This window comes from Alkalicoccus saliphilus, from assembly GCF_003044065.1.
GTDB lineage: Bacteria > Bacillota > Bacilli > Bacillales > Salisediminibacteriaceae > Alkalicoccus > Alkalicoccus saliphilus.
The window spans coordinates 1-81,787 of sequence record NZ_PZJJ01000013.1 but is presented as its reverse complement, the minus strand read 5'-3'; the positions used below and the strand labels follow the sequence as shown (position 1 = coordinate 81,787).

General features: G+C 49.2%; 74 protein-coding genes and 5 tRNA genes. 49 read left to right on the top strand and 30 right to left on the bottom strand.

Going from position 1 to position 81,787, the window contains the following annotated elements:
• Window positions 1-219, bottom strand: a 219-nt coding sequence (locus C6Y45_RS17855; RefSeq protein WP_218017807.1) for a hypothetical protein, incomplete at its 3' end; no start/stop codon positions are given.
• A gap of 252 nt (window positions 220-471) precedes the next feature.
• On the opposite strand from C6Y45_RS17855, the gene C6Y45_RS09510 reads away from it, so the two are divergent.
• The 13 genes from C6Y45_RS09510 (at window position 472) to C6Y45_RS09450 (ending at window position 10,228) form a co-directional block, all read left to right on the top strand.
• On the top strand, window positions 472-1,758 hold the full coding sequence (locus C6Y45_RS09510; protein WP_107584987.1) for an adenylosuccinate synthase: 1,287 nt from the start codon (window positions 472-474) through the stop codon (window positions 1,756-1,758).
• A 411-nt stretch (window positions 1,759-2,169) separates the two neighbouring features.
• Window positions 2,170-2,244: transfer RNA gene (locus tag C6Y45_RS09505), tRNA-Glu, on the top strand.
• 83 nt (window positions 2,245-2,327) lie between these two features.
• Window positions 2,328-2,404: transfer RNA gene (locus C6Y45_RS09500), tRNA-Met, on the top strand.
• A 32-nt stretch (window positions 2,405-2,436) separates the two neighbouring features.
• Window positions 2,437-2,512 (top strand) — tRNA-Asp (locus tag C6Y45_RS09495).
• A gap of 22 nt (window positions 2,513-2,534) precedes the next feature.
• Window positions 2,535-2,610, top strand: a tRNA-Phe gene (locus C6Y45_RS09490).
• A gap of 9 nt (window positions 2,611-2,619) precedes the next feature.
• A tRNA-Thr gene (locus C6Y45_RS09485) sits at window positions 2,620-2,695 on the top strand.
• A gap of 297 nt (window positions 2,696-2,992) precedes the next feature.
• Window positions 2,993-3,700, top strand: coding sequence for a response regulator YycF (gene yycF / locus C6Y45_RS09480; protein WP_107584986.1), 708 nt, complete (start codon window positions 2,993-2,995; stop codon window positions 3,698-3,700).
• A gap of 3 nt (window positions 3,701-3,703) precedes the next feature.
• Window positions 3,704-5,539: a cell wall metabolism sensor histidine kinase WalK gene (gene walK / locus C6Y45_RS09475; RefSeq protein WP_107584985.1), complete on the top strand. Its 1,836-nt coding sequence runs from the start codon at window positions 3,704-3,706 to the stop codon at window positions 5,537-5,539.
• A 2-nt stretch (window positions 5,540-5,541) separates the two neighbouring features.
• Window positions 5,542-6,900 (top strand): YycH family regulatory protein, encoded by a 1,359-nt coding sequence (locus C6Y45_RS09470; protein WP_245922628.1) that lies wholly within the window; start codon window positions 5,542-5,544, stop codon window positions 6,898-6,900.
• Window positions 6,887-7,672 carry a two-component system regulatory protein YycI gene (locus tag C6Y45_RS09465; RefSeq protein WP_107584983.1) on the top strand — a complete coding sequence of 262 codons (786 nt, stop codon included), beginning with the start codon at window positions 6,887-6,889 and terminating at the stop codon, window positions 7,670-7,672. Before C6Y45_RS09470 ends, C6Y45_RS09465 begins: the two co-directional genes overlap by 14 nt.
• 12 nt (window positions 7,673-7,684) lie before the next feature.
• The gene (locus C6Y45_RS09460; RefSeq protein ID WP_107584982.1) at window positions 7,685-8,479 is read left to right on the top strand and encodes an MBL fold metallo-hydrolase; all 795 of its coding nucleotides are present in this window, start codon (window positions 7,685-7,687) and stop codon (window positions 8,477-8,479) included.
• A 150-nt stretch (window positions 8,480-8,629) separates the two neighbouring features.
• Window positions 8,630-9,853: a S1C family serine protease gene (locus C6Y45_RS09455; protein ID WP_107584981.1), complete on the top strand. Its 1,224-nt coding sequence runs from the start codon at window positions 8,630-8,632 to the stop codon at window positions 9,851-9,853.
• Between the two features lie 225 nt (window positions 9,854-10,078).
• Entirely contained in the window at window positions 10,079-10,228 is a 150-nt protein-coding gene (locus tag C6Y45_RS09450; protein ID WP_107584980.1) for a CxxH/CxxC protein, read from the top strand.
• 608 nt (window positions 10,229-10,836) lie between these two features.
• Here the strand turns inward: C6Y45_RS09450 and C6Y45_RS09445 are convergent.
• Entirely contained in the window at window positions 10,837-12,858 is a 2,022-nt protein-coding gene (locus C6Y45_RS09445; RefSeq protein ID WP_107584979.1) for a penicillin-binding transpeptidase domain-containing protein, read from the bottom strand.
• 129 nt (window positions 12,859-12,987) lie between these two features.
• Here C6Y45_RS09445 and C6Y45_RS09440 point away from each other — a divergent pair, with 129 nt between their 5' ends.
• Window positions 12,988-13,458: a DUF3221 domain-containing protein gene (locus C6Y45_RS09440; RefSeq protein WP_160058272.1), complete on the top strand. Its 471-nt coding sequence runs from the start codon at window positions 12,988-12,990 to the stop codon at window positions 13,456-13,458.
• A gap of 268 nt (window positions 13,459-13,726) precedes the next feature.
• Here C6Y45_RS09440 and C6Y45_RS09435 read toward each other — a convergent pair whose 3' ends face one another.
• Window positions 13,727-15,490, bottom strand: a complete 1,764-nt coding sequence (locus C6Y45_RS09435; protein ID WP_107584977.1) for a M4 family metallopeptidase — start codon at window positions 15,488-15,490, stop codon at window positions 13,727-13,729.
• Between the two features lie 337 nt (window positions 15,491-15,827).
• Here C6Y45_RS09435 and rlmH point away from each other — a divergent pair, with 337 nt between their 5' ends.
• Both rlmH and C6Y45_RS09425 read left to right on the top strand, forming a co-directional pair.
• Window positions 15,828-16,307, top strand: coding sequence for a 23S rRNA (pseudouridine(1915)-N(3))-methyltransferase RlmH (gene rlmH / locus C6Y45_RS09430; protein WP_107584976.1), 480 nt, complete (start codon window positions 15,828-15,830; stop codon window positions 16,305-16,307).
• Window positions 16,308-16,403: 96 nt separating this feature from the next.
• Window positions 16,404-19,280 (top strand): DEAD/DEAH box helicase, encoded by a 2,877-nt coding sequence (locus C6Y45_RS09425; RefSeq protein WP_107584975.1) that lies wholly within the window; start codon window positions 16,404-16,406, stop codon window positions 19,278-19,280.
• 336 nt (window positions 19,281-19,616) lie between these two features.
• Here C6Y45_RS09425 and C6Y45_RS09420 read toward each other — a convergent pair whose 3' ends face one another.
• Window positions 19,617-20,504: a fructose bisphosphate aldolase gene (locus C6Y45_RS09420; protein ID WP_107584974.1), complete on the bottom strand. Its 888-nt coding sequence runs from the start codon at window positions 20,502-20,504 to the stop codon at window positions 19,617-19,619.
• Window positions 20,505-20,937: 433 nt separating this feature from the next.
• Between C6Y45_RS09420 and C6Y45_RS09415 the strand changes: the two genes are divergently transcribed.
• Entirely contained in the window at window positions 20,938-22,440 is a 1,503-nt protein-coding gene (locus tag C6Y45_RS09415; RefSeq protein ID WP_107584973.1) for a malate:quinone oxidoreductase, read from the top strand.
• A 51-nt stretch (window positions 22,441-22,491) separates the two neighbouring features.
• Here C6Y45_RS09415 and C6Y45_RS09410 read toward each other — a convergent pair whose 3' ends face one another.
• Complete coding sequence (locus C6Y45_RS09410) at window positions 22,492-23,094, bottom strand: TetR/AcrR family transcriptional regulator (RefSeq protein WP_160058270.1); 603 nt, start codon at window positions 23,092-23,094, stop codon at window positions 22,492-22,494.
• Between the two features lie 228 nt (window positions 23,095-23,322).
• Between C6Y45_RS09410 and C6Y45_RS09405 the strand changes: the two genes are divergently transcribed.
• Window positions 23,323-26,673, top strand: a complete 3,351-nt coding sequence (locus tag C6Y45_RS09405) for an efflux RND transporter permease subunit (protein WP_107584971.1) — start codon at window positions 23,323-23,325, stop codon at window positions 26,671-26,673.
• A gap of 366 nt (window positions 26,674-27,039) precedes the next feature.
• On the opposite strand, the gene C6Y45_RS09395 is transcribed toward C6Y45_RS09405, so the two are convergent.
• From C6Y45_RS09395 to C6Y45_RS09370, 6 genes are all read right to left on the bottom strand, one after another.
• Entirely contained in the window at window positions 27,040-27,996 is a 957-nt protein-coding gene (locus C6Y45_RS09395; RefSeq protein WP_107584969.1) for a calcium/sodium antiporter, read from the bottom strand.
• Window positions 27,997-28,217: 221 nt separating this feature from the next.
• Window positions 28,218-29,741: a tripartite tricarboxylate transporter permease gene (locus tag C6Y45_RS09390; protein WP_342752438.1), complete on the bottom strand. Its 1,524-nt coding sequence runs from the start codon at window positions 29,739-29,741 to the stop codon at window positions 28,218-28,220.
• Window positions 29,742-29,766: 25 nt separating this feature from the next.
• A complete protein-coding gene (locus tag C6Y45_RS09385; protein WP_107584968.1) occupies window positions 29,767-30,249 on the bottom strand; it encodes a tripartite tricarboxylate transporter TctB family protein in 483 nt (160 codons plus the stop codon).
• 112 nt (window positions 30,250-30,361) lie between these two features.
• Window positions 30,362-31,336 carry a Bug family tripartite tricarboxylate transporter substrate binding protein gene (locus C6Y45_RS09380; protein WP_107584967.1) on the bottom strand — a complete coding sequence of 325 codons (975 nt, stop codon included), beginning with the start codon at window positions 31,334-31,336 and terminating at the stop codon, window positions 30,362-30,364.
• A gap of 244 nt (window positions 31,337-31,580) precedes the next feature.
• Window positions 31,581-32,114, bottom strand: coding sequence for a chromate transporter (locus C6Y45_RS09375; protein ID WP_107584966.1), 534 nt, complete (start codon window positions 32,112-32,114; stop codon window positions 31,581-31,583).
• On the bottom strand, window positions 32,107-32,673 hold the full coding sequence (locus tag C6Y45_RS09370) for a chromate transporter (RefSeq protein WP_107584965.1): 567 nt from the start codon (window positions 32,671-32,673) through the stop codon (window positions 32,107-32,109). Before C6Y45_RS09370 ends, C6Y45_RS09375 begins: the two co-directional genes overlap by 8 nt.
• 91 nt (window positions 32,674-32,764) lie before the next feature.
• Between C6Y45_RS09370 and C6Y45_RS09365 the strand changes: the two genes are divergently transcribed.
• Window positions 32,765-33,214: an Lrp/AsnC family transcriptional regulator gene (locus tag C6Y45_RS09365; RefSeq protein WP_107584964.1), complete on the top strand. Its 450-nt coding sequence runs from the start codon at window positions 32,765-32,767 to the stop codon at window positions 33,212-33,214.
• Here C6Y45_RS09365 and C6Y45_RS09360 read toward each other — a convergent pair whose 3' ends face one another.
• Window positions 33,215-34,828 (bottom strand): gamma-glutamyltransferase family protein, encoded by a 1,614-nt coding sequence (locus tag C6Y45_RS09360; protein ID WP_107584963.1) that lies wholly within the window; start codon window positions 34,826-34,828, stop codon window positions 33,215-33,217. It abuts the gene before it with no gap.
• A 494-nt stretch (window positions 34,829-35,322) separates the two neighbouring features.
• Here C6Y45_RS09360 and C6Y45_RS09355 point away from each other — a divergent pair, with 494 nt between their 5' ends.
• The 13 genes from C6Y45_RS09355 (at window position 35,323) to C6Y45_RS09295 (ending at window position 46,838) form a co-directional block, all read left to right on the top strand.
• Window positions 35,323-36,225, top strand: coding sequence for an ABC transporter ATP-binding protein (locus tag C6Y45_RS09355; RefSeq protein WP_107584962.1), 903 nt, complete (start codon window positions 35,323-35,325; stop codon window positions 36,223-36,225).
• Window positions 36,222-37,073 carry an ABC transporter permease subunit gene (locus C6Y45_RS09350; RefSeq protein WP_107584961.1) on the top strand — a complete coding sequence of 284 codons (852 nt, stop codon included), beginning with the start codon at window positions 36,222-36,224 and terminating at the stop codon, window positions 37,071-37,073. The genes C6Y45_RS09355 and C6Y45_RS09350 overlap by 4 nt, the downstream gene beginning before the upstream one ends.
• A 26-nt stretch (window positions 37,074-37,099) precedes the next feature.
• On the top strand, window positions 37,100-37,480 hold the full coding sequence (locus tag C6Y45_RS09345) for a GntR family transcriptional regulator (protein ID WP_425427864.1): 381 nt from the start codon (window positions 37,100-37,102) through the stop codon (window positions 37,478-37,480).
• Window positions 37,477-38,172 (top strand): ABC transporter ATP-binding protein, encoded by a 696-nt coding sequence (locus C6Y45_RS09340; RefSeq protein ID WP_107584960.1) that lies wholly within the window; start codon window positions 37,477-37,479, stop codon window positions 38,170-38,172. Before C6Y45_RS09345 ends, C6Y45_RS09340 begins: the two co-directional genes overlap by 4 nt.
• Window positions 38,172-38,960 carry a hypothetical protein gene (locus tag C6Y45_RS09335; RefSeq protein WP_107584959.1) on the top strand — a complete coding sequence of 263 codons (789 nt, stop codon included), beginning with the start codon at window positions 38,172-38,174 and terminating at the stop codon, window positions 38,958-38,960. The genes C6Y45_RS09340 and C6Y45_RS09335 overlap by 1 nt, the downstream gene beginning before the upstream one ends.
• A 290-nt stretch (window positions 38,961-39,250) precedes the next feature.
• Entirely contained in the window at window positions 39,251-40,261 is a 1,011-nt protein-coding gene (locus tag C6Y45_RS09330; RefSeq protein ID WP_107584958.1) for a thiamine pyrophosphate-dependent dehydrogenase E1 component subunit alpha, read from the top strand.
• A 25-nt stretch (window positions 40,262-40,286) separates the two neighbouring features.
• Complete coding sequence (locus C6Y45_RS09325; protein WP_107584989.1) at window positions 40,287-41,309, top strand: alpha-ketoacid dehydrogenase subunit beta; 1,023 nt, start codon at window positions 40,287-40,289, stop codon at window positions 41,307-41,309.
• A 12-nt stretch (window positions 41,310-41,321) separates the two neighbouring features.
• A complete protein-coding gene (locus C6Y45_RS09320; protein ID WP_107584957.1) occupies window positions 41,322-42,425 on the top strand; it encodes a dihydrolipoamide acetyltransferase family protein in 1,104 nt (367 codons plus the stop codon).
• Window positions 42,426-42,473: 48 nt separating this feature from the next.
• Complete coding sequence (locus C6Y45_RS09315; protein ID WP_107584956.1) at window positions 42,474-42,710, top strand: glutaredoxin family protein; 237 nt, start codon at window positions 42,474-42,476, stop codon at window positions 42,708-42,710.
• 590 nt (window positions 42,711-43,300) lie between these two features.
• Window positions 43,301-44,137, top strand: a complete 837-nt coding sequence (gene cas6 / locus C6Y45_RS09310; protein WP_160058268.1) for a CRISPR system precrRNA processing endoribonuclease RAMP protein Cas6 — start codon at window positions 43,301-43,303, stop codon at window positions 44,135-44,137.
• 285 nt (window positions 44,138-44,422) lie between these two features.
• The gene (locus C6Y45_RS09305; protein WP_107584954.1) at window positions 44,423-45,679 is read left to right on the top strand and encodes a TIGR02710 family CRISPR-associated CARF protein; all 1,257 of its coding nucleotides are present in this window, start codon (window positions 44,423-44,425) and stop codon (window positions 45,677-45,679) included.
• 240 nt (window positions 45,680-45,919) lie between these two features.
• A complete protein-coding gene (locus C6Y45_RS09300) occupies window positions 45,920-46,153 on the top strand; it encodes a hypothetical protein (RefSeq protein WP_107584953.1) in 234 nt (77 codons plus the stop codon).
• A 94-nt stretch (window positions 46,154-46,247) separates the two neighbouring features.
• On the top strand, window positions 46,248-46,838 hold the full coding sequence (locus C6Y45_RS09295) for a DedA family protein (RefSeq protein ID WP_107584952.1): 591 nt from the start codon (window positions 46,248-46,250) through the stop codon (window positions 46,836-46,838).
• A 264-nt stretch (window positions 46,839-47,102) separates the two neighbouring features.
• On the opposite strand, the gene C6Y45_RS09290 is transcribed toward C6Y45_RS09295, so the two are convergent.
• Window positions 47,103-48,128: an ABC transporter permease gene (locus C6Y45_RS09290; protein ID WP_107584951.1), complete on the bottom strand. Its 1,026-nt coding sequence runs from the start codon at window positions 48,126-48,128 to the stop codon at window positions 47,103-47,105.
• Window positions 48,125-48,847 (bottom strand): ABC transporter ATP-binding protein, encoded by a 723-nt coding sequence (locus tag C6Y45_RS09285; protein ID WP_107584950.1) that lies wholly within the window; start codon window positions 48,845-48,847, stop codon window positions 48,125-48,127. The genes C6Y45_RS09290 and C6Y45_RS09285 overlap by 4 nt, the downstream gene beginning before the upstream one ends.
• Before the next feature lie 289 nt (window positions 48,848-49,136).
• Between C6Y45_RS09285 and C6Y45_RS09280 the strand changes: the two genes are divergently transcribed.
• Window positions 49,137-51,167, top strand: coding sequence for a catalase (locus tag C6Y45_RS09280; RefSeq protein ID WP_245922627.1), 2,031 nt, complete (start codon window positions 49,137-49,139; stop codon window positions 51,165-51,167).
• A 9-nt stretch (window positions 51,168-51,176) separates the two neighbouring features.
• Here the strand turns inward: C6Y45_RS09280 and C6Y45_RS17500 are convergent, their stop codons facing one another.
• The 5 genes from C6Y45_RS17500 to C6Y45_RS09255 all read right to left on the bottom strand — a co-directional run bounded on the left by C6Y45_RS17500 (window position 51,177) and on the right by C6Y45_RS09255 (window position 54,438).
• Complete coding sequence (locus tag C6Y45_RS17500) at window positions 51,177-51,482, bottom strand: hypothetical protein (RefSeq protein ID WP_160058266.1); 306 nt, start codon at window positions 51,480-51,482, stop codon at window positions 51,177-51,179.
• A gap of 46 nt (window positions 51,483-51,528) precedes the next feature.
• Window positions 51,529-52,236: a haloacid dehalogenase type II gene (locus C6Y45_RS09270; RefSeq protein WP_107584948.1), complete on the bottom strand. Its 708-nt coding sequence runs from the start codon at window positions 52,234-52,236 to the stop codon at window positions 51,529-51,531.
• A gap of 15 nt (window positions 52,237-52,251) precedes the next feature.
• Window positions 52,252-52,836 carry a protein-L-isoaspartate(D-aspartate) O-methyltransferase gene (locus C6Y45_RS09265; protein WP_107584947.1) on the bottom strand — a complete coding sequence of 195 codons (585 nt, stop codon included), beginning with the start codon at window positions 52,834-52,836 and terminating at the stop codon, window positions 52,252-52,254.
• A 162-nt stretch (window positions 52,837-52,998) separates the two neighbouring features.
• Window positions 52,999-53,616, bottom strand: a complete 618-nt coding sequence (locus C6Y45_RS09260; RefSeq protein ID WP_107584946.1) for a hypothetical protein — start codon at window positions 53,614-53,616, stop codon at window positions 52,999-53,001.
• 414 nt (window positions 53,617-54,030) lie between these two features.
• A complete protein-coding gene (locus C6Y45_RS09255; RefSeq protein ID WP_107584945.1) occupies window positions 54,031-54,438 on the bottom strand; it encodes a (deoxy)nucleoside triphosphate pyrophosphohydrolase in 408 nt (135 codons plus the stop codon).
• A gap of 351 nt (window positions 54,439-54,789) precedes the next feature.
• Here C6Y45_RS09255 and sat point away from each other — a divergent pair, with 351 nt between their 5' ends.
• The 9 genes from sat to cysI all read left to right on the top strand — a co-directional run bounded on the left by sat (window position 54,790) and on the right by cysI (window position 65,169).
• Window positions 54,790-55,953, top strand: coding sequence for a sulfate adenylyltransferase (gene sat, locus C6Y45_RS09250; RefSeq protein WP_107584944.1), 1,164 nt, complete (start codon window positions 54,790-54,792; stop codon window positions 55,951-55,953).
• Between the two features lie 52 nt (window positions 55,954-56,005).
• The gene (locus tag C6Y45_RS09245; RefSeq protein ID WP_107584943.1) at window positions 56,006-57,781 is read left to right on the top strand and encodes an SLC13 family permease; all 1,776 of its coding nucleotides are present in this window, start codon (window positions 56,006-56,008) and stop codon (window positions 57,779-57,781) included.
• Window positions 57,782-57,853: 72 nt separating this feature from the next.
• The gene (gene cysC, locus C6Y45_RS09240; RefSeq protein WP_107584942.1) at window positions 57,854-58,456 is read left to right on the top strand and encodes an adenylyl-sulfate kinase; all 603 of its coding nucleotides are present in this window, start codon (window positions 57,854-57,856) and stop codon (window positions 58,454-58,456) included.
• 24 nt (window positions 58,457-58,480) lie between these two features.
• The gene (locus tag C6Y45_RS09235) at window positions 58,481-59,206 is read left to right on the top strand and encodes a phosphoadenylyl-sulfate reductase (protein ID WP_107584941.1); all 726 of its coding nucleotides are present in this window, start codon (window positions 58,481-58,483) and stop codon (window positions 59,204-59,206) included.
• Window positions 59,207-59,237: 31 nt separating this feature from the next.
• Window positions 59,238-60,002: a uroporphyrinogen-III C-methyltransferase gene (gene cobA / locus C6Y45_RS09230; RefSeq protein WP_107584940.1), complete on the top strand. Its 765-nt coding sequence runs from the start codon at window positions 59,238-59,240 to the stop codon at window positions 60,000-60,002.
• 13 nt (window positions 60,003-60,015) lie between these two features.
• Complete coding sequence (locus tag C6Y45_RS09225) at window positions 60,016-60,780, top strand: sirohydrochlorin chelatase (RefSeq protein ID WP_107584939.1); 765 nt, start codon at window positions 60,016-60,018, stop codon at window positions 60,778-60,780.
• A gap of 21 nt (window positions 60,781-60,801) precedes the next feature.
• Window positions 60,802-61,590: a uroporphyrinogen-III synthase gene (locus C6Y45_RS09220; protein ID WP_107584938.1), complete on the top strand. Its 789-nt coding sequence runs from the start codon at window positions 60,802-60,804 to the stop codon at window positions 61,588-61,590.
• 15 nt (window positions 61,591-61,605) lie between these two features.
• Entirely contained in the window at window positions 61,606-63,435 is a 1,830-nt protein-coding gene (locus C6Y45_RS09215; RefSeq protein WP_107584937.1) for an assimilatory sulfite reductase (NADPH) flavoprotein subunit, read from the top strand.
• A 27-nt stretch (window positions 63,436-63,462) separates the two neighbouring features.
• Complete coding sequence (cysI, locus tag C6Y45_RS09210; protein WP_107584936.1) at window positions 63,463-65,169, top strand: assimilatory sulfite reductase (NADPH) hemoprotein subunit; 1,707 nt, start codon at window positions 63,463-63,465, stop codon at window positions 65,167-65,169.
• A 43-nt stretch (window positions 65,170-65,212) separates the two neighbouring features.
• Here the strand turns inward: cysI and C6Y45_RS09205 are convergent, their stop codons facing one another.
• Window positions 65,213-65,824 (bottom strand): NAD(P)-binding protein, encoded by a 612-nt coding sequence (locus tag C6Y45_RS09205; RefSeq protein WP_107584935.1) that lies wholly within the window; start codon window positions 65,822-65,824, stop codon window positions 65,213-65,215.
• 164 nt (window positions 65,825-65,988) lie between these two features.
• Window positions 65,989-67,338 (bottom strand): magnesium transporter, encoded by a 1,350-nt coding sequence (gene mgtE / locus C6Y45_RS09200; protein WP_107584934.1) that lies wholly within the window; start codon window positions 67,336-67,338, stop codon window positions 65,989-65,991.
• 263 nt (window positions 67,339-67,601) lie between these two features.
• On the opposite strand from mgtE, the gene C6Y45_RS09195 reads away from it, so the two are divergent.
• Window positions 67,602-68,306, top strand: a complete 705-nt coding sequence (locus C6Y45_RS09195) for a Na-translocating system protein MpsC family protein (protein ID WP_107584933.1) — start codon at window positions 67,602-67,604, stop codon at window positions 68,304-68,306.
• A gap of 26 nt (window positions 68,307-68,332) precedes the next feature.
• On the opposite strand, the gene C6Y45_RS09190 is transcribed toward C6Y45_RS09195, so the two are convergent.
• The 3 genes from C6Y45_RS09190 to C6Y45_RS09180 all read right to left on the bottom strand — a co-directional run bounded on the left by C6Y45_RS09190 (window position 68,333) and on the right by C6Y45_RS09180 (window position 70,379).
• A complete protein-coding gene (locus tag C6Y45_RS09190) occupies window positions 68,333-68,527 on the bottom strand; it encodes a hypothetical protein (protein ID WP_107584932.1) in 195 nt (64 codons plus the stop codon).
• A 265-nt stretch (window positions 68,528-68,792) separates the two neighbouring features.
• Window positions 68,793-69,581 (bottom strand): VanZ family protein, encoded by a 789-nt coding sequence (locus tag C6Y45_RS09185; RefSeq protein WP_107584931.1) that lies wholly within the window; start codon window positions 69,579-69,581, stop codon window positions 68,793-68,795.
• A 48-nt stretch (window positions 69,582-69,629) separates the two neighbouring features.
• Window positions 69,630-70,379 (bottom strand): GTP pyrophosphokinase, encoded by a 750-nt coding sequence (locus C6Y45_RS09180; protein ID WP_107584930.1) that lies wholly within the window; start codon window positions 70,377-70,379, stop codon window positions 69,630-69,632.
• 155 nt (window positions 70,380-70,534) lie between these two features.
• Between C6Y45_RS09180 and C6Y45_RS09175 the strand changes: the two genes are divergently transcribed.
• Window positions 70,535-71,944 (top strand): esterase/lipase family protein, encoded by a 1,410-nt coding sequence (locus tag C6Y45_RS09175; RefSeq protein ID WP_107584929.1) that lies wholly within the window; start codon window positions 70,535-70,537, stop codon window positions 71,942-71,944.
• A 20-nt stretch (window positions 71,945-71,964) separates the two neighbouring features.
• Here the strand turns inward: C6Y45_RS09175 and C6Y45_RS09170 are convergent, their stop codons facing one another.
• Window positions 71,965-73,197, bottom strand: coding sequence for an iron-containing alcohol dehydrogenase (locus C6Y45_RS09170; RefSeq protein WP_107584928.1), 1,233 nt, complete (start codon window positions 73,195-73,197; stop codon window positions 71,965-71,967).
• A gap of 173 nt (window positions 73,198-73,370) precedes the next feature.
• Between C6Y45_RS09170 and C6Y45_RS09165 the strand changes: the two genes are divergently transcribed.
• A complete protein-coding gene (locus tag C6Y45_RS09165; protein WP_107584927.1) occupies window positions 73,371-74,087 on the top strand; it encodes a YqcI/YcgG family protein in 717 nt (238 codons plus the stop codon).
• A gap of 480 nt (window positions 74,088-74,567) precedes the next feature.
• Here the strand turns inward: C6Y45_RS09165 and C6Y45_RS09160 are convergent, their stop codons facing one another.
• Complete coding sequence (locus tag C6Y45_RS09160) at window positions 74,568-76,025, bottom strand: phospholipase D family protein (RefSeq protein ID WP_107584926.1); 1,458 nt, start codon at window positions 76,023-76,025, stop codon at window positions 74,568-74,570.
• 470 nt (window positions 76,026-76,495) lie between these two features.
• On the opposite strand from C6Y45_RS09160, the gene ectA reads away from it, so the two are divergent.
• The 3 genes from ectA (at window position 76,496) to C6Y45_RS09145 (ending at window position 78,805) form a co-directional block, all read left to right on the top strand.
• Entirely contained in the window at window positions 76,496-77,008 is a 513-nt protein-coding gene (gene ectA, locus C6Y45_RS09155) for a diaminobutyrate acetyltransferase (protein WP_107584925.1), read from the top strand.
• 82 nt (window positions 77,009-77,090) lie between these two features.
• Window positions 77,091-78,383 carry a diaminobutyrate--2-oxoglutarate transaminase gene (gene ectB, locus C6Y45_RS09150; protein WP_107584924.1) on the top strand — a complete coding sequence of 431 codons (1,293 nt, stop codon included), beginning with the start codon at window positions 77,091-77,093 and terminating at the stop codon, window positions 78,381-78,383.
• A 35-nt stretch (window positions 78,384-78,418) separates the two neighbouring features.
• Window positions 78,419-78,805 (top strand): ectoine synthase, encoded by a 387-nt coding sequence (locus C6Y45_RS09145; RefSeq protein ID WP_107584923.1) that lies wholly within the window; start codon window positions 78,419-78,421, stop codon window positions 78,803-78,805.
• A 366-nt stretch (window positions 78,806-79,171) separates the two neighbouring features.
• Here the strand turns inward: C6Y45_RS09145 and C6Y45_RS09140 are convergent, their stop codons facing one another.
• Together C6Y45_RS09140 and C6Y45_RS09135 are read right to left on the bottom strand one after the other, a co-directional pair.
• The gene (locus tag C6Y45_RS09140; RefSeq protein ID WP_107584922.1) at window positions 79,172-79,432 is read right to left on the bottom strand and encodes a helix-turn-helix domain-containing protein; all 261 of its coding nucleotides are present in this window, start codon (window positions 79,430-79,432) and stop codon (window positions 79,172-79,174) included.
• Complete coding sequence (locus tag C6Y45_RS09135) at window positions 79,429-80,040, bottom strand: sigma-70 family RNA polymerase sigma factor (RefSeq protein WP_107584921.1); 612 nt, start codon at window positions 80,038-80,040, stop codon at window positions 79,429-79,431. Before C6Y45_RS09135 ends, C6Y45_RS09140 begins: the two co-directional genes overlap by 4 nt.
• A 194-nt stretch (window positions 80,041-80,234) precedes the next feature.
• Here C6Y45_RS09135 and C6Y45_RS09130 point away from each other — a divergent pair, with 194 nt between their 5' ends.
• Window positions 80,235-80,393 carry a YvrJ family protein gene (locus C6Y45_RS09130; protein ID WP_107584920.1) on the top strand — a complete coding sequence of 53 codons (159 nt, stop codon included), beginning with the start codon at window positions 80,235-80,237 and terminating at the stop codon, window positions 80,391-80,393.
• Between the two features lie 324 nt (window positions 80,394-80,717).
• Here the strand turns inward: C6Y45_RS09130 and C6Y45_RS09125 are convergent, their stop codons facing one another.
• Together C6Y45_RS09125 and C6Y45_RS09120 are read right to left on the bottom strand one after the other, a co-directional pair.
• A complete protein-coding gene (locus C6Y45_RS09125; RefSeq protein ID WP_107584919.1) occupies window positions 80,718-80,957 on the bottom strand; it encodes a hypothetical protein in 240 nt (79 codons plus the stop codon).
• Window positions 80,958-81,011: 54 nt separating this feature from the next.
• On the bottom strand, window positions 81,012-81,551 hold the full coding sequence (locus C6Y45_RS09120) for a GNAT family N-acetyltransferase (RefSeq protein WP_107584918.1): 540 nt from the start codon (window positions 81,549-81,551) through the stop codon (window positions 81,012-81,014).
• Between the last annotated feature and the right edge of the window lie 236 nt (window positions 81,552-81,787).

Genomic DNA, 81,787 nt, shown 5'->3' with positions numbered 1-81,787 from the left:
AGAGATCCCCCCTTCTATCAGGGCAGAGGCCGGATGAGGGGAACCGGGCCCGGCAGAAAAGGAAAAACGGGATCGTAGAGCGAAAAAAGTTGATAGACTTTTGTCTACTTTATTGACAGAGGCACAATAGCTCCAAACGGCGTATGGAATACTTTCAACTTCTACTTTTTTTCTACCAACTGCCCCGAATACTACCATCATCCCCCGTATTTCTACCAACTTTCCGCAGAATACTTCCCATTTTTCAGGGGATAGGTCGTTTTCGGTAATCTTTCATCAAATTCTGCGTTCTGACTTGATCGCGGTCTGCCGGAGGATACTCCTTTTCAGAGCGGGAAATAAACGAACGATAATATATGAAACGATGATAATGTTCGGTTATTGTATTGACGCTGCAGGCTCTAACTGGTAAAATGACGTTGGTTCAAATAAAGAACGAATATAGCACGTATTAGTGGAGGTGCTCTAACGATGCCATCGGTTGTAGTAGTAGGTACGCAATGGGGAGACGAAGGAAAAGGAAAGATTACGGATTACTTATCAGAGCAGGCGGAAATGATTGCCCGCTATCAGGGCGGCAACAACGCCGGGCATACGATTGTTTTCGACGACACGAAGTATAAACTGCACTTAATACCTTCAGGGATCTTTTATAAAGACAAAACGTGTGTGATCGGAAACGGCATGGTGATCGATCCGAAAGCACTTGTGGAGGAAATCAAGTATCTGCACGACAGAAACGTCAGCACGGACAACCTGCGTATCAGCAGCCGGGCCCACGTTATTCTTCCCTACCATCTGAAGCTGGATGCGATGGAAGAAGACAGCAAAGGAGCAAACAAAATCGGTACGACGAGAAAAGGAATCGGCCCGGCCTACATGGATAAGGCAGCCAGAACAGGGATCCGTATCGTCGACCTTCTCGACCGGGAAACATTCGAGGAAAAACTCGAAATCAACCTCGCAGAGAAAAACCGTGTGTTTGAAAAAATTTATGAAACAGAAGGCTTCACCAAAGAAGAAATTCTCGATGAATACTATGAATACGGCCAGCAGATCGCTGAATACGTAGCGGATACTTCTGTCATTCTGAATGACGGCCTTGATCAGGGACGCCGCGTTCTGTTTGAAGGGGCTCAGGGAGTCATGCTGGATATTGATCAGGGAACCTATCCGTTCGTTACGTCGTCCAACCCGATTGCCGGCGGAGTGACGATCGGTTCCGGTGTCGGTCCGTCCAAGATCAATCATGTGGTGGGTGTGTCCAAAGCATATACGACACGCGTCGGCGACGGCCCGTTCCCGACCGAGCTTCATGATGAGACGGGGGATCAGATCCGCGAAATCGGAAACGAGTATGGTACGACAACAGGACGTCCGCGCCGTGTCGGCTGGTTCGACAGTGTCGTTGTCCGCCACGCCCGACGCGTGAGCGGAATTACCGACCTTTCGCTGAACTCCATCGACGTACTGACAGGCATCAATACGCTGAAAATCTGTGTAGCCTACAAGTACCGCGGAGAAATTATGGAAGAATTCCCGGCAAGTCTCAAAGTACTCGCTGAATGTGAGCCGGTGTATGAAGAAATGCCGGGTTGGGACGAAGACATTACCGGTGTCCGTTCCCTGCATGAACTTCCTAAAAATGCTATCTACTACGTAGAGCGTATTTCCCAGCTCACAGGCATCCCACTTTCCATTTTCTCTGTCGGTCCGGACCGTAACCAGACAAACCTTGTCCGCGGAGTTTTCGGCTGATAAAAAACGTACAGCTAAAAGCTGTCCTGCTGTGCAGGGCAGCTTTTTTCTTCTTAATGGGTGAAGAAAGATGATGATTAATGACGGTTTTATAATGATTAATTCCTTTCTGATGAGTGCTTATAATGATTAATAAAAGTATATGAAGATTAAAACGGCTTATAATGACAGAAAAACTGTCTGGGCTGATTAATAAATAGTTATAATGATTAATCCATCTTCTATCGTGATTAAAGCCTTCGGCAAAAGATTCCTCTCCCCGCGGATGAAGACGGGCACTGTGGTTCGTGAAGGCGAAAACGCTCAATCAAATCCTTCCCGGACAAATCGAAATATTTTTCTTAAAAAGTTATTGCGCAATCATGGGATTGGTGATATTATAATAAATGTCGCAATAACGACATGCGTAATGGCCCGTTGGTCAAGTGGTTAAGACACCGCCCTTTCACGGCGGTAACACGGGTTCGAATCCCGTACGGGTCACCATTTAAATTCAATCGTTGACTTTTACGAAAGATCAGCGTATAATTAATTTTGTTGCAGTTATTCTGCAAAAACAATTTTATTGCCGCGGGGTGGAGCAGTCTGGTAGCTCGTTGGGCTCATAACCCAAAGGTCGATGGTTCAAATCCATCCCCCGCAACCAATTTACATAATTAATGCAAGGGCGTTTATAAAGGTCCCGTGGTGTAGCGGTTAACATGCCTGCCTGTCACGCAGGAGATCGCGGGTTCGATTCCCGTCGGGACCGCCATTTTTTTTTGTTTAATAACGATGGCTCGGTAGCTCAGTCGGTAGAGCAACGGACTGAAAATCCGTGTGTCGGCGGTTCGATTCCGTCCCGAGCCACCATGTTAGTTTGCTGGCCTAGCTCAATTGGTAGAGCAACTGACTTGTAATCAGTAGGTTGGGGGTTCAAGTCCTCTGGCCAGCACCAGCTTCTCTGATACCTATCCGCTTGTAAAGCAGGATAGTTTTTTTGTATATAAAAAAGGTTAAAAATCCCCGGCTGCTGCGGGGATTTTTTTATGGAAGTGTCCGGCGCTTCTGACAGGCTGCCCGGCGGGATTTTACTTTCACAGCAAGGTTTACGAAGGTGTGTTAAAGCGGCCCGGCTCAGCGGCGGACGGAATAAAAAATTCTCCCTGGTGGAAAAAACAGGGGAATTCCGAATTTCTTTCATTGTATGATAGAATGTAGAAGGAATATGGAGATCACTTAAGGGGGTTTATCCATGGATAAACAGAAAATTTTAGTAGTGGACGATGAAAAACCAATTGCTGATATATTAAAGTTCGGTCTGGAAAAGGACGGGTTCGACGTAGTGCTGGCCCACGATGGACGGGAAGCGGTCGAGCTCGTGAAAGAACACGTGCCGAGCCTGATTCTTCTCGATATTATGCTTCCCTACATGGACGGAATGGAAGTATGCCGGGAAGTACGGAAAACATACGATATGCCGATCATTATGCTGACGGCAAAAGATTCCGAAATCGACAAGGTACTCGGTCTTGAGCTCGGTGCCGACGACTATGTGACAAAACCTTTCAGCACGCGTGAACTCGTGGCGCGTGTTAAAGCGAACCTGCGCCGTAAACAGAAAGTGGAGGACAACGACACCGATACGAAAAATATCGACATAGGGCCGCTCACCATCCAGCCGGATGCGTATCTCGTTACAAAGCGGGGGGAGCCGGTGGATCTCACGCACCGCGAGTTCGAACTCGTCCATTACCTTGCCCGTCACATCGGCCAGGTGATGACGAGAGAGCATCTCCTGCAGGCAGTGTGGGGCTATGATTACTTTGGGGACGTTCGTACAGTGGACGTTACTGTGCGCCGCCTCCGTGAAAAAGTGGAAGACAACCCGAGCAGTCCGCAGTGGATTGTGACACGCCGCGGGGTGGGCTACTACCTGCGCCAGGCAGATCAGGAGAGCTGATGAATGAAAAAGATCCGCTTTTATAAATCGATCCATGTAAAAATTGTGGCGATTTATGTACTGCTTATTTTAATTGCCATGCAGGTGATCGGTGTATATTTCACCCAGCAGCTGGAAGGGGAGCTGGAAAGCAATTTCCGGGAAACTCTCTATGAGCGGGCCGGCCTGCTGGCTTATAACGTGGAACAGGAATTAACCGCCGATCCGGAAGAAGAGGATCAGAGCCTGGAAGCCCGCATCGCTTCGATCCTACGGAGCGATGTCTTCAGCATGGAGAACGCAGACGTGCAGATTATCGATGAGAACAGCACCGTCGTGTCTGCAACGAATCCAACCCACTCCCGCTACGTCGGGCAGCGGACGACAGATCTCCGGGTAAAACAGGCACTTCTCGGTATGGAGGACAGGGAAGGAGACATTCTCCGTAACCCGGTCAACAACCACCGGACACTTGTCATGGCGATGCCGGTGGAAACCGACGCGCAGGATGTCGCCGGAGCTATTTATATTGAGGCCTCAATGGAGGATATTTATACGCAGATGCAGGACATCAACCAGATTCTCTATGCGGGAACCGTTATTGCCCTCTTTTTGACAGCGGCGCTCGGTATCTTTCTGTCCCGGACGATCACCCGCCCGATAGTCGACATGAAAAAGCAGGCGGTTGTTATGGGGGAAGGGGACTTTTCCCGCTACGTGCACGTCTACGGTGACGATGAAATCGGTCAGCTTGCCGAGACGTTCAACGATCTGACAGACAAGCTGCAGGAGGCAAACGCGACGACAGAAGGCGAGCGGAGAAAGCTTGCCTCCGTGCTCATGCATATGACCGACGGCGTAATTGCCACCGACAAAGCCGGAAGGGTCATCCTCGTCAACCACCGTGCCGAAGAAATTCTTGGCAGAGGCCAGGAGGATATGCGCGGCCAGGACATTACAAAAGTGCTCAGCCTGGACGAATTTATGAAACTGAAAGACCTGTACCGCTTTCAGGATCCACTCCTGCTGGACTTTGATACAAAAGACGAAGAGATGACGATTGAAGCACATTTCTCTACGATTTCTAAAGAAAGCGGCGAGGAAAACGGTATTATCGCCGTGCTCCACGACGTAACCGAAAAAGAACGAATTGAGCAGGAGCGCCGGGAGTTTGTAGCCAACGTCTCCCACGAGCTCCGGACCCCGCTTACTTCAATGAAAAGCTATCTGGAAGCTCTCTCCGACGGAGCGCTCCATGATCCGGACATCGCGCCGCAGTTTCTTAACGTTACTTCCGACGAAACGGACCGGATGATCCGGCTCGTTAACGATCTGCTGCAGCTTTCCCGCATGGACAGCCGGGAAGCACAGCTGGAGATGGGAGAAATCCAGGCACCGCAGCTCGTGGATCACGTGGTCGACCGCTTTGAAATGTCCACGAAAAATCAGGACATTCAGTTTAAGCGGAGAATTCCGGAAGATGATATTACAGTGGCAGGCGACCGGGATAAACTGACGCAGCTTCTTGATAATATTATTTCCAACGCGGTGAAGTATTCTCCGGAAGGCGGCACGATCAACGTCTCGCTCAAGCCGGAAAAAGAACGCGTGGTCATTAGTGTAAAAGACGAAGGAGTCGGTATTCCGAAAGAAAATATTCCGCATGTCTTCGACCGTTTTTACCGGGTGGATAAAGCCCGTTCCCGAAACCTCGGAGGCACAGGGCTCGGTCTGGCGATTGCCAGAGAAATTGCCGCAGCCCATGGCGGAAATATATGGGTGAGCAGCGATTGGGGGAAAGGTACTACCTTCTCCTTCAGCCTGCCGTATGCCCAGCAGGAGGCGGTGGTGAACCAGTGAGTATGATCGAACACGTAAAAACAGCGGTACTCTGGCTGATGATACTGGCAAGCATCGTACTCACATGGTTCGTCTGGACGTATCAGCCTGCTTATGAAGAATTAACAGAAGCGAACAATTCCTTTATCGAAGTGGAAGATATCGGCGAAACAAAATCCTTCACTGAAGTGCTCTATCCTTCCACAGTCATTGAACACGACGCGGAAGAACGGGCCTGGGTCCACCCGGCCGGTGACAACTACAGTGAAATGATGAACGGCCTGCAGGAGATTGAGCTGGATGCCATGTATTCTGTCGGTTCCTCCTACGCACCGGGAGACGACTTGACGTTTACAGGCGTGGAATTTCTATTTGACGAAGCGCTTCAGGCAGAATGGCTCCCGTTTCTTTTTGATATTGAAGAGGAGGACGTTCTCATAAACAATATCGACCGGATTGCTCTCGCCCTGACGGAACAGGAAGGGGCTTCGGATGTCGTTGTCCGATTTATTGATATGGAGGAAGAGGAAGTTTTTCAGTCAGAAACTTCCCTGTCCCAGACCCAGCTGGAAACGTTCAGTGAAGGGGTGATAACGGAACGCACCGCCGTCACTCCACGGACGTTCCAGGAAAACGGGGACAGCAGCTTTCAACCGGTGACGTATGTACCGGATGAACCGATGAACAAACAGGTGTACACGTACGAAACGACCGACATCTCCCCGGAAGGATTTATCCAGACGCTGTTTACTGATCCGGAATACGTCAGGCAGTACTTTCAGGAAGGGGAGGACAGCTCCTACACGGACGGCACGCGCATGATGGATATGACGAACGGCGGCTCGGTCCTGAATTACGTGCAGCCGGATGTCAGCGGCTCACCGGGAGTTGCGAGTGATACCGTTGTACGGAGCGCCCAGGAATTTATCAACAGCCATTACGGCTGGACCGATGATTTTTATGCGACCGGATGGAGAGAAGGAGAAGCAACCGACAGCGCGGAGTTTACCCTGCATGTGGAAGGCATGCCGGTATTTGAAGCAAACACCGGCGAAAGCGGCCACTACCAGCTGGAAACGGTGCGATCCGGAACGGAAATTATCGAATATTCGCGTCCGATGTTCCAGCTGGACGAAACGCCGTTTGAGATTAATACGAGCGTGGAACTTCCGGGATACTCAGAGCTCGAGAGTCATATCGAAGAGGAAGAAGCTTTTTCTCCGGAGATTGTGGAAGATGCACGGGTCGCTTTTTATATGAGCCGTGAAAATTCTCTTGTCGTGTTTGAACCTTCCTGGTTCGTCTATGCACGCGGCCAGTGGCACCGGGTATCGACGTCGGAGATTACAGAGCAGGAGGTGCTTTTGAATGGACTGGAGTAGAACGAAAACCATTTTTATCATAACCTTCATGCTCCTGAACATTTTTCTCGCCTACCAGCTTTATGAAAAGCAGAACATGAGCCGGATGAGCGAAATGGCCCTTCCAGAGCTGGAGTCACGCATTGAAGAGCAGCAGATCGAAGTGGAGATTGACGACGCGGAGGAAGAAGTGACCGGCGGTCCGATTACCGGGATGCAGCGGACATTTCAGGAAGCTTCCCTGGAGCAGTCTCTTTCCGATCAGGATGTTTCCCTTGTAAACGATGCGACGATCTTTTCCGAACTGGAGGATCCCTACTCGATCGTCACAGCCAATGTGGAAGCAAGTCTGGAAGGCTTTCTCGAGCAGTACGTGTTCCGGGGGGAAGAATACGCTGTGGCCCATTATGATCCTGACGAAGGTGTCATCGGGCTGTACCAGACGTTTGAAGGCAGCATGATCGACCAGTACGAACGGGAGGATTACCATCTCGTGCTGCAGCTGAATGAAGACGATGAAATTGCCTCCTATTCCCAGCGTTATTTGACGATTACTGAACGGGCAGAAGAAGAGGAGCTTCTGACACCGCTTCAGGCGGTTGAACTTCTTCTTGACGATCCAAGTGTCGGAATCGGCACAGAAGCCGTCGTGGAAAATGCCCGGCTCGGTTATTATAATCTAATGGAAGTGGACGCTAACTTTCAGATTTTTGCCCCGGTGTGGCGCGTCATGATCAACGGAGAAACATATTACGTCAACGCCATGACCGGAGAAATTCAGAACATCAGTTAAGGAGGAGGCGGCATGAGTTTAGCATTTAGTGTGCTTGCAAGCGGCAGCACCGGAAACGCCATTTACATCGAGACGCCGAAGCAGCGGCTGCTGGTTGATGCCGGCCTTTCCGGAAAGAAAATAGAAAAATTGTTTGAAGAAGCGTCCCTGGATCCGAATAAGCTCGACGGCATTCTCGTAAGCCACGAGCACAGCGATCATATTAAAGGAGTCGGTATTCTCGCGAGACGCTACGGTCTGCCGGTGTATGCCAATGAAAAAACGTGGCAGGCAATGGCTGCCGGCGTCGGAGTGATTCCGACCGGCCAGAAATTCACACTCGAAAAAGGCAGGCTGCTTCCGTTCGGGGATTTGGACGTCGACAGCTTCAGCGTTTCCCACGACGCAGCGGATCCGATGTTTTTTTCTTTCATGCACGGAGGCAAAAAGCTGACGATCCTGACGGACACCGGCTATGTGAGTGACCGGATGCTCGGAGCAGCGGAGGAAGCGGACGTGCTTATTTTTGAAGCGAACCACGACGTCGGCATGCTCCGGATGGGAAGATATCCGTGGAATGTGAAACGCCGTATTCTCGGGGACGAAGGGCATGTATCCAACGAAGACGCTGCCATGGCCCTCGCAGATATCGTCCGCCGTAAAAAAGCGGATGTGTACCTGGCGCATTTAAGCAAAGACAATAACATGAAGGATCTCGCCCGGATGACTGTCCAGCAGACGATGGAGCTGGAAGGCGTGGGTCCCGGGCAGGATTTCCAGCTGTTTGACACCGATCCGGAAAAGCCGACCGCCCTGAGAAAGCTGTAGATTACGGAAAACCCTCCGTTCATTTTGGAAAATTATCGAAGTCGGAACGTTTAAATAGACGCTTATGCCTTTATTTTTTAAAATAGGTTTAGGGTCTGCATTAAATGGGGCTTCTTCTGATAATTTTCAGGAAATGGGGAGGGTTTTTTGATGGGCTATTATGATGAGGGGTATCCGGGGAGAAAGAAAGAAAAAAGCTCTTTTCGTTCCGGCATGTACGCATTAATCGGCGCGCTGATCGGTGCACTGATCGTTGTTTTTTCCATTCCCGTCCTTTCTTCGATGGGGGCGCTGCCGTACGCTGCGGCTCCTGCGGAAGAAGAGCAGCAGGAGGAAAATGAAAACGAAGTGGAACAGACCGGTTCTGTCAGTGTGGAAACGACTTCCGACGTAACGGAAGCTGTGGACCAGGTATACGATGCCGTCGTCGGAATCGTGAATATGAACGTCGGCGGTGCCGGCATGTTCGGGAGTCCGGAAGGCGGCGGCGAAGGCACCGGTTCCGGCATTATTTATAAAATAGAAGATGACCGGGGCTATGTCGTCACGAACCAGCATGTGATTGAAGGAGCGGCGGAAGGCAGCACCGATGTGGACGTGACGCTCACAGACGGCTCCCGCATTCCGGCAGAGTTTGTCGGAGAGGACGTGCTGACTGATCTTGCCGTGCTGACAATTGATGCGTCGGACATTGAGACGATCGCCGAATTCGGCGACTCCGACGGGCTCCGGGCCGGCGAGCCGGCGATTGCCATCGGTAACCCGCTGGCGTTTGAAGGATCGGTGACGCTAGGTATTATCAGCGCCGTGGAACGGAGTATTCCGGTTGATCTCAGCGGCAGCGGCGAGCCGGACTGGGAAGCCGAAGTGCTGCAGACGGATGCAGCGATCAACCCCGGTAACAGCGGCGGAGCGCTTCTGAACATTCAAGGGGAAGTCATCGGCATCAATTCGATGAAAATTGCCCAGCAGGCAGTCGAGGGCATCGGTTTTGCGATTCCGACGCAGATCGCCCTGCCGGTCATCGAGGATCTCGAAGAATATGGCGAAGTCCGCCGGCCGCAGATGGGCATTATGCTCCGTTCCCTGCAGGAAATTCCATCGGCCCACTGGGAAAGTACACTCGGACTCCCGGAAGATATTAAAGGCGGCGTCTACCTTGAAGGCGTAGAGCCGGATACACCGGCTGCTGACGGAGGGCTCGAGGAAGGCGACGTGATTGTCGAGCTCGACGGCGAGGAAATTAAGGACGCCCATGATCTCCGGCGTTATCTGTACTCGGATGTAAGCATCGGCGACACGATGGAAATCACCTTCTACCGTGACGGAGAGGAACAGACAACAGAAATTACGCTTGCAGAGCAGGTGTTTTAAAGAAAAAGCCGTTCCGGCTTGCAGCCGGAGCGGTTTTTTGTGCGTTCAGCTGAAACCCGGGGGTGATTTGTGAAAGAAAAGCCGCTTCAATTTGATCTGCTGTTCAGAAGCTGAAAAACAGTTCTCCACAGCGGGTTTGCGTGAAAATGGTTTGTGGTATACTATCCACAGTCTCCCAGCAAAAAAAAGACAGATATCCACAGTGGATAAAAAAGGAGGACGCAGATGGTCTACAGCTGTATCGAGCATATAGAGGAAGCATTAGAGGAAGTATTGGAAGATGACGGCCCGCCCCCGGTGATGGAAGAGGCTCAGGCCGGAAAAGCGTGTTTTATCTGCGGCGGAGAAGCCGTATATCAAGTAGAAGCGGGATAACGAAAAGATTTATACACATAGTTTTCCACAGTTCTCCACAGACAGAGTGGAAGTAAATAAGCAGGCGCTTATGGTACGAACAGCCTTATGCCGGAAAAAAGCAGAAGAAGCGCTTCCAAAAACGACAGGGGAACGCAAATTAAAAGAATTTCGCCTGTGTATATGTGTATAACTTTTGTGGATAACTTTATTGGCGGTGGATAACTTGTGGATGAACGCGTGAAAAAAGGTTATCCACAGAAAAGAGCCGCATCCGGTTTATATTATGGATGCGGCTTTTTTATAGGTATAGGATAATTGGGAGAAAGAAATACGGAAAAAGAGCCGTTCGGGAAGAGGGAGCGGCGATTCTACCAAATGAAGGTGGAATACTGCCAACTTTTCCTGGAATAGTTCCAACCCCCCTCTGCAATTCTACCAACTTACCCGTTTTTTCTGCCAACTGCGAATAATACTACCAGCTTTTCCCGCTTTTCTCCCAACTTTCCGAAGAATTCTACCACCTTCAGGGACGGTCACCCCCTTTTTGATGACCTTCGGAAAAGAAGCCCGCTTCTGCGTTCTGCTTCGATAGGGAAAAGGGGAGGCGCGGAGTGGTTTTTCATTTTCTATTCCACCCGCTCCCAGAATTCGTTGGCGAGATCGACAGCGTAGCCGCTGCCGCCGCGGTCTTCGGCGTTTTGGATCATGATCGTCACCACATAGTTTTCGTTTTCATTGTCGAAGCTCGTGTACCAGCCGATCTGGTCGCCGTCTTCAACCGTCTGATCACTTTTCAGCTCGGCGGTACCGGTCTTTCCGGCAAGCTCTCCCGGCGTATCGTCCCGGTTGGCCGTGCCGTCGTCTTCCGCTACGACTTCCCGGAGTGTTTCTCTTACGGTTTCGGCCGTTTCCGGCTGGAACAGCTCCTGCGTTTCCACTTCCCTTTCTTCTTCCTGGATGAGTACCGGCATCGTCACATCCCCGTCATTTAAAAAAGCGGAATAGAGGGCGTTGATGTGAACCGGGGAAATTTCCACTTCCCCCTGTCCGTAGCCCGTATCAGCAAGAAGCTCTTCCTGCTCCAGGCCGTCGTTGGCAATCTGGGACGTATGAAGAGGAAAATCAAACGGGAAATCCTCCCCGAAGCCGAGCGTTTCTGCCCAGCTTTCCATCGTTTCCGATCCAATATCCAGTGCCTGACGGGCAAAGTAAATATTATCAGACTGCTTCATCGCAGTGGAAAGGTCCACATTTTCCGCATCGTTCACACGGGTAATCCGGTAGCCGCCCCAGCTTTCGTCCGCCTGCCACTGCTCTCCTTCGATCGTCAGCTCTTCGTCCGGGTCAAGCGTCTCTTCCTCCAGCCCTATGGCCGCGGTAAACGGCTTGAAAATAGATCCCGGGGAATACGTCCCCTGGAAGCGCCGCTCAAACAGCACGTCTGTCGTGTCGAGCTCTTCCGCCCGCGGGTCTGGGAGGCCGAGGTAGCGGAGGTTGGAATCAAACGCCGGTTCACTTGCGAGGACGAGTACTTCTCCAGTCTCCGGATCCTGGACAACACCGGCGCCGGAATCATCCTCGAGAATGCCTGCCACGTCCTCCTGCATGGAAGCATCGAGCGTGAGCGCCACGTCCTCTCCGTCCACAGCTTCCTCTTCCAGAAGCACTTCCCGCGTTTCTCCTTCGTCATCTACAACAGCCACCGTCATACCCGGCGAGCCGCGGAGTTCCTCCTCCAGAACGAGCTCCATTCCGTTTTTACCGATTTCCGAGGAAGACGTATAGCCATCGTGCTCCTCCAGTTCCTCCGCGTTGACCGCACCGATATGACCGATGACGTGTCCTGTCGTGTCGCCGTACGGATATTCCCGTCCTTCCACTTCACTGAGCTGGACGCCGGAAATGTCGAGCAGGTCCTCCGCCCGTTCATCCGTCAGCGCGAGCTGCTGTACCGGGGCAAACCATTCCGGATTATCTTCATACTGCAGGGCCCGCTCCACCGCAGCGTCTTCATCAATCTCGAGAATCTCCGCCATTTCCCGGGCGGCTTCCTCCGGATCGTCCGCTGCGTCCGGCACGATACCGGCTTCATAAATTTCTCCGTTGACCGCGAGCGGCTCCCCGTTCCGGTCAAAAATTTCCCCGCGCACCGGTTCCACCGTTTCCATACTGATTTCATCGTGCGGATCTTCCATTCCCGGCATGAAGTGATCTGTTTCCCAGTGGACCACCCATTCTTCCGTTTCTTCCTCTTCATCCGTTATTTTTTCCAGATCCACCGACGCCTCATAGGAAATGTCACCTGCAGCTGTTGCCATTGTCACGTCGACCGGATACGAGATTTCTTCCAGCTCCTCGAGGTCCTCTTCCTTCTCTTCAAAATTCCGCTCCTCAAAATTGATTTCCAGGTCGAGCGAAAGCGCGTCGTAAATCGTTTCGTAGCGCTCTTCAAATTCCCAGTCAAACCCGTCGATTTCTGAGAGGGCTTCATCACTTATGTAGTCCGGCATCTCAGAAAAATTTCCTGTGCTCCACGCCTCCAAATAAGGCTCGAGCGTTTCTTCCGGGTGCACCGGATCCTCCGCCGAACAGGCAGCAAGCGCAGTAAGGCCTGCCGTGCCGGCAAGAAAGTATGTAATTTTTTTCATGATTCATTTCCCCCTGTATAAAAAATGCCGTTGTTCTCTCCTGTCAATATACACGAGGGACTTCCGTAACGAAAGGAAAGCACGTAAGATAAGTATAAGGACGTACGACGTGAAAGAGAGGAAATGTTTATGAAATATGTGTGGATGATTGTCCTGCTGCTGCTGGCTGCCTGTTCCGGGGGAGAGAACGAACCGCCGGAGATTACCGGGTATGTGACAGCAGTGGACGGAGAAGAATTTTTCGTAACCGCGGAGGAAGCACAGGATTTCAGCTCGACAGGCGGTCTGGAAGAGTATTATACCGCCATCATGTTCAGTGGCATCAGCGAGGAAGTCACCCCCGGGGTGAAAGTGGAAGTATGGGCGGATGCTGTGGCGGAATCGTACCCGGCACAGGCCGGAGCCGATGCGGTGCACGTACTGGAGCCGGAACAGCCGGAAGGCGCCATGGACGAATTTGAAGCGGTCCGCCGCGCCCTGGAAGAAACGGAGCTCGAGGGAAACCTCGCTGTCGCAGACGCCTCTTTTGAAGAAGACGTATGGACAGTGGAGCTCGTGGAAATTATGGAAGGTGACAGGGAAACGGTGCAGGTGGAATGATGCTTTCAAAACAGGCTATGTTCTTCTTTCCGAAGAAAAGAAAACATTTCAACAGGCAAAAAGCCGAATCAGGTTTCATCGGTGCAATGAGTGAAAACCAACAGAGGTTATTACTCAACATCTTCAGACATTCTGTTCACATTGTACAGTCAAGGTAATGTTAAAAGATTCTTTTTTTTGTCGAGTAACAATGCAAAACTCGGCTTCCGGGAACATATCCCGAAAGCCGAGTTCTTTTTACTGCTTTTTAAAAATTTTACAGTAGAGGTTATTCGTAAATGCCTACTCCGTCAAAGCCTGCTTCCACAGCAGAAACTTCTTCACTGTCTTCCCCGTAGATGTCGACGGCCGACTGGATAAAGGCATAGCGCGTGTCAGAGAAGTCGGACTGGGACGTCAGGTAGACGGTGAGCGCCCGGTAAGTAACCTGCCCGAGCACGTCGCGGCTTGTTTCCGTACCGATCAGGTAAGCCGCGTGGTTGATAATGGAAGAGTTCGTATGCACTCCACCGTTATCAAGGTTTCTCGGCAGGTCATAATATTCATCCATGTGAGACGGGTACCTGCCGTCACCGTTTCCATATTCCCAGTAGTCTTCATTTACCTGGAATTTCCCAGGCTCTTCAAGGCTTCGGAGGGCGGTTCTGCCTTCCTCCTTCATCGCTGGAGCCATAACGTTGTCCCCGATATCCCATGATTCCGTGTCCACGAGTACACCGAAGATATCCGACATTGCTTCATTGACGGCCCCCGGCTGGAAACGGTAAACGAGGTTCGCGGTATTCGTGGTTACACCGTGAGTAATTTCGTGGGCTGCAACGTCCAGACCAGCAGAAAGAGGAATAAAGAACTCGCCATCCCCGTCTCCGTACGTCATCTGGGATCCGTTCCAGAAGGCGTTATTAAAGTTTTCTCCATAATGAACAGAAGAAACGATTTCAAAACCGTTGTCGTCAATCGAATTTCTTCCGTGCTCTTCAAGGAAATAGTCATAGACGATCGTGGAGTTGTAGTGGGCGTCCACTCCCGCGCCGGACCGCTCGTCCTTAAAGGAGGCATTTTCATTGGCATACGGTACGCCCGGCAGACTTCCCTGATGCTGGGCATCATACGTGAAAATACCAGTCAGATCCGGTCTCGTGAAGTCGAGCAGTTCAAACGTGCGGCCTCGGTCATCTCCGGCCCGGTGGGAAATTTCCATGTTCCGGTTTTCCCCAAGAACACCAACTCCTGCACCGCTGGAACGTTTATAATTGCTGCTGTCGAGCTCTTCGGGGCTGACCTGGATGGACACAGAGTTATCCGCTGCGGAAGCATCCGTTTTCTCTTCTCCGGAGGAAGCTTCCTTTACGGCTTCTGCTTCCTTCGTTCCTTCCACGTATTCCTCCAGGCTGTGAAGCGTGTTGTATTTGTCAAGGATCTCTCCGGACTGTGCATCCACAAAGGCATAATAGTCTTTAGGATCTTCTCCCATATAGTTGACGTTCACTTTATAGGCGAGGTGGATGTCGTTATCGAGTGGATAATAAATCAGTTCCACGGAGCTGTCTTCCAGTTCAGCCGGCGCCTCCACCGCAGCGAGTACTGTCTGGAAAGCCTGCTCTTCGGTTACGTCCGCAGAAGTCTCTAACTTCTGCCCGTCAAGTTCCTGCAGATAGCGGCCGTTGGCACTAGTAATTTCCTTTTCTTCACTAAAGTGAACAATTAGATCCTGACCGTGGACAGAAATACCATTAACGACCTGCTGGAAACGGAGGTGGCTCATACCGAGATCATCGGTTTCCTCTGAAACAAGCTCCAGGTTTTCCGGAATGTCCACCGCATCGTGAGCTTCCAGAAAAGCGGCTGCTTTCTCCTCATCGCTCTGTACTTGAAACAGCTCTACTTCATCACTTTCTTCATTCACGAGCTGAATTCTTGAATCGTCCCCCATCTGTTCAACTGTTTCTCCTTCGGCAGCTGACGCTGTCGCGAATGAAGACGCAAACATCATGGAAGCGGACGCCAGTACGAGACTCTTTTTAAATTTCATCTACTCATCCTCTCTTAATATGTAGTTACCCTTATATTTTGTCACACGAAATATTAAGTTACATCCTGCTTTCTTCCTGGAAATTACTAGGACATTTCTATTTTCTGATAATTTCATAAATTTCATCAAGAAAGATATTCAAAAACGAGGAGGATGATCTGCATTACAGGCGGACGCTTTCCTCAGGGCTTGCCTTCAACTAGTTTTTTCGAAGCTTTGCTTCAGAAAAATGGATTCAGCTAAAATCGATGAAGGGAAGAACTATCAAAGCCGTCCTTACGGGCAGAGATTGGAGGAAAATATGATAAACTGAAAAAAAACAGTGGAGGAATCACGCATGCAGATCACTATTATCAGCGTCGGCAAGCTGAAGGAGAAATATTTAAAGCAGGGGATAGCAGAGTTTGAAAAAAGGCTGCAGAGCTACTGCCGGCTGAACTTTATTGAAGTAAACGACGAGCAGGCACCGGAATCAATGAGCGAGAAGGAAATCGAGAAGGTAAAAGAGAAGGAAGGCGAGCGGATTCTTGCAAAAATCAAGGACACCCAGCACGTCTTTGCCCTCGACCTTGATGGCAAACAGCGCACGTCCGAAAAATTCGCCGATGAACTGGAGAAGCTTTCCATCCACGGCAAAAGCCAGATAGCCTTCATCATCGGCGGCTCCAACGGCCTGAGCTCCGCCGTCCTGAAGCGTGCTGACGACACGATCAGCTTTTCCAAAATGACCTTCCCCCACCAGCTCATGAAACTGATACTAACGGAGCAGGTATACCGGGCTTTTCGGATTATGAAAGGGGAGCCTTATCATAAATAACAACTTTTAGCAGTTATCTGCAGGAAAACTTTTCTTTTTTATAGTAGAATGAGCTGCAACTAAAATTGTTCAATTGAAAGAACAGGAGGTGCCCCGATGGAAGATCTGCTCGGCCAGTTAAAACATTCACTTCAAAAAGGTTTTATCGATAAAAAGCATTCGGAGTTCAGCCGCTTTAAGCCGGAACTGTTAGTGAATCAAAAAGATAAGCGTCAGGACGTACTGACATCGTTAACAGACGAGCTGAAGACGTGCCGGACCTTTATGTTTTCGGTCGCTTTCGTTACGGAAAGCGGACTTGCTACACTGAAATCCCACCTCCTGGATCTGTATGAAAAAGGCGTCGAGGGAAAGATTTTAACTTCGACGTATCAATATTTTAACCAGCCGAAAATCTTTCGGGAGCTGCTGAAGCTGAAAAACGTGGAAGTACGTATTGCCAATATCGACGGCTTTCATTCGAAAGGCTACATTTTTCAGCACGACCAGTATTATTCCTTAATTGTCGGGAGTTCGAACCTGACTTCGAGCGCGCTGAAAGTGAACTACGAATGGAACGTGAAACTGAATTCGCATGAAAACGGCGAGCTCATTGATCACTTTGAAGAACAGTTTCGTGATATGTGGAATACGGCTGTGCTGCTCACACCTCGCTGGGTGGATGAGTACGAGCGCTTTTTTGAGGAAGAGCTGCGCCCGAACGTAGCGGAATTTCCCGGACATTACGTGACGAATCGTCTGGAAACGGCGCTTACGATCGATCCGAACAAGATGCAGCAAGCGGCATTGGCTGGAATCGAAAGCATACGTGAGCAGGAAGAACACCGGGCACTTGTCGTCTCAGCGACAGGGACAGGAAAAACGTATTTGGCCGCTTTTGACGTAAGAAAGTACCGGCCGAAGAAAATGCTGTTTGTCGTACATAGAGAACAGATTCTACAGAAAGCGAAGGAAGATTTTCAGCGGGTATTAGGTGGAAACGACGAGGATTTTGGTATTCTTTCCGGACCGAGCCGGGCAGTCGATGCGAAGTATGTTTTTGCGACGATCCAGACGATTTCCAAGCCGGAAACGCTGCAAAACTTCGACCGGAATGCTTTTGATTACCTATTGATCGACGAAAGCCACCGGGCGGGGGCTTCCACGTACCAGCGGCTGATCGACTACTTTACGCCGGATTTTCTGCTCGGCATGACGGCGACGCCGGAAAGAACAGACGGGTACGATTTGTTTCAGCTGTTTCATTACAATATCGCCTACGAAATAAGGCTCCAGGAAGCACTCGAAGAAAACATGCTCAGTCCGTTCCATTATTTCGGCGTGACCGACGTGGAAATCGACGGCCAAAAGCGTGATGCGGAAGCTTTTGCTTATTTAACGTCCGAAGAAAGAGTGACACGCATTCTGGAAAAGGTTGATTACTACGGTTTTTCCGGAAAAAGCGTGCGGGGACTGATGTTTTGCAGCTCAAAAAAAGAAGCGCACGCTTTGTCAGTGGAATTAAACGAACGTGGTTTTCGAACGTGTGCCTTAACCGGAGACGACTCCCAGGAGAAGCGGAAGCTGGAAGTGAACCGGCTCGAGCATGGCTCGCTCGATTACATTTTAACCGTTGATATCTTCAATGAAGGGATCGATATTCCGAGCATTAACCAGGTCGTTATGCTCCGTCAGACAGAGTCGAGCATCATTTTCATCCAGCAGCTCGGGCGCGGGCTCAGAAAGCATGAATCAAAAGAGTTCGTGACGGTCGTCGATTTTATCGCCAATTACCAGAACAACTATTTGATCCCGGTCGCTCTTTCCGGCGACCGGAGCCAGAACAAAGACGAAATCCGCCGGAAAATGATCGATCAAAGCTACATTCAAGGTACGTCCACGATTAATTTTGAAGCGGTAGCAAAAGAACGGGTCTATGCGTCGATTAACGCGTCGCGCCTTACCGATTTAAAGAAGCTGAAAGATGCCTACATCGATCTGAAAAACAGAATCGGCCGCATGCCGCTGCTTCAGGATTTTTATGACCATTATTCCATCGATCCGATTGTTATCGGCAGTAAAAAAGAAAACTATGACGCCTTTTTATCGGCTGTGAAAGAAGAAAAGCCGGTTCTCCGGCCTGTTCATTCCCAGGTGCTCACGATGGTGACGCAGGAGCTGCTTTCCGGTAAAAGAGCCCACGAAGTCCTTCTGCTGCAAAAGCTGCTCGAAGAAAAAACACTTTCCAGACAGCGGTGGAAAGAAACGTTAACAGAAAAAGAAATGCGGGAGGACGAGTCGACGCTACAGTCTGTAGAACGTCTCCTGACGCTCGACTTTTTCAAACAGGCGGACCGGGAAAAATACGGCAGTGAACCGCTCATTCATGAAGAGCAGGGCATGTACAGCCTGTCGTCATTCTTACAGGAACTTTTAGAAGACGACTGGTTTTCCGAGCTGTTTCAAGACGTTATCGCTACCGCCCTGCTCCGCAGCAGCCGTTACGATCAGCAAAAACCGTTAACCCGCCTGCAGAAGTATTCCCGAAAAGACACGTGCCGGCTTTTGAACTGGGACAAAGACGAACAGTCTACGATGTACGGGTACAAAACGAAGCACGGCACGTGTCCAATTTTTGTGACGTACCATAAAGAAGGAGACGTGGAGGCGAGCGTCGATTATGAAGATACGTTTTTAAACCCGGAAGTGCTTCACTGGTACACGAGAAGCCGTCGCAGAACGTCCTCGAAGGAAGTTTTGGAAATTACCGAAGCCGAACAGCGGGGCATTGATCTTCATTTATTCGTTAAAAAAGACGATGACGAAGGACGGGATTTCTACTATTTGGGAGAAGTCACTCCGGACCCCGATTCCGTAGAAGACACATTCATGCCAAACGACCAAGGAGAAAAACTCCCCGTCGTTACGATGAACCTCATTTTAAAAGAAAGCATCGACCAGCAGATTTACGACTATCTGCATGAAAAAACCTGACGACACAAATGTAGCAGGTTAAATTAATGAGTCTTCAGAATGGAGAAGAACTCATTAAAAACGTAAAGAAGCAGCTTGTGTTTCCTCCTTTTAGAAAAAAGAAAGAAATCTCTATTTCCGTTATTCTGTAATTCGGCAGCGGAACGAAGGAAGCGACTCTGGGACGATCAGCGAAGTTCGAAGATCCACCGTTGATCGACGAAAGGAGACAACGGTTAGCTGAGAACGAGCCGTCCAGAAAGCGTCTTCCGAAAGTGCAGTCTGCCGAACATAATTCCAATAAAAACCCCCGGAGCGTTTTTTCCTACTCCGGGGGTTTTCGTCTTCCAACGTCATTTATTTCTTATTCACCGAAGCGTCGTAAATATCATCGACAGCTTCCTGAAGCTTTTTGTTGAACTCTTCGTCCGACTGATCCGCACGCAGGTCACCGACGAGCGCACGCGAGAAGCTTGCGATCAGGCCGTGATTTTCCTTCAGCTTTTCGTTAGCCTCCTTGATGGAATAGCCGCCGGAAAGCGCCACAACGCGGAGCACGTTATCATGATCGATAAGCTCCTTGTAAAGATTCGCTTTCGTTGGGATCGTCAGCTTCAGCATGACCTTCCGATCGCCGAGGTTATTTAAGTGATTGAGAATCTCTTCTTTCAGAATATCCTCGCACTCTTCCTTGTTTTTGCTGTTAATGCTTACTTCCGGCTCAATGATCGGCATCAGATCTGCGTCGAGAATCTGCTTGGCGACATCGAACTGCTGCTGGACAACTTCCTTAATGCCGTCTTTGTTCGGCTCGTTTACAACAGAGCGCATCTTCGTACCGAAAATGTGACGGTCGTTTGCGCGCTGGAGCGTTTCATCGAGATCGTGGATCGGCTTCATGAGCTGCACGCCGTTTTCCTCGCCGGCAAGCCCTTTATCCACTTTCAGAAATGGCACGATGCCTTTGTCCGCCAGATAGTCACCGGTATACTTGCCTTCAATGTGACGGTCCATCGTCTGCTCAAACAGAATCGCGCCGAGAATCTGCTCGGAATTGAAAGCAGGGGACGTAATAATGCGCGTTCTCATCTCATGCACCATATCAAACATCTCTTTTTCACCGGAGTACGCGTCTTCAGACACACCATACGCTGCAAGTGCTTTCGGTGTACTGCCCCCGCTCTGGTCCAGTGCTGCCACAAATCCGTCTTTGTTTTTCATAATATCCAAATGCTTGTCGTTCATACTTCCACTCCTTTGTAGATGTATTTTGACCGCTTACTACAGACAATTTTACCACTTTCAGCCAGTTAATAAAGCGTTTTCCTGCCTTTCCGGCTGAAAAAGGCTCCACTTTTTATCATTCCCGCTTAAACAGGAAATAAACGGCGGAAATTACTCTTAAATGAACAGCTGAATTCCCGGCGGAACAAAGGTATAAATACCCTCATAAAAGGAGAAAATTTATCTTTTATAATACATAAGTCCTGTATCAGTCTGTTAATTAATTCTCATCTATTATATAATAGGAAGTAAATATTTTATTCTGTGTTGTACAGTGATACACTAGTAACAGGTTACAACTGCTCAGAAAAGATGCAGTTCCCGGCCTGCAGGGCGGGCTGATTCAGTGCGTCTGCATCCTTTCTGAAAATCTCAGAAGATAAGGACGGTAAATATGACTAGCACACAGACAAAACATAACGTTATCTTAATTGGTGCCGGAGTAATGAGTGCAACATTAGGGTCCATGCTGAAGGAATTGGCCCCGGACTGGGACATTACCGTATTCGAAAAACTTAAAAGCTCCGGTGAGGAAAGTTCCAACGAGTGGAACAATGCCGGAACAGGGCATGCGGCCCTCTGCGAGCTGAACTATACGAACGAAAAGCCTGATGGGACGGTGGATACTGCCAAAGCCGTGAAGGTGAATGAACAGTTCCAGGTATCGCTTCAGTTCTGGTCGTATCTTGTAAATAAAGGCCTGATGAAAACCCCGCGTGACTTCATCGTGCCGCTTCCGCACATGAGTTTCGTGCAGGGCGCAGCCAACGTTGATTTTCTTAAAAAGCGTTTGGAAGCGCTCTCGCAGACGGCGCTGTTTGAAGGAATGGAGTTCACCGACGATCCGGAACAGCTGGAAAAATGGATTCCTCTCATGATGAAAGGGCGCACGGTCAGCGAGCCGATTGCGGCAACCCGCATGGAAGTCGGAACCGACGTTAACTTCGGGGCGCTTACACGCAAGCTGTTTGACCACCTTGAAAGCACCGATGTGACAGTGAACTACCGCCATTCCGTGGAAGATCTGAAGCAGCGGGAAGACGGCAGCTGGGAACTGAAAATACAGAACGATCAGGAAGACAGGCTTGAAACCCACACGGCCGACTTTGTATTTGTCGGCGGGGGCGGAGGCAGTCTCCACCTTCTGCAGAAATCCGGTATTCCGGAAGGAAAAGGTGTCGGAGGCTTCCCGGTCAGCGGCATGTTCCTCGTCTGTGACAAGCCGGACGTTGTGGAACAGCACTACGGCAAAGTGTACGGCAAGGCGCCGGTCGGTGCGCCGCCGATGTCCGTGCCGCATCTCGATACGCGCTTTATGGAAGGAAAGGAAACGCTCTTTTTCGGACCGTTCGCCGGCTTTTCTCCGAAGTTTTTAAAAACAGGTTCAAACCTTGATTTATTAACGTCCGTGCGGGCGAATAATCTGCTCACGATGTCCGCTGCCGGCCTGAAAAATATCCCGCTTACAAAGTATTTGATCGGTCAGGTCATGCTTTCTAAAGAACAGCGCATGGAAGCGCTGCGGGAGTTTGTTCCGACGGCGGAAAGTGACGACTGGAGAGTGGTTGTTTCCGGACAGCGGGTGCAGGTGATAAAGGATACGGATAAAGGAAAAGGCACGCTGCAGTTCGGTACAGAAGTTATCAGTGCGGCCGACGGCTCGATCGCAGCGCTTCTCGGAGCTTCCCCGGGAGCCTCGACGGCGGTATCGGTCATGCTTGATGTGATGGAGCGCTGCTTCCCGGATCGTATCGAAGAGTGGACGCCGAAGCTGAAGGAAATGATTCCTTCCTACGGCCTGCAACTTTCAGAACATCCGGACATGATCCGCGAAATTCACGAAAGCACCGAAAAAACCCTTCAGCTTCGTCTGAAAAAAGAAGCGAAAATGTCTTAAACAACGTCAAAAAAAGCTTCCCGGTGGTATCCCGGGAAGCTTTTTTATGCGTTACCTGAAATCGTTCCGGTGTAGCATTTCCTGTCCGACCTGGTGGGAGCCTTTCTGCTCCATATCGTACACGAGTTGATGCAGGTCTTCGAGCGGAAGGTCCTTTCCCCGGCTGAACCAGAGAGTAAAAATACCGAGCCTTGAAGAAATTTCTGCTTCCACCATGTATTCAAACTTCATGCGGTCTTTTTCATTCAGTTTGTGCAGCTCGCTGCTGTGGGGGATAAGGAGCCTCCGGACCCGCTCCTTGATCCGGGAAACAAACGTCGGGTCCCCGTTCGGTCCGAGCAGTACCTGGAGCTTCTCGCCGTGCTGCTCGTAAAAGTCCATGAATTCCTCCAGGCTTTGATGCCGGTCAAGTCCTTTATGGTGGTCTTTGATCATTTCCTCGAACTGTTCCTCCCCGGGGAGAATCGAATCTTCAATGGCCTGCAGCGCATTATACACGTCCGTGAAATAGACGTAAAACGTTCCCCGGTTGAAGCCGGCGGCGTCGGTAATTTCCCGGACCGTTATTTTTTCAATTGGTTTTTCGCAGTAAATTTTCCAGAAATGATCCAGAAGTGTCTGCTTTGTTTCCTCGGGCACAGGGCGTCGTCCCATAGGTCTTCCTCCTCGTAAGTCATATATATTGACCGCCGGACGGCGGGAAGGTATCGTAACCAGTATACAACACGTTGTTGGATAAAGTAAACGTAGTAAAACAGAAATTTTATACCGAACAAACAGGGTATCATTGTTGATTGAAGCGAAGAAGTGATTCATGGTAACTTGTATCAAGTACAACACGTTGTTGGGTATACATAGACGAGAAGGAGCGGTTACGAATAGATGAGGATATGGGATTTTTCGATTAAACGACCGAAGTTTACAATTGTAATTATGGCAGTACTGCTGCTTTTAGGTACCGTGTCGCTCACAAGGCTTCCGGTACAGCTTCTGCCGGACGTGGAGGCGCCGGCGGCAGCGGTTGTCACAAACTATCCGGGTGCCGGGCCGAATGAAGTGCTTAACGACGTCACGGAGCCCCTGGAGGATGATCTGTCCAACATTTCCGGGCTGAACCAGCTCACCTCCCAGACGCAGGAAGGATCGTCGATCGTCATTATGGAGTTTTCGTTCGATACGTCGATTGAAGACGTGGAAAACGATATTATTACGACGATCAACCAGACGGAGCTTCCGGATGATGCCGGCCAGCCGAATTTTTTGAAGTTTGACCCGTCAATGTTCCCGAGCATGCAGCTCGCCGTTTCGTCCCAGGAGGACGACATCACCGATTTTCAGGATGATGTGTCGGACCTGCAGCGGGAAATGGAACGTGTGGAAGGCGTAGCTTCCGTGGATGAATCCGGAACGATCGATGAAGAGTACGAAGTCGTACTCGACCTCGACACGCTCGAAGACAACGGCCTCACCCAGCAGGATATTGTCGATGCGATCCAGGGAAGCGACATGTCGATGCCGGGCGGTACGATTGTGGACGAAGAAGAGGAAGAAACGATCACGACGCGTCTTCTGAGTGAAATTTCTTCCATCGAAGAACTTGAAGACATCGAAGTGGTGGAAAATCCGGAGACAGAAGAAACGATTACGGTCGGTGACGCGGCTGATGCGGCGCTCACGGAAGAAGACCGGGACGTTATTACAAGACTGAACCAGGACGACTCGATTCAGCTCGACGTCATGTTTGAGACAGAAGCCGATACGTCCGCGACCGCCGACAAAGTCCGGGACGAACTGGACGCCCAGCTGGAAGAGGACGAATTTGAAGATCTGACAACGGCTTTGCTTTATGACGAAGGAGAGTTTATCGATGAAGCGATCAGCAGCGTCATGCTCTCTCTGATCGGCGGGGGGATTCTCGCGATGGTGCTTCTTTTCGCCTTCCTGAGAAACTTGAAAACGCCGCTCATTATCGGAATTGCGATACCGTTTTCTGTTATTACGACGTTTGCCCTGTTTTTCTTTACGAATATCAGTTTAAACATTATGACAATTGGTGGACTCGCTCTCGGTATCGGGATGCTCGTCGATAACGCCGTCGTTGTTATTGAAAATATTTACCGCCACCTGTCCATGGGCAAAAAGCCGCGGCAGGCGGCAGCGGACGGCACGAGGGAAGTCGCCGGGGCGATCACTGCGTCGACACTGACGACCGCTTCGGTGTTCCTGCCGATCGTTTTCGTTACCGGAATCGTCGGGGATCTGTTTGCCCCGCTCGCGATTACCGTCGCCTTCAGTTTATTGGCCTCGCTGTTCTCGGCTGTAACGATCGTACCGATGATCGCAAGCCGTATTTTAACAGCGCCGGAAGAAGACGTGGAAGCGAAGCGGAAAGAAAAGCCGTACATGAAGCGGCTTGCCGCCGCTTCATGGTGGACGCTCAAGCACCGCGTCGCTGTGCTTCTCATTACCCTTGCGACGCTTGCTGCCGGGGTGCTCGGCCTGATGACGACCGGGGTCGATTTTCTCCCGGATTCCGACGAAGGTACGTTCCTCGTGGAAGTGGAGCATGAAGAAGGAACGCTTCTTGCAAGAACACAGGAAACGATGGAAGCGATCGAAGAGGAACTTGATGACTACGCCGAAGTGGATACGTACTTGAGTACGGCCGGAAGTTCGGCCGTGGAAGGCGGCATGACCACATCCAGCCACATCGGAGAAATCATCGTCACCATGGTCGATGCCCCGGACCGGGACGTCACCTCGTTTGAATTTATTGAAGACATTGAAGGAGACATCGAAGCAGCGGACAATGACGCGGAAATTAACGTTGCCGCGTTTGCCCAGGCCGGGTTCGGCGGGGATCCAAACACCTACTCCTTCAGCCTGCAGGATGATGACGATGAGCGTCTTGTGGAAGGAGCGGAGGAAGTGATCGATCTTCTGGAGGACGAAACCGACGTGCGTCAGGTGGATTCTTCGGAAGATGACACGGCACCTGAACTGCAGGTCATTGTGGACCGGGATGCCGCAGCGGACGAAGGTATGGCACCTTCCCAGATTGGCGCCGCCGTGTCGGATGCGACCGGAGGAGTGAACGCCGGCACGCTGGAGCTGGAAGAGGACAATGCACTGCCTGTCATCGTCCGCTACCCGGGCGAAGTGCTCGGAAGTATTGAAGAATTCAACAATATTCTGATTCCGGACCAGGAAGGCGGCTTTATCGAGCTGTCGGAAGTAACGGAATCGGAAGAAGGCGAAACACCGGGCATGATTAACCGGGCCGATCAGGAGCGGACGATCGACATTGACGTCGTTTACGCTTCAGACCTTTCACTCCAGGAAGCTGGAGTCATCGTCGAGGACGCTGTGGACGAAGCCGATCTTGCTTCCGACACGGAATTTATTGTCGGAGGAGATCAGGAGCTTCTCGATGACGTGATCGCCGACATGGTGCTTGCCTTCATGCTCGGGCTCGCCTTTATTTACCTTGTGATGGTAGCCCAGTTTGAATCGTTTAAATACCCGTTAATCGTCATGTTTACTGTACCGCTGTTTATTATCGGGGTCATGCTGTCCTTAACGGTGACGCAGAATCCGCTCAGCGTGATGGTATTTATCGGGATCATCGTACTTGCCGGTATTGTCGTCAACAACGCGATCGTGCTTGTCGACTACATTAACCAGCAGAAGGAAAAAGGTATTCCGACAGCTGATTCCATCGTCCGCGGGGTGCAGGACCGGTCCCGTCCGATTCTGATTACCGCGCTTACGACAATCTTTGGTGTCGTACCGCTCGCCTTAGGATTCGGCGAAGGCACGGAGCTGATCCAGCCGATGGGTATCGTAATTATCGGCGGACTCATCAGCAGCACGCTGCTCACACTGTTTGTCATACCGGTGCTGTACAGCTTCTTTGATAAAACAACGAGAAACATGAACAAAAAATACGTGACGCCGGACGGCGAGGTCGTTTACCAGCGCGATCTTGATCAGCGCCGGGCAGAAGAACCATCGGCCGATTCCGATGAGCCGTTCGAAGTGGAAGCCTATATGCTTCCGGCATTCGAAGAAGACGAACCGGAAGAAGGAGCGCTTCTCGAAGCGGAACGTACGGAAGTACAGGAAAAACCTCAAACGAAAGACACAGAGGATTCCGGATCCAGCGACGAACTCGTCAAGGAAATGGAAAAACTCGTCGAAAAACTGAAAAAGGACCGCAGAGACGGAAAGTAAGTTTTCCGCTCTCTGCTCCGTCTGAAAAAAGCTGTCCGATACATGCGGGCAGCTTTTTTGCTCTTTTAAAGCAGAACGCAGAAGCGGTTTTCTTCTGCGGAGGTCACCGGCGGGCTGGAAGTTGGTAGAATTACGCGGGAAGTTGGTAGAAAAACGGAGGAGGGTGGTAGTATTCGGAGAAGTTGGAAGAAAAAACGCCGAGGCTGGAAGAAATGAGCCGCTGCTTTGGAACTATTCCAGGGGGGAATTGGTAGAAATACCGAAAAAGTTGGTAGAATCGCCCCCGCCCGAGCGCCTCCACTCTTCGCTTTTCTCTCCATCAAAAAAAGCTCCGGACCGCCGCCGGTCCGAAGCTTTTCTATTCCTTTAATTCCTGATAATAATATACACTATGTACCCGACGTAGGCCGCAGTGAGTACGAGGCCCTCCCTCTTCCCGACGCGGTAGTTCGTGCGCGAAAAAACGAGCAGCAGCACCGTAATCAAAAGCATAAAGAAAATATCAAAAAAGATTTTGCTGCCGACAACGAGCGGGGAGATGACGGAAGCGGAGCCAAGAACAAACAAAATGTTAAAGATGTTACTTCCGACAATATTTCCGATGGCGATTTCCGTCTGTTTTTTAATCGCTGCGGTGACCGATGTAATCAGCTCCGGCAGCGAAGTACCGACCGCGACAATCGTCAGTCCGACGAGCGTTTCACTCATGCCGAAGGAAAGCGCGATGCCGGTTGCTCCGTTGACGACGAGATCCCCGCCAAAAATTATCGCCGCCAGGCCGCCGACTGTCAGCAGCAGATTCTTTTTCCAGGAGTGTGCGTGTGCCCCGGATTCGGCCGGTGCGGCACTTTCCCTGCTGCGTCTGGCGACTTCGAAAATGTAGTACAAAAATACCGAGAAAAACAAGAGGAGAATCAGGCCGTCTCCTCTCGTAAGGACGTTTTCACTGAGGGAATGAAGCGCTCTGTCACTGACGAGAATGAGCAGTGCCACCCCGGCGAGCATCGTAAAGGGAATTTCCTTACGGATCGTTTCACTTTCGACTCGCAGCGGATTTAACATCGCCGTCAAACCGACGACGAGCGTAATATTAAAAATGTTGCTTCCGATGACGTTGCCGATGGCGACCCCCGCGCTTCCTTCAAGGGCCGCGGCAATACTTACCGTCGCTTCCGGGGAGCTCGTTCCAAAAGCAACAATCGTCAGCCCGATCAGAAGAGGAGAAACGCGGAGAGCCGCCGCAATACTGGAAGCTCCCTTCACAAAAAGATCCGCTCCTTTAATTAATAATGCAAATCCAACGATAAGCAGCACGTAGGACATGATCTTCCTCCTCTTTTTCCTGTATTACTTTCCAGTTTATCTCAGGAAATGAAAAAAGCAACGGAAACTGTATGCTGTTTTATAAAGAAAGAATGAAACAATAACGCTTTTTTGCTGCTCATCACAGTGCGGTTTTCTGCAATGGATAAAAAACACCGCCCTCCATACTGGAAGAGCGGTGCTTCTGCAGCTGTCGACGGAATGATTCAATAAAATCTTTGTCAGCTTAGATTTTTGGCTGCTCTTTTATTGGAACGCCTTGTCTGAAGTACAGTGAAGACAATGGAAACAACTGTTAAAATTAAGAATGTCAGTGCGATCGGCCTTGTTAAAAACAACGTCCAGTCCGGGTTGGTCATGAAAGCCCGTCTTAAATTGACTTCTGCAATCGGTCCAAGAATGACGCCGATAATAGCTGGTGCCAGAGCGAACTTATATTTTGTAAATAAATAGCCGATAAGACCCATCACTAGAAGAATGTAAAGGTCGGAAGTCCGGTTATTCAAAACGAACGTACCAACTACGCAAAGAACGAAAATAACAGGAACTAAAATATGTGTCGGAATAAGCGTCACTTTTACAAAATAACGCATGCCGGCAAACTGGGTAATCAGCATCCAGAAAGAGGCAACAAAGAAAGCAAAGAAAATGCCTCCGACGATGTTCGGTTCATCGGTGACGAGCAGAGGACCAGGTGTAATGCCGTGTATCATGAGGGCGGACAAAAGGACGGCTGTTACTGCAGAACCCGGAATTCCTAAAGCCACGGTAGGAATTAAATCGCCGCCGACCGTAGAGTTATTACCAGCTTCCGAAGCAACTACCCCTTCTTCACAGCCGGTACCGAATTTTTCCGGATTTTTCGACCATTTCTTCGCCTGGTCATAAGCGATAATGTTGGCAATACTGCCCCCTGCGCCGGGAATAGCACCGACAACGGAACCGATAATCGAAGATCCGGTGAGGGTTCCGGGTCGTTTAAGAACCATTTTTAATGTCTGAATAGGCTGGAGCACAAATTTTACTTTTTCAAGATCCTGCTGCTGTTTATCCTTTTTGTCTCTTTCCATTTCTGTTTTCTCTAAAAAAACGAGCAGGCGGGAAATGGCAAACATACCGATAAGAACAACGAGGAAAGGAATTCCTGCCCGCAGCACACCGAAATCAAAAGTGAACCGGGATATACCGGCAATAGGGTCAGCTCCTACTGTCGCGATCATCAACCCAAACAGGCCGGCCATTAACCCTTTAATGACGGAATCCCCTGTTACGCTCGCAATAATCGTTAAGGAAAGAATAATAAGGGCAAACATTTCCCACGGTCCGAACATGAGGGCAAACCGGGCCAGCTGAGGGGCTATAGTTACCAGAAGAAAAAGGCTGATAATGGAACTTAGAAAGGAAGCCCATATACCGATGGACAGCGCTTTTCCCGGGTTGCCTTTTTTCGCCATGGGATGGGCGTCGAATGTGGTAGCGATGGATGATGGTGTTCCTGGAATGCCTAGAAGGGTGGCGCTGATAAGGCCCCCGGACATCCCTCCGACAAACACTCCGATCATCGCTGCTACGCCTGTAACAGGATCCATACCAAAAGTAAGCGGGAGAGTAAGTACAATAGCCATCGCTACTGTAAAACCGGGAATTAAGCCGGCCAGGATCCCTACGATAACACCAAGCAGAATAATAAATAATATGTGTACCTGAAGAATTTCATTCATTCCCAGTATTAATAAATCAAACAAAGAAACAACCTCCCTTCTCAGCTATTTAGAAAAATAATCCTCCTGGAAACCGTACGTGCAGCACATTTTGAAAGAAAAGATACGTACTGAGAGTAAGAACTACGGAGACGATGGATAAAGTGATAAGATTTTTCTTTTCTTTCGGACCTATCAGGAGCCCTGCAATAACTACAAAGAGAATAGTAGTTATAAGAAATCCGGTAACATCAATCAGAAATATATACAGAGCTAGTAACACGATCATCTGCAAGACAAGCTTATATTCCGCGTAAAAGCTTTGAAAGCCGGCTTTCAAGTTATCTTTGGATGCCCTGGACGTTTCTTTCAGAAGTTTTCTGCTCTGGGAAATAATTAAAATGAGTGAAAGTGAACCGAGCAGAATCGCAATAAGCTGCGGATAAGATCCAGGCCCTAACTGACTTTCATTAAGATGTGTAAAATCCCCGGATTGAAAGAAAATTAATATACTCATAAGAAGAAGCATGACTGCTACAAATAATTCTCCCATTTTTCCTCCCCCTTCAAATAGTTGCGACAAGTAAACCTGACCTTATAAAAAGGGGGGCTCCCTAAAGAGTCAAGTTATCGTCTTTAAGAGCCCCTTTATCTAATATTGACTTTTACTCTTCCAGCTCGTCACCGAGTTCTTCGATAATACCGCTGATGATTTCATCCTGCTCGTCAAGATGTTCTCTATAGTCAGCCGGCCCCATGAAATCAACTTCCGCGCCGACGTTTTCTACTGCTTCTATATAGGCAGGGTCATTGGCGGTTTCTTCAAACTGTTCACCAAGGTATTCAATTATTTCTTCCGGTGTCCCTTCCGGAGCTACATAGCCGCGGTTCAGTCCAAGAGTAAGATCATATCCTTCTTCTTCAAAAGTTGGAATATCAGGAAGCCTCTCGACTCTTTCATCTGTTCCTATAGCAATAAAGTCCATATCACCGGCCGCGACAAAGCTTTCTGCAGAAGGATAATCTACGATCGCTGCATCAATGTGATCACCGGCCAGGGCTTGAATAGCTTCCGCCAGCCCCTCATAGCCGACCATATTATAATTAATATCCAGTTCCTGAGCCATCTGTTCCACCCAGATTCTCGGAATACCGGAAACGGTCCCTCCGAAGGTAATTTCTTCATTCTGTCCATATTCAACGAATTCCTCGAGGCTGTCCACGTCCATTTCGCTGGAAACTGCCAGTATCTGGTCAGCAGAAGACATAGCAGCAATCGGTTCAAAATCATCGTAGTTAATTGGCGTAATGTCGGAATGGTGGGCCACAAGCAGCCCTTCGTGAATCTGTCCAAGCGTGTAGCCGTCTGCCGGTTCTTCCGTTAATTCTTCGAGTCCAACAGTTCCGCCGACTCCCGGAAGGTTCACGACCACAAAATCGTTATCCATCGTTTCAGAAACATGTTCTGTTACGAGTCTTCCCTCGATGTCACTTCCACCGCCTGGATCCCATGGAATAACCATCTCGATTTCCCTGCTCGGGTAATCCTCTATAGATTCTTCTCCTCCACAGGCTGTAAGTAAAGCAGTACCTGCGGCGGCTCCTGTTAAAAGTAGCAGTCCGGAATTTTTTCTTTTCATTTTTTCTCCCCCTAATATTATTAAGCTGAATAAAGCAGATAACTTCTTCGAAAACAAGCCTGTGCTTTGTTGGCAGCCAGGATCGTAACTTAAGTACCAAATTTTACAAAAAAACAAGCAAAATCAATTATTAGTTACAGAAAGTTTTAAAATTATATTGTTTTCCTTCTTTATGTTTAGTTATTATAATATACATACAGTGAAAATGCGAGAAAAATCAAAATATTCCCGTTATTTTTCTGTATCAGGACAAAAACACAGCCCCGTAGAGTAAAGCTCCTACAATGACAAACGCTGGATGAACCTTAAATCTCTCCAGAAGGATAAAACTGGCCAGCGCAATGAACACGACTTGAAAGACTGATGTCTGCATCCACGAAGTGGAGAAAAACTGATACGCCAGAACGGCCAAAAGAATACCGATGACCGGACGGATCAGCATCGTCATGTATTTTACTTTAGGAGAATGACGATACTTGTACAAAAGACCGAGCAGAAACAGCATAGCCAGTAACGACGGGAAGATCGTTGCCGATAAAGCGATACCGGCTCCGAGCACTCCGCCTACTTCAAACCCGATATAGCCGGCCATTTTTGTTGCGATGGGTCCCGGAAGCGTATTGCCTAATGCCAGAAGTTCCGAAAATTCTTCTGTTGTCATCCAGCTGTACCGGTGCACGACTTCATATTCGATCAGGGGAATAGAAGCCGGGCCCCCTCCATATCCGACAATCCCGGGAATAAAAAACGCTAAAAAAAGGTGCCAGTATTCAAGCATGGTTTCCTCCTTTCTTGATCAGGGGATGAAGAAATAAAGCATAAATAATCAAAGCCCCTATAAGAAGGGCGGGATGAGCCCCGGCAACGATATAAACAGCCACGCTCAGAAGACCGATAAAAATCGTCCGCTTCCAGCCGAGCCCTTTATGGGACTGTTTGAAAAAAGAGTAGGCAAGAACTGTCATGAGGACACCCACAACAGGAGCCACCGCTGCCGTCATTCCCTGCATAACTGATTCGTTAATGAAAGTGTGCAGGAAACCTAACAGCATTATCATGAGCAGGACGGTCGGAAAAACCGAAGCGAAAATCGCCGTAAATAAACCGCCGGCACCGTTCACCCGGTATCCTATGTAACCGGCCATTTTAGTAATAATCGGTCCGGGAAGTGTGTTGCCCATCGCCAGAATGTCACTGAATTCATTGTCATCCATCCATTTGTATTTACCGACGACTTCTTTATGTACAAGTGGGATGGAAGCAGGTCCGCCCCCATAACCCAGAATCCCTGCCCGGAAGAAACCGAGAAAAATCTGCTTGTTCGTATGCCATTCCATGACTTTCCTCCTTTATGATTAGTCGACAGGAATAAAAAATTTTTACTATAATGATGTTCATATTCTACAAGGAATGCTGAGGTGTTATTTGATGAAATTAACCGAAACCGACATGAAAATGTTAAATATACTTAGTGAAGACGGCCGCATATCCTACGTGGACCTTGCCAAGCAGGTAGGTATGTCCAGGGTGTCTGTCCGGGAAAGAATCCAGCAGATGCAGGAAGCAGGAGTAATCGAGAAGTTCAGCGTTGTTATCAATTCGGAACAGGTCGGAAAAGCTGTTTCCGCCTTTTTTGAAGTGGACTGTGAGCCGACAGCTTTAGTCGAAGTAGCTGAAAATCTGGCTGAAAACCCCCGCGTGGCAAGCTGCTATCAAATGACCGGCCCGAGTACCCTTCACATGCACGTGCTTGTGGAAGACTTTGCCGTGCTGGAACAGTTTATCAATGAAGAACTGTATTCTCTGGAAGGCATTACCCGGGTGGAAAGTCATATTTTATTAAGACGCTTTATCAGCCGTACCGGCATGAAGCTTTAATTACCACACTGCCACGTGACCGTCTGTACGCGGCTCAGTGCCTCCGGCTAAAACCCCGCTGTCTGGATTTCTCCATATGATCTGACCCCGGCCGAAACCTCCATGAGTCAGCGATCGTTCTATTTGATGACCTTTGCGGCTCAACGCTTCTGCAATATAATTTGGGAATGAAGGATCGACGAGAATTTTTCTTCCGCTGATCCACTGCCATCTCGGGGCATCCAGTGCCGCCTGAGGATTTAAATGAAAATCAATGGTACTCATAATGACCTGCATGTGGCCCTGAGGCTGCATGTATCCTCCCATCACCCCAAACGGACCGACCGGCTCACTGCCTCGGGAAAGAAATCCAGGAATAATCGTGTGAAATGTTTTTTTCCGGGGCTGCAGGGAATTCACATGACTCTCGTCCAGTGAAAAAGTGAAACCGCGGTTCTGCATGGCAATACCGGTTTCCGGCACGACAATCCCCGAGCCAAATCCCATGAAATTACTTTGAATAAAGGAAACCATGTTGCCTTCCGCATCGGCCGTTGCAAGATACACCGTCCCGCCTTTTGGTGGTTCTGCCGGGGAAGGATCCAGAGCCTCTTCTCCAATAATTTCCCGGCGCTGGGAAGCAAAGTCATCGGACAGAAGCTCTTCCACCGTGTGTTTCATATGTGTTTCTTCCGTAATATGGGCTAGTCCATCACTGTAGGCAAGCTTCATCGCTTCAATCTGACGGTGGTACGTCTCGACTGCCTCCTTATGGGAAAAATCATCCTTTTTCAACGTGTTTAATCCCATAAGAGCAATCAGCCCCTGACCATTCGGAGGAATTTCCCAGACGTCGTATCCACGGTAATTCACTTTGATCGGATCGACCCATTCCGGTGAATAATCCGCCAGGTCCTGTTTCGATAAAAATCCTCCATGTTTCTGAAAGTGGCGGGATATTTTTTCTGCCAGATGTCCTCTGTAGAAGGATTCCGCGTTTGTTTCCGCAATTTCTTTTAACGTGGCCGCATGATCAGGGGATTTCCACACGCTGCCTGCTTCCGGTGCTTTTTCGTCCGGGGCAAAAGTAGTAAACCACGCTTCAAATTCTTCGCCTTCAAAAGTCGTTTTAAACTTCTCCGCTGCTTCTTTCCAAAAAGCCCCGAGCGTAGGGGAGACAGGATATCCGTCCTCCGCATAGCTGATCGCAGGCTTCAGGCTTTCCGTTAACGGAAGATTCCCAAATTTATCTGCGAGCTCCGCCCAGGCAGCCGGTGCACCGGGAACAGTTACAGGAGTCATCCCGAACTGCGGTACAGCTTCATATCCTTTTGCTTTTACAGCGTCTATTGTCATGTTTTCCGGAGAATAGCCGCTGGCGTTCAGCCCATGCAGCTTTCCTTTTATCCAGACGAGGGCAAACGCATCGGAACCGATACCGTTGGAAGTCGGTTCGAGCACCGTCAGAGCAGCCGCTGTGGCTATAGCAGCATCAACGGCATTTCCTCCTTTTTTCATTATTTCAATGCCTGCTTCTGCCGCCAGCGGCTGGGAAGTAGCCACCATTCCTTTTTGACCGTATACAACGTTGCGCTTCGATGGGTAAGGATATTCGTGCGGATCAAAATTCACCATAATTCTTCCTCCTAATAAATTTATTGAAAATTCGAAAGATAATTGTGTATTTTAGCACGGCGAAGTTGAAATGAAAACACTCAGTAAACAAAAAAATGAAATTAATCTAAATATTTATTCTTTTTATCATTTGGAGAGATTTTCCTTCTTCTTTTTGTTAGAAGAATTGATTTATAATGAACAATTTGTCTAAAAGCCTCTCGTGGAGACAGTAATGCCTTTTGTTTTTGTACATACTTACATTTCTAAGTGAATGGATTTTTCTTCTCAAGTAACGAACTGTTTTATTGAACGTTTGAAAAGACCGAAACGAAAGCTCGTAAATAACATCGACGACTAAAAAAGGAAAAAGTCAGCTTCAACAGGAGGGTAAAAGTGTCCTTCTGCAGGTTAGATTCTATACAAACAATCTGGAAACAAACGCTTTACACGTTAAATGACTTAGTGTACTATGTAGTTAATACACTAGAACATTATTTGAAGGAGGAACGGGGATGGAGTATGTACTGGAAGCTGCAGGTTTGTCGAAACAGATCAGAAAAAAGACGCTCGTGGAAGAGGTGGATCTTTTCGTGCGGCCGGGGGAGGTATTTGGACTGCTCGGACCGAACGGCGCCGGAAAAACGACGACGATCCGGATGCTGTGCGGCCTGATCCGGCCGACGTCCGGAAGCGTCAGCATCTTCGGATCCGATTTAAAAAAGCACCGGGCTGAAGCGCTCGAAAGTGTCGGTGCGGTCGTGGAAAACCCGGAGCTCTACGGCCACCTGAGCGGATGGGATAACCTCAGGCACTATGCACGGATGCACAAAAATATCCCGCTTTCAAAAATCACCGAAGCAGCGGAAAAAACCGGCATCGCGCACCGTCTTCAGGAAAAAGCCGGCACGTACTCGCTCGGGATGCGTCAGCGGCTCGGTCTCGCCCAGGCACTGCTTCACGACCCCGGACTTCTTATTCTTGATGAGCCGACGAACGGCATGGATCCGGCGGGCATCCGTGAAATGCGGGAGTATTTCCGGCAGCTCGCAGAACAGGAGGGAGTCAGCATTCTCGTCTCCAGCCACCTCCTGTCAGAGATGCAGATGCTCTGCGACCGGGCGGCAGTAATGCAGCACGGTAAGGTGATCCGGACGGCGTCGATGACCGAACTGCTTGAAGCAAAGCAGCAGATCGTCCTGAAAACGGCACATAAGGATAAAGCTGCCGGGGTGCTCGAGGAGCGGAAATATGAGAGAAAAGGCACGGAGTTTATTATTTCCGGAAGCGCGGAGGAGATTCCGGAGCTGAACCGGGAGCTCGTCGCGGCAGGCGTGGATGTACAGGCGCTGTACCCGGGTCAGAACGGGACGCTCGAAGACACATTTCTCGATATGACAGGAGGGAAAGCGCTGTGAATCTTTTACGTAATGAGTGCATGAAGCTGTTTAAGAAAAAAAGCACGTGGGTGATGGGTGCGCTGATTGTTCTTCTCGCTGTCGGTGTCACGGCGCTGTTTGCGCTCGTCGTTGGTCCATCCCCTGCGGCGGAGGAAATGGAAGCCGCGGAAGCGGCCTACGCTGAAGCGGAGGGAATCACACAGGCAGAGGACGAGCACACGCTCGTTCCGGTCATCGAAAATGCCGGTCTCATGAGCGTAGTGACGATGTTTACCGTCATTGCAGCTGCCGGAATCACGGCCGGGGAGCACGCGGCAGGGACGATTAAACTGCTGTTGATCCGGCCGGTGGCGCGCTGGCAGATTCTTTTATCAAAACTTGCCGCTGTGTTTCTTTTCGCTGCGGCAGTGACCGTGCTTCTTTTTATCGTATCTTTTTTTGCAGGCATTCTGTTTTACGGCTGGAACATGCCGTCCGGCTACTATATCGTGTCGGGTATGGGGGACATAGCGGCGCATCCTGTATACTCGTACGCAGCCGGTCTTTACGGGCTGTGGTTTGTGGAGCTTCTGCTGTTTGCCGTCATTGCCTTTATGATCGGCACCGTGTTTAAAAGCACACCGCTCGGCGTCGGCATCCCGCTCGTCCTCCTCTTTACCGGGAGCCAGGCGGCATTTCTCATAGCAGATTACAGCTGGGCCGGCGCAGTGGTGTTTTCCCACACGGATCTCGTTTCCCGGTTTATGGGCTCCCCGGGAGTGATCGGCGTATCCATCGCCGTGTCCATTGTCGTCATCGCGCTTTATGCCGCCGTCTTTCTTCTTATTTCCTTCTGGCGGTTTACAGTCCAGGACGTGCTCGATTAAACAGTTAAAAGCAGCAGAGAAGGGACGTGAAGCATATCGAATTCAATGATTACCAGCCGATCTACCAGCAGCTGATGGACCATATCAGCCAGCGGATCTGCCGGGGGGATCTCGCACCAGGTGAAAAGCTCCCGTCCGTCCGTACGATGGCGGTGGAAGCCGGGGTCAATCCGAATACCGTGTCGAGAACGTATATGGAACTGGAGCGTGAAAAAATCGTGGAATCCAGAAGAGGCCAGGGAACGTTTGTGACAGAGGAAAAACAAGTAATCGAAAAACTGCGGAAAAGCCAGGCAGCCGTGCAGGCGGACCGCTTTAAAAGCAGTATGGAGCAGCTCGGAATTGATAAGGAAACAGCGTTCCAGCTGCTGAACAACACGTGGGACGGAAACGGAGGCTCATCATGACAAACGTAAGCTGCAGGAATGTATCCAAAAAATACGGCCGGAAAGAAGCACTTCACAGCGTCGATCTGACACTCCCCGAAAACGGGATTGCCGGCATCATCGGGCCGAATGGAAGCGGAAAATCGACATTTTTAAAACTGATCAGCGGACTGATCCGGCCGGACAGCGGAACGGTGAAAATTAACGGCACGGAAACAGGAAGAAAAAGCGGTTCGGAAGCGGCCTACCTGTCCGAGGAAGATTCCCTTTACGATTTTATGACGGTCGGAAAAACGATCGCTTTTTCGGCAGGTGTCTATCCGGGGTTCGACCGGGAGCTCGCCCACACACTGGTGGAGGAAATGAAGCTTAACGAAAAAGACAAAGTGAAGCATCTGTCCCGGGGAAATAAAGCCCGGCTGAAGCTTGCCGTGACGATGGCCCGGAAAACGCCGGTGCTCTGCCTCGACGAGCCGCTCTCCGGCATGGATCCGCTCGTTCGGGAGGATATTCTCCGTCTGATCGTGACGCATCTCGACGTGGAGCATCAGCTCTGCCTGATTACGAGCCACGAAGTCAAAGAGCTCGAACCGTTTCTGGATCACGTGCTGATCATGCACGACGGGCAGGTTGTTGTAGACCGGAACGTCGAGGAACTGAAAGAAACAGAACGAAAATCACTCATCGAAATGCTGCGGGAGGTGACGGGCTGATGTGGATGACACTATGGAAAAAAGAATGGCAGGAAAGCCTGCCGAGGTTTGGTATCGTTATAGGTGTCCTCCTGCTTATGTACGCAGGGATTCTGACGGCTGCCTTTAATGGCTCCGCACTCGCCCTGCTTCTCGGCTTCTTTGCCGTCGGACTGCACCTCGTGCTGCTGCTACTGCTCTGGGCCCTGTCGTTTCACGGCGAGTGGAGGAGCCGCACCCAGTGGACGTGGCTGAATATTCCGGCTCCCGGCTGGCAGCTCGTCACAGCAAAACTTGCCGCAGGTTTCAGCCAGTATGTGATCTCGATCGCTTTACTGACCGCCGTCGGATTTTTATCGATGCGCATCTTTGCGTCCGGCATGGGGGCACAGTTCCGGGAATCGGTCGACGTGATGCAGAATGTTTTAACAGGATTTTTTCCGTTAATGCTTCTGGCTCTTACGTACGCGGCCGTGTTTCTCGGTCTCGGGCTCGTCTTCATCATTTTGATGGCCCGCTCGGTCAAAAAAATCGGCTGGGTGATCGGCCTTGGTTCCGCGCTCCTGTTTTCGTACGTGTATTCGATGTTCAACCAGAGCAGCCTGTACGAAACGCTTTTCCACCACGGGGTGCTGTTTGACGCCGAACAGACGCTGCAGAACGTGACAAACGGCAGTATGAACCTTCAGATGGAAGTCGAACAGGGAGCGAATATTTACGCCGGACAGCTCGCGGTGGAAATGCTTCTCGCCGCCGGAATCATCGCGCTTCTTTCGTGGATGGTGGATCGTTTCGTCCAGCCGTCGTAAAAGAACGGTTCAATAAGAACAGGAAGCCGTATGAACAGCGGTTTTCCTGTTCTTTTTTTAGTGTTACAGAAGCTTGTTTGTTGAACCGGCCTGCGGACTGTCCCAGGTTTCCTTACTAATAAAGCCTTTCGTATCAACACGAGCAAGAACGGTTCCGTCCTTTAAAAAGAAAAATTCAGAATATTGACATTTTTGTCATTCCAGTCGTAAGATAAAGTCGTAGTACGTTGTCAAAAGTTTCCTGTCATTCTTTTTGTAAGCGCTTACTAAAATGAACAGGAGGGATCAGGATGTCCATTTCGGAAGAAAAAAAGACGGCTGTGCCACTGGAAAAAATGAAGTGGATGTACAGTGAAATGGTAAAAATCCGCTACTACGAGGATCAGATGGTGGAAGTGTATTCAGAAGGGAAAGCGCCTGTTTTTAATATCGGCGCAGGAACGGTACCCGGGGAAATGCACCTCGCCACCGGCCAGGAACCGGCAGCTGTCGGCATGTGTGCACACCTGACGAAGGAGGACACGGTCACGGCACCGCACCGGCCGCACCACCACGCGATCGCGAAAGGCGTCGACCTGAAAAAGATGACAGCGGAGATTTTTGGACGGAAAACAGGACTCGGCAAAGGCAAGGGCGGCCATATGCATTTATTTGACCCGGCCGTGAAATTTTCGTGCGGAGGCATCGTCGCAGCGGGTATCCCCCATGCCGCCGGCGCAGCGATGGCAGCGAGAATGAAAGGAACCGATGCGGTGGCGGTCGCGTTTATCGGGGAAGGAGCAGCGAACGCCGGAGCGTTCCACGAAACGCTGAACCTCGCCGCCTTGTGGAACCTGCCGCTTATCGTCGTCGTGGAAGACAACGCGTACGGTATATCTGTACCGAAAAAAGCCTCCACCTCGGTCGAATCAAACGACAAGCGGGCCGGGGCCTACGGTATTGCCGGCGCGTACGTGAAAGACAACGATCCGGTGGCGATGTACAAAGCGTCCGAAGAAGCGGTGACGAGAGCACGGGACGGCCAGGGGCCGACGATTATTGAAATTGAAACGTACCGCTTTCTCGGTCATTTCCAGGGGGATCCGGAGCTTTACCGGGACAAGGAGGAAGTGCCGGGCCTCCGTCAGCAGGACCCGATTTTAAAACTTAAAAAGCAGCTGCTCGACAGCGGCATGGAGGACGCGGAAATCGAAAAGATGGAAAAAGCCGCCAAGCAGGAAGTGGACGAGGCGTATGAATTTGCGAGAAACAGTGAGTTTCCGGAGGCGGACGATGCCCTACGCGACGTATTTACTTCTTAAAAAAACGGAAAGGAGCGGATGCAGCATGGAAACAGCAAAAAAGCGGATGCTGTCCGGAAACAAAGCGATGGCCGAGGCGATTTCCCAGGAGATGGAGCGGGATCCGAACGTATTTGTGCTCGGGGAGGACATCGGCAAGTACGGAGGAATCTTCGGCTCTACGCAGGGGCTGATCGAAACTTATGGACCGGAAAGGGTGCTTGATACGCCGATTTCGGAAACGGCATTTATCGGAGCGGCGATCGGAGCGGCCGCCGAAGGAATGCGTCCGGTGGCGGAGCTGATGTTTGTCGACTTCTTCGGCGTATGTATGGACCAGATTTACAACCATATGGCGAAAATTCCGTACATGTCCGGAGGAAACGTGAAGCTGCCGATGGTACTCATGACAGCGGTCGGCGGCGGCTATAACGACGCGGCCCAGCACTCCCAGACGCTGTACGCGACCTTTGCGCACCTGCCGGGCATGAAAGTTGTCGCCCCGTCCACCCCGTACGATCTGAAAGGAATGATGACGTCGGCGATCCGCGACGACAACCCGGTCGTCTTTATGTTCCACAAATCCCTGCAGGGGCTCGGCTGGATGGATCAGCTGGACGAAGCGGTCGGAAACGTACCGGAGGAAGCGTATACCGTGCCGCTCGATAAGGCAGCGGTCGTCCGGGAAGGAAACGACGTGACGATCGTCGGCATTCAGATGATGACCCATTACGCGGTGCAGGCCGCGGAAAAACTGGCAGAAGAAGGCATTGAAGCGGAAGTCATCGACCTGCGCTCCCTCGCCCCGATCGATAAGGACACGATTTTAACGTCGCTGAAGAAAACCGGACGGCTGCTCGTCGTGGACGAAGACTACCTTTCCTACGGCATGACTGCAGAAATTGCGGCGATTGCTGCCGAAGAAGCGCTGTACGACCTGGAAGCCCCGGTCCGCCGGGTGGCCGTACCGGACGTACCGCTTCCGTACAGCTCGGTGCTCGAGGACTTTGTTATCCCCGGGAAAGAAAAAATCTATGAGGAAGTTAAATCGCTTTTGGAGGAAGGGTAGAAGGAGGTCCGTATGCTGAACGTCACACTGCCGGAATTAAAAGAGGGAATCGACGAAAGCCTCGTCGTCCTCTGGTTCGTGTCGGAAGGCGACAGCGTCCAGAAGGGCGATCCGCTCGTCGAAGTGCAGACAGAAAAAGCGGTCTCGGAAATTGAAGCCGAAGAAGACGGCGTGATCGAAAAAATTGCTGTGCCGCGCGGGGAATCGGCGAAAGTCGGGGACGTGCTTGCCGTAATTGACACCGGTGGGAGCCCGAAGACGGAAAAAGAAACCACTCCGGAAAAAGCGGAGAAGAAAGAAGTCCCGGCGGCCCCGAAAGTTCCGCCGAAGCTGAAAAAGCTCGCCAAAGAACTTGGCGTCCAGGTGGACACGATCCAGGGCACCGGAAAAGAAGGACGGATTACGGAAGACGACATCCGCCGGGAAGGAACGCAGAAAGAAAAGCGTCTGCCGCTTTCCGGCACCCGCGGCGTGATCGCGAGACGCATGGTCGAGAGCCTTCAGGAAAGTGCCCAGCTGACAGAAACCGCCTGGGCCGACGTGACGCGCCTCGATCTGGATAAAAAAGATCTCGACGGTGACCCCGGCTGGACGGCGCTCACCGCAGCTGCCGCAGCCCGCGCGCTGAAAAACCACCCGCTTTTAAATGCCCACATCGAAGGAGAGGAAATTGTCCTGAAAGAGAGCATTCACCTCGGTTTTGCCATCGATACGAAAGACGGGCTCCAGGTGGCGGTCGTTCCGGAAACAGACAGCCTCTCCCCGGGGGAGCTGCAGGAAAAGCTCGCAGAGAAAGCTTCCCGCGCAAGAAACAAAGGGCTTTCCAAAGACGATATGGAAGGGGGGACGTTTACGCTCACGAGCCTCGGCGGCTACCGGACGGAATTTTTCACACCGATTATCAACCCGCCGCAGACCGCGATTCTCGGTATCGGGCGCATTCAGCCGTACGTCGCCATGTACGAAATGAAACCCCGGGAAAAGTACCGGCTCCCGCTCAGCCTCACCGTGGACCATCGGGCTGTGGACGGCGCCCCGGCAGCGGCTTTCCTCGACGAAGTAATCGAGCTTTTGGAACAACCGGACAAACTTCTCGAAGAAGAATCAAACAATTGATCAGTGCCTTTCTCTCCGCTACACTGGAGAAGAAAAGGAGGTGCTGCAATGTCAGTTGTTGTTTATTCCACGAAGGACTGCGTCGAGTGCCGTTTCGTCAAGCAGATGCTTGAGCATAAAGGCATCGATTTTGAAGTACGTGACATTATGGAAAACAAAACGTACCGTGAAGAAGTCGAATCGTACGGCATGCTCGGGGTTCCGGTTACCGTCTACAACGGGGAAGCCGTCAAAGGCATGAACCCGGAGCTTGAGAAGCTTGTGGAGAAGATAGAGGCAGACTAATGAAGCTTTGAAGCAGCAACTTTTTGCCCTGCATGGTACCGAAATCAGCTCTTCTGATTAAACAAAAAAGAAGTATAAAAGAACATAAAGAAACTGCTCGCTATAGAGTGGTTTCTTTGTGCTGTGTAATGTGTTTTTAAGAGGATAGATTTAGGGACCTTGTTGGAATCCGTAGTGCTGCATAGTCTGAAATGACTGAGAAACTAAATAATGAGAATATTATAAAAATATAAAAACAACATGTTTTTGTCCAATTTTAAAGTGTCCCTTTTTTTGCAGGGGCATTTTTTGTTTATATCTTAAACGCTAAACAGTTTGTTAGAACTCTATTTTCCGAAAGAAAGTTCATGGTTAAATTGAAAAAATTAGTTAAATTAGATTTTGTTCATAAGTCTTTTGATTTATAATAAATACATATTAATCCCTTTTAATTATTCTTTTCTGGGAAAGAGGTTGTTTTTAAAAAATTATTAACTGAAAATAGGGGTTTTTCGATGACAGAAGCTGTACATAAGGCACCCGTAATGTTTCATTTTCGCATTCATTTAAAAAGCTGTTCGCACGGCCTGCTCCCGGAACACAAAACGTCTATGCTCCATGGGATTCTGACAGGAGAATTCAGGAGAAACGTATGCCACAACATGAAAATCTCCTGCAGAGACTGTGCTTTTCTTGACAACTGCCAATACAGTGCGCTGTTTGAATCTCCAAAAACTTCAGCCGCTGTTTTCAATCACAGTCAGTCCGTACCTCCTCCCTACCTCATCAGCTGTGATTCCCGCTCGGTCGACTTTGCTCCGGGAGATCCTTTGGCGTTCGACTTTCTCCTGTTTGGAGACGACGTAGAAAAATACATCCCCCAACTTTTTGCCGTGATCCAGAATATAAGCTCCTATCCGCTCGGCGAAAACCATCTGCCGTTTGAGCTGGATCACGTGGAGCAAAAAACATCTGAAAGTTCTTTCACTATCATGGAGAACGAAGTAACAGCCAGGCCTGAACCCTCCCCGTGGACGTTTCAGCTGCCGGAGCGCTACGATAAAATATTTATTCAGTTTGCTTCGCCTTTTCGTACCCAAGAGAATAACGAGCTTGTCAGGGAATTTGTGCCGGCAGTATTTTTCAATCAGGTCCGACAGCGGTTTACTCAGTTAGTTGACCCTAAAAACAAGAAAACACTGGAATTTCCGAAGTTGCCCAACATGCATGATGTTCATTTACATCACTCGTCCTGGAAGGACATTCCGTGCTGCTCCTCGTTCCACGGAGAAGACATGATACTCGGTGGAGTACTTGCATCTTTTCATATGAATCGGAGCAGCGAACTGGATGCATGGCTGCCATATTTGTTTTTCTGCGAAAAATACCACGTTGGGAAAGAAACAACTTTTGGCTTCGGTAAATATTCACTCTGGGTAAAGCAGTAACAGCTGCAATGGTGCTCAAAAGCCAAGTATTTGCCTGCTTTATTAGGAAACAAATGAGATGAAGAAATTTATAACTTCTTTAGAAACAGAAAAAATTATCGGATCTGTAACTTCCAAAAAGTTCAACTATTTTTAGTATTAACAAATAATTTAACAGCCTCTTCAGAGTACTACCCTCCCTTTGTTTCGTTAAGCAAAGGGTTTTTACTGTTAATTATCGGAAATTAAAAGGAAATTATATATTTCTAACGAACTGTTTACAGAGGATAATAAAGGGGGACTTCGATGAAAACGAAAAATAGAACAAGAATGATGATCTGCTCTATAGGAAGAAGCAAGGAACCAGCAGTTCAATCATTGAAGGCAGTAGAGCCGGAAAGTGTGGTGTTTTACTGTTCGGATGGAGCGTCGGAATACCTCCCCGGAATTATTAGGGAGTGTCCCTTCATCAGGCATACAGCGGTAGTGGAAACGACGGACGGGGAGGATATTGAGGCGAATCTTCACCTTCTTTATATGGAACTTCCGGTACATGTTGACCGCAGGGGGCTTAGCTGGGAGAATGTGCTCGTTGATTACACAGGGGGTACAAAAACGATGGGGGCAGCACTCGTGCTGGCAACAGTGGAGACAGGGGTACAGTACGCATATGTAAGCGGTGACAAACGAAGCGGGGGTGGCAAAGTGATCCTCGTAGACGGGACAGAAAAAGTTCTCCGGAAAGCTAATCCATGGAATGCGATCGTACTAAAACAGCGCAAAGACATTACAAACGCATGGAAATTCGGTCATTACGACGAAGCCGCACGTCTCTGTGAGGAAATTAAGGATAATGTAAGTGGGGAAAATTACTGGAAAGACATCTGTAGAGGGCTGATTCCTATGTTTGAAGCTTATAGAGAATGGGATCGCTTTCGATATAAACAGGCTTTCAAGTTGATGAAACAGGCCAGGGGAATGCTTCACCCGTATTGTTTTATGAGCAGACCGTTGAAAGCAGTGATTGTCCGTGTGGAAAACCATATCCGTATGCTTGAGCCCATGGTTGTTGAAAGTGCGGAAAAGAAAAGAGGCTTTCTGCTGCAGGACCTTCTCGCGAACGCCATGCGGTGCGGTGCTGAGGAGCGTTATGACGATGCAGCGGTACGTCTTTATCGGGCGCTGGAGCTTGCAGCTCAGCATCGGCTGTGGGAAGGTTACAATATTGATTCCCAAAAATGTAATAAAAAGCAGGTGCCAGAAACTCACCGTCAAGAATATGTGCAGCGTGACTCCTCAGATGACGAGCTGCTTCAGCTCGGACTGCACGCTTCCTACATTCTGCTCGAGGCCCTAGGAGATGAAATGGGCAGAAAATATGTCCGACACCAGGAGGAAATCCAGCAGCAGCTTCTACACAATCAATCAGTCCTCGCCCACGGTCTGGATCCAGTTACCGAAAACGATTACGATCGAATGCTCCGTCTCATGCTGGAGCTTACGCAGACCGTAAAAACAGAGCTTCCGATATTTTCTCCAGTTGATCTCGCCACAGATTTATAGAAAAAGTAGTCATGTTTTCCTGTTTTACTCTAAAAACACTACGCAGGACTTTTTAAGAAAGGAAAAATAATACAGGTGAATCAGCAGAGGTCGAAGTCGAAAACGGAAGTATCAATTTTGACAATTTTCGGCAAGGATCGGACGCAATCCTTACGATGAATGAACCGGGCATCACCGCTCTGCATGCGACGGGAGAGCATGAAGTAATCCTGGCGCTCCAATGAGCTTAACTATTCCTTTATGACGCTGGAGGAGCTGGAAGGTTTTGCTGTCTGGACCGAGCTGCACTTTGCCGAAAAAGCCGGGGAATATTTGTACGTGGAAAACTACAAAAACGACCTCCGCCGTCGGAACGATGCCTACTGGAAAGGATTTCAGGAGCTGGAGGAAAGCCTGAAGCAGGCTCCGCCGACGGTCCGTACACCGTTCGACCTGTACAAAAACACGTCCGGACGCCGGGCCGTTGATTTTTAGCCTCTGAGGAAAGAAGCTTCACTTTTCCCCGTTAATTTCCCGGGAAATGGGGTAAAGGTATTCCTAGAAAGAATACTGGAGAGGAGCCTTCCGCATGCTGGAAGTGATATTTGACATACTCAGAGAGCTCGGATGGGCGGGACTCATCGCCGGCATCGCCGTGGAGGCGCTGTCGATTCCATTTCCTGCCGCCATCATCTTTTTAATTTACGGCTATTTGATTGGACCTTCCGGCTGGGACATTGTCTGGATCAGCCTGCTTGCTTCGGCCGCCTATACGATAATTGCCTACATTCCGTATTACCTGTCGCTCCGCTTTCAGGGGTTCGTCCAGCGGCGGCTCGTTTCGAAGCGCGCAAAACGCATGGTCCGGTTCATGGAAAAGTACCGGGAATGGACGATCGCCGCCGGACGGGTGCTCGGCATGGGCTATATCGTCTATGTCGCTGCCTTCTGCAAGATCACTCCGCTCCGATACGGAGTGTTTACGTTTATCGGCGTTTTTCCGGTGGCTGTAGTAATGCTTTATCTCGGTACGCTCGGCGTTGTCGGGGAAGCGTACGGAGTGTTTCAGAACGTTCAGTATTTGATTGCCGGCCTTTTTGCGGCCGCTGTCGTCTACTATATTTATTTCCGGATGAAATCAAAGAAAAAAACAGAAAACGTTCCGTCGAGAGCCCGGTAGCTGCCGGGCTTTTTTTATGGCGTATGTTTCTTTTTGTATTTGGTAGAATTAAGTGGAAAGCTGGAAGGAAAGTACCTGGTGTTGGTATAATTGCCTTCATTTGGAAGAAAAAACGCAGAGGTTGGAAGAATTGTGCCGGCAGGTTGGAACTATTCCGGAGAAGATTGGTAGAATTATGCATAAAGTTGGTAGAAATCCACCGCCCTCCTATCCACGTTAAAAAGACACCTTCAGAGAGGCGGGTGTCTTTTTAAAACAGTCTTATTACAGCCGGCGGTGTTTTTTCAGCGCAAGAATGTTTAGGCTGATAAAGAGGACAGAAAACCCGGCAAGCACAGCGATCTGCATCCAGTAATCCGACGGCCCCTCTCCCCGGATCATGATACCCCGCAGCGCTTCCGCTCCGTAAGTCAGCGGCATAATTCTTCCGATACCGCGGAGAAAAGGGTGCATCGTTTCCAGATTAAAAATCCCGGAGAAGAACACCTGCGGAACGATAACGAGCGGAATAAACTGGATCATCTGAAATTCGTTTCCCGCAAAAGTGGATAACAGCGTGCCGAGACTCAGCGCAGCGAGCGCAAGCAGGAGCGTAATGAGCAGCACGTTCCAGAAAGAACCGGCCATAAACATATCGAGCACATAAATCGAGTAGAAAATAATGATAAGCGACTGCAGTACAGCAAAAAGGCCGAAGCCTCCGAGATATCCCGCAATAATTTCCCACCGCTTCAACGGACTCGCAAGACTTTTTTCCAGCGTCCCCTGGATCCGTTCTCTTAGAAAAGAAATTCCTCCTACAAGGAATACGAAGAAAAATACGAAAAAGCCAATGAGGACAGGACCGGTGTTATCAAACAGATTCAGTTCTGCAGATCCGTGGAGGTAAAGAATTTCAAGAGTTATTTCCTGATGAAGCGGATTCATGTCCTGAAGGGTTTCCTGAAGAAGCCGAATGACGGACCGGTTGGCTGCAGAATCACTTCCTTCGAGAATGAGGGAAAGGCGGTCATCTTCCCAGCTCAACACCCCGTCAACTTCCCCCGCCTTCAGGACACGGCCGGCTTCTCTCATATTCATGGAGGAAAAGTCTGCTTCTTTATGCTCAATTATATTCGTAAATGCAACCGGTGCATCCACGATAGCTATTTCCGGCTCGTATTCCTCCGTGTCCAGTACGAGCCACAGAAGCGTTATGACGAGAATCGGAGCGAAAAGCATGAGGGCAAGCGCCCGTTTGTCACGGCGGAACTGCCTTAATATCCGGTGGATAACCGCTGCAGCTTTCATGACGTAACCCGGCCGTAGTGAAGAAATACTTCTTCCAATGAATCTGCTTTTATGGAAGCTTTAAGCTCTTCCACTGTTCCCTGCACGATAACCTCTCCTTCACGCAGAAGAGCAAGCTGATCACATTTTTCCGCTTCATCCATGACGTGGGTCGTCACGATAATCGTCTTTCCTTCCACCGTCAGCCGGTGAAATTCTTTCCATATGGTTTCACGCAGAACAGGATCGATGCCGACTGTCGGTTCATCAAGAATAAGAATGTCCGGATCGTGGACGAGGGCAGCAGCAAGGGAAAGTCTCCGCTTCATGCCGCCGGAGAAACTGCTTACCTGCTTTTTGGCGGAGCTCGTAAGGTCTACCGTTTCCAGGCAGGATTTAACGCGCATTTTGACCGATTGGCGCTCCAGACCGGAGATGGAAGCAAAATATTCCATGTTTTCCTGAGCCGTAAGTTCAGGATAAAGAGCATCCGACTGAGCCATAAAACCAATGTGCTTCATTTGATGTAAAGAGGGCATACGGGTCCCCATGACAATTGACTGGCCGAGGGCGGGCTTCAATATTCCGAGCAGCACTTTAATAAGGGTAGTCTTACCGGAGCCGGAAGGACCGAGAAGACCGAAAATTATTCCGGGCTGAATGGCAATAGAAACATCGTACAGCACCCGGTGACGTCCGTAAATGTGAGAGATATGAGTTAACTGCACAGCTTCATTCATATCCAGCCCTTCTTTCCCTTTTTTTTATTGATATACTTTCATTATATTCCAATTAATTAAAGAAAATAGGGAAAATATGCTCATATATCAGCTATAGAGCAGAAATTTAGCCGAGGCTGGTAAAATCACGGGGAAAGTTGGAAGAATTCCTTATCTTTCCCCGTCCTTTTCGCGTCATTCGGGGACTTTTTTCGTAAAAATACCGGGCAGAACGTTTATTACTGTAAGGATCAGGGAAAAGTTCAGTGGTTTAACCCATCAATTTTCAAAAACCGGGGAGGAATAATCATTGAGTAAAAATAAGAAGCAGGATCAGCTCGAACAGTTTAAAACTGATGACCGCGGCAAAAAGATGACGACGAATCAGGGACTGAAAATTTCAGAGGACGAATTTTCCCTGAAAGCAGGGGAGCGCGGACCGACGCTTCTGGAGGACTTCCATTTCCGTGAGAAAATGACGCATTTTGACCATGAACGGATTCCGGAGCGGATTGTCCATGCGCGCGGTTTTGCGGCGCACGGAGAATTTCAGCCGTACGAATCCATGAAAGAATATACGAAAGCAGGCTTTCTGCAGAGTCCGTCGAAAAAAACACCGGTATTCGTCCGGTTTTCCACGGTGGCAGGTTCCCGGGGTTCCGGTGATCTGGCACGAGATGCGCGCGGATTTTCCACAAAATTTTATACAGATGAAGGAAACTACGACCTTGTCGGTAACAACATCCCGGTGTTTTTCATTCAGGATGCGATCAAATTCCCGGATGTAATTCACGCCGTGAAGCCGGAACCGCACAACGAAATCCCGCAGGCAGCATCTGCGCACGATACGTTCTGGGATTTCGTCGCAAACAACCAGGAGTCAGCGCACATGGTGATGTGGACAATGTCCGACCGGGCGATTCCACGGAGCTACCGTATGATGGAAGGGTTCGGGGTACATACCTTCCGTTTTGTAAACGAAAAGGGAGAGGCCCACTTCGTGAAATTCCACTGGAAGCCGGTGCTTGGTACGCATTCGGTCGTCTGGGACGAAGCCCAGAAAGTGAACGGCAAAGACCCGGACTTCCACCGCGGGGATCTTTGGGAAGCGATCGAAAACGGCAATTATCCGGAGTATGAGCTCGGTGTGCAGCTCGTGAAGGAAGAAGACGAGCACAGCTTCGACTTTGATATTCTTGATCCGACGAAACTCTGGCCGGAAGAAGATGTTCCGGTAAAAATCGTAGGTAAAATGACGCTCAATAAAAATACAGACAACTACTTTGCCGAAACAGAGCAGGTCGCTTTCCACCCGGGTCACGTCGTGCCGGGGATCGACTTTACGAACGATCCGCTGCTGCAGGGGCGACTGTTTTCCTACACAGATACACAGCTGATCCGTCTCGGCGGGCCGAACTTCCATGAGCTGCCGATTAACCGGCCGGTCTGCCCGTTCTTTAACAACCAGCGGGACGGCTACGGCCGGCAGACGATCAATAAAGGACCGGTCGCCTATCATAAAAACTCGATGGCGGACAACACTCCGGAACCGGCAACGAAGGAAGAAGGCGGCTTTGAGCATTATCAGGAGCGCGTGGAAGGACACAAAATCCGCGCGAGAAGCGACAGCTTTAAGGATCACTTTTCCCAGGCGACGCTTTTCTGGAACAGCATGAGCGCTGCGGAAAAAGAGCACATTATCAATGCCTTCAGCTTTGAACTCGGAAAAGTGGAAAGCAAGGATATCCGCCAGCAGGTCGTGGATATGTTTGCGAACGTAAGCCTGGATCTGGCAAAAGGCTTTGCGAAAGCGATCGGTGTGAAACTTCCGGAAGGGCCGGGAAGCAGCGTGACAAAATCTTCTCCGGCGCTGAGCCAGGAAAACACGAAGAAAAAGCCGGATACCCGGAAGGCAGCCGTACTGATCGGTGACGGGTTCAACGGGAAGGAAATCAACGCGGTGCTGAAAGAGCTGAAAAAGCTCGGTGTCCAGACGGAAATCGTCAGTGACAGCCAGGGAACGATCAAGGGCAGCGACGACACGGAGCTGGAAGTGGATCACACGTTCCTGACAGCAGACTCTGTCCTGTTTGATGCCGTGTACGCCGTGGGCGGAAGCAGAGCGGAAAAAACGTTCTACCGCCAGGCAGCCCAGTTCGTGCACGAAGCGTTTTTCCATTACAAGCCGATCGGCGCTTCCCACGAAGGAGAAGCACTGCTGCAGCTTGATAACATGAAAGAAAGCCCGGGCGTAGTCATCGGTGGAACGCCGCGAGAGTTCTCGAAAAACTTCGCCGACGCAATCGCCTCCCACCGTTTCTGGGAGCGGGAAGTCATATAGAAAGTATTTTCAATTCGTAACTATAGTAAAAGAAGCTGTCTCCGAACTGGAGGCAGCTTCCTTTTTGTCTGGTGGGTTCGGATCTGCAGGCTGGTGATTAAAAGCCGGTCTATAATGATTAATTCCCTTCGAAAGCCCGCCTATAATGACAGCAGATGGTTTATCCTGATTAAAAATACTTCTAATGACAATAACCCCGGCTATAATGATTAAACAGTCCCGGTTAAAGATTAATGACCCGCTTATAATGATTAAAATCAGCTCCGCCGCCTTATCCGTCGGATTTCCCCCGCACCAAAAAAAAGGCCGGCTCAACTGTTGGTTGAGCCGGTCCCGGAGGAAAGGGAAAAACGTGCGCCTGTCAGCAGCGGAGCTGATCGGCAAGGTCAATAAAATCGTTGGCAGCGTAGTCGTATTCTCTTTCAGGAACCAGATTCGGAACGTTTCCGGCCCCGAATTCAAGCGGCCGGTACACGTAGGCTGTCCGGAAACCGAGGTCCTGCGCGGCCTGCAGGTCATACTGGTGTGCAGCGGTCATGAGAATTTCCTCCGGTTTTAAATCGAGAAAGCGGGCGGCCATTTTGTAAACGTCTGGATCCGGCTTATAGCTTTGAATCATTTCCGGAGATAAAATCACATCCCACGGCAGGCCGGCGTGCCGGGCCATATTGACGAGAAGGGATACGTTCCCATTGGAAAGCGGGCTGATGATGTGCTTCTGCTTCAGCCGGTACAGCCCCGGAACCGCATCGCCCCACGGATGGAGCCGGTGCCAGACGGTGTTGATATACTGGAGCGTTTCCTCTGAAAGCCTCGTAATGCCTTCCTCCTCCAAAATCTCCTTCAGCGCTTCGTAGTGGAGATTGTCCAGTTTCTTCCACTCTTTCTCCCCGTCGAGCACTTTTTTCAGAACAGGGTGGTACCTCCCGCGCCATCTGTCGGCAATGTCTGCCCAGTCCAGGTCGAGGGCAAACTCTTTATTAAACTGATGTCCTTCCCGGATGATCGTCGAGCGGTAGTCCACGACCGTTCCGAATACGTCAAAAAGCAGTGCCTTAATGTCTGCCACAAAAATACCTCCCGGTTACTCATCGTAAAGTTTTACAAACTGCACGTACATAAGTTTCTTCGTGATGATCTCCCCGTCCTCCTTCTTTGTTACTTGAAGCAGCTCCTGCAGTCCGAAAGTACCGACAGGAATAATCATTTTTCCACCTTCCTTCAGCTGGTCGATCAGTGCATGAGGAATCGTTTCGGCGGCGGCAGTGACCATAATCCGGTCGAAGGGAGCTTCCTCCGGCCAGCCGTTGGAGCCGTTGTCACAGCGGAAGTGGATATTTTTAAAACCTGCCTGCCCGAGCTTTTCAACTGCCCGCTCATAAAGAGGGCGGATCCGCTCCACTGTAAATACTTCTTCTGCAAAAGAAGCGAGAAGGTCGGTCTGAAATCCGCTTCCGGTCCCGATTTCGAGTACCTTGTGATGTGGCTCGAGACCGAGGGCAAGCGTCATTTCCAATACGAGCGACGGCTGGGAAATGGTCTGGCCGTGGCCTATGGAAAACGGGCGGTTCATGTGGGCTTTATCTTTATCGTGTTCCATGTAAAAACTCCGGTCCATTTGACGGAAATAGCGTTTGATTTCCTCGTCCACCGTTATCCCTTCTTTCATTTAAGCTTACTGTTCTATACCATCTTCCAGACCTTATGTAACCTGAAATATGAGAAAAGAAGTTCCGGAAGAGCGGGGACGTCCTTTTTCAGATGCAGTGGGAATGCTTCCACAGGAAAAGGCCATGACGGAAGGCGTCATGGCCTGTTTACCTGAGAAAATTCAGTCTTTGATCCACTCTCCACGGGAAACCCTGGAAGTAGTTTCTGTGCTTTCTTCTTTGTTAAAGTTTATTTTCTCTGTGCTTACATCTTCTTTTGTATCAACCACCTGAGGCTCTCCTTTTATTTTGTCGACGGTCGTTTCGCTCGTTTCACCGAGATGCTTGCCGCTGCTTCCCGGAGCGCCCCGGTGTTCGTTCGTGGTAACTGTAGTTTTTGTAATCGTCACCGGAGTTTCGATGAAGTCAGTTGTTTTTGTTGTGATTACTTCGTCCCATGTTTCGGTAACTGTTGTGGTTTCAGTGGTTGTAGTAGTACGAAGGCGGTACCAGTCCTGGGACGAATGCTCTTCCTTCTCCACAATTTCCGTTACGACAGGATCTTTTTCATAAGTCTTTACTTTAGGAACAGTTTCTTTACTCTCGGAAACATCGGTATCATATAAAGTTTTTTCATATACATCTTCGCTTGTCGTTACTTCGGTTGTAATGCCTTTATGAAAATTTTCACTCTGCCCCGGTGCTTGGGCTTTCCCGTTTGAAGCAAGGGCTCCGGTGGCCAGGCTCATGGAAAAAATAAGTGTCAGTGTGAAAATAGACATTTTTTTCATTTTATTCATTCATAATCTCCCCTTAAAATGTTTAGTCAGCGGCTTCCTGCTTATGAACAGACATACTGAATAAGGAACCAGGTCCCGGGCGGAAATACACTCCGGAAGCAGTGGTTCTTTTAAGCCTGGATATGGAGGCGGCCGCCGATTCATATCAAGGGTTGTTATTTACAGTATATGGATTTGTTCGTTATAAAGAAAGTATTTATTTTCGACAAATATTGACATTTAGTTAAAAAATACTGATATTAAAGGATTTTTAACGATGGAGAAAAAGAAAAACAGATATATTTGTTTTATTTAATACATTTTATTCAATGTAGAGAACTGTTATAACGCAGTAATATACGTCTTTATACTAGAAAAAACCGCTCCCCGGAAAAAGCTTTTCAGCTTCTTTCAAAGAACGGTTTGTATCCATCACTATGAATTAAGTACTTTTTTTTCTTCGATCAGTGCTTCCACTGCCGGTACGTCGGCCGGTGCCCAGACGAGAGAAGCAAGGCTTTCTTTCGGCAGCCATAGAAGCTCTTCGTGTTCCTGTGCCGCAGGGGCGCCTTCTATGAGCTTCGCTTTCAGTGCGATCAGCTGGACCACTGCCGCCTCGTATTCATGGGTATGGTCATGAAAAATGCTGCCCGCTTTAATCGAGCAGGCGAGCTCTTCTTCGATTTCCCGCTCGAGCGCTGTCTGCAGACTTTCTCCTTCTTCCACTTTTCCGCCGGGAAATTCCCAGACGTTTGGAATGCTCATTTGTGAAGAGCGGAGCGCGCAGAGCACTTTTCCTTCCTGTTCGATAACCGCTGCTACTACTTTCACTTTCTTTTTCATCAGATTCCGCCCCTTTCTACTGTGTATGCTACCAGACTGAAAAAGAAAGCGCAGCAGAAAGAAGATTTCTCTCACAGGAACGCAGAAAATGAAGGAAGGAAAACACCGTCACAGCAAGATTTTTAGAAGAAGAGCTGCTTTACGGTGCAATTGTAAAATTAAAGAAATCAAAAAAATATATTGAATTATCCTGATGGGTGTACTATGATTACTAACAACGAATTTTCAAAAAATTATAAGTCAGCAGGAGCTTTCTTTTTTTATTTTAAAACATAGTAAAAAGGTAAGAATTATAAGTTTTATGAATTTTAGAAAGGTAAAGTACATTATTACAACCATAGGAGGGGTTATATGTCTATTCAACCGCACGGAGGAACGCTCGTAAACAGGGAGCTGAAAGGAAAAGAACGGGAGGAGGCACTTCAGAGAGCAGAAGGCCTGAAGCAGCTGAAAGTTTCCGACTGGACCATTTCCGACCTGGAACTGATCGGTATCGGGGGATTCAGTCCGCTCGAAGGATTTATCGGACGCGGGGATTATGAAAATGTTCTCGAAAACAATCGGCTTGCTGACGGAACGGTGTGGAGCATTCCGATCACTCTGTCACTGACCGCTGAAGAAGCAGACACATACGATGTCGGGGAAACGATTGCTCTCCGCGGAGAGGACGGCATTATTTACGGCACGCTCGACCTTCAGGAAAAGTACGCTTACGACAAACAGCAGGAAGCAGAAAAAGTGTACGGAACAAAAGACGCTGCCCACGCCGGAGTACAGAAGCTTTATGAGCGCGGGGAAATATACGCTGCCGGTCCGATTACTCTTTTAAACCGCCCGGACCACAGTGATTTTGCGGATTTTCACCTCGATCCGGTGGAAACACGCGCCCTGTTTAACGATCTTGGGTGGAAAACAATCGTCGGTTTTCAAACAAGAAACCCGGTACACCGGGCGCACGAATACATTCAGAAAGCAGCACTTGAAGCGGTCGACGGCCTGCTGTTAAACCCACTTGTCGGGGAAACAAAATCCGATGACGTATCTGCGGAAATCCGTATGGAAAGCTACGAAGTGATTTTGAAAAACTACTATCCGGCCGACCGGTCAAGACTCGTGATTTATCCGGCGGCGATGCGCTATGCCGGACCGAAAGAGGCTGTGCTGCACGCCATTGTCCGTAAAAATTACGGATGCACCCATTTCATTGTCGGACGGGATCATGCCGGTGTCGGCGACTACTACGGCACGTATGAAGCACAGGACTTTATTACGGAGTTCGAAGAGGAGCTTGGTATTCAGATCTTCCGTTTTGAACACGCCTTTTTCTGCACGGAATGTGAAAACATGGCGTCGGCGAAAACGTGTCCGCATGACAAGGAATTTCACGTACACCTAAGCGGAACGAAGGTTCGGGAAATGCTGCGCAGAGGAGAAAAGCCGCCGAAGCAGTTTACACGCCCGGAAGTAGCCGAAGTGCTGATAAAAGGCCTGCAGGAGACGACAGTAAAAGCGTAAAAGGCCCACTCCCGCATGGAAGCTGCCCGGATAAGATCAGGAGGGCAGAAAAATGACAGTTGAAATAGGGATCGTACTGGCAGTTGTCGGCATCATGCTTCTCTGCCTGATTAAAGAAGCGGCGAAGCCGGAAGTCATCCTTCTCGTGACGCTCGCTGTGCTCCTTCTGCTCGGGGTGATGGAGCCGGCGGAAGCGCTGCGGGGATTTTCCAATGAAGGAATGCTTACCGTCGGCCTGCTGTTCATTGTTGCCGGCGCTGTTCAGCAGGGAAACGCGCTGAATTATTTAGTGAAAATGGCTCTTGGCTCAGGAAACGGAAGAAAAAAATCGCTTATACAGATGATGTTTCCGGTTGCCGGCCTGTCTGCTTTTTTAAACAATACGCCGATCGTCGTCATGTTTACACCACTCATCCGGAAATGGTGCAGGGAACGGGGAATTGCTCCATCCAAATTTCTTATTCCGCTTTCCTACGCGGCTATTTTCGGCGGAACGCTTACATTGATCGGCACGTCGACGAACCTCGTCATTCACGGGTTTATGCTCGAGCAGGGGATGGAAGGATTTTCGATGTTTCAGCTGGCAGTTGTCGGTCTGCCGGCAGGTCTGATCGGTGTCCTTTACATGAGCACGGTAGGCTACCGCATACTGCCGGACCGCCGGACGTCGACAGAGGCATTTTCTGAATCATCAAAGGAATACTTATCCCAGGCATTCGTGGAAAAAGGGTCCCCGCTTGCAGGAAAAACAGTCGAAGAAGCAGGCCTTAGGCGCATGGAAGGATTTTTTCTTATTGAACTGATCCGCCGCGGCAACCGATCGGCCCCGGTCGCACCAACAGATGTACTGGAAGAAAACGACCGCCTCATTTTCACCGGTTCGTTTACTACGCTTGTCGACCTGCAGAACATTAAAGGGCTGCAGCTGGAAACAGGAACAGATCTGAAGCTGGAAGAGCTGCAGAATGGGAATGCCCACCTTTTGGAAGCAGTCGTTTCCCACCGTTCTCCGCTTGCCGGCAGAACGCTGAAGGAAAGCTGTTTCCGGACAGTGTACGACGCCGGAGTCGTGGCTATACACCGGAACGAGGAACGGGTCAAAGAGAAAATCGGGGATACGGAACTGAAGCCCGGGGATACGCTGCTTCTGCTTGCGGATGGGGATTTTCTTCACCGCTGGAATAACACGAAGGATTTTTATCTTTTAAGTGAAGTAACGAAGCCGGATATCGTTCATTCCCGAAAAGCGCTCATCTCCCTCGTGACTCTCATTTTGATGATCACCCTCGCAGCAACCGGGCTGCTTTCCATGTTTGAAGCAGCGGTTCTTGCCGTACTCACGCTTTTTGTCACAAACTCGATTTCTTTGGAAAAAACAAGACGGTTCATTCAGGTGGACGTTCTGCTCGTTATCGCGTCGGCGATCGGCATCGGGATGGCACTTGAACAGTCCGGGACAGCCTCCTTCATCGCTTCCCATCTCGTGCAGATTTCCAGCGGCATCGGAGTGATCGGCGCCCTTACGGCAGTGTATTTTCTTACTTCCTTTTTCACAGAAATTATTACGAACAATGCGGCCGCCGTCCTCATGTTTCCAATTGCTTTTGCGATTGCCGAACAGCTCGGCTACGACCCGACCGGATTTTTCGTTGCCATTGCTATCGCTGCTTCCGCAAGCTTTGCGACACCGATCGGCTATCAGACGAACCTCATCGTCTACGGACCGGGCGGATATCGTTTTTCTGATTACGTGAAGGTAGGGATTCCACTCAATATTCTGTATTTAATCGTCACCGTTTCCATCGTCCAGTTCGTCTGGCTCGGGTAGACTTTTTTATTTCTTTATAAAACCGAGTAAATTGATTGGTTTAATAAATCCATTGAAAGAGGAGAGATTTTTATGAGCAGTTCGACAAATATTACGTGGCACGACTCTGAAGTAACCAAACAGGAACGACAGAAACAGAAGGAGCATAAAAGCGCCGTACTCTGGTTCACCGGTCTCTCCGGTTCCGGTAAATCAACCATCTCCTCCGCTCTCGAAAAAAAGCTGTACGAAGAGGGGATCCATACGTACCGGCTCGACGGGGACAACGTCCGGCACGGTTTAAACAAAAACCTCGGCTTCTCCCCGGAGGACCGGACGGAAAATATCCGCCGGATCGGGGAAGTGGGCCGGCTGATGACAGACGCCGGCCTGCTCACACTCACGGCGTTTATTTCGCCGTACCGGGAAGACCGGGACAGCGTGCGGGAGCTTCTGGAAGAAGGAGAATTCATTGAAGTATACGTAAAGTGCGGCCTGAAGGCGTGTGAAGAAAGGGATCCTAAAGGACTTTACAAAAAAGCAAGATCCGGAGAAATTAAAGGGTTCACAGGAATTGACGCCCCGTACGAAGAACCGGAACATCCGGAGCTGACAGTGGAAACAGACACCCAGTCACTGGAAGAATCTGTGGAGCAGATTATCGATTATCTTAAAAAAGAAAAGTATCTCCGGTGACGAAGCGGAGGAAAGGAGAGGCAGATGAGCAGGATAACCTTTGAAAATTTCCAGGACGATCCTTTCCGGGGAATAAATCCGGGGGATTCTTCCAAGGGAGCAGAAAAAGTACTGGAATGGGCGTACGGCACGTACGGGGAAGATATCGTCTACGCCTGCAGCTTCGGGGCAGAGGGTATCGTCCTGATCGACCTCATTTCAAAAGTAAAAAAAGACGCCTCTATTGTGTTTCTTGATACCGGACTCCATTTTGCGGAAACGTATGAGCTGATCGACAAAGTGAAAGCGCGCTATCCGGAGCTGCAGGTGGAAATGAAGCAGCCGGAGCTGACAGTAACCGGTCAGGAAGAAAAATACGGACCGGCACTCTGGGAAAGAGATCCCAACCAGTGCTGCTATATCCGGAAAATTAAACCGCTGGAAGAAGCACTCTCCGGAGCGGTCGCCTGGGTTTCCGGACTTAGAAGAGAACAGTCCCCGAGCAGGCAGAACACGAATTTTGTGAACCGCGACGAGCGATTTGAATCGATAAAAGTGTGCCCGCTCATCCACTGGACGTGGGAGGATGTATGGGAGTATATAAAGACAAACGAACTCGATTACAACGAACTGCACGATAACAATTATCCGAGCATCGGCTGCGTGCCGTGTACAACAGCTGTCGAAACAGGCGGCGACAGCCGGGATGGAAGATGGCAGGGCAGCATGAAAACAGAATGCGGGCTTCACACTGCCGGAAACAGGCGCTGAATCAAACAAACAGAAGAGGGGCGGAATCTTAATGAGTAAAGTATATATTGTCGGCGCAGGGCCGGGAGACATTGATCTGATTACAGTAAAAGGATTAAAAGCCATTCAAAAAGCAGACGTTGTTTTATATGACCGGCTGATCAATCAGGATCTGCTGAAGGAGACGAAAGCGGGAGCAGAGCTGATCTACTGCGGAAAAACACCCGGGAGTCACTCCATGAGCCAGGAAAAAATCAATCAGCTTCTCTGCCGTCATGCGCTCCGGGGTAAAACGGTGACGAGGCTGAAAGGAGGAGATCCCTACATTTTCGGCCGGGGAGGCGAAGAAGCCCAGGAGCTTGCTTCGCACAGCATTCCGTACGAAGTTGTACCGGGGATCACTTCAGGAGTCGCCGCCGCAGCCTACGCAGGCATCCCGGTAACCCACCGGGACTTCAGCTCCTCGGTTGCCTTTATTTCCGGTGTGAGCAAAGTCGGTGAAAAGCAGGATGAGTACTGGAAACATGTTGTCAAAAGCATGGATACACTCTGCATTTATATGGGAGTAAGAAAGCTGCCTGAAATAAGCGAAAAACTGATCCGCCACGGACTGAAGGCTGATACGCCGGCTGCTGTTATTGAATGGGGAACAACAGCTAAGCAGCGCACCGTCACCGGGTCACTGGAAAACATTGTGGAAAAAGCCGGAATCGTGGAACAGCCGGCAATGATTGTCGTCGGCGAAGTAGTCAAGCTCCGGGAAGAACTGCAGTGGTTTGAAGAGCTGCAGGAAGCTCCGCCGGAACTCGTCGTTTAAAGGAGGAAAACAAATGCAGGGAGTACTGTACGTCGGTCACGGCAGCCGGGTGGAAAAAGCACGGCGGCAGGCGCAGAATTTTATGGAAACTGTCCAGCGGCAGATCGATGTGCCGCTTCAGGAAATATGCTTTCTGGAACTTGCAGAACCCGATATTTCCGAGGGCATTAAAAAACTTGTTTCCCGGGGAGCATCACGTATTGCCGTAATTCCGGTTCTTCTTCTCAGTGCGGGGCATTACTACAAGGATATTCCCGAGGAAGTGGATAAAGTAAGAGAACGATTCCCGGAAATTACGTTTACGTACGGCCGTCCGCTCGGCGTGCAGGAGCGGGTCATCGACCTCGCGGCGGAAAGGATAAAGGAAACAGGCTTCTCCATGGAGGACGATTCCGAGATACTTCTTGTCGGACGGGGCAGCCGGAACGGGCAGACAAAGCGGGATATGGAAACGATCGCTGCAGGGCTGAAAGAGCGGACAGAGGCTTCCGCCATCAGCGTATGCTACCTGGCAGCATGTCGTCCCGACTTTCACGAAGGACTGGAAGGTGTGGGGAAAAACAGACGGGTATTTGTCGTACCTTACCTCTGGTTTACCGGAATATTAATGCAGGAGATGGAAAAAGAAATCAGTAAAAGAAACGCTTCCGGCGGATCATTTATTCTCTGCCAGTATCTCGGCAGCCACCCCGCAATGGAAGAAGCGCTGCGGGATGCTGTTCAGGAGGCGCTGCAAAAGGAGCCGGCAGCAGGAACACTGGCCGCACAGGCGTTATAACGGAAAGAAAGGGGGGAGACGATGCGCAGTCTGAAAGGAAAAAGTATCGCCGTGGCGGCGGACAGACAGTCCGGGGCGATCAGTACAATGATAGAAAAAAAAGGCGGCGATCCCGTCGTCTATCCGGTACAGGGACGTCAGCTTGTCGATAATATGGTCAGCCGTCAGGACGTGGAAATTTTTCTCGAAGAATCCTTCGAGTGGGCAGTTCTTACGACGGGTATCGGCGCCCGGACACTGGCTGAAGCAGCTGAAAAAGCCGGCCTGCACAAGGCTTTTATTAAAAAGCTGGAAAAAACGAAACTTGCTGTCCGGGGAAGCAAAACGGTTAAATGGCTCGGAGAAAATGATCTGACACCGGAAATACTTTCCGGAGATGGGACGATGGATCAGCTTCTGGAGACGTTTGAGCATAAGAAACGAAATGGAAACATCTTTCTGCAGGCCTACGATCAGGATGATGCTTTACTTCGGGACGTTCTGGAAGAAAACGGATGCCCGGTGTATGTGTCCAAACCGTATTCCCACGAACCTCCGGAATCGCTGACCGTGCGGCGTCTGAAGCAGGAAGTGACGGACAAGACGGTGGATGCCGTTGTATTTACAAGTAAAAAACAGGTAAGAAACGTGTTGAAAGAGGAACCGGAGCAGCTCGTGAAAGCCTTCAACAACGGCGTGCAGGCAGCAGCAGTAGGGAAAGTAACGGCCCGGGAGCTTTTAAACAGCGGTATTACAGAAGTGACAGCTCCTGAATCCCAGAAGATGGGAGCAATGATTGTCGCGCTGGAACATTATTACCGCAATAACTAGAAAGAGGTGGAGAGTGTGCAGTTACAAACAACGAACAGTCCTTTTAACGAAAAGCAGGCCGAACTGCTGAACCAGCTGCTGGAAACATTAAATGACAGCCAGAAAAACTGGCTGAGCGGTTATCTCGCTTTTTCCCAGGAAACCGCATCCGCTTCCGCAGCAGCGACCGTGGAAGCTCCGGCTCCTGCGGAAGCGCAGGCTGAAGTTTCCGGGAAAATTGAAAAAAGGGAAATTACGATATTAATCGGCTCCCATACGGGGAACTGCCAGGCGCTTGGAGAGGAAACCGCTGAAAAACTCCGTCAGAAACAGTTTTCGGTAAAAGCAGTCGACATGGACTCTTTTAAGCCGAAAAACCTGAAAAAAGTGGAAGATCTGCTCGTTATAACGAGCACTCACGGGGAAGGAGACCCTCCGGATAATGCCATCGGTTTTCACGATTTTCTTTTCAGCAGAAAAGCTCCGGCACTGGACGGCCTGAGGTTTTCCGTTCTTGCGCTCGGTGACAGTTCCTACGAAAAATTCTGCCAGACAGGAATCGAGTTTGATCAGCGGCTGGAGGAACTCGGAGGAGAGAGAATCCACCCCCGTTACGACTGCGACGTAGAATTTGAAGAGCCGGCAGCCGCATGGTTCGAGGGGGTTCTCGAAAAACTCGGTGCTGAAGCTTCAGAAGCGAAGCCGGAGGAAAAAACAGTACCAGCAGCAGGCAGTGTGAAATACAGTAAAAAGAATCCTTTCCAGGCAGAAATTATGGAAAATATAAATTTAAACGGCCGTGGCTCCAACAAGGAAACACGACATCTGGAACTCAGTCTGGAAGGTTCCGGCCTCACGTACGAGCCCGGGGACAGCCTCGGTATTATTCCGGAAAACGATCCGGAGCTCGTCGATCAGCTGATTGTGCAGATGGGCTGGGATCCGGAGCATCCGCTGCCTGTCGGAAAAGAAGGAACGATCCTTCCGCTCCGCAGTGCTCTCGTTGAACATGTGGAAATTACCACGCTTACGAAGCCGCTTCTTGAAAAACTTGCTTCTTTGACAGAAGACAAGCAGCTGAAAGACCTGCTTCTCCCGGAAAATAAGGAAAAGCTTACAGAATACATTTATGGACGGGACCTGCTGGATGCTGTGCGGGATTTTGGTCCGTGGGACACGCCGCCGGAAAAATTTATTTCCGTTCTTCGTAAAATCCCCGTCCGCCTGTACTCGATTGCGAGCAGCATGAAGGCGAATCCGGAGGAAGTTCATCTCACTGTCGGAGCCGTGCGTTATGACGCCCATGGTAGAGACAGAAAAGGTGTCTGCTCAGTGCAGTGTGCAGAGCGCTCCGACACCGGGGAGAAGCTTTCCGTGTTTGTACAGCCGAACAAAAACTTCAAGCTTCCGGAAAATCCTGATACTCCGGTTATTATGATCGGTGCCGGCACAGGAGCAGCACCCTACCGTTCTTTTCTCGAAGAGCGGGAAGAAACAGAAGCAGAAGGAAAGTCGTGGCTCTTTTTCGGCGAGCAGCACTTCATGTCCGATTTTCTTTACCAGACAGAATGGCAGCAGTGGCTGAAAGAAGGGGTTCTTACCCGGATGGATGTCGCTTTTTCAAGAGATACCGAAGAAAAGATATACGTTCAGCACCGTCTTCTCGAAAAAAGCAGAGAAGTGTACGAGTGGCTCGAGGAAGGTGCCTACCTTTACATCTGCGGCGATAAAGATCACATGGCGAGAGATGTGCACGATGCGCTCCGGGCGATCGTGGAAAAAGAAAGTGGCAGAAGCCCGGAGGAAGCAGAAGCCTTTCTCACGGATCTGCGTAAACAGAAAAAATATCAACGGGATGTATACTAAGAAAATAGTGTCTGAAGGAGTGAAAATATGTCGGATAAACAAGTAACACAGGACGGGCCGCCGAGTGAAACGGAACTGATCAAAAAAGACAGCCGCCGCCTCCGCGGCAGCCTGACAGAGGATTTCACCAATCCGCTCAGCGCCGGAATCCCGGAAGCCCAGACAAAGCTTCTGAAGTTTCACGGAAGCTATATGCAGGATGATCGGGACGTACGGAATGAAAGAAAGCAGCAGAAGCTGGAGCCGGCGTATCAGTTTATGATCCGTGTCCGGCTTGCCGGAGGAGTTGCCGATCCGCACCAGTGGCTGAAAATGGACGAAATTGCCCACAAATACGGGAACGGGACGCTGAAACTGACGACCCGGCAGACGTTCCAGATGCACGGCATTTTAAAGTGGAACATGAAAAAAACGATTCAGGCGATCGACAGCGCCCTCATGGATACGATTGCTGCGTGCGGAGACGTCAACCGGAACGTCATGAGTACGTCCAATCCTTACCAGTCAGATATTCATAAAGAAGTACATGGACTGTCAAAAAAGCTGAGTGACCACCTCCTGCCGAAGACGAGAGCCTACCACGAAATCTGGCTCGACGAAGAGAAAGTAGCCGGCAGCGGTGAAGAAGAGGAAACAATGTACGGCCCGGTGTACCTGCCGAGAAAGTTTAAAATCGGTGTCGCTGTACCGCCTTCCAACGATGTTGACATTTTTTCCCAGGACCTCGGCTTTATTGCTATTATTGAGAACGGAGAGCTTCAGGGCTTTAACGTAACGGCCGGCGGGGGCATGGGAATGACACACGGGGACGAGAATACGTACCCGCAGCTTGCCCGCGTTATCGGCTTCAGTCCGGCGGACAAAATACATGACGTGGCAGAAAAGATTTTAACCATCCAGAGAGATTACGGCAACCGATCCGAACGAAAATACGCCCGTTTTAAATACACGATCGACCGTTACGGCGTCGACTGGCTGAAGCAGGAGCTCAACACCCGCCTCGGCTGGGAGCTGGGGGAAGAACGGCCCTATCATTTTGATAACAGCGGAGACCGCTACGGCTGGACAGAAGGAGACGGCAAATGGCATCTGACGCTTTACGTGGAACACGGACGGGTCAAGGATACAGAAGATTATCCGCTCATGTCCGGCCTCCGGGAAATTGCTAAAATTCATAAAGGGGAATTCCGCCTTACCGCCAATCAGAATCTCATTATTGCCAACGTAGCCAAATCAAACAAGGCCAAAATCAACCGGCTTGTAAAAATGTACGGACTGACCGACGGTAAAGCCAATTCCGCTCTGCGCAGAAATTCACTTGCCTGCGTAGCCATGCCGACCTGTGCACTGGCGATGGCCGAAGCAGAGCGGTACCTTCCGACCCTGATCGATAAAATCGAAGATCAGCTGGAAGAAGCAGGACTGCGGGATCAGGAAATTCTTATACGAATGACCGGCTGCCCAAACAGCTGTGCACGGCCGGCACTTGGTGAAATTGCCTTTATCGGAAAAGGTCCCGGCAAATACAACATGTATCTCGGAGCGAGCTTTACAGGAGACCGGCTCAATAAGCTGTACCGGGAGAATATTGGAGAACAGGAAATTCTCGACACCCTGAAGCCGCTTTTAAAAGAGTATGCGACCCGGAGACAGCCGGGCGAGCATTTCGGCGATTATGTTGTCCGCACCGGGCACGTCGCAGAAGTAACTTCCGGCCTGAATTTTCACGCGTAAAACGAGAAGCTGCCCATAAAATAATGGGCAGCTTTTTTTCTGATCAGGAAAGCAGTTTTTCCAGTCGGTCGAGGACGGCTCTCTGCTTTTCAGGAGCCAGATACACCGGGGAAGTAACTTCGTCGAGCCATCGGTGTCTGTCTGCATCAGCAAGGTCAGAACGCTTCAGAAGCAGACGGACTTCATGGAGGAAATCCATGTACTGTCCGTAGGGTTCATCGTACGTTTCCTCCAGCTCCTGTTTAATTCTTCGGGCCGCTTTCGGGCTTGCTCCTCCTGTAGAAACAGCAATCGTCAGGCGGCCACGGCGAACGATTGCTGGAAAAGCCGTATTGCCTTTTTCTCCGTCTGATACGTTGTTGATCAGACAGTTTTCAGGAGCGGCTCTGCTTATTTTTTCATTTATTTCTTTATCAGCAGCTGCAATAAGAAAAAAAGCTTTCTCCACATCTCCCGGTGAGGCGTTTTTTTCCCTCCAAGTAAGTTTCTCCTCCCGGGCAAGAGCTTCAATTGCCGGTGTCACTTCCGGACTCACTACAGTAAGTAAAGCACCACTTGTCAGCAGCGGCTGAATCTTTCTTTCGGCGATCGGTCCGCCGCCGACAATTATAACCTGTTTATTACGCAGATCAATCATTAATGGAAAAGACGGCATAAAATACTTCCTTTCATCCCGGATCTTCCGGAAAGAAAATTTAATCAGGAAGCAGGCGCACGACGTGATATGTCGCGTTCCTGCGTTCCCGTTCTCCTGCAGGCACGCTTTGAGAGTTGATATATCAAGGGTGAACCGCAGAAAATGAGCGGCGGCAACCGCTGTTATATCGTAAGCTGACTCAGCAGGGCCGTTGCAATACCAAAATAAATGAGCAGGGAAAGGATGTCATTAATTGTTGTAATAAGCGGACCGGAAGCAATCGCCGGGTCGATGTTAAGCTTGTAAAGCACCAGTGGAATAATTGTCCCGGCAAGTGTTCCGATGATCAGTGTCATTAAAAGAGATGCTCCAACTACAAAGCCGAGAATAGCACTTCCCTGCCAGAACAAAGCGATCAAAAAGATAAGGATTCCGCACGTAATACCAATCAGGATTCCTACCCGCAGCTCCCGGAAAATCAGGTGCAGTGTCTGCCTGAATGTCAGATCTTCCGTTACGAGTCCCCGGACAACAACCGCGAGAGACTGTGTTCCGGTATTACCGGTCATGCCGGCAATCATCGGCATAAAAAACGCAAGAGCGACGACCGCTCCTAATGTATCTTCAAAGCCGCTGATAATCCCGCCGGAAATAAGGCCGACGAAAAGCAGTCCGATCAGCCACGGGAGTCTCCGGTAGGCGGCGACAACCGGCTTCGTATTAAAATCAATCGACTTACCGGAAGCGGAAAGCCGTTCGATATCCTCGTTTGCTTCCTGAATAAGAACATCCAGCACGTCATCAACAGTAATGATTCCAACGAGACGTTCCTCTTCATCCACGACGGGAAGAGACACAAAGTCATAGCGGTTGATCAGCATCGCCGCATCTTCCTGGTCCATCGAAACATCTGCTTTAACGACACGGCTGTACATCACGTCTTCCACCAGTTCATCAACTTCTGCGAGCAGAAGATCCCGGTAGGAAATCACGCCGACGAGTTTCTTATCGTCGTCGATGACGTAGAGATAGTTTAAATATTCGGCAAGCTCTACGAAGTGCTTCAGCTTCTCAATGGCTTCCCCGATGGTGTAATGCTTGTTGATCCAGACATACCGGTTGTTCATAATACGGCCGGCTGTTTCCGGAGGGTAATTCATGAGGTTCTGAACCATTTCCGACTCTTCCTGTTTCATGTCCGCCAGAAGTTCTTTAATTTTTTCCGGTTCCAGATCAGAAAGAAAGGAAGCGAGTTCATCATTCTCCATTAGATCAAGCACTTTTGTAGAACGTCTTCCTCCGAGTGATTCAATAACTTCCAGCTGTTCTTCCTGCTCCAGCTCTTCCATTAAATCTGTCAGCTGTTCAATCGACAAGTAGGAAAGATACTTATGTTTATGTTTCGGCGGCACTGTTAAGTACTGCTGGGCCATATCATACGGATGAAGTTCGTCCATTATTTCCTGGAAAGCCTTTTTTCGGCCTTCTTTCAGCGATTTAATGATCGCCAGGGTGATTTCGTTTTCAGTCATGCTGCTCCCTCCCATCCAAGGGTGAATCTCCTTCGTATTCTATACCCATTATAAAAGCAGATACTGCAGAAAAACTATAAAAAGAATGAAAAAGACGGCTCCACTTAAAAAAAGTTTTGTTTCACGTGAAACAAAAAGGCAGGAAGCCAAGGCTTTGTTTTCAGTGCTTAATCCTATATAATTAAGGTAGATACATGCATAATATAAAGAAATGCATGGCCTCCGGAATATTAGGATGGTAAACGGTAAAGGAGCATACAGGCATGGCAAAAGAAAAAACAACGGAAGCGGAAATCAGCGGCTATATCTCTTCAATGCTTAGAGACCATTTTGGAAAAGGCCCAGCTTCTGTTTACGTGACTCTCCAGCCCCCTTTTCTGGTAATTTATTTTCGGGGCTTCACCGCGCCGATGGAGCAGATTCTACTTAAGCAGAAAGAATCGAAACGGATTTTGGAAACCCGTGAAATCATGATGTCTGATCTGAAAGAAGAAATGAAAGAGGAATTTCGGAAAATTGGAGGCCTGAACGTTCAGGAACTTTATGCGGACTGGAACCTTGGAGCAGAAACGGGAGTCATTGTCGGTATTATGGAAAATGGAGAATCAGAAGAAAACTTCTCATGGCCGGCGGAGTTGAATAAGAAAACTTTTATGGAGCTTGTAGTAAAAGCAAGCGAAGAAGCTCAGAAAGTACCGGATAAAACCGAAGCTTACTGGCTGAATGAACGGACCATTTTTGTCCGGCGTTCGGGGATTCTCGTACGAATTGAAAAAGCTTTGATCGAAAATGGAATGTCCAAGGAATTAAAAACGGCAAAGCGGCCGCTGGAGCGGAAAATCATTCAGGAAGTTGGAATGGAAAAAGCAGTGCATCGAAAAATCGTTGATTATTTTGTCGACTGGAACTTTCAAAAAGATGAAGGATATATTGTTTTGGTTCTTGAAGGCCCGGCAAAAGAAAGATAAGCTCACCCGGCTCCGGGTGAGCTTATTTAGTCACTGACGAGAGCGAATTTCTGGCAGTGGGGACATCTTTCGTATTCGGAACTGTTTGTGAGCTTTTCAATGTATTCCGTGTTGTTAGTAAATTCCCTTTCGGAAACAGGAGTTGTATTGAAGCCGCATTCATCTCCTGCCGATAAAATCTTGTGTATGAGTTTTGTTTTATGATCTACGAAATACCGCACGTTTCATTCCTCCCTTAATTTATGCACGGGAAACAAAAAAGCCGAAAAGATGCACCTCGGATGGGGTGTCTTTTCGGCTTTGTCTACAGCACTATTGTCTGTCGCAATTGACCAATATTTAGTCTTATTGATTTTTGAGTTGGTGAAACCGGAATTAGTAATACTGACTGCACGAAAATGCTAATGTTTTTCGTGTATTTATTATAGTAGCATAAACATCAAAATAAGTCAAACTGCTTCCAGCCTTTCCCACGGCCTGGGGAAGTCAAGACTGGCTGCTGAAAAAGTATCTTTTGGCCCATGCAAGGAGCGTGCCGAGAAGACCTCCGGCCGTATCAAGAAGGACATCTTCTACAAGGCCGGATCTGGAGTCAATAAACGTCTGTCTATATTCATCCAGAGCGGCATAACCGGCGACAAACAGCATCGTCAGGAAGAAAGACAACAGAACGTTCCGGCTTAATTTAAAAAGAGCCAGGTAAATAAAAAAGCCGAGGAGTCCAAAAAGTACAAAGTGCGCTCCTTTGCGGAGAAAAAATTCCATCAGCCCGTCTGTTCCCTGGGTCTGCTGGTTGATATGTGTGCCCGCATAGGTGAAATCAATCCCGGCGAGAAGCAGTCGGACCGGTTCAAATGAAGCTGTGTCCCGAAGTACTTCCAGAACGGTGTCCCCCCGGAGAGCGTATAAAAGAGAACCGGTAAAAGCCAGCACCAGCGTTACTGCAAGCAGCCCCTGGAGTACCTTTTTCCACAAAGCACCGGTCGTTTGAAAAAAATAGAAAAAGACCGCGGCCCCTGCGGCGGAAAGAAAAAGAAAAGCGCCCAGGGAAAGTACTGGCCTGGCCGCCGCCGCAGCAATCAGAAGGTCCGCTCCACCATCTATCTGTTCCCGGACAGAAGAAAGGGTGCTGCGGAGGTCGTCCTCTCCAGCCACCCGATCCAGCACAGGAGAAATGTCCTGTTGTTCCGAAGTCTGAGAAGAAGCCGTATAAATGACGGTCATGACGATGAATATCGGAACGAGATTAATCAGGAAAAATTTAATAAATTTCATTGTCCAGCCTCCAGTACAGGATACAGAAAGGAAACCTCTCTCTCAGCTTCAGTCTTCTTCGGGAGACTCTCCGGCTTTAAGAAATCCCTCTGGAAGGGAGAAACGGCTGTGTGCGAGCATCAGCTCCAGCGGATGTTCTTCTTCTCTTTCCGTCTTTTTGATTTCCTTCATTTCAAGATGAAGCTTTTCCATCTTCCGGTCAAGAGCGGAGGCGGAATCTGCCGCTTCTTTTAGTTCGCTTCGAAGCCGGTCAGGTACGGCCTGGTTGTATTTGTAATAAATTTTATGTTCGAGGCTTGCCCAGAAATCCATGGCTATTGTACGGATCTGCACCTCCACAATAATTTTTTTGGACGTACTGGACATATGTACGGGTACTTCAAGAAGAAGGTGGAGGCTCTGGTAGCCGTTTGATTTGGGCTGTTTAAAATAATCTTTCACTTCTACAATACGTACATCCTCCTGGCGTTCAAGCATTCCTTTCAGTGCGTAAATATCGCTTTGAAAAGAACATATTATCCGCACCCCGGCAATATCTGTAATATTTTTTTCGATAGCGGGAAGGGTGAGCGGCAGATTGCGTTTCAGCACTTTCTGAAAAATACTTTCGGGCGACTTCAGACGGGAATTTACGTGTTCAATCGGGTTATATTCGTGGGTATAGTGGAATTCCTGGCTTAAATTTTCGATTTTAGTCGTAATCTGATCAAGGGCAAATTCATAGGCCATCATAAAGCGGGTCAGTTCCATTTTCATTTTCTGCAGCTGCTGCAGGCTGTAAGGGGAATTTGTATTCATGCTTTATCCGCTCCTTAATGTATTAATTTAGCAGAAAGGGGTGTAAGGCACCTTCCTCTCATTATATAATTTTTTGAAAGAGCAAAGGAAAGAAATCTTTAAAAGATTGTGAAGAAGTTCTGCTGGATGTCTTCTACAGGAAAAGGAGGAAGCTTATGCATACAGGGAATGTAAGGTGGGGGAAAAGTCCGGTATCCGTCGATTTGGATAAACCAGTACTCGTCTTTGTGCCGGGCCTCATGAACGATTCTTCCATATGGTACGAAGGTAACGATATGTGTGAAAGAGCGCAGACCGCCGGGTATGAAACAGTGTTTGTTGAACTCCATGATTCCTGTGGAAATTCAAAAAGCTATTGGGAGAACGGGCGGCTGCTGGCTTCCCACCTGGAAAAAATTCATCTGCTTACTCCTGGAAAAGAACTGGTGCTTATCTGCTACAGCAAAGGCGGGGTGGACGCCCAGACAGCACTGGTGCATGAGGGAAAACATGAATTAGTATCGGACGTAGTGACGATCGGTTCTCCTCATTACGGAAGTGAACTCGCAGATCTTGCCGCCAGCCCTCCGTTTATCTGGCTCGCGGAGTGGGCGGGGAGGAACAATGAGGGAGTAAAGAGCCTTCAGACCGGAGCGATGAGTTATTTTCGGGAAATTACCGATAATCGTAAAGAAGTTTCCAAAAACCGCTACTATACTATGGCAGGAAACTGGAATGGACCGATTTTCAGCAGCTACTGGTTCGGAGGCGGATTTATAGGCGGGGAAAACGACGGTGTAGTATCCACTTCAGGAGCATCTCTCCCCGGGGCGGAGATGCTCGCAGTTGGAAGATGGAATCATGGTCAGGTACATCTTGGGCAAAATGCATTTCCTCTTATAGAACCGGTATTGAAAGGTGAAACTCCTTCTCCTGTACGTGAGTCTGCGGAGGAGGAGGCACCATCCCTCCACATTCTCGTCCGTGGTGGTATGGAACAACAGCCAATGGAAACGTTTCACGTGGAAAAAGAAGCGGAGAAAATAGTAATCAACTGGATGAGCCCCCGGCAGCTTGAAACACTGACAGTAACCTCCCCGGGGAAGGAGCCGGCATTGTATGACGTGGAAGCTGTTAAAGATGATACAGGATTTTTCGATGGAATTTATCATCATCTGCTGCAGTGGAAAAATCCAGCGCCGGGTGAATGGACGGTTTCTTCCGATGGTTTTCCAAATCTCCCTTATGGGTTCACCGTAAGCTTTGACTCGCCGCTTAATAAAAAACTGTATGTTCAGCGTACGGAAAAAGAAGGGGTTTTTACTGTGCATACTGACGGGGAAATTCCTGAATTTCCTGACAAAATGTTTATGGAACTTCTGTTTTATCCTGCCGGAACCCCGGGGAGAGAAGAAGTATTACGGTACAGCCAAGAGCTTTTTGGTCGGGAAATGACCCTCCCCGTTTACGAAGAGGGAACGTACAATTTATCCGTGGAGATCGAAGGAAAAACAAAAAGCGGCGGACGTTATCAGCGGACGGTCAGCCAGTCCGCTTATCGTACAGCAGATGGAGCGATTCGGTAAACAAGGCCGTATATAGAAGATTAATTTCTTTTTTCAGTTGTAGAGGAGTCCACCGGCGGACTGATTTTCTGATAAATCTGCCGCATGTCCGCCTTGGTGAAAATTTTCGGAACTGGGTAAAGCGGATTGGCTTCCCGAAGAGCACGCTCGATCATGACGGGAATATCCTCCTCTTGTATTCCTTCAATATAAGCCGGGATATGAAGAGATGCGTTCATATCCCGCACTGCCTGAATGAAAGAACGTGCCTTTTCGGCGGTAGTCTGATCGGGCGAACTGCAGCCTGTCAGATCAGCCAGCTGGGCAAGCGGCCGGTATACGCTGCTTCCATACTGCTCGAGGACGTGGGGAAGAATAACGGCATTCGCAAGGCCATGAGGCACACCATAAATACCACCGAGCGCATGGGCAGCAGCGTGGACGTTGCCGACAAAAGCTCTCGTGAATGCTTTGCCGGCTTCGTGAGCGGCGGTCTGCATATTTTCCCGTTTATCTGTATCACTTCCATTCTCCCAGACCCCGGGGAGGTTCTCAAAAATGAGTTTTACCGCCCGGCGTGCCTGAATGCGGGTTGACGCAGTATTGCTTTTTCCGATATAGGCCTCCACCGCGTGGGTGAGGGCATCCATTCCCGTAGCCGCCGTAATATGTGCAGGAAGGCTGATCGTCAGAAGAGGATCCAGGACAGCGTAGCGTGGAATAAGCGACGGATCGATCATAGTGAACTTTTTATGTGTAACGCTTTCCGTCACAACAGCTGCCAACGTTGCTTCACTGCCGGTTCCTGAGGTCGTCGGTACCGTTATAACGGGTGGGAGCGTGCGCCATATGCGGAAAAGTCCCCGGAGATCGTAAAGATCTTTTTCAGGTCGGGCAATACGGGCAGCTGTCCCTTTTGCGCAGTCCATCGGGGAACCTCCGCCGAATGCGAGAAGAACATCACATTTTTCCCGGGCATACAATTTGTAAGCTTCTTCGATGTTTTCAATTGTTGGATCTGCTGATGTATCTTCGTACAGAGCATAGGGGACACCTGCTTCTTCCAACAGCGGAAGCAGCTGGTCGAGCAGGCCGGCACGGCGGATGCCTTCATCAGTAATAACGAGTACTCTGTTCCACTTTTTCTCCTTAATTAATGCCGGGATCGTCCGGAGGCTTCCCGGGCCCTGAAAAATTTCCGGTTCCCGCCAGGGGAGAAAAGGAGAGGCTGCATGCAAAATTTTTTGAATGAAACGGCAGTAAAGTCGGTACATAAAAGTTGTCTCCTTTTTTTGGAATGCTGATTAAGTCTTTTAAGTATACACTAAACTGCTTTCATCGGTCCGCAGATGTAAAAGCTCCCTTCATAATGGAAGCAGGGGTCGTTTAGTTTCCAGTATAAAGGGAATATGGACCTTTAGATAACTCAGGAAAGAAGGGACTTTTAATGAAGAAACTGCTCACGCAGAATTATATAGCGGAATCGGAGCGGCTGCCGGAATGGTTCCAGCGCGAATATGAGACGTTTCGAAACATTGTTACGAGAAAGGATTTCCCCTGCTACTTCGGCCAGAAAGGGGAAAAAAAAGGGGAGCTTCGTTACGGCTGCGTTTCCCGGGATGACTGGTCGCCGCTTCCCCATATTGTCGGCGATTTTTTGAAACTGTTTGACGAACCATCTCCAGCTCGCCACGGGCTGTTTGTTTTTATTGAACCGGAAAAAGAGGGAAAAACGATCGAATATTACCGGAGTTATTTCTGGGACCTTCTGCAGTATCTTCACGAAAACGATTCTATGAACTGGCCCGGAGATCAGCCGAAAGATCCGGAACATTATTTATGGGACTTTCATTTCCATCAGGAGCCCATTTTCGTATTCGGAAATGCTCCTGCTTACAAGCAGCGGAAAACCCGCGATCTTGGAAACAGTCTGATTCTCGGTTTTCAGCCGAGAAGAATCTTTAAAGGGCTCGAAGGTACACAGCCCGGCGGTATGATGTCCCGTGAAAAAGTGCGTGAGCGGGTGGAAGTATGGGACCAGCTGCCGAAGCATCCGGATATCAGCCACTACGGAGATCCGGAACACAACGAATGGAAACAGTTTTTTATTGGTGACGATGCCGAGCCGATTAAAGGAAAATGCCCGTTTCACGTGAAACAATGACCCGCGTCCAATAGTTAATGAAGAAACCGGAACAGCTTTTATGCCGTTCCGGTTTTAAGGCTGGTTATAAAGTGTCTTTTATACAGGCGTATATGTTTCCTTACTTTCGCCTCCGCAGAACGCTTTCCGGGCGGGCCGGCTTCAGCTGATTTCTTCCTCCCAAACGGATCTTCCGCGCGTCCTTCATCGGTCCGGAGTCACCTGCTGCAGCTCCAGCAGGAAAATAAAAAGAAGTTTTCTCTTCTAAAAAAAGTGCTGATTCCGCCCTTTCTTTCATGTAGGAGTGTCCAGGATAAGGGGGCACTACAGATGGAGCGAAGTCGGAAGATCCTTTTCAAAGTCGGAGAGGGCAAACAGCTGAAGACGAGCCCCACAGTAAGGCTGAGCGCAGGAAAAATCTATACGCTCAGAAGAATCATTATTCTGAAATCAAGACTTAATCAGCACTCCGCCAGGGCTCATTTTTTCCGGCATCCGCCGTTAATAAGTAGTAAAACGAAATGCTTTCTGGAGTACATACAGTCCGTACATCATCGGAGAAAGTTCTCCGGTGTACTCCTCATAGTCTGCCGTATAGACGGCACCTTCGTTATCCCAGAGCTTATGAAAATAATTGTCGACGTCCTGTATAAATGCAGTTTCTGGAGGCGCTGTAATGCTTATGTTGTTTTCCAGGTTATAATCATTCAGGTTTCTCGTCGTGAAATTGGTAGAGCCGGCAATCACATTGGCTGTGTTTCCACGATCTACATACATAATTTTTGTATGATACTGCTCCTCCTGAGTGTCGTACCAGCGGATACTGATATTATCATTTCCCCGAAAAAGCAGCTCTGCGGCTGCCGGGATATTCGGAAGCCCCATTTTTTCCTGACCGAAAGCATTCTGATTCGGGTCTAAAATTAACCGGACTTCTGCTCCGCGGGCTGCCGCTTTTACGAGTGCTTCCATAATGTCCCGATCGGATAAATAAAACATCCCGATCCAGACCGTGTCTTCCTCCTCTGCACGTTTAAGCACTTCGAGGGCAGCTGCTTCGATTTTTCGTTCAGTAACGATCTGTGCCTGAAGCGGTCTCTCTTCGATATCTTCTACTTCTATCCACTCGTCCAGCTCCTCCTCTTCGGGGAAATAACTCAAGTCTCCGCCGGAAAAAGCAGCGACTGCTTTTTCGGACTCCACCATGTCGTATAAAATCTCCCCGCGTACTCTGACAGCAGTGTTGGAATGAAAGCCGCTTGCATCGTGAGGGTTAGCGGAAGTAATAATGCCCTCATTTTCGGTAATCACCGCTTTACGGTGATTGGCTTTGATGTTGGCCATCTTTAAGTAGGACCGCAGAGTGACGTCTGGTGCTGTTGGTCCGAATCCGTTCGGCAGCCAGCCGGTTCCTTCCTGTCCGAACCATTGAAAAGCAATGCGCCAGAAACCGGTATAAATCGGATTCGGGTCCCGCAGCCTTTCGAGATCGACATAAACAACTTCCGCTCCTTTTTCAACGAGCGGATCAAGGTGACGGGCCGGATGGGAGGAGTAGGTCGTATTGATTTCGTCGGTAATAAAAGCAACTTTCAGTTCCGGGTGCTTTTCCATCTGCACAGCTATTTTTTCAGAAAGCCGGCGGCTCAGTTCCGGAAAATCTTTTTCTTCATCAGAAAATTCATTGACCATGAACATGTCGACAATTAAAAAATGTTCGGCTTCTTCCACTGCAGAGAATATTTCTTCGAAAATTTCATGGTCGAGCTGCTCTTCTCCAGTAGTATTCGTATTATATGTAAGATCCCGGAGAAATTCGATTTCCTCCTCGGCCATCATTCTTATCTCCCCGGCGTAGGACGTGCCCTCCGGCATCGGCTTCAACTGATGCCAGGCGATTACACCGAGGTATACAGCGAGAAAAAGTATCCCCGCGGTCATCCATGCTTTTCTTTTCATAAAGCAGCTCCTTACCTATTTTTCTTTATTATATCTTACCCGGTGCAGGGAAGGTTTCTGACATTATATTTTCTTTCAAAGCGCTCTATGCCGAGGGTAATTGGCTTTTTATTTCCAGTGTGTTTTCTGTGAGGAAACACCTAATGCCGTTGGGAGCGCATTTTTATATTCTGGAAAACTGCGGGTCCACGACTGAAAAACACGAATTAATTTCCAATTTTTAGTATAAAATAGGTCTGACTTCAAGCTATCCGCTGTAATTGCTAATATTCGGCAGTTATTTGTAAAGCGAGTGGTCTGACCGGTATTAAGCTATAGTCATACAATTATTTGGTTATTAAAGCCCATTTAGTACGTTTGCGAATTGTTTGAAAGCCGCCTATCATTAAAAGTGTTGAAAAACGGTAGATTATCTGCCGGAAGAAATATTTCTTCCCGCAGCCAAATAAAAGTAAAGGTGGTTTTTTGTTATGAGTAACAGCGCTACAGCGACTCCTGTTATTGAGACTTTCACATTGGAGCAGCCGTCCAAAGAAGACGGTCAGGGGATGTGGAATCTGGCAAAGAAGACATCTTTAGATCTTAACTCTGCTTACAAGTACATCATGATGGCAGAATACTTCTCGGAAACTTGTGTCGTCGCCAAAGAGCGCAGCGAGGTTGTTGGCTTTATCACAGGGTTTATCCAGCCGGAACATCCGGACGTTGTTTTTGTCTGGCAGGTAGGGGTCGACGATTCCCAGCGTGGAAAAGGCGTCGGCTACAAAATGCTGGAAGAATTGGTGACCCGTGAAGCAGCCAGTGACGTAAAATACCTGGAGGCAACAATTACGAAAGACAATTCTGCGTCCCAGGCGCTGTTTAAGAAACTGGCAAAGCAATATGATACTTCTTTTGAAGTGAAAGAAACGTTTCCGGCGGATGTTTTCCCGGAAGAGGGCGAAGCAGAATACACGTACCGCATCGGCCCGCTGAAAAAATAAAATGTTCAACTGACCAAAGAGTATAGTAAACCGCTCGCTTGAGACAATGGTTTCTAACTATTAATTAGGAGGACCTTGATCCATGAATAACAAACTACAGCTTATTGAAGAACTTGAATCCAGTGTACGAAGCTATGTACGAAGCTTTCCGGCCGTATTTACGAAAGCACGCGGCTATAAAATCTGGGACGAAGACGGCAATGAATATATCGATTTCTTCGCCGGAGCCGGAGCTCTTAACTACGGACACAACGAGCCGGGAATGAAGAAAAAGCTCGTGGATTATATTTTAGATGACGGCATTACGCACTCTTTGGACAAAGCAACAGACGCAAAAGTAGAATTTCTTGATAAACTGAATGAAATTATCCTGAAGCCGCGCGGAATGGACTACAGAGTTATGTTCCCGGGACCAACAGGAACGAATACAGTGGAAAGCGCGCTGAAAATTGCACGTAAAATGACCGGGCGCACAGACATTGTGAGCTTTACGAACGGTTTTCACGGCATGACGATCGGTTCTCTTGCCGTAACAGGAAACTCCATGAAGCGTAAAGGCGCCGGTATTCCACTGAGCCATACGGTAACGATGCCTTACGACAACTTTGTGGAAAGCGACAACGATCCACTGGAGTACTTCGAGCGTTTTCTTGAAGACAACGGAAGCGGTGTAGCCGTACCTGCTGCTGTTATTTTTGAAACAGTACAGGGTGAAGGCGGTATTAACGCAGCAAGCATGGAATGGATGCAGCGTCTGGAAAAAATCTGCCGTGAGTGGGGTATTCTTCTTATCGTGGACGATGTTCAGGCTGGTGTAGGCCGTACTGGTACGTTCTTCTCGTTTGAACCTGCAGGCATCAAGCCGGACATTATCTGCCTGTCCAAATCCATCGGCGGATACGGGCTGCCGCTTGCAATCACGCTCATTAAGCCGGAGCTTGATAAATGGAAGCCGGGTGAGCACAACGGAACATTCCGCGGTAATAACATGGCATTTGTTACAGCGGCAGAATCTTTCACTTACTGGGAAGATCCACAGTTTGAAAAGAGCATTCAGCGTAAAGCAGATAAAGTAACGAAGTTCCTCAGCGACATGATCGAGAAGTATCCGGAAATGAAGGGAAGCCTGAAAGGGCGAGGCCTTATGCAGGGAATTTCTTCTGATGTCGAAGGCTTCAGCGAGAAAGTAGCAGAACATGCCTTTGAACATCGTCTGATCATGGAAACAGCCGGAGGACACGACCAGGTTTTCAAGCTTTTCCCACCGATTAATATCGATGAGGAAGGACTTCAGGCCGGACTGGATATTATCGAAAAGAGTATTCAGGAAGCTGTTGAGTCTATGAATCTAAAAGAAGAAACAGTAACTAACTAAAAAATATTCGAAAAAGATCACAGGAGGCATTCATCATGAAAGTAGTACGTCTTGAAGATGTTATTAATTCCGAGCAGCACGTGAAATCCGACAACTGGGAAAGCCGTCGTCTTCTTCTTAAAAAAGACAACATGGGCTATTCCGTGCACGACACAGTTATTAAAGCAGGTACAGAAACACACATCTGGTACCAGAATCATCTGGAAGCTGTATACTGCATCGAAGGAGAAGGGGAAGTAGAAACAGTGGCAGACGGCAAAGTATGGCCGATCAAAGCTAACGAAATCTATGCCCTTGATAAGCACGACGAGCACTATCTCCGTGCGCATACAGACATGCGTATGGTGTGCGTATTCGATCCGCCGATTACCGGCCAGGAAACGCACAACGAAGACGGTGTGTATGAGCTTGTAGAAGATTAATAGGTTAAAAAAGCGTCCCGGAATTTTCCGGGGCGCTTTTCGCTTTTTTATTTAGCTCTGTTAAAGCTCCGGGTTGTTTTTGAAAGTTGCCTGCGGCCGTCCTTTTGTCCAGGAGGATCTGCGCGCTTCCGCAGGCGTCTCTGCCCAGACACCGGTTTTACAGAAGAAAGAACAGGGTTCACGAAAAGCAGAACTTATCTTTTTCTACGAAAAAACGAAGCGGAAACCGGCCCGTGGAAAAAGGAGATTGGAGGATAGGGCGCAGCCTGCCCGAAAATCTCCTCCACGGCAGGCCGGTTGGAAGCGAAGTGTTTCTCCAGCTGTCAATGAACATAGCATTCTTTAAAAAATGGACTCCCTCCTTGTTTATTTTCCCGCCTGGCGGGCAGCTTTCGGCGGAGCTGTCTCCTGAACAAAGTGCCAGAAACCAGGGACCGAACGGGTATCGAATTCCTGAATGGCTGTGAGTGTTTTTATGATCAGCTCCTGCTTTAAATCTTCACGGTTTTGATAGGTCGTCTGACGCAGGGATTTGTTAATTTTCGGTTCAAGCTTTTCCAGAATTTTTTCCCGGCTTGCTTCATGACCTTCCTGCGCCTGTTCAATTAATCGTCTCCATTCTTTCATTTTTCTCCGCCGCCTCCTTTTTGTTTTAATTCTTCCTTCAACTGTTTAAGAGCTGTCTGATGAATTTTTGATGCTCCCTGCTGGGTAATATGAAGTATCCGTCCTGTTTCGGTCAGGCTGAGCCCTTCGCTGTAGCGGTAGTGAAGTACCTGCTGCTGTCTTGGTGTGAGCTTTTTCCAGCATTCCAGAAGAGCGGGATCCCCGATTTTTTCAGTGAGAGGCAGACTGGGGTTTTCCAGCCAGCCAAGATCTTCTCCAGCCTCCGTATCTTCCGGATAACTTCTTCCTTCTTCCTCTCCGGCAGTGAGCAGGAACCGTTCGGCTTCCCGGCGGAGCTGTTTATCAAACTGCACCGCTTTCCAGTGCAGTGTCTGTGATAAATAGTGAACAATTTTCACACCGGTATAATAATCCCGGAACGCATTGTCCAGCGCTCTCCAGGCTGCTGTATCGGGCTGGATAAGGTAGTTTGTTAAAAGCTTCTGATGATCACTTTGTTTAAAAAAAGAACGGATCAGAGGATTCTGAAACAGCAGCTGATGCTGCTGCTGAAACCTGTTGAAAGCTTCTTTTTCCTGTGGGGAAAGGTGCTTGTTGTCGATTGGCATATTCGGTATCCTCCCTTCCGTGCTGTTACCAGATAAAGGAGGAAGAAGAAGCTGGCTCACAACCGGAACAGGAACGTATGTTCTTATATTAAGACAGAACGGTTGATTCGGCAAGCATAAATTTCAGACAGTTGTGAATTTCGTCTGTTTTTTCTCTTTGAAAAGAAACGACGGAACAAAGGAGGGAAGGCCGGATGATTCCATACGAATGGACGACACTACTGGAGAACGTAGGGTTCCCGGGAGCGGTTACCCTGTATCTGCTTGTCCGTTACGAAAAGAAGATGGACCGTCTGAGCTCACAGATTCATGCCTGGAGAAATGAAAAAAAGAAAAAAGAAAAGAAAAAATAGCGGCTCGTAATTTTTGGATGTGTTAAAGTTTCGGGTTGTTTTTAAAAGTCGCCTGGGTATCGGTTTTATGGAATAAAAAACAGGGCTCATGAAAAGCAAAAATATTTCTTTTTCCATGAAGAAGAAGTGAAGCAGAAACCGGCCCGCCCGGAAAGCTTCTCCATGGAAACGAAAGCGGACATTTATTTTCAAGGCAGCCTGGTTTTAAAAACAGCCGAAATGATTCCGCAGGGGGCTGTTCTATAACTTTCTCCCGGGGAAGAACCGTCTGTTTGCACGTACAAAAAAAGAATGACCCTCAGCCGGGCCATTCTGTGCGGTACCTTATACTTTTTCTACAACGTACGCTCTTTTTTCACGGAAGTATTTTTCGCCGTCTTCAGACGAGTGTTCAAAAAAACCTTTATAAGAACCGGCAACCCGGTATTCCCGTTCCGGATCAGTAAACAGCTGCTCTTCGTTTGATGACAGAACAACGACATCTGTTGTGGAAACGAAGCTGTCGAGTTCTTTTGCAAGATAATTCTTTCCTATTTCAAGTTCGTTTAAACGGTGCTGTGCCATACGTATCTACTCCTTTAAAACATTTTACGTGTCTTTTCCCACAGGCTCTCCAGTTTAAACACGAGGGGGAGAAAAACCGTTCCTTTCTTTCAGGCGTGCCATTAGAAGTAGATCTTCATAGCGGCCGCGGAATTTCACATGACGGAGGAGCCGTCCTTCTTCGATAAAACCGAATTTCCGGTACAAAGACCGTGCCGACTCGTTGCCGGCCAGTACTTCCAGCGTGATTTTTTCCAGTCCTTCGGCGGTATCCGCCCAGGCAAGAAAAGATTTCATCAGCTGCTGACCGGCACCCCGGCCCCGCCATTCCGGAAAAAGACTCATGCTGAAACTTCCGTGATGACGGTATTTTTCTTCCGGAGACCGGAAAAAGGAAAGCTGACCGGCGATTGTTTCTCCTGCTTCCGCAGTGAGCATACAGCTTTCACCGGAAAAACTTTGGGCTGTGGCAATTCTTTTTTTAATTGTATCTGCTGTAGTGGAAAATTCTTGCGGAGAAGCGAGGCCAAAGCCTTCTTCTGCTGTAAGGCGGGCAAGCTGCAGCAGAGCACCGGCGTCCTTCTCCACTGAGGGGCGGATTGTAATAACGGCCATCAGATAACCTCCGTTTTTCTTTTACTGTACAAAAAGATCTTCGGAGGAACAACCCGCTTTTCTTTCACGGGAAGGAGGATGTTGATATAATACGGGTAGAGGTATTAATAGACCTGCGGTAGTATGTCAATGAAAAAATAAGATGATATTTGTTTATCAAAGGACATATTCAAGAAAAAAGCCCGTAGGAAAGAACCCTAGCATTTTTGGTAAAAACTAGGAGTTCGAAAGGTTTT

Bases quoted from the DNA above. Each gene is read 5' to 3' on its own strand.
- C6Y45_RS09355 (WP_107584962.1), top strand. From the start codon at position 35,323: ATGGAGTATGTACTGGAAGCTGCAGGTTTGTCGAAACAGATCAGAAAA.
- cas6 (WP_160058268.1), top strand. From the start codon at position 43,301: ATGCTCCATGGGATTCTGACAGGAGAATTCAGGAGAAACGTATGCCAC.
- C6Y45_RS09295 (WP_107584952.1), top strand. From the start codon at position 46,248: ATGCTGGAAGTGATATTTGACATACTCAGAGAGCTCGGATGGGCGGGA.
- C6Y45_RS09375 (WP_107584966.1), bottom strand. From the start codon at position 32,114: ATGCTTGAATACTGGCACCTTTTTTTAGCGTTTTTTATTCCCGGGATT.
- C6Y45_RS09470 (WP_245922628.1), top strand. From the start codon at position 5,542: ATGATCGAACACGTAAAAACAGCGGTACTCTGGCTGATGATACTGGCA.
- C6Y45_RS09120 (WP_107584918.1), bottom strand. From the start codon at position 81,551: ATGGCCGTTATTACAATCCGCCCCTCAGTGGAGAAGGACGCCGGTGCT.
- C6Y45_RS09300 (WP_107584953.1), top strand. From the start codon at position 45,920: ATGACGCTGGAGGAGCTGGAAGGTTTTGCTGTCTGGACCGAGCTGCAC.
- C6Y45_RS09465 (WP_107584983.1), top strand. From the start codon at position 6,887: ATGGACTGGAGTAGAACGAAAACCATTTTTATCATAACCTTCATGCTC.
- C6Y45_RS09420 (WP_107584974.1), bottom strand. From the start codon at position 20,504: ATGAACGACAAGCATTTGGATATTATGAAAAACAAAGACGGATTTGTG.
- C6Y45_RS09450 (WP_107584980.1), top strand. From the start codon at position 10,079: ATGGTCTACAGCTGTATCGAGCATATAGAGGAAGCATTAGAGGAAGTA.
- C6Y45_RS09235 (WP_107584941.1), top strand. From the start codon at position 58,481: ATGAGCAGGATAACCTTTGAAAATTTCCAGGACGATCCTTTCCGGGGA.
- C6Y45_RS09340 (WP_107584960.1), top strand. From the start codon at position 37,477: ATGACAAACGTAAGCTGCAGGAATGTATCCAAAAAATACGGCCGGAAA.
- C6Y45_RS09425 (WP_107584975.1), top strand. From the start codon at position 16,404: ATGGAAGATCTGCTCGGCCAGTTAAAACATTCACTTCAAAAAGGTTTT.
- ectA (WP_107584925.1), top strand. From the start codon at position 76,496: ATGAGTAACAGCGCTACAGCGACTCCTGTTATTGAGACTTTCACATTG.
- C6Y45_RS09305 (WP_107584954.1), top strand. From the start codon at position 44,423: ATGAAAACGAAAAATAGAACAAGAATGATGATCTGCTCTATAGGAAGA.
- C6Y45_RS09220 (WP_107584938.1), top strand. From the start codon at position 60,802: ATGCGCAGTCTGAAAGGAAAAAGTATCGCCGTGGCGGCGGACAGACAG.
- C6Y45_RS09365 (WP_107584964.1), top strand. From the start codon at position 32,765: ATGAAATTAACCGAAACCGACATGAAAATGTTAAATATACTTAGTGAA.
- C6Y45_RS09160 (WP_107584926.1), bottom strand. From the start codon at position 76,025: ATGAAAAGAAAAGCATGGATGACCGCGGGGATACTTTTTCTCGCTGTA.
- C6Y45_RS09205 (WP_107584935.1), bottom strand. From the start codon at position 65,824: ATGCCGTCTTTTCCATTAATGATTGATCTGCGTAATAAACAGGTTATA.
- C6Y45_RS09225 (WP_107584939.1), top strand. From the start codon at position 60,016: ATGCAGGGAGTACTGTACGTCGGTCACGGCAGCCGGGTGGAAAAAGCA.
- C6Y45_RS09175 (WP_107584929.1), top strand. From the start codon at position 70,535: ATGCATACAGGGAATGTAAGGTGGGGGAAAAGTCCGGTATCCGTCGAT.
- C6Y45_RS09170 (WP_107584928.1), bottom strand. From the start codon at position 73,197: ATGTACCGACTTTACTGCCGTTTCATTCAAAAAATTTTGCATGCAGCC.
- C6Y45_RS09330 (WP_107584958.1), top strand. From the start codon at position 39,251: ATGTCCATTTCGGAAGAAAAAAAGACGGCTGTGCCACTGGAAAAAATG.
- C6Y45_RS09130 (WP_107584920.1), top strand. From the start codon at position 80,235: ATGATTCCATACGAATGGACGACACTACTGGAGAACGTAGGGTTCCCG.
- C6Y45_RS09440 (WP_160058272.1), top strand. From the start codon at position 12,988: ATGAAATATGTGTGGATGATTGTCCTGCTGCTGCTGGCTGCCTGTTCC.
- C6Y45_RS09320 (WP_107584957.1), top strand. From the start codon at position 41,322: ATGCTGAACGTCACACTGCCGGAATTAAAAGAGGGAATCGACGAAAGC.
- C6Y45_RS09370 (WP_107584965.1), bottom strand. From the start codon at position 32,673: ATGGAATGGCATACGAACAAGCAGATTTTTCTCGGTTTCTTCCGGGCA.
- cysC (WP_107584942.1), top strand. From the start codon at position 57,854: ATGAGCAGTTCGACAAATATTACGTGGCACGACTCTGAAGTAACCAAA.
- yycF (WP_107584986.1), top strand. From the start codon at position 2,993: ATGGATAAACAGAAAATTTTAGTAGTGGACGATGAAAAACCAATTGCT.
- C6Y45_RS09285 (WP_107584950.1), bottom strand. From the start codon at position 48,847: ATGAATGAAGCTGTGCAGTTAACTCATATCTCTCACATTTACGGACGT.
- C6Y45_RS09265 (WP_107584947.1), bottom strand. From the start codon at position 52,836: ATGAAAGAAGGGATAACGGTGGACGAGGAAATCAAACGCTATTTCCGT.
- C6Y45_RS09195 (WP_107584933.1), top strand. From the start codon at position 67,602: ATGGCAAAAGAAAAAACAACGGAAGCGGAAATCAGCGGCTATATCTCT.
- cobA (WP_107584940.1), top strand. From the start codon at position 59,238: ATGAGTAAAGTATATATTGTCGGCGCAGGGCCGGGAGACATTGATCTG.
- C6Y45_RS09415 (WP_107584973.1), top strand. From the start codon at position 20,938: ATGACTAGCACACAGACAAAACATAACGTTATCTTAATTGGTGCCGGA.
- C6Y45_RS09135 (WP_107584921.1), bottom strand. From the start codon at position 80,040: ATGCCAATCGACAACAAGCACCTTTCCCCACAGGAAAAAGAAGCTTTC.
- cysI (WP_107584936.1), top strand. From the start codon at position 63,463: ATGTCGGATAAACAAGTAACACAGGACGGGCCGCCGAGTGAAACGGAA.
- C6Y45_RS09145 (WP_107584923.1), top strand. From the start codon at position 78,419: ATGAAAGTAGTACGTCTTGAAGATGTTATTAATTCCGAGCAGCACGTG.
- C6Y45_RS09380 (WP_107584967.1), bottom strand. From the start codon at position 31,336: ATGAAAAGAAAAAATTCCGGACTGCTACTTTTAACAGGAGCCGCCGCA.
- C6Y45_RS09125 (WP_107584919.1), bottom strand. From the start codon at position 80,957: ATGGCACAGCACCGTTTAAACGAACTTGAAATAGGAAAGAATTATCTT.
- C6Y45_RS09290 (WP_107584951.1), bottom strand. From the start codon at position 48,128: ATGAAAGCTGCAGCGGTTATCCACCGGATATTAAGGCAGTTCCGCCGT.
- C6Y45_RS09325 (WP_107584989.1), top strand. From the start codon at position 40,287: ATGGAAACAGCAAAAAAGCGGATGCTGTCCGGAAACAAAGCGATGGCC.
- C6Y45_RS09245 (WP_107584943.1), top strand. From the start codon at position 56,006: ATGACAGTTGAAATAGGGATCGTACTGGCAGTTGTCGGCATCATGCTT.
- C6Y45_RS09180 (WP_107584930.1), bottom strand. From the start codon at position 70,379: ATGAATACAAATTCCCCTTACAGCCTGCAGCAGCTGCAGAAAATGAAA.
- C6Y45_RS09395 (WP_107584969.1), bottom strand. From the start codon at position 27,996: ATGTCCTACGTGCTGCTTATCGTTGGATTTGCATTATTAATTAAAGGA.
- C6Y45_RS09255 (WP_107584945.1), bottom strand. From the start codon at position 54,438: ATGAAAAAGAAAGTGAAAGTAGTAGCAGCGGTTATCGAACAGGAAGGA.
- C6Y45_RS09165 (WP_107584927.1), top strand. From the start codon at position 73,371: ATGAAGAAACTGCTCACGCAGAATTATATAGCGGAATCGGAGCGGCTG.
- sat (WP_107584944.1), top strand. From the start codon at position 54,790: ATGTCTATTCAACCGCACGGAGGAACGCTCGTAAACAGGGAGCTGAAA.
- C6Y45_RS09360 (WP_107584963.1), bottom strand. From the start codon at position 34,828: ATGGTGAATTTTGATCCGCACGAATATCCTTACCCATCGAAGCGCAAC.
- C6Y45_RS09335 (WP_107584959.1), top strand. From the start codon at position 38,172: ATGTGGATGACACTATGGAAAAAAGAATGGCAGGAAAGCCTGCCGAGG.
- C6Y45_RS09460 (WP_107584982.1), top strand. From the start codon at position 7,685: ATGAGTTTAGCATTTAGTGTGCTTGCAAGCGGCAGCACCGGAAACGCC.
- rlmH (WP_107584976.1), top strand. From the start codon at position 15,828: ATGCAGATCACTATTATCAGCGTCGGCAAGCTGAAGGAGAAATATTTA.
- C6Y45_RS09385 (WP_107584968.1), bottom strand. From the start codon at position 30,249: ATGGGAGAATTATTTGTAGCAGTCATGCTTCTTCTTATGAGTATATTA.
- walK (WP_107584985.1), top strand. From the start codon at position 3,704: ATGAAAAAGATCCGCTTTTATAAATCGATCCATGTAAAAATTGTGGCG.
- C6Y45_RS09140 (WP_107584922.1), bottom strand. From the start codon at position 79,432: ATGAAAGAATGGAGACGATTAATTGAACAGGCGCAGGAAGGTCATGAA.
- mgtE (WP_107584934.1), bottom strand. From the start codon at position 67,338: ATGACTGAAAACGAAATCACCCTGGCGATCATTAAATCGCTGAAAGAA.
- C6Y45_RS09435 (WP_107584977.1), bottom strand. From the start codon at position 15,490: ATGAAATTTAAAAAGAGTCTCGTACTGGCGTCCGCTTCCATGATGTTT.
- C6Y45_RS09455 (WP_107584981.1), top strand. From the start codon at position 8,630: ATGGGCTATTATGATGAGGGGTATCCGGGGAGAAAGAAAGAAAAAAGC.
- C6Y45_RS09445 (WP_107584979.1), bottom strand. From the start codon at position 12,858: ATGAAAAAAATTACATACTTTCTTGCCGGCACGGCAGGCCTTACTGCG.
- C6Y45_RS09405 (WP_107584971.1), top strand. From the start codon at position 23,323: ATGAGGATATGGGATTTTTCGATTAAACGACCGAAGTTTACAATTGTA.
- C6Y45_RS09185 (WP_107584931.1), bottom strand. From the start codon at position 69,581: ATGAAATTTATTAAATTTTTCCTGATTAATCTCGTTCCGATATTCATC.
- C6Y45_RS09315 (WP_107584956.1), top strand. From the start codon at position 42,474: ATGTCAGTTGTTGTTTATTCCACGAAGGACTGCGTCGAGTGCCGTTTC.
- ectB (WP_107584924.1), top strand. From the start codon at position 77,091: ATGAATAACAAACTACAGCTTATTGAAGAACTTGAATCCAGTGTACGA.
- C6Y45_RS09410 (WP_160058270.1), bottom strand. From the start codon at position 23,094: ATGGGACGACGCCCTGTGCCCGAGGAAACAAAGCAGACACTTCTGGAT.
- C6Y45_RS09260 (WP_107584946.1), bottom strand. From the start codon at position 53,616: ATGAATAAAATGAAAAAAATGTCTATTTTCACACTGACACTTATTTTT.
- C6Y45_RS09510 (WP_107584987.1), top strand. From the start codon at position 472: ATGCCATCGGTTGTAGTAGTAGGTACGCAATGGGGAGACGAAGGAAAA.